Origin of the sequence: Nocardia nova (assembly GCF_002933465.1) — a bacterium.
Classification (GTDB): Bacteria; Actinomycetota; Actinomycetes; order Mycobacteriales; family Mycobacteriaceae; genus Nocardia; species Nocardia nova_B.
Genome location: NZ_PSZE01000021.1, coordinates 1 through 108,826, shown reverse-complemented (window position 1 = coordinate 108,826; position 108,826 = coordinate 1). Strand labels below are relative to the sequence as shown.

112 protein-coding genes, 1 tRNA gene, 1 other RNA gene and 4 pseudogenes are annotated in these 108,826 nt (G+C 67.7%); 64 read left to right on the top strand and 54 right to left on the bottom strand.

Going from position 1 to position 108,826, the window contains the following annotated elements; translation table 11 throughout:
* A partial coding sequence (locus tag C5E41_RS23155) for an NAD-glutamate dehydrogenase domain-containing protein (protein WP_146097651.1) occupies positions 1-1,829 on the top strand: 1,829 nt, incomplete at its 5' end.
* A 201-nt stretch (positions 1,830-2,030) separates the two neighbouring features.
* On the opposite strand, the gene C5E41_RS23150 is transcribed toward C5E41_RS23155, so the two are convergent.
* A complete protein-coding gene (locus C5E41_RS23150) occupies positions 2,031-3,119 on the bottom strand; it encodes an SPFH domain-containing protein (RefSeq protein WP_104377859.1) in 1,089 nt (362 codons plus the stop codon).
* Between the two features lie 184 nt (positions 3,120-3,303).
* Here C5E41_RS23150 and C5E41_RS23145 point away from each other — a divergent pair, with 184 nt between their 5' ends.
* Both C5E41_RS23145 and C5E41_RS23140 read left to right on the top strand, forming a co-directional pair.
* Positions 3,304-4,854, top strand: a complete 1,551-nt coding sequence (locus C5E41_RS23145) for an amino acid permease (protein ID WP_104377858.1) — start codon at positions 3,304-3,306, stop codon at positions 4,852-4,854.
* A 127-nt stretch (positions 4,855-4,981) separates the two neighbouring features.
* Positions 4,982-7,411 (top strand): serine/threonine-protein kinase, encoded by a 2,430-nt coding sequence (locus tag C5E41_RS23140; protein WP_104377857.1) that lies wholly within the window; start codon positions 4,982-4,984, stop codon positions 7,409-7,411.
* Positions 7,412-7,417: 6 nt separating this feature from the next.
* Here C5E41_RS23140 and C5E41_RS23135 read toward each other — a convergent pair whose 3' ends face one another.
* Complete coding sequence (locus tag C5E41_RS23135; RefSeq protein WP_104377885.1) at positions 7,418-7,783, bottom strand: DUF1707 SHOCT-like domain-containing protein; 366 nt, start codon at positions 7,781-7,783, stop codon at positions 7,418-7,420.
* A 118-nt stretch (positions 7,784-7,901) separates the two neighbouring features.
* On the opposite strand from C5E41_RS23135, the gene C5E41_RS23130 reads away from it, so the two are divergent.
* From C5E41_RS23130 to C5E41_RS23110, 5 genes are all read left to right on the top strand, one after another.
* Positions 7,902-8,636: a MerR family transcriptional regulator gene (locus tag C5E41_RS23130; RefSeq protein WP_104377856.1), complete on the top strand. Its 735-nt coding sequence runs from the start codon at positions 7,902-7,904 to the stop codon at positions 8,634-8,636.
* 142 nt (positions 8,637-8,778) lie between these two features.
* Positions 8,779-9,288: a hypothetical protein gene (locus tag C5E41_RS23125; protein ID WP_104377855.1), complete on the top strand. Its 510-nt coding sequence runs from the start codon at positions 8,779-8,781 to the stop codon at positions 9,286-9,288.
* 125 nt (positions 9,289-9,413) lie between these two features.
* Positions 9,414-9,998 carry a dihydrofolate reductase family protein gene (locus tag C5E41_RS23120; RefSeq protein ID WP_258081189.1) on the top strand — a complete coding sequence of 195 codons (585 nt, stop codon included), beginning with the start codon at positions 9,414-9,416 and terminating at the stop codon, positions 9,996-9,998.
* A gap of 64 nt (positions 9,999-10,062) precedes the next feature.
* Positions 10,063-11,436, top strand: a complete 1,374-nt coding sequence (locus C5E41_RS23115; RefSeq protein ID WP_104377854.1) for an AAA family ATPase — start codon at positions 10,063-10,065, stop codon at positions 11,434-11,436.
* Positions 11,433-13,928, top strand: a complete 2,496-nt coding sequence (locus C5E41_RS23110; protein WP_104377853.1) for an ATP-binding protein — start codon at positions 11,433-11,435, stop codon at positions 13,926-13,928. Before C5E41_RS23115 ends, C5E41_RS23110 begins: the two co-directional genes overlap by 4 nt.
* Here C5E41_RS23110 and C5E41_RS23105 read toward each other — a convergent pair.
* From C5E41_RS23105 to C5E41_RS34060, 5 genes are all read right to left on the bottom strand, one after another.
* Positions 13,922-15,013 carry an aminotransferase class V-fold PLP-dependent enzyme gene (locus C5E41_RS23105; RefSeq protein ID WP_104377852.1) on the bottom strand — a complete coding sequence of 364 codons (1,092 nt, stop codon included), beginning with the start codon at positions 15,011-15,013 and terminating at the stop codon, positions 13,922-13,924. The genes C5E41_RS23110 and C5E41_RS23105 overlap by 7 nt on opposite strands.
* 87 nt (positions 15,014-15,100) lie before the next feature.
* Entirely contained in the window at positions 15,101-16,006 is a 906-nt protein-coding gene (locus tag C5E41_RS23100; RefSeq protein WP_258081188.1) for an MBL fold metallo-hydrolase, read from the bottom strand.
* A gap of 61 nt (positions 16,007-16,067) precedes the next feature.
* The gene (locus tag C5E41_RS23095; protein WP_104377850.1) at positions 16,068-17,363 is read right to left on the bottom strand and encodes a sensor domain-containing diguanylate cyclase; all 1,296 of its coding nucleotides are present in this window, start codon (positions 17,361-17,363) and stop codon (positions 16,068-16,070) included.
* A 30-nt stretch (positions 17,364-17,393) separates the two neighbouring features.
* Complete coding sequence (locus tag C5E41_RS23090) at positions 17,394-18,197, bottom strand: SAM-dependent methyltransferase (protein WP_104377849.1); 804 nt, start codon at positions 18,195-18,197, stop codon at positions 17,394-17,396.
* Between the two features lie 117 nt (positions 18,198-18,314).
* The gene (locus C5E41_RS34060; protein WP_181063379.1) at positions 18,315-19,100 is read right to left on the bottom strand and encodes a maleylpyruvate isomerase N-terminal domain-containing protein; all 786 of its coding nucleotides are present in this window, start codon (positions 19,098-19,100) and stop codon (positions 18,315-18,317) included.
* 460 nt (positions 19,101-19,560) lie between these two features.
* Here C5E41_RS34060 and C5E41_RS35775 point away from each other — a divergent pair, with 460 nt between their 5' ends.
* The 3 genes from C5E41_RS35775 (at position 19,561) to C5E41_RS23070 (ending at position 21,683) form a co-directional block, all read left to right on the top strand.
* Positions 19,561-20,325, top strand: coding sequence for a DUF6319 family protein (locus C5E41_RS35775; RefSeq protein WP_104377883.1), 765 nt, complete (start codon positions 19,561-19,563; stop codon positions 20,323-20,325).
* 100 nt (positions 20,326-20,425) lie between these two features.
* Positions 20,426-20,803 carry a MerR family transcriptional regulator gene (locus C5E41_RS23075; protein WP_104377847.1) on the top strand — a complete coding sequence of 126 codons (378 nt, stop codon included), beginning with the start codon at positions 20,426-20,428 and terminating at the stop codon, positions 20,801-20,803.
* Between the two features lie 16 nt (positions 20,804-20,819).
* Positions 20,820-21,683, top strand: a complete 864-nt coding sequence (locus C5E41_RS23070) for a TIGR03619 family F420-dependent LLM class oxidoreductase (protein ID WP_104377846.1) — start codon at positions 20,820-20,822, stop codon at positions 21,681-21,683.
* A 7-nt stretch (positions 21,684-21,690) separates the two neighbouring features.
* Here C5E41_RS23070 and C5E41_RS23065 read toward each other — a convergent pair whose 3' ends face one another.
* From C5E41_RS23065 to C5E41_RS23055, 3 genes are read right to left on the bottom strand one after another with little or no spacing between them, the layout of a single operon-like run.
* Positions 21,691-23,229, bottom strand: a complete 1,539-nt coding sequence (locus C5E41_RS23065; RefSeq protein WP_104377845.1) for a GGDEF domain-containing protein — start codon at positions 23,227-23,229, stop codon at positions 21,691-21,693.
* Complete coding sequence (locus C5E41_RS23060; protein WP_104377844.1) at positions 23,229-23,828, bottom strand: hypothetical protein; 600 nt, start codon at positions 23,826-23,828, stop codon at positions 23,229-23,231. The genes C5E41_RS23065 and C5E41_RS23060 overlap by 1 nt, the downstream gene beginning before the upstream one ends.
* On the bottom strand, positions 23,825-24,373 hold the full coding sequence (locus C5E41_RS23055) for a pyruvoyl-dependent arginine decarboxylase (protein ID WP_258081187.1): 549 nt from the start codon (positions 24,371-24,373) through the stop codon (positions 23,825-23,827). The genes C5E41_RS23060 and C5E41_RS23055 overlap by 4 nt, the downstream gene beginning before the upstream one ends.
* Before the next feature lie 200 nt (positions 24,374-24,573).
* On the opposite strand from C5E41_RS23055, the gene C5E41_RS23050 reads away from it, so the two are divergent.
* Positions 24,574-26,295, top strand: coding sequence for a sodium:solute symporter family protein (locus C5E41_RS23050; RefSeq protein ID WP_258081186.1), 1,722 nt, complete (start codon positions 24,574-24,576; stop codon positions 26,293-26,295).
* A gap of 12 nt (positions 26,296-26,307) precedes the next feature.
* Positions 26,308-26,571 (top strand): hypothetical protein, encoded by a 264-nt coding sequence (locus tag C5E41_RS23045; RefSeq protein WP_219823230.1) that lies wholly within the window; start codon positions 26,308-26,310, stop codon positions 26,569-26,571.
* A gap of 10 nt (positions 26,572-26,581) precedes the next feature.
* Here the strand turns inward: C5E41_RS23045 and lhgO are convergent.
* The 7 genes and pseudogenes from lhgO to C5E41_RS23010 all read right to left on the bottom strand — a co-directional run bounded on the left by lhgO (position 26,582) and on the right by C5E41_RS23010 (position 35,874).
* Positions 26,582-27,783: pseudogene (gene lhgO / locus C5E41_RS23040) on the bottom strand (L-2-hydroxyglutarate oxidase).
* A gap of 105 nt (positions 27,784-27,888) precedes the next feature.
* Positions 27,889-28,548 (bottom strand): YcnI family copper-binding membrane protein, encoded by a 660-nt coding sequence (locus tag C5E41_RS23035; RefSeq protein ID WP_104377843.1) that lies wholly within the window; start codon positions 28,546-28,548, stop codon positions 27,889-27,891.
* Between the two features lie 202 nt (positions 28,549-28,750).
* Positions 28,751-29,449 carry a hypothetical protein gene (locus C5E41_RS23030; protein ID WP_104377842.1) on the bottom strand — a complete coding sequence of 233 codons (699 nt, stop codon included), beginning with the start codon at positions 29,447-29,449 and terminating at the stop codon, positions 28,751-28,753.
* 274 nt (positions 29,450-29,723) lie between these two features.
* A complete protein-coding gene (locus tag C5E41_RS23025) occupies positions 29,724-31,229 on the bottom strand; it encodes a PepSY-associated TM helix domain-containing protein (RefSeq protein ID WP_308706094.1) in 1,506 nt (501 codons plus the stop codon).
* Between the two features lie 464 nt (positions 31,230-31,693).
* On the bottom strand, positions 31,694-32,272 hold the full coding sequence (locus C5E41_RS23020; protein WP_104377840.1) for a hypothetical protein: 579 nt from the start codon (positions 32,270-32,272) through the stop codon (positions 31,694-31,696).
* A gap of 128 nt (positions 32,273-32,400) precedes the next feature.
* Positions 32,401-34,059, bottom strand: a complete 1,659-nt coding sequence (locus tag C5E41_RS23015) for an acyl-CoA synthetase (RefSeq protein WP_104377839.1) — start codon at positions 34,057-34,059, stop codon at positions 32,401-32,403.
* Positions 34,060-34,203: 144 nt separating this feature from the next.
* On the bottom strand, positions 34,204-35,874 hold the full coding sequence (locus tag C5E41_RS23010; protein WP_439956488.1) for an acyl-CoA synthetase: 1,671 nt from the start codon (positions 35,872-35,874) through the stop codon (positions 34,204-34,206).
* Between the two features lie 156 nt (positions 35,875-36,030).
* Here C5E41_RS23010 and C5E41_RS23005 point away from each other — a divergent pair, with 156 nt between their 5' ends.
* Complete coding sequence (locus C5E41_RS23005) at positions 36,031-36,918, top strand: proline iminopeptidase-family hydrolase (protein WP_104377879.1); 888 nt, start codon at positions 36,031-36,033, stop codon at positions 36,916-36,918.
* Between the two features lie 442 nt (positions 36,919-37,360).
* Here the strand turns inward: C5E41_RS23005 and C5E41_RS23000 are convergent, their stop codons facing one another.
* From C5E41_RS23000 to C5E41_RS22970, 7 genes are all read right to left on the bottom strand, one after another.
* Entirely contained in the window at positions 37,361-38,599 is a 1,239-nt protein-coding gene (locus C5E41_RS23000) for an acyl-CoA dehydrogenase family protein (RefSeq protein ID WP_104377838.1), read from the bottom strand.
* A gap of 45 nt (positions 38,600-38,644) precedes the next feature.
* Positions 38,645-40,030 carry an acyl-CoA dehydrogenase family protein gene (locus tag C5E41_RS22995; protein ID WP_104377837.1) on the bottom strand — a complete coding sequence of 462 codons (1,386 nt, stop codon included), beginning with the start codon at positions 40,028-40,030 and terminating at the stop codon, positions 38,645-38,647.
* Positions 40,031-40,150: 120 nt separating this feature from the next.
* Positions 40,151-40,945, bottom strand: a complete 795-nt coding sequence (locus tag C5E41_RS22990) for an ABC transporter permease (RefSeq protein ID WP_104377836.1) — start codon at positions 40,943-40,945, stop codon at positions 40,151-40,153.
* Complete coding sequence (locus C5E41_RS22985) at positions 40,945-41,829, bottom strand: ABC transporter ATP-binding protein (protein WP_181063380.1); 885 nt, start codon at positions 41,827-41,829, stop codon at positions 40,945-40,947. The genes C5E41_RS22990 and C5E41_RS22985 overlap by 1 nt, the downstream gene beginning before the upstream one ends.
* 125 nt (positions 41,830-41,954) lie before the next feature.
* A complete protein-coding gene (hisN, locus tag C5E41_RS22980; RefSeq protein WP_439956487.1) occupies positions 41,955-42,740 on the bottom strand; it encodes a histidinol-phosphatase in 786 nt (261 codons plus the stop codon).
* 60 nt (positions 42,741-42,800) lie between these two features.
* Positions 42,801-43,232 (bottom strand): SDR family oxidoreductase, encoded by a 432-nt coding sequence (locus C5E41_RS22975; protein WP_258081185.1) that lies wholly within the window; start codon positions 43,230-43,232, stop codon positions 42,801-42,803.
* A 38-nt stretch (positions 43,233-43,270) separates the two neighbouring features.
* Positions 43,271-43,858: an NADPH-dependent FMN reductase gene (locus C5E41_RS22970; protein WP_104377834.1), complete on the bottom strand. Its 588-nt coding sequence runs from the start codon at positions 43,856-43,858 to the stop codon at positions 43,271-43,273.
* Positions 43,859-43,990: 132 nt separating this feature from the next.
* Between C5E41_RS22970 and C5E41_RS22965 the strand changes: the two genes are divergently transcribed.
* From C5E41_RS22965 to ftsX, 6 genes are all read left to right on the top strand, one after another.
* Positions 43,991-44,848, top strand: a complete 858-nt coding sequence (locus C5E41_RS22965) for a helix-turn-helix domain-containing protein (protein WP_104377833.1) — start codon at positions 43,991-43,993, stop codon at positions 44,846-44,848.
* 83 nt (positions 44,849-44,931) lie between these two features.
* Positions 44,932-46,044 carry a peptide chain release factor 2 gene (gene prfB, locus C5E41_RS22960; protein ID WP_104377832.1) on the top strand — a complete coding sequence of 371 codons (1,113 nt, stop codon included), beginning with the start codon at positions 44,932-44,934 and terminating at the stop codon, positions 46,042-46,044.
* Between the two features lie 127 nt (positions 46,045-46,171).
* Positions 46,172-47,029 carry a mechanosensitive ion channel family protein gene (locus C5E41_RS22955; protein WP_104377831.1) on the top strand — a complete coding sequence of 286 codons (858 nt, stop codon included), beginning with the start codon at positions 46,172-46,174 and terminating at the stop codon, positions 47,027-47,029.
* Positions 47,016-47,171, top strand: coding sequence for a hypothetical protein (locus C5E41_RS34055; RefSeq protein WP_157104419.1), 156 nt, complete (start codon positions 47,016-47,018; stop codon positions 47,169-47,171). The genes C5E41_RS22955 and C5E41_RS34055 overlap by 14 nt, the downstream gene beginning before the upstream one ends.
* A gap of 74 nt (positions 47,172-47,245) precedes the next feature.
* Complete coding sequence (gene ftsE / locus C5E41_RS22950; protein ID WP_104377830.1) at positions 47,246-47,935, top strand: cell division ATP-binding protein FtsE; 690 nt, start codon at positions 47,246-47,248, stop codon at positions 47,933-47,935.
* Positions 47,935-48,840, top strand: coding sequence for a permease-like cell division protein FtsX (ftsX, locus tag C5E41_RS22945; protein WP_104377829.1), 906 nt, complete (start codon positions 47,935-47,937; stop codon positions 48,838-48,840). The genes ftsE and ftsX overlap by 1 nt, the downstream gene beginning before the upstream one ends.
* Here ftsX and C5E41_RS35290 read toward each other — a convergent pair.
* On the bottom strand, positions 48,825-48,959 hold the full coding sequence (locus C5E41_RS35290; RefSeq protein WP_258081184.1) for a hypothetical protein: 135 nt from the start codon (positions 48,957-48,959) through the stop codon (positions 48,825-48,827). The genes ftsX and C5E41_RS35290 overlap by 16 nt on opposite strands.
* A 336-nt stretch (positions 48,960-49,295) precedes the next feature.
* On the opposite strand from C5E41_RS35290, the gene recQ reads away from it, so the two are divergent.
* The 3 genes from recQ (at position 49,296) to C5E41_RS22925 (ending at position 52,043) form a co-directional block, all read left to right on the top strand.
* Positions 49,296-51,416 carry a DNA helicase RecQ gene (recQ, locus tag C5E41_RS22935; protein WP_104377827.1) on the top strand — a complete coding sequence of 707 codons (2,121 nt, stop codon included), beginning with the start codon at positions 49,296-49,298 and terminating at the stop codon, positions 51,414-51,416.
* 123 nt (positions 51,417-51,539) lie between these two features.
* Complete coding sequence (locus C5E41_RS22930) at positions 51,540-51,791, top strand: hypothetical protein (RefSeq protein ID WP_146097649.1); 252 nt, start codon at positions 51,540-51,542, stop codon at positions 51,789-51,791.
* A 15-nt stretch (positions 51,792-51,806) separates the two neighbouring features.
* On the top strand, positions 51,807-52,043 hold the full coding sequence (locus tag C5E41_RS22925; protein ID WP_104377825.1) for a hypothetical protein: 237 nt from the start codon (positions 51,807-51,809) through the stop codon (positions 52,041-52,043).
* 7 nt (positions 52,044-52,050) lie between these two features.
* On the opposite strand, the gene C5E41_RS22920 is transcribed toward C5E41_RS22925, so the two are convergent.
* Complete coding sequence (locus C5E41_RS22920) at positions 52,051-52,419, bottom strand: hypothetical protein (RefSeq protein WP_104377824.1); 369 nt, start codon at positions 52,417-52,419, stop codon at positions 52,051-52,053.
* A gap of 328 nt (positions 52,420-52,747) precedes the next feature.
* On the opposite strand from C5E41_RS22920, the gene smpB reads away from it, so the two are divergent.
* Both smpB and ssrA read left to right on the top strand, forming a co-directional pair.
* Positions 52,748-53,221 (top strand): SsrA-binding protein SmpB, encoded by a 474-nt coding sequence (smpB, locus tag C5E41_RS22915; RefSeq protein WP_040720876.1) that lies wholly within the window; start codon positions 52,748-52,750, stop codon positions 53,219-53,221.
* A gap of 81 nt (positions 53,222-53,302) precedes the next feature.
* Positions 53,303-53,673: a transfer-messenger RNA gene (gene ssrA, locus C5E41_RS22910) on the top strand.
* Positions 53,674-53,710: 37 nt separating this feature from the next.
* Here the strand turns inward: ssrA and C5E41_RS22905 are convergent.
* Positions 53,711-54,739: a tyrosine-type recombinase/integrase gene (locus C5E41_RS22905; RefSeq protein ID WP_258081183.1), complete on the bottom strand. Its 1,029-nt coding sequence runs from the start codon at positions 54,737-54,739 to the stop codon at positions 53,711-53,713.
* 133 nt (positions 54,740-54,872) lie between these two features.
* The gene (locus tag C5E41_RS22900; protein ID WP_104377822.1) at positions 54,873-55,460 is read right to left on the bottom strand and encodes a helix-turn-helix transcriptional regulator; all 588 of its coding nucleotides are present in this window, start codon (positions 55,458-55,460) and stop codon (positions 54,873-54,875) included.
* 100 nt (positions 55,461-55,560) lie between these two features.
* Here C5E41_RS22900 and C5E41_RS22895 point away from each other — a divergent pair, with 100 nt between their 5' ends.
* The 9 genes from C5E41_RS22895 (at position 55,561) to C5E41_RS22855 (ending at position 60,679) form a co-directional block, all read left to right on the top strand.
* Positions 55,561-55,779, top strand: a complete 219-nt coding sequence (locus tag C5E41_RS22895) for a helix-turn-helix transcriptional regulator (protein ID WP_104377821.1) — start codon at positions 55,561-55,563, stop codon at positions 55,777-55,779.
* A 98-nt stretch (positions 55,780-55,877) separates the two neighbouring features.
* Positions 55,878-56,396: a hypothetical protein gene (locus C5E41_RS22890; protein WP_104377820.1), complete on the top strand. Its 519-nt coding sequence runs from the start codon at positions 55,878-55,880 to the stop codon at positions 56,394-56,396.
* The gene (locus C5E41_RS22885) at positions 56,393-56,698 is read left to right on the top strand and encodes a hypothetical protein (protein ID WP_104377819.1); all 306 of its coding nucleotides are present in this window, start codon (positions 56,393-56,395) and stop codon (positions 56,696-56,698) included. The genes C5E41_RS22890 and C5E41_RS22885 overlap by 4 nt, the downstream gene beginning before the upstream one ends.
* A complete protein-coding gene (locus C5E41_RS22880) occupies positions 56,695-57,036 on the top strand; it encodes a hypothetical protein (protein ID WP_104377818.1) in 342 nt (113 codons plus the stop codon). Before C5E41_RS22885 ends, C5E41_RS22880 begins: the two co-directional genes overlap by 4 nt.
* A 590-nt stretch (positions 57,037-57,626) precedes the next feature.
* The gene (locus C5E41_RS36300; protein ID WP_439956485.1) at positions 57,627-58,373 is read left to right on the top strand and encodes a hypothetical protein; all 747 of its coding nucleotides are present in this window, start codon (positions 57,627-57,629) and stop codon (positions 58,371-58,373) included.
* A 96-nt stretch (positions 58,374-58,469) separates the two neighbouring features.
* Complete coding sequence (locus C5E41_RS22870) at positions 58,470-58,874, top strand: hypothetical protein (protein WP_104377817.1); 405 nt, start codon at positions 58,470-58,472, stop codon at positions 58,872-58,874.
* A complete protein-coding gene (locus C5E41_RS22865; protein ID WP_104377816.1) occupies positions 58,871-59,161 on the top strand; it encodes a hypothetical protein in 291 nt (96 codons plus the stop codon). Before C5E41_RS22870 ends, C5E41_RS22865 begins: the two co-directional genes overlap by 4 nt.
* A complete protein-coding gene (locus C5E41_RS22860) occupies positions 59,158-59,640 on the top strand; it encodes a hypothetical protein (protein WP_104377815.1) in 483 nt (160 codons plus the stop codon). The genes C5E41_RS22865 and C5E41_RS22860 overlap by 4 nt, the downstream gene beginning before the upstream one ends.
* 64 nt (positions 59,641-59,704) lie before the next feature.
* A complete protein-coding gene (locus C5E41_RS22855) occupies positions 59,705-60,679 on the top strand; it encodes a phage major capsid protein (protein WP_258081182.1) in 975 nt (324 codons plus the stop codon).
* A gap of 237 nt (positions 60,680-60,916) precedes the next feature.
* Here C5E41_RS22855 and C5E41_RS22850 read toward each other — a convergent pair whose 3' ends face one another.
* Entirely contained in the window at positions 60,917-61,219 is a 303-nt protein-coding gene (locus C5E41_RS22850) for a hypothetical protein (RefSeq protein WP_258081181.1), read from the bottom strand.
* 433 nt (positions 61,220-61,652) lie between these two features.
* On the opposite strand from C5E41_RS22850, the gene C5E41_RS22845 reads away from it, so the two are divergent.
* Entirely contained in the window at positions 61,653-62,708 is a 1,056-nt protein-coding gene (locus C5E41_RS22845; RefSeq protein ID WP_146097647.1) for an XRE family transcriptional regulator, read from the top strand.
* Here the strand turns inward: C5E41_RS22845 and cutA are convergent.
* The 3 genes from cutA to C5E41_RS22825 form a co-directional block, all read right to left on the bottom strand.
* Entirely contained in the window at positions 62,689-63,021 is a 333-nt protein-coding gene (gene cutA / locus C5E41_RS22840) for a divalent-cation tolerance protein CutA (protein WP_104377874.1), read from the bottom strand. The two genes, C5E41_RS22845 and cutA, sit on opposite strands and share 20 nt — an antisense overlap.
* A gap of 515 nt (positions 63,022-63,536) precedes the next feature.
* Positions 63,537-63,719, bottom strand: coding sequence for a hypothetical protein (locus C5E41_RS22835; protein WP_219823229.1), 183 nt, complete (start codon positions 63,717-63,719; stop codon positions 63,537-63,539).
* A gap of 199 nt (positions 63,720-63,918) precedes the next feature.
* Positions 63,919-64,236 carry a hypothetical protein gene (locus tag C5E41_RS22825; RefSeq protein WP_104377813.1) on the bottom strand — a complete coding sequence of 106 codons (318 nt, stop codon included), beginning with the start codon at positions 64,234-64,236 and terminating at the stop codon, positions 63,919-63,921.
* A 402-nt stretch (positions 64,237-64,638) separates the two neighbouring features.
* On the opposite strand from C5E41_RS22825, the gene C5E41_RS22815 reads away from it, so the two are divergent.
* A complete protein-coding gene (locus C5E41_RS22815; protein ID WP_219823228.1) occupies positions 64,639-65,718 on the top strand; it encodes a hypothetical protein in 1,080 nt (359 codons plus the stop codon).
* A gap of 79 nt (positions 65,719-65,797) precedes the next feature.
* Here C5E41_RS22815 and C5E41_RS22810 read toward each other — a convergent pair whose 3' ends face one another.
* Positions 65,798-66,244 carry an ester cyclase gene (locus C5E41_RS22810; RefSeq protein ID WP_104377811.1) on the bottom strand — a complete coding sequence of 149 codons (447 nt, stop codon included), beginning with the start codon at positions 66,242-66,244 and terminating at the stop codon, positions 65,798-65,800.
* An 86-nt stretch (positions 66,245-66,330) separates the two neighbouring features.
* On the opposite strand from C5E41_RS22810, the gene C5E41_RS22805 reads away from it, so the two are divergent.
* Entirely contained in the window at positions 66,331-67,482 is a 1,152-nt protein-coding gene (locus C5E41_RS22805; protein ID WP_104377810.1) for a helix-turn-helix transcriptional regulator, read from the top strand.
* Here C5E41_RS22805 and C5E41_RS22800 read toward each other — a convergent pair.
* Positions 67,461-68,150 (bottom strand): DUF899 domain-containing protein, encoded by a 690-nt coding sequence (locus C5E41_RS22800; protein ID WP_104377809.1) that lies wholly within the window; start codon positions 68,148-68,150, stop codon positions 67,461-67,463. The two genes, C5E41_RS22805 and C5E41_RS22800, sit on opposite strands and share 22 nt — an antisense overlap.
* 88 nt (positions 68,151-68,238) lie before the next feature.
* Positions 68,239-69,210: a GlxA family transcriptional regulator gene (locus C5E41_RS22795; protein ID WP_258081180.1), complete on the bottom strand. Its 972-nt coding sequence runs from the start codon at positions 69,208-69,210 to the stop codon at positions 68,239-68,241.
* Between the two features lie 90 nt (positions 69,211-69,300).
* Here C5E41_RS22795 and C5E41_RS22790 point away from each other — a divergent pair, with 90 nt between their 5' ends.
* From C5E41_RS22790 to C5E41_RS34050, 5 genes are all read left to right on the top strand, one after another.
* Positions 69,301-70,119, top strand: a complete 819-nt coding sequence (locus tag C5E41_RS22790) for a dienelactone hydrolase family protein (RefSeq protein WP_104377871.1) — start codon at positions 69,301-69,303, stop codon at positions 70,117-70,119.
* A gap of 124 nt (positions 70,120-70,243) precedes the next feature.
* Positions 70,244-73,036 (top strand): hypothetical protein, encoded by a 2,793-nt coding sequence (locus C5E41_RS22785; RefSeq protein ID WP_104377808.1) that lies wholly within the window; start codon positions 70,244-70,246, stop codon positions 73,034-73,036.
* A 59-nt stretch (positions 73,037-73,095) separates the two neighbouring features.
* On the top strand, positions 73,096-73,887 hold the full coding sequence (locus C5E41_RS22780; protein ID WP_104377807.1) for a thioesterase family protein: 792 nt from the start codon (positions 73,096-73,098) through the stop codon (positions 73,885-73,887).
* A gap of 72 nt (positions 73,888-73,959) precedes the next feature.
* Entirely contained in the window at positions 73,960-74,376 is a 417-nt protein-coding gene (locus C5E41_RS22775; protein WP_104377806.1) for a hypothetical protein, read from the top strand.
* Positions 74,377-74,617: 241 nt separating this feature from the next.
* On the top strand, positions 74,618-74,767 hold the full coding sequence (locus tag C5E41_RS34050) for a hypothetical protein (protein ID WP_181063378.1): 150 nt from the start codon (positions 74,618-74,620) through the stop codon (positions 74,765-74,767).
* A gap of 87 nt (positions 74,768-74,854) precedes the next feature.
* Here C5E41_RS34050 and C5E41_RS22770 read toward each other — a convergent pair whose 3' ends face one another.
* A complete protein-coding gene (locus tag C5E41_RS22770; protein WP_104377805.1) occupies positions 74,855-75,616 on the bottom strand; it encodes a 3-hydroxyacyl-CoA dehydrogenase in 762 nt (253 codons plus the stop codon).
* A gap of 361 nt (positions 75,617-75,977) precedes the next feature.
* Here C5E41_RS22770 and C5E41_RS22765 point away from each other — a divergent pair, with 361 nt between their 5' ends.
* Positions 75,978-76,550, top strand: a complete 573-nt coding sequence (locus C5E41_RS22765; RefSeq protein ID WP_219823227.1) for a TetR/AcrR family transcriptional regulator — start codon at positions 75,978-75,980, stop codon at positions 76,548-76,550.
* A 20-nt stretch (positions 76,551-76,570) separates the two neighbouring features.
* On the opposite strand, the gene mscL is transcribed toward C5E41_RS22765, so the two are convergent.
* A complete protein-coding gene (mscL, locus tag C5E41_RS22760) occupies positions 76,571-77,032 on the bottom strand; it encodes a large conductance mechanosensitive channel protein MscL (RefSeq protein WP_104377803.1) in 462 nt (153 codons plus the stop codon).
* A gap of 145 nt (positions 77,033-77,177) precedes the next feature.
* Between mscL and C5E41_RS22755 the strand changes: the two genes are divergently transcribed.
* A complete protein-coding gene (locus tag C5E41_RS22755) occupies positions 77,178-77,918 on the top strand; it encodes a helix-turn-helix domain-containing protein (RefSeq protein WP_104377870.1) in 741 nt (246 codons plus the stop codon).
* Here C5E41_RS22755 and C5E41_RS22750 read toward each other — a convergent pair.
* Positions 77,900-78,292 carry a VOC family protein gene (locus C5E41_RS22750; RefSeq protein ID WP_104377802.1) on the bottom strand — a complete coding sequence of 131 codons (393 nt, stop codon included), beginning with the start codon at positions 78,290-78,292 and terminating at the stop codon, positions 77,900-77,902. The two genes, C5E41_RS22755 and C5E41_RS22750, sit on opposite strands and share 19 nt — an antisense overlap.
* 220 nt (positions 78,293-78,512) lie before the next feature.
* Between C5E41_RS22750 and C5E41_RS22745 the strand changes: the two genes are divergently transcribed.
* On the top strand, positions 78,513-79,532 hold the full coding sequence (locus C5E41_RS22745) for an AraC family transcriptional regulator ligand-binding domain-containing protein (protein WP_104377801.1): 1,020 nt from the start codon (positions 78,513-78,515) through the stop codon (positions 79,530-79,532).
* Positions 79,533-79,659: 127 nt separating this feature from the next.
* Here the strand turns inward: C5E41_RS22745 and C5E41_RS22740 are convergent, their stop codons facing one another.
* The 3 genes from C5E41_RS22740 to C5E41_RS22730 form a co-directional block, all read right to left on the bottom strand.
* Positions 79,660-79,851 (bottom strand): hypothetical protein, encoded by a 192-nt coding sequence (locus C5E41_RS22740; RefSeq protein ID WP_030515537.1) that lies wholly within the window; start codon positions 79,849-79,851, stop codon positions 79,660-79,662.
* 261 nt (positions 79,852-80,112) lie between these two features.
* Entirely contained in the window at positions 80,113-81,834 is a 1,722-nt protein-coding gene (locus tag C5E41_RS22735; protein WP_308706093.1) for an AMP-binding protein, read from the bottom strand.
* Entirely contained in the window at positions 81,834-83,507 is a 1,674-nt protein-coding gene (locus C5E41_RS22730) for an AMP-binding protein (RefSeq protein WP_258081179.1), read from the bottom strand. The genes C5E41_RS22735 and C5E41_RS22730 overlap by 1 nt, the downstream gene beginning before the upstream one ends.
* 58 nt (positions 83,508-83,565) lie before the next feature.
* Between C5E41_RS22730 and C5E41_RS22725 the strand changes: the two genes are divergently transcribed.
* Positions 83,566-84,447 (top strand): LuxR C-terminal-related transcriptional regulator, encoded by an 882-nt coding sequence (locus C5E41_RS22725; RefSeq protein WP_104377799.1) that lies wholly within the window; start codon positions 83,566-83,568, stop codon positions 84,445-84,447.
* 135 nt (positions 84,448-84,582) lie between these two features.
* On the opposite strand, the gene C5E41_RS22720 is transcribed toward C5E41_RS22725, so the two are convergent.
* Positions 84,583-85,122, bottom strand: a complete 540-nt coding sequence (locus tag C5E41_RS22720; protein WP_104377798.1) for a YceI family protein — start codon at positions 85,120-85,122, stop codon at positions 84,583-84,585.
* Between the two features lie 102 nt (positions 85,123-85,224).
* Here C5E41_RS22720 and C5E41_RS22715 point away from each other — a divergent pair, with 102 nt between their 5' ends.
* The 10 genes from C5E41_RS22715 to C5E41_RS22670 all read left to right on the top strand — a co-directional run bounded on the left by C5E41_RS22715 (position 85,225) and on the right by C5E41_RS22670 (position 90,566).
* Complete coding sequence (locus tag C5E41_RS22715) at positions 85,225-86,046, top strand: helix-turn-helix domain-containing protein (protein WP_104377868.1); 822 nt, start codon at positions 85,225-85,227, stop codon at positions 86,044-86,046.
* A gap of 173 nt (positions 86,047-86,219) precedes the next feature.
* Positions 86,220-86,786, top strand: a complete 567-nt coding sequence (locus tag C5E41_RS22710) for an RNA polymerase sigma factor (RefSeq protein WP_181063377.1) — start codon at positions 86,220-86,222, stop codon at positions 86,784-86,786.
* Positions 86,777-87,361 (top strand): anti-sigma factor family protein, encoded by a 585-nt coding sequence (locus C5E41_RS22705; protein ID WP_104377797.1) that lies wholly within the window; start codon positions 86,777-86,779, stop codon positions 87,359-87,361. The genes C5E41_RS22710 and C5E41_RS22705 overlap by 10 nt, the downstream gene beginning before the upstream one ends.
* 138 nt (positions 87,362-87,499) lie before the next feature.
* Positions 87,500-87,880, top strand: a complete 381-nt coding sequence (locus C5E41_RS22700) for an Asp23/Gls24 family envelope stress response protein (RefSeq protein WP_104377796.1) — start codon at positions 87,500-87,502, stop codon at positions 87,878-87,880.
* Positions 87,877-88,197, top strand: coding sequence for a hypothetical protein (locus tag C5E41_RS22695; protein WP_258081178.1), 321 nt, complete (start codon positions 87,877-87,879; stop codon positions 88,195-88,197). The genes C5E41_RS22700 and C5E41_RS22695 overlap by 4 nt, the downstream gene beginning before the upstream one ends.
* Before the next feature lie 98 nt (positions 88,198-88,295).
* Positions 88,296-88,811 carry an Asp23/Gls24 family envelope stress response protein gene (locus C5E41_RS22690; protein ID WP_104377865.1) on the top strand — a complete coding sequence of 172 codons (516 nt, stop codon included), beginning with the start codon at positions 88,296-88,298 and terminating at the stop codon, positions 88,809-88,811.
* 1 nt (position 88,812) lies between these two features.
* Entirely contained in the window at positions 88,813-89,001 is a 189-nt protein-coding gene (locus tag C5E41_RS22685; RefSeq protein WP_030515548.1) for a hypothetical protein, read from the top strand.
* Complete coding sequence (locus C5E41_RS22680) at positions 88,998-89,348, top strand: hypothetical protein (protein WP_104377795.1); 351 nt, start codon at positions 88,998-89,000, stop codon at positions 89,346-89,348. Before C5E41_RS22685 ends, C5E41_RS22680 begins: the two co-directional genes overlap by 4 nt.
* Complete coding sequence (locus C5E41_RS22675) at positions 89,345-89,917, top strand: DUF6286 domain-containing protein (protein ID WP_104377794.1); 573 nt, start codon at positions 89,345-89,347, stop codon at positions 89,915-89,917. The genes C5E41_RS22680 and C5E41_RS22675 overlap by 4 nt, the downstream gene beginning before the upstream one ends.
* Positions 89,918-89,984: 67 nt before the next feature.
* Positions 89,985-90,566 (top strand): alkaline shock response membrane anchor protein AmaP, encoded by a 582-nt coding sequence (locus tag C5E41_RS22670; RefSeq protein ID WP_104377793.1) that lies wholly within the window; start codon positions 89,985-89,987, stop codon positions 90,564-90,566.
* 7 nt (positions 90,567-90,573) lie between these two features.
* On the opposite strand, the gene C5E41_RS22665 is transcribed toward C5E41_RS22670, so the two are convergent.
* Positions 90,574-91,872 (bottom strand): D-arabinono-1,4-lactone oxidase, encoded by a 1,299-nt coding sequence (locus C5E41_RS22665; protein ID WP_104377792.1) that lies wholly within the window; start codon positions 91,870-91,872, stop codon positions 90,574-90,576.
* A gap of 150 nt (positions 91,873-92,022) precedes the next feature.
* Positions 92,023-92,697, bottom strand: a complete 675-nt coding sequence (locus C5E41_RS22660) for a TetR/AcrR family transcriptional regulator (RefSeq protein WP_104377791.1) — start codon at positions 92,695-92,697, stop codon at positions 92,023-92,025.
* A 130-nt stretch (positions 92,698-92,827) separates the two neighbouring features.
* Here C5E41_RS22660 and C5E41_RS22655 point away from each other — a divergent pair, with 130 nt between their 5' ends.
* The 4 genes from C5E41_RS22655 (at position 92,828) to C5E41_RS22635 (ending at position 98,609) form a co-directional block, all read left to right on the top strand.
* Positions 92,828-94,345 carry an MFS transporter gene (locus C5E41_RS22655; protein ID WP_104377790.1) on the top strand — a complete coding sequence of 506 codons (1,518 nt, stop codon included), beginning with the start codon at positions 92,828-92,830 and terminating at the stop codon, positions 94,343-94,345.
* 929 nt (positions 94,346-95,274) lie between these two features.
* The gene (locus C5E41_RS22645; RefSeq protein WP_081879496.1) at positions 95,275-95,676 is read left to right on the top strand and encodes a DUF190 domain-containing protein; all 402 of its coding nucleotides are present in this window, start codon (positions 95,275-95,277) and stop codon (positions 95,674-95,676) included.
* Positions 95,677-95,723: 47 nt separating this feature from the next.
* A complete protein-coding gene (gene pgm, locus C5E41_RS22640; protein ID WP_104377864.1) occupies positions 95,724-97,379 on the top strand; it encodes a phosphoglucomutase (alpha-D-glucose-1,6-bisphosphate-dependent) in 1,656 nt (551 codons plus the stop codon).
* 15 nt (positions 97,380-97,394) lie between these two features.
* A complete protein-coding gene (locus C5E41_RS22635; protein WP_104377863.1) occupies positions 97,395-98,609 on the top strand; it encodes an MFS transporter in 1,215 nt (404 codons plus the stop codon).
* 63 nt (positions 98,610-98,672) lie between these two features.
* Here the strand turns inward: C5E41_RS22635 and C5E41_RS22630 are convergent, their stop codons facing one another.
* Positions 98,673-99,698: an NAD(P)H-dependent amine dehydrogenase family protein gene (locus C5E41_RS22630; protein WP_104377862.1), complete on the bottom strand. Its 1,026-nt coding sequence runs from the start codon at positions 99,696-99,698 to the stop codon at positions 98,673-98,675.
* A gap of 80 nt (positions 99,699-99,778) precedes the next feature.
* A complete protein-coding gene (locus tag C5E41_RS22625) occupies positions 99,779-100,606 on the bottom strand; it encodes an SDR family oxidoreductase (protein WP_258081177.1) in 828 nt (275 codons plus the stop codon).
* 94 nt (positions 100,607-100,700) lie between these two features.
* Between C5E41_RS22625 and C5E41_RS22620 the strand changes: the two genes are divergently transcribed.
* Positions 100,701-101,297 carry a TetR/AcrR family transcriptional regulator gene (locus C5E41_RS22620; protein WP_104377788.1) on the top strand — a complete coding sequence of 199 codons (597 nt, stop codon included), beginning with the start codon at positions 100,701-100,703 and terminating at the stop codon, positions 101,295-101,297.
* Between the two features lie 75 nt (positions 101,298-101,372).
* Complete coding sequence (locus C5E41_RS22615) at positions 101,373-102,110, top strand: DsbA family protein (protein WP_258081176.1); 738 nt, start codon at positions 101,373-101,375, stop codon at positions 102,108-102,110.
* Positions 102,111-102,198: 88 nt separating this feature from the next.
* Here the strand turns inward: C5E41_RS22615 and C5E41_RS22610 are convergent, their stop codons facing one another.
* Positions 102,199-102,432 carry a hypothetical protein gene (locus C5E41_RS22610; protein WP_104377787.1) on the bottom strand — a complete coding sequence of 78 codons (234 nt, stop codon included), beginning with the start codon at positions 102,430-102,432 and terminating at the stop codon, positions 102,199-102,201.
* A gap of 55 nt (positions 102,433-102,487) precedes the next feature.
* A complete protein-coding gene (locus C5E41_RS22605; protein ID WP_181063376.1) occupies positions 102,488-103,921 on the bottom strand; it encodes a DUF222 domain-containing protein in 1,434 nt (477 codons plus the stop codon).
* Between the two features lie 125 nt (positions 103,922-104,046).
* On the opposite strand from C5E41_RS22605, the gene C5E41_RS22600 reads away from it, so the two are divergent.
* Together C5E41_RS22600 and C5E41_RS22595 are read left to right on the top strand one after the other, a co-directional pair.
* Positions 104,047-104,122 (top strand) — tRNA-Ala (locus tag C5E41_RS22600).
* A gap of 109 nt (positions 104,123-104,231) precedes the next feature.
* Positions 104,232-104,591, top strand: a complete 360-nt coding sequence (locus C5E41_RS22595; protein ID WP_104377785.1) for a hypothetical protein — start codon at positions 104,232-104,234, stop codon at positions 104,589-104,591.
* 159 nt (positions 104,592-104,750) lie between these two features.
* Here C5E41_RS22595 and C5E41_RS36010 read toward each other — a convergent pair.
* From C5E41_RS36010 to tal, 6 genes and pseudogenes are all read right to left on the bottom strand, one after another.
* Positions 104,751-104,831: pseudogene (locus tag C5E41_RS36010) on the bottom strand (hypothetical protein); the annotation flags it as partial.
* 240 nt (positions 104,832-105,071) lie between these two features.
* Positions 105,072-106,442 (bottom strand): annotated as a pseudogene (locus C5E41_RS22580) (IS30 family transposase).
* Between the two features lie 72 nt (positions 106,443-106,514).
* Positions 106,515-106,907: pseudogene (locus C5E41_RS22575) on the bottom strand (transposase); the annotation flags it as partial.
* The gene (locus C5E41_RS22570) at positions 106,888-107,343 is read right to left on the bottom strand and encodes a hypothetical protein (protein WP_439956516.1); all 456 of its coding nucleotides are present in this window, start codon (positions 107,341-107,343) and stop codon (positions 106,888-106,890) included. The pseudogene C5E41_RS22575 and the gene C5E41_RS22570, both read right to left, overlap by 20 nt.
* Positions 107,344-107,595: 252 nt before the next feature.
* Positions 107,596-107,796, bottom strand: a complete 201-nt coding sequence (locus tag C5E41_RS22565) for a hypothetical protein (RefSeq protein WP_104377783.1) — start codon at positions 107,794-107,796, stop codon at positions 107,596-107,598.
* Positions 107,793-108,826 (bottom strand): transaldolase (gene tal, locus C5E41_RS22560; protein WP_104377782.1); only part of this gene is annotated, 1,034 nt, incomplete at its 5' end. The genes C5E41_RS22565 and tal, both read right to left, overlap by 4 nt.

Sequence of the window (108,826 nt, the reverse complement as noted above, 5' to 3'; positions counted from 1 at the left end):
GGCATATTTTCATTGATCCGGATCCGGTGGCGGGGGTGTCGTTCGGGGAGCGGAGGCGGTTGTTCGGGTTGGCGCGGTCGTCGTGGGCGGATTACGACACCTCGCTGATCAGCGAGGGCGGCGGCGTATTCGATCGCTCCGCCAAGGCCATCGCGATTACGCCGCAGATCCGCGCCGCGCTCGATCTGGATCCGGGCGTGAGCACGCTGTCTCCGCCGGAAATGATCCGGGCGATCCTGCTCGCGCCGGTCGATCTGCTGTGGAACGGCGGTATCGGCACCTACATCAAGGCCAGCACCGAAACGCACGCCGATGTGGGTGACAAGTCCAACGACGCCGTCCGTGTCGACGCGGATCTGTTGCGCGTCAGAGTGATCGGCGAGGGCGGCAATCTGGGCGCCACCGCGCTCGGGCGAATCGAGTTCTGCAAACGCGGTGGCCGGATGAATACCGACGCACTCGACAATTCCGCCGGTGTGGACTGCTCCGACCACGAGGTCAACATCAAAGTTCTGCTGGGAGCGGCGATTTCCTCCGGCGAGCTGGCGGCCTCGGACCGCAATGCCCTGCTGGCCGAGATGACCGACGAGGTCTCGGCACTGGTGTTGCGCGACAACATCTCCCAGAACTTCCGGATGGGTCTGTCGCGCTCGAATGCGGCCGCCATGGTGGAGGTGCACCGGCGGTTGATCGCGGAACTGGAGACCCGGCGCGGTGTGGACCGGCAGCTCGAGGCCCTGCCCTCGGATGCCGAACTGGACCGGCGCGCCGCCGCCGGCGCCGGGCTGACCTCACCGGAGCTCGCCAATCTGCTTGCACACGTGAAGCTTTCGCTCAAGTCGGATCTGCTCAGTGGTGATCTGCTGGACAGCAGTGCGTTCGAGGCACTGCTGCCGGGTTACTTCCCGACACCGCTGCGGGAACGCTTCGGCGCCGCGATCGGCTGGCATCCGCTGCGCCGGGAGATCCTGGCCACCATGGTAGTCAACGATATGGTCGACTACGGCGGTATCACCTACGCCTTCCGGCTCGCCGAGGAGGCCGGCGCCACCACCGACGATGCGGTGCGCGCCTTCACCGCGGCCGTGGAGATCTTCGATCTGCGGGCACTGTGGGAGCGCATCCGCACCACGCCGATGCCGGCGGCGGCGCGCAACGAGCTGGAGATGGAGACCAAACGCACCCTGGATCGGGCGGCGCGCTGGCTGCTGACCAATCGGCCGCAGCCGATCGCGGTCGGCGCCGGCATCGCGCGCTACCGCGACGGGGTACGGGCGCTGGCGGCGCGGGTGCCGGCCTGGCGGCCCGGAGCGCTCGCCGACGATCTGGTCTCGCGCTCCGGCGGGCCGATCGGTCACGGCGCGCCGCGGGAACTGACAGAGGAGGTATTCCTGCTGATCCATCGGTTCCCGCTGCTGGACGTGCTCGACATCGCCGACATCTGTGAACGCGATGCCGATGAGGTGGCCGCGCTCTACTACGCACTGGACGCCCACTTCGACATCCAGCGCCTGCTGTCCGCGGTGGCCGGACTGGATCGCGGCGATCGGTGGCAGACGTTGGCGCGCTTGGCGGTTCGCGAGGACCTCTACGATTCGCTGCGCTCGCTCACCGCCGACGTGCTGACCACCACGGAACCGGTCGACACCCCCGAGGAGAAGATCGCCTACTGGGAATCGACCAACCGCTCCCGTCTCAGCCGTGCCCGCGCGGCACTCGGGGAGATCTTCACCTCCGAATCCCACGACCTGGCGACCCTGTCGGTGGCCGCACGCCAGGTCCGCAGCATGGTCGGCAGCGCCGAAACGACGGCGACGGTGCCCAGCTGACCTGCCGGTGGGTTCGGGTGCGCCGCCTGGGACCGGCACACCCGAACCCACTCCGGAACCCCGCCGCCCACCCGGTTTCACGAGTGGGCGGCGTCGGCGTACGCGAAACTGGTTGAGCACCAACATAACTCGTGCCTGCATATGAACGTATGGGACGGCGCGGTGCGGGACTCCGGATGAGGTAGGAGCAGCCGCGGCGGCTCAGGCCCCGGCAGGGGTGCCGCAGGCGCCGCAGAACCGGGCCGCGGGAAGGAGATCCGTCCCGCATTCGGTGCAGTGGCGCGGGGGAGCGGTCAATCGAGTCCCGCAGTGCATGCAGAATCGCGCGGCGCGGGGATTGTCGGTAGCGCAGGATGTGCAGGTCACCTGCTCCGAGGCGGTGGCATCGTCACTCTCGGGCCGTGACGCCGCGGACGAAGGCGAGCCGGCCCACGGCACCGTCGACTGCTGACCCATGCCGGCGATCGCGTTGAGTCCCAGTGCGGCGCCGAGGAATCCACCTTCGCCGCCGCCGTGCCCATGCGCCATTCCCTGTCCGGCGCCCAGCGCCATTTCTCCGGCGGCGTAACGTTGGAAGTCGCCGGCGAGCCGGATGTAGGTGACATCCTTGGCGAGTCGTTTGAGCCGCTCGGCGTCCTCGGGTGCCAGGGTGATGTCGAAATTACCCATGCGCGAGATCCGCATTCCGTACTCGTACAGCGTGAGATTGGTCTGGCGCACCACCGCGGACTCGATCGACTGCAGTTGCGCCGAGAGGCCGAGCACCTGCCAATCCCCCTGCGAGATGCCGTGCGACACGGTCATCTTCATCGACTTGAGCAGCAAATCCGCGCACCAGGCCTGAACTCCGGCAGGATCGGTGAGATCGGTGGTGCCGACGAGGGAGGTGATCAGTTGCGCGGGATCGCGGACGGACAGGGCGAATTCGCCGAACACCCGCAGCGTCACGATCTGCTCGCTGGCCGGGTCGACGATGTCGTCGAGACGGCCGCCGAATTTGACGCCCGCGAATTCGCGCGTGGAAACGAAATACAGCTCCGCGCGGTAGAAGTTGTTGCCGGTGACGGTGTCGACCAGGGCGCCCAGCACTGGCAGTTCGTCGGCGTCGACGCGATGGCGCCCCGGCCCCATCGTCGCGACGACCCGGCCGGACTTGACGAACAGTGCGATCTGATCGGCGTTGACGATTGTCCGGCTGTAGCGCCGGATGTTCAGATCGGGCCACTTGTAGACCAGTTGATCCTTGCGACCGTCCGGGACGGCGATGAATTCCCGCTCGAACCAGGCCATATCCTCGCCCTTCCTCGGCCGTTGTCGTTATCCAGCGTACCGATACCTATTGGTATGATCTACCGCCGACCTCGGCGGATGGCATTTCCGTTGTGTTACAACCCATCCCACCTATTGAGCGTGCCGTTGAATGACGGTACATTGCCCATAGATATGATCGCCGTCACGTGAAAGGTCCTCCCTCATGACAACTGTTCGACCTCCCTCGGAGGCGACGGCGCCCGCGGACGCGCTGCATGCCGAGGATGCGGGCTATCACAAATCGCTGCGCCCCCGGCAGCTGCAGATGATCGCCATCGGCGGTGCCATCGGCACCGGCCTGTTCCTCGGCGCCGCCGGCCGCCTGCACGACGCGGGTCCGGGCCTGTTCCTTGTCTACGCCGTCTGTGGAATTTTCGTATTCTTCATCCTGCGGGCCCTCGGCGAGCTGGTGCTGCATCGCCCCTCCTCGGGATCGTTCGTCTCCTACGCTCGCGAGTTCTACGGGGAGAAACTGGCTTTCGGCGTCGGCTGGATGTACTTCTTCCACTGGTGTATGACCGGGATCGTAGACATCACCGCGATCGCGACCTATGTCCACTATTGGGGAGGGACCCGCAGCATTCCGCAGTGGCTCATCGCGTTGATCGCGCTCGCGATCGTGGTCAGCATCAACCTGATCTCGGTGCGCTGGTTCGGCGAGCTCGAGTTCTGGGCGGCGCTGATCAAGGTGGTCGCGCTGGTGGCCTTCCTGATCGTGGGTGTGGTCATCCTCGGCGGCCGCTTCGATCTGGACGGCCAGACCACCGGCCCGAGCCTGCTCTCCGCACACGGCGGTCTGTTCCCGACCGGATTCCTGCCGCTGGTCACCGTCACCACCGGTGTCGTCTTCGCCTATGCGGCAGTCGAGCTGATCGGCACCGCCGCGGGTGAGGCTGAGAACCCGGAGAAGATCATGCCGCGCGCGATCAATTCGGTGATCGCACGGATCGCGCTGTTCTACGTCGGTTCGCTGGTCCTGCTCGGACTGCTGTTGCCCTACAGCGACTTCCACGCCGGCGAGAGCCCGTTCGTCACCTTCTTCTCCAAACTCGGGGTGAACGGCGCCGGGTCCATCATGAATCTCGTCGTGCTGACCGCCGCGTTCTCCAGCCTCAACGCGGGGCTCTACTCCACGGGCCGGATTCTGCGCTCGATGGCGATGAACGGCAGCGCGCCCAAGGTGGCCTCGCGCATGTCGAGTTCGGGTGTGCCGTACGTCGGCATCCTCGCCACCGGCTGCATCGCGCTGATCGGTGTCGGACTCAACGCGATGGTGCCGGACAAGGCGTTCGAGATCGTGCTGAACATGTCGGCGCTGGGCACGATCTTCGCGTGGACGGCGATCATCCTGTGCCAGTTGCAGTTGTGGCGCTGGTCGCGCGTCGGCAAGGCCGAGCGGCCGTCGTTCCGGCTGATCGGCGCTCCGTACACCAGCATCGCGACTCTGGTGTTCCTGGCAGCCGTGGTGGTCCTGATGGCAGCCAGCGATGACGACGTGCAGCGCTTCGCCGTGCTGGCAATGGTCTGCGTCATGCTGCCGGCACTGGTCGCGGGCTGGTTCCTGGCCCGCCGCAAGGTCCTGGCCATGGCCACCGAGCGTCTCGGCTACACCGGTCAGTTCCCGGTGCTGGCCGAACGTCCGCTACAGAGTGAGGCGGCCGAGTCGGCAGCCGAATCCGGGGAGCCGGGATCAGCGCCCGACGCCAAGAAGTAGTCGCTGCCTCCGCCCCGGTACCGCCGGGGCGGAGTTGTTCCCGGCTGTGGGAAGCTCGCGAGCGCGGGACCGCGAACGGGGAACGAGAATGAGGCCCCGGTTCATCAGCGGCCTCGGGAGGTTTCTCATGCCGGAGCGACCCGATACGCCACTTCCGCATCCGTGGGCGAATCGCCGCATCCGCCGCAGTGAGGTGCGCGGACCCGATGCGCATCCGTGGGCGACACGGCGTAACGGCGGGGCGGAACTCTCGCAACGACTGCGCGTCGCGGTGGAATCCCCGGACGAACCGCCGGCGCCGCACGTCGGCGGAATCGCTGTCGAGAAAGACGGTGCCGCACCGCGTTTCGCGCCGGAGGCGTTCTCCGTGCCGGTGACCGCGGAGGTCGAGGTCGACACGCTCGGCACCGATACCGGCTCCGGTCGCAGCGCGCGCTCGCGGCCGAGTCCGCGCCGGCTGGGCGCCGGCCTGGTGGAGATGCCGCGGGTGGTCTCGGTGGATCCGCGGGCCGCGGTACTGGACGACCCGGAAGTGCCCGAGGAGAAGCGGTTCTGCTGGAAATGCAACTCCCCGGTCGGGCGCGCGGGCGCCGCGGGCCCCGGGCAGGTGGCGGGGGACTGCGGAAAATGCGGCTCGCCGTTCAACTTCCGGCCGATTCTGCAACCGGGCGAGGTCGTCGCCGGCCAGTACGAGGTGCAGGGTTGTCTGGCACACGGCGGTCTGGGCTGGATCTACCTGGCCGTCGACCGCAATGTCAGCGATCGCTGGGTGGTGCTCAAAGGCCTGCAGAATCCGCAGGATTTCGAGGCGCACGTGGTCGCGCTCGCGGAGCGGCAGTTCCTGTCGGAGGTCGCCTATCCCGGCATCGTGAAGATCTACAACTTCGTCAAGCACCGCGGCCCGGGCCGCGATGTCGCCGACGGCTATATCGTGATGGAGTACGTCGGCGGGCAGTCGCTCAAACGCGTGCTCGATCAGCGTGCGCCGCAGCGCATTCCGGTGGCCGAGGCCATCGCGTACGTGATGGAGGTACTGCCGGCGCTGGATTACCTGCATTCGTTCGGGTTGTCCTATAACGACCTCAAACCCGACAACATCATGGTCAGCGAGGACGAGGTCAAACTCATCGACCTCGGCGCGGTGGCGGCCATGGAATCGTTCGGAAGTATCTACGGCACACCGGGTTTCCAGGCACCCGAGATCACCGAGACGGGGCCCACGATCGCCTCCGACATCTACACCGTCGGCCGCACCCTGGCGGCACTGGTGATGCAGTTGCCGCGCGACGAGCGCGGCCATCAGCTCCCGGAAATGCCGGAGCCGCAGGCGCATCCGCTGCTGGTCCGCTATCCGTCGCTGTATCGGCTGCTGCGCCGGGCCACCGACCCCGAACCGGCCCGCCGATTCCCCTCCACCTATTCGATGTATTGCCAGCTCACCGGCGTGCTCCGGATGGTACTGGCCACCGACACCGACCGGGAACATCCGCAGGCCTCGGTCGAATTCGGTTCCATGCGCGGCGATTTCGGCATCGAGACGCTGATCGGTCAGACCGACGGTATCGTCGACGGCCGCCACCGGATGCCGACTCTCGACGCGCGCGGTGTGGTGGCCGCCCTGCCGGTTCCGCTGATCGACAGCACCGATCCCAGCGCCGAGCTGATGTCGACGCTGCTGCACGGGGATCCACGGCACGCGCTGGATACGTTGCGGCGCATACGCGATCGAATCGCCTCCGGGGTGCTGGCCGACACCGGTTCCTTCGAACTCGAGGGCGCCCTCACCGCGGTGCGCGCCCATCTCGATCTGGGCGAGGTGAACCCGGCGCGGGCCCTGTTGCGGGAGCTGATGATCGACTACGACACCGACTGGCGGCTGTCCTGGTACCGCGGCATCGCCGATCTGCTGGACGGCGCCTTCGAGCACGCCTACACGCAATTCGACACCGTGCACGCCATGCTGCCCGGGGAGATCGCCCCGGCCCTCGCGCTGGCGGCCACCGCCGAACTGGTCCTGCAGCATCTCGACCTGCCGGCCGATCCGGATCGCTGGCACCGGGCCGCGGTCGACTTCTATCGGACCGTCTGGCGCACCAACCACGGGGTGGTCAGCGCCGCGTTCGGACTGGCGCGGCGACTGGCCGCCGACGGCGAGCTGCTCGACGCCGTCGCGGTTCTCGACCGGGTACCGGTGTCCTCGCGGCACTACGCGCTGGCCCACATGACCGGCGGACTGTTGCTGGTGTCGCGACCGGTGGCGGAGGTGACCGAGGAGGACCTCGCCGCGGCCGCGCAGCGGCTGGAGGCGCTGCCGGAGGAACCGCGGGCACTGCAGTTGCAGGTCGTCGTGGTGGGCGCGGCGCTGGAATGGCTGCGCGCGGGCGGGCAGCCGCGCCGGCCCGAGGCGACCCTGCTGGGCTTCGCGCTCACCGAATCCGGTTTGCAGCGGGGGCTCGAGACCTCGCTGCGCGCCCTCGCCCGCACGGCACCGGGCCGGTTGCATCGCTACCGGCTCGTTGATCTGGCCAATCAGGTACGTCCGCGCACCCGGTGGTGAACCGGCTCAGGCGACTCCGCGCACGCGCCAGAGCACGACGGCCACCGGCGCCGCGGCGATCAGCAGCAGCCACAACCAGTTTCCGGCCGCCCATGCCGCCGCCACCGCGAAGACCGTGATGGCACCGGCCAGGACGGCCAGGGAAGGCAGTGGATTGGCCGGTGCGGGCGCGGCGGGGGGATCGGGGGTGACGGCGGGCAGATCGGTGAACAGCGCCGCCAGCTCGACGCGTGTATCGGCCCGGGTGGCCAGTGCGGTGCGCTCGTCGAATTCGGGCAGGGTCAATCTGCCGGCGCCCAGTTGCTGTGACAATTCCTGCAGTGCGCGCTCTCGCTCGGCGGCGCTGGGGCGCGCGTCCGCCATATCGTCCATGCACAGCAGGATAGGTCCGCTACCCCCGCGGATCGCAATCGAACCGCCAAGGATGGGAACCGGCATGCCGCCCGCACACTTTCGATCCGCGCATGTTTCAGTGTGGTTTCCTTGATATATGACGACCCGGACCGAGTACACCATCGACGAGCTCGCGCGTGAGGCGGGGACCACCGTGCGCAGCCTGCGGGTGTACCACGAGCGCGGTGTCCTGCCGCCGCCGCAGGTCAAGGGTCGCACCGGCTTCTACAGCGCCGAACACCTCAACCGGGTGCGGACCATCAGCCGATTGCTCGACCGCGGCATCAAACTCAACGGCATCAAGGAACTGCTCAACGCCTGGGATCGCGGGGACGACCTCGGCGACATTCTGGGCGTCGCGGAGCCCGATGCCTCGTCGGGCGCCGAATCGCCGGCCGGTGCGACGATCGCCGCGACCGACCTGGCACAGCGATTGCGCGAGGTGCCCAACGGACTGGCCCGGGTCGTCGCGCTCGGCCTCTACGAGCCGGTCGACGCCAGCACCTACCGCGCCGCCGATCCGGTGCTGCTGCAGGCCGCCGACCGGCTCGCCGCCGCGGGCGTGCCGGAGCCGGAGATCATCGCCGAATTCGAGCGGCTGGCGACCGAATGCGACCGGATCGCGCGCCGCTTCACGGACCTGTTCCAGCGCACGGTGTGGACCGGATTCCAGGATTCGACCGGCACGCCGGCCGACGTGGCCGGGCTGGCCGCGGGCTCCGAGGCGATCCGGACCGTCCCGGCGCAGGCCGGCGCCGAACTGATCGGCCGGTTCGTGGCCCGGTATCTCGATCAGGACAGTGCGCTGAACGAGGCGCTCGCCGACTCCTGAGCGTTCCCCGCGAAATTCTTCACCCCCCATTCCTGGGAATACTTCGCGGTATAACGTGCCGTTGTCTAACGGTACATTAACGGTGTGGCCGATACTTCCGTCCATCAGCGTCGGGAGTGCACGATTGAACGGAGACACACCGATGACCGCAGCCACCTTTGCCCGCACCACCCGAGCCCTGCTGCTGGCCGCGACCGTCGCGGGGGCCGCGGTCGTGGGCCTGTCCGCCGGTCCGGCCGCGGCGCAGGCGCCCGGACCGTACTGTCTGTGGGCCGGCGCCGCGTTCGCGCCGGGGACACAGGTGCATGCCGGCGGCTGGGCATTCAGTTGCCGCAGTGACCTTTTCGGCGCCGCCCGGTGGAATGCCGACGGCCCGTCCCGCCGCGCCGACACCGTGGCCAATCCGGGCGCGCTCGGAAACCCGGCCGGTCGCTTCAGTCCCGGCGCACGCCAGCCGGGCACCTCGTACAACGACTACTGCGTGGGCAATCAGCTGATCGCGGGGACCGAGGATGTGTACGAGGCGGTTCCGGCCTCGGGCGGTCTCTACTGGCGAGCGGCCGGGCCGATCTCCCAGTGGCGTTTCCAAGACGAGGGCCCGGCGCCGACCTGGCGCTCGTCGAGCCTGTGCCGCGACGGCGAACTGCTCTGATCCGGCACCTCTATAGGTATCGGGCGCAACCTACTTAAGTAGGTGCGCCCGAACATTACCGATGCGCGCCGCCCCCACCGGGGGGAATAATCACACGTCGGCAAGTTACGGCAGATGGGTGAGCGATGGCAGGCGTGACACTGTGGATGCAGATGTCGCTCGACGGATACGCGGAGGGGCCCGACCAGGAAATTCACTGGCCGGTGGTGGACGAAGAGCTGTGTGAGTCCTTCCTGGACGAACTGCGAGCGGCCGAGGTTTTCGTCTACGGCCGCAAGACATTCGAGATCATGGCCGCGTTCTGGCCCTATGCCGATGCCGATCCGGCCATCTCGCCGTTCTACGTCGAATTCGCTCGCTGCTGGAAACGCACCCCGAAACTGGTGTTCTCCCATACGCTGCGCGATCCGGGCTGGAACACCCGGGTGATCGGTGCGGATCCGATCGGCGAGATCAGCGCGCTGCGGACGGCCTCGACCGGACCTGTCGTGGTCTTCGGCGGTGCGCAAACCGCCTCGTATTTTCTCGAACACGATCTCGTCGACGAATACCGGCTGTTCGTGCATCCGCTGCTGCTCGGCGGTGGTGTGCGGCTGTTCCCCAAACCGCTGGACACGGCGGGACTGCAGCTGGTGGACATCATGACCTTCGACAGCGCGGTCGTGCAGATGCACTATCAGCAGGCGGCCCCGGTCGCGCGAATGGGGTAATCGCAGATCGCGGTATCGAATCCGGACACACGACGGGGGCGCGGTGGGCTAACTTGTTCCTACTATGTTCCAGCGATCGCGCATCGATGTACTGCCCGCCACCAGCAGTGAGTTCGTGGGCCGGCGCGCACAGCGAGAGCGGATAACGGCGCTGATCGCCCGGGGCGCGCGGCTGATCACCCTGACCGGTCCCGGCGGCATCGGCAAGACCAGGTTGGCCATCGAAACGCTGCGCCGCGATGTCGACCTGCCCACGCGCTGGCTGGCGCTGGCGGAACTGAACGCCGAGACCGCGATTGCCGAACTGCGCGATCTCGCGCCTCGGCCCGACGGCGCCCCGCACGTACTGGTCCTGGACAGCTGCGATCGACTGGTGACCGCCCTCGCGACCGAGCTCGCGGACCTGCTCGAAGCCGACCCGGCACTGACCGTGGTGGCCACCAGTCGCGAGCCGATCGGCTGGATCGACGAACAACTCGTTCCGGTGCCCTCACTGGATCCCGCACAGGCGTTGCGGCTGCTACGCATTCGCATGGAGCTCACCGGCCGCACGGCCGGCGACGAGGACGACGATATTCTCCGGCGGATCTGTGCTCATATGAGCCACAACCCGTTCGGCCTGCGGCTTGCCGCGATCAGGTTGCGGCACCATCCGCCCGCCATCGTGTTGCACGAGGTGAGCGGCGATGCCTACGATCGCCGCCTGCAGTGGTCCGACAGTGCCCGGGTCGGGGTGGAAGCGCGCCACCGCGATATCGGCGCCAACATCGCGTGGTCCACGAGTCGCTGCACGCCAGCCGAATCCCTACTGCTGCAACGGATGTCGGTCTTTCCGGGGGGTTCCGCTGGGGGCGGAGCCGATCGGGAGGCGATCGAGGCGATCTGTGCCGACGAGGCGTTGCCGGCGGCGTCGATCGAATCGGCGCTGGACCGGCTGGTGGAGCGTTCACTGGTGATCGTGCGGCTGACCGGTACCTCGGCACGGTGGTACCTCACCGAATGTGTCCGCCTCGTCGCGCGCGCCGAACTGCACCGGCGTGATCCGGTCGAGGCCAATCGGCTCGCTGCCCGGCATCTGCAGCTGCGCCGGCTCGAGGTGCGCCGCGCCGAGGGGGCGGCGCTACCGCCGCAGCCGTGTGTTGTCACGGCGCAACCGCCGGTCGGCGCGGTGGCGACGCCGCGGCCCGAGTCGGATCGCTGGGAGAGCCTCTCGCGGGCGGAACGTGAGGTGGCGGTGCTGGCGGCCGCGGGCTGGCCCAACAGTGCCATCGCCGTGCGCCGCCGCAGTTCGGTGCGCACGGTCGATGCGCAAGTGGCGATGGTCCGGCAGAAGTTGCAGATCACCTCGCGCGCGGAGATCGCCCGGCATCTGCCCGCCGAGGCCCGGGAACGGATGCGCTGCGAGGCCCGGGCCCGGCGCGAGACGGCCCGGTCGTGACCACACCGTGGATATCCCAATTCGTCGGCCGGACCGCGGAACTGCGCAGCATCGCCGAACTTCTCGACCCCGGCGGGCCCCGGCTGATCACGCTGCTCGGGCCGGGTGGGATCGGTAAGACCACGCTGGCTACCGAGGCGTTGCGCCGATCCCAGCGGCCCGGTCGCGATCAGGTCCTGTGGGTGCGGTTGGCGCGACTGGAGACCGGCGCCGACGTCGAGGCGGTCGCCGAGGAGATCGTGCGAACCGTCGCACCGACCGCCACCACCGGCCGCAGCGCGGAAGATTGCCTGCTCGACGCTTTCGCCTCGCTCGGCGCCGCTCGCACCATCCTGGTCCTCGACAACTGTGAACACGTCCTGCATCCGGTGGCACGGCTGATCGTCGAGCTACTGAGCGTGAATCCGGACGTCACCGTCGTGGCCACCAGCCGGGAACCGATCGGCTGGACCGACGAGCGGCTGGTGCCGGTGCCGCCACTCGCCAAAGATCATGCGCTGGAACTGTTTCGGCGGCGCGCGGAACTGACCGGCCGGCCCATTGCCGCCGATCCCGCGACTCTCGAACTGGCCGCCCGGATCTGCCGGCAGGTGGACAACAACCCGCTGTTCATCCGGCTGGCCGCGGCCCGGCTGCGCTATCGCCCGCTCGCCGAGGTGTTACGCGACCTCACCGGCACCGACTCCGAGGCGTGGATGCGCTGGTCGTCAGGTGTGCGGGCCGGCGCCGACGAGCGTCATCGCAACGTCGGTGACGTGATCGCCTGGTCCTACGGGCTGTGCACCGACGCCGAACGCCTGCTGCTGGACCGGATGTCGGTCTTCGCGGCCGGATTCGACCCCGGTGACGAGGAAACCCGCGGCGGCGGTATCGAATACAGCGCGGTGGCGCAGGTCTGCGCCGACGAGGCGTTGCCCGAGCCGGTCATCGCCGCCACGCTGGAGCGACTGGTCGAACGGTCGCTGGTGTCGACCCACATGACGGCCACCTCGGTGCGCTATTTCCTGCCCGAGAGCGTGCGCGCGTTCGCCCGCCTCCGGCTGCAGGAGCAGCCGGACGGTTCGGCCGCACCGTCCGGCATGCCTGCCCGCCATCGCCGTTACTTCCGCGACAAAGTCGTTGCCGGACAAGCGATGTGGTACGGCCCGGACGAGATGGAGTGGATCGACTGGGTCCGCGGGGCATGGAACGACGTGCTGCTCGCGGTGGAGACCAGCCTGGGCGATCCGGCCGAGGCCGTGATCGGACTCGAGATCGCCACCGTGGTCATGGCGTTGCGGGTGCCGTTCCTCACCGGCACCAACCGCGCGGTCACCGGGCTCACCGAACGCGCCCTCGCGGTGATCGGCGACGATCCGGCCTTGTCGTCATTACGGGTCACCGCCAAGGCCCTGATCGGCTGGATCGCGGTGTGGCAGGGCCGATTCGACTACACCTCCCGCCTCCTCGGCGAATGTGCCGCCGAATGCCTCACCGATCCGGTGCTGCGCCGGGAGTGGCAGGAGCACACCGCCGACGACATCGGTCTGCCGGCCCAGGTCGAATTCACCTGGGGACTGGAACTGTTCCTGATCGGCCTGGACCTGCGCTCGATCGAGGTGCTGTCGCGCGCCCGCCGGAAGTTCGCGGCCGTCGGCGATCGCGGCGGCACCCAGCGCAGTGATCTGTTCACCGTGCTCGCGGCCGCCAGCCTGGCGACTCCGGAGGTCGCCGGGCGGGTGGTGCGCCGCCATCTGCACGACGCGGCGAAAACCGACGCGCCATGGGCGGTTTCGTGGGCGGAGTTCGCGGAGCTGGTCGCCACCATCCGCCACGGCGACCCCGCCGACGCCGTGCGCCGGGGCCGGGCGGCGGTCGCCGCGCATCTCGATCGCGGCGACACCTGGACCGCGGGCTGGATCATCCATTTCTGCACGGTCGCGCTGGCCACGATTCTGTCGCGGCGTATCGAATCCGGCGCGCGCCCGGAGGCGCTCGCGGCGGCCGCGCGGGAGATCGCTTACCTGCAAGGCGGTACCGCCGCGCTGCATCGCTCGATGGGGATCGCCTCGGACCGGGTTCCGCTGGTGGTGGCGGGATCGTCGGCGGCGCGCGCGGCAGCGACCGCGGTGCTCGGTGCCGAGCGTTACGCCGCCGCGGTGCGTCGCGGTGGGCGGATGCGGCCGCAGGACAACGAGTTGCAGCGGTATTTCCTCGGGCGGCTGGAGATCGTCGAGGAAGCCGACGACAGCCCGGACGACGCACAGTGGCAGGAACTCTCACCCGCCGAACGCGATATCGCGATTCTGGTGGCCGCCGGTTGGACCAACAGTGCGGTTGCGGTGCGCCGCGGGACGTCGATCCGCACGGTCGATGCCCAGGTGGCGACCATTCGCCGCAAACTCGCGGCCGCGGACCGCTCGGCGATCATCCACCGCATTCCCGGCGAACTGCGCGATCGCGTGCGTGCCGAATCACGGCAGCCACTGGGGCGCGTGCGCCGCACCTATTGACCCGCGGTCGCTCGACTCCGGCTGTTGCCCAAGGCTTTCAAGGCGCGGTCGACATCGTCGGAATCGTTGTGGACGTGGAACGACACCCGCAGCGCGCCCGCTCGGGCCGTGGTCACCACCTCGGCCTCGGCCAGGGCGTCGGCGGCGGCCGCGGCGCCTGGAATCGACACGATCGGCGCTCGTCCGGGAACGGGCGTGCAGCCCAGGTCGTTCAGTCCGGCGCGGAAGCGGTCGGCCAACGCCAGATCGTGGGCTTGAATCGCCGGAATCGTCAACTCCTCCAGCAGTTCCGCTCCGGCCAGGGCGCCTACCACACCCAGCCAATCGGGCGTGGCGTCGAAGCGCCGCGCGGTATCGGCAAGTCGTTGCGGCGCATACATTTCCGCCCAGCGGTCGGCGGCCGCGTACCAGCCCGGCGCATGCGGGCGCACCCGGTCGGCGATCTCGGGCCGGATCGCCAGCAGGCCGACACTGCGAGCGCCGAGCAGCCATTTGAAGCTCGCGCACACCCAGATGTCGGCATCGGCGAATCGCAACGGCAACCAGCCCGCCGCCTGCGAGACGTCGAACAGCAGCAGCGCGTCGTGCGCCGTGGTGGCCTCGCGCAACCGCGCCGGATCGACCGTCCGGCCGTCGGCGGACTGGACGAGACTGCAGGCCACCAGCGCGGTATCCGGTCGAACCTCCTCGGCCAGTCGCTCCAGTTCCACCGTGCGCACCCGCAGATCTCCGCGGTAGCGGAACGGATTGGGTACGGAGGCGAAATCATTTGCGGCGACCAGCACTTCGGAGCCGGGGGCCAGTGCGGCCGCGGCCGGACCGATGAGAGCGGCGGCCGAATTGCCGATCGCCACATCGGCTGCCGTCGCGCCGTCGAGGATGCGGGCATAGGCCGCACGCAGCCGATCCACCCGATCGTCGTAGCGCGAGGGTGCGCGATGTCCGCTCGCCCACCCGTCGAGAACCTCACGCACCGCGGTGAACGCGCGGGCCGGCGGGATGCCGTACGAGGCGGTGTCGAGATAGGTGGTGTCGACCGCGAATTCGTGGCCGGCCAGAGCGGGAACATACGCCGAGGAGGTCATGAGGCCATGGTCGCGAGCGAGTGGCCCGCCGGTCCATAGCCACCCGGGGCTTGCTGGACCGGTCGAAGGTGCCGAACCGCCGCGACCTCAGCCGTCGTTCGCCACGGCGGCGGGCTCGTCCTCGGCCCGCAATCGCTGGGCGGCCGCGCGGTCGTGGGCCGGCACCACCGTCACCGTCGTGCGCGCCAGGTGCAGCCGGTGCAGTGTGCGGAAGGTCAGATCGCGATCGTCATCGGCGAAACCGCCAGGGTAGCTTGCCTTCTGGCGGATCTTGTCGATCTGCAGGTGGTGCCAGGCGGCATCTCCGGCGAGCAGGACCCAGCCCCGCCGGGTGTGGGCGAGCATGCCGATACTGCCGGGGGTGTGCCCGGACAGGTCCACCAGCACCACGGTCCCGTCGCCGAACAGATCGTGGCTCGCGGTGAACGTCAGCACCGGCGGTCCGTCGAGGTCGTATTCGACGACGGGCCGCTCCCGCAACGCATCGCGGACGCCGCCGACCGGCGCGACCCGACCCGACATGATCCACCGCCGCTCGACGCGATGCATGTGGACAGGCAGCCCCGGCAGGTCCAGCAGACCGCAGACATGATCCCAATGCGCGTGGGTGGGTAGCGCGAAATCCAGCGGTCGCGGATCGTGTTCGCGCAGCGAGTCGACGGTCGCCACGGTTGCGGCCGGTGGCCGCACCGCGACCCGCAGGACCGCCGGGAGTTGCGCGATCGCGCGCCGTTCGGCGTCCAGGCAGACGCCGGGATCGACCACGAACCGGGCCCGCGGATGCTCGACGACGAAGGCGGTCAGCGCGTTGTCGATGCGGCGCGGGGTGAACGTTCCCTCGACGACCGCCGCCGTCGGCACCGACCGCGGCGCCTGCGGTAGTGCGCGCACCGAGACGACGCCTCGGGGCTCGGGCAGCCCGGCGTCGGGGATCGAGGCCAGGCCGGCGATGGACGAGGGACTGAAGATCGGTGACGCCGCCGTGGCGGGCACAGTTGCGGCGCCGCATCGACCGGCACGACTTCGCGGATCGAGCGCACTCGCCACTGTCGGCTCACTGATGCAGGCGTGACCGGCTGCCCGGCCGTTGCCGCGCACTCTTGTTGCGGTACATCGCGGTGTCGACGGCATGCATGAGATCGCCGACCGCCTCGGGCTGCCGGGTGACCAGCGCGGTTCCGATCGAGGCGCCCACCGTGATCGGCCCGCCGGCCACCACGACGGCTTCGCCGAGTGCCGCCAGCAGCCGGGACGACATGTCGACCAGTTGCGCCTCCCCCGCGCACCGCTCGATCAGCACGATGAACTCGTCGCCCCCGATCCGTGCGGCCAGTCCATCGGGCTCGGCCGCCGCCCCCAGCCGTTCGGCGACCGTGCGCAACACTCGATCACCGATGGTGTGCCCGTAATCGTCGTTGATCTCCTTGAACCCGTCCAGGTCGAGATAGCACAGTCCGATCGGGGGCTCGGCCTGCGCCAACCGGTCGAAGAACAGCAGCCGATTCGCGAGCCCGGTCAGGTCGTCATGATGGGCTTCGTACCAGAGCCGGTCGGCCAGCGCCTTGCGTTCGGTGATGTCGACGGCCACCCCGATCAGGAATCGCGCATTGCCGCGCGTGTCCCGCACCACCGACATGGACAGGTCGATATCGGAATGGTGCCCGTCGGGCCGGGTGAGCGACGTCTCCATCCGGAACCGGTCCAGACCGCCGCTCAGCAACTGCTCGAACTGGATGTAGGCCGCACCGATGTTGTCCTCGCCCAGCACCTCCGCCACCGACCGGCCGATGATCAGGTCGATCGGCACACCGAGCATCTCCGCGAAAGCGGCGTTCACGTCGCGGACTCTGCCGGTCTCGGCGTCGATGGTGCCGATGCCCACCGAGGCGCCGGCGAAGATGGCGCCGAACCTGGCCTCCGACAGCTGCCGCCGCGCTTGTTCCTCACGGGCCGCGGCCAGTGCGGCGCTCAGCGTGGTCTCCTGTTCGGCCAGAGCGGCACCGCGCAGGGCCGCGGTGAATCCGGCGGCGAACTCCCCGGCCACGGTGACGGCGCGGTCGCGCACGGTTTCGTAACCGGGGTCACCGGGGTCGGGGCAGATCTCGGCGACCATATCGCGGCAGATCACCGCGACCGATCGGCTCACCGCGGCATCGTCGCGATAATTCGCGGCCACCAGCGACGAGGCGGCCAGCCGTGCCGCCTCGATGCCGACGGTGCCGCGCAGCGTGCCCAGCAGTTCCTCGCACAGGCCGGTGAGCAGGGCCTCGGTCTCGGTCCGCGTCAGCGTCGGCGCGACTACTCCGTCGAGTGCGTCGGCCCACCGCGCCGCCAACTCCCGCGAACCCACCCTGCAATCCTGCCTATCCCATGGACCCCGTCACACCTTGTGCCCCACGCCGGCCAATCCGAGGGAACGGCCCGGTGTTTCGTGCAGGTCACGCTCGGATTCCGGGCGCCACAGGGGTAGTTCGACGACCCCCGGTTCGACCGGTTCCCAGCCGGTGAACATGTCGAGGATGGATGCGCGGTCGCGAAAACGGATTCCGACGCCGCTGGTCGATTCCCTGTGAATCCGGGCGGCCGCCTCCGGCCGGTGTGCCGAGGACAGATGGGAGATCGCGAGATAGCTGCCCGGCGCCACGGCTGCCCGCAGTGCGGCGACCTGCTCGCGCGGACGTTCCTCGTCCTGCAGCAGATGCAGCACGGCGACCAGCAGCAGTCCGATGGGACGATCGAAGTCGATCAAGCCGGTCGCGCGGGCACGGCCGAGCAATTCCTCCGGCTTGCGCAGATCTGCCTCGATGGCGTCCGCGCGGTCGTTGCCATGCAGGATGGTGGCCGCATGGGTGACCGCGACGGGGTCGATGTCGGCGTAGAGCACCCGGATCGACGGATCGATATCCTGCGCGACCTCGTGCACATTCCCCGCAGTGGGAATACCCGATCCGACATCGAGGAACTGCCGGATCCCGGAATCGATCATGAATCGGACCGCGCGGCGCAGGAAAGCGCGGTTGCTCAAAGCCAGCCGCGGCAGATCCGGCACCAGCTTGCGCCCCGCCGCCGCAGCCTGCCGGTCCACTTCGAAGTTGTGGGAACCGCCCAGGAGCGCGTCGTACATCCGGGCCGGGCTGGGCCGCTGCATATCCACGCCCTCGGGCGCCCACGCTGGCCTGTCCACTCGAATCCCCTCTTGCCGATCGAGAATCGGCTCGCCGGACCGGAGGCCCGGAGCCGATCTTGTCGAAGCCCAACTGTACGCCCACGCCGCGCCGGTAGGCGGACGCACATCGGGGGCTCAGACCAGATTGATCGCGTCGAGTACGCGGGCGCCGAGCTCGGCGTCGCCGGTGATCGCGACGGCGCCCGCCCGCCACGGCAACCGCCTGGTGCCCCACTGCGGAAACTCCAGCGCCAGCGCGGCGATATGGGCGGCGGCGCCGGCGGCCTGACCGGGCCGCACCCGCAGCCGCCCGCCCCGCGGCTCGATCCGCCAGGTACCGCCGCCGGGCCCGGTGAAGGTCAGGGCCACCGGGGCGTCGAGCCAGCTCAGCGCCTCGCGATGGGAGCGTTCCAGCAGTACGGTGAGCCAGGTCAGGATGGCGTTCATGCGTAGGGCGTCGGTGGGTGGCGGGGGAAGGTCGAGCGCGGGCGCGATGTCGTGGCGCAGATGGGTGTGCCAGTCGAAGAGGAGCATCGCCGGAATCAGATCCAGCCGGTACCAGCCCAGCTCACCGATCGGGAGCTGTACGCGCCGTATCCCCGCCGCGGTGAACACCGACAGCGCCCGCACGCCGCGTCGCGACCAGGCGTCGAAGTCCGGGAGCACGTGACGCGTTGTGTGTGAACGTTTTTCGTCCACCAGCTGTTCGTTGAGGCGCTCGAGGTCGCGTGTGGCCACGATGGCGGCGGCGCTGGGGGTGAGCAGCGCGCGCGCTCCTGTCGTCATGTGAATGACGACCTCGGCCACCGACCATCCGGCGGCCGCGCTGGGCGCGGCCCACTGCTCCTCGTTCAACTCCCCGCAGAATTCGAGCACCGCGCGGCGCTCGTCCCTGAGGCCGGGCAGATATCGCGAACTCATCGGCAGACCTCGACGACCACCGAACTCCTCATGAACAGCGCACGCTACCGGTTCGTGGTCGCCGGGAGCCAGAGCGCGCGCCGATCTCGGCCCGCACCGGCGCATTCGCGCAGCATGCCGATGGCATCGGAGGCGACGGAACGCCGCTGGTTTCCCAGCCGCCGGCGAAGAGGGAGGCCGGCGGTTCGCCGAAACATTGCAGTAGTTCCTTCGGTGGTGACCTGCTGGTCGCCGGTGATTCGCTACCTGAGAGACCGGACGGAGTTCTACCGCGGGTGCGGCTGATCGAAATGCTCCGAGCGGGCGGGCGGCCCGGTTCGCCCCGCGCGGATCGGCCGGTTCGCTGATCTGTTGCCGAAAGGATGTCCGGAACCCGGGTACCGCGCACGATGTGGACTTGTCGGTGGCATGGGGCATGCTCTTGGCACGCAGATGTCTACGAGCCCGCCCGGAGTACACCATGTCGTCCCCACGAACCAAACCGCAACCGTTGTCCGACACCGAGATTCGACAGATAGCGGCCGAGCTCGCCGACGGCCGGCCACCCATGGTGTGGTTCACTCCTGCGGCAGTGGGAGTATCCGAGGGGCGTTCGGGCAAGGTGATCGCACTCGGTGATCCGGCCGACGGCGATTTCCTGCAGGTCCGGCCGACCGGATCGAAGGATGTCATGTCGTTCTCGCCGATCGAGGTGACATTGGCCAAGCCCGCTCGCAAGGACAAGCGCACCACCACATCCGAGACCACCGGCGCCACGCCGTCGGCAACGAGGAAGGACACCGCAGTGAGCACGTCGTCGTCCGTGACCGCGCCATCCGCGCCGCCCGCTCCGGCAGCGGTGCCCGCTGCGGCGTCGAAAACGCCTGCGCCGCAACCTGATGCGGATCAGAAGCCAGCGGCCAAGCCCGCCGCCACGCCCGCCCGTCCCCAGAAGTCGGCCGCGGCCGCCCGCAAATCCAAGGCCCCCGAGGTGACGGTCACCCTGTCCGGCACCACCGATGGTGAATGGACCGTGGACGTGGTGCACGGCAAGAAGCGCACGATCAAGGGACTGTCGGTGGCGGGTTCATCGGTGGCGCAGGCCGCCAAGCTGCTGCATCCGGAGGTCGCCGAGGTCGTCGACTCTGTCCTGGACGCCGTTCGCGACTCTCAGCGCGCCAAGGTCGAACAACTCCAGGCCGAACTCGAACAGGCCCGGCGCCTGCTCGACGAACTGTCCGGCTAGCGGACCCTACGCCACAGCTCCTCCGAATACGCGGCCACGGCCTTGCGTTGACACCGATGACAACGTTTAGCGTGGCGGCTGCAGTGGCGAGAGGGAATTCATGCTGATCGGAGAACTGGCCGAGCGAGTGGGGACGAGCACCCGGATGCTGCGGTACTACGAGCAGCAGGGTCTGGTCCGGTCTCGACGGTCGGCGAACGGCTACCGCGTCTACGACGAGCACGAGGTGGATGTCGTGCGCAAGATCCGGGATCTGCTGGAGCTGGGATTCGATCTGGCCGACACGCAACCATTCGTCACCTGTCTGCGTGGTGGCAACGGGTCGGGTGACGAATGCCCGGAATCGGTCGAGTCACTGCGTCGCAAAGTGGCCGAGATCGACGACGCGATCGCTCGACTCGGCGCCGCACGCAGGCATCTGACGGACCGGATCGACGCTGTCACCGGACCGCCGCCGAAGTGTGCGTTCACCTGCTAACTCGGAGGGTTTCCGGATGCGTTTCGCGGTCAGCTACAGCACGGCGTTCAACGGCACCGATCCCGATCGGCTCGTCGCCTTCGCCCGGCACGCCGAGGACTGTGGATTCGAAGGGCTCTACGTACAGGATCACATCGCGCTGTATCCGGGGGCGGACTACGGCGCGGGCGAATTGCCGCCCACCCTGCCGTATTTCGATCCGCTCGATTGCCTGAGCTTCGTCGCGGCGGCCACCCAGCGGCTTCTGCTCGGTACGGGTGTGTTGTTACTGCCCTACCGCCATCCGGTCGTGCTGGCCAAGCGCTTGGCGACGATCGACGTGTTGTCCCGCGGTCGGATGCGGCTGCTCACCGTCGGCCTCGGCAGTTTGCCTGGGGAGGCTCGGGCGATCGGGGTCGACTACCGCACCCGCGGCCGCCGCACCGACGAGGCGATCGACGTGCTGCGGCTGCTGTGGTCGGGCGGTGCGGAGGGGGTCAGCCACCGTGGTGAGTTCTTCACCTTCGACGATCTGTGCAGCTACCCCAAACCGCACGGCGGGAGCGAACTTCCCATCCATGTCGGAGGTTCCAGCGCGGCGGCCGCGCGTCGTGCCGGGCGGCGCGGCAACGGCTATTTCGCCGGCGGCATGCTGACCGAAGCCGAGCGCGACCGGCAGTTCGCGCTGGCGCGCGAGGCCGCTGTCGAGGCGGGCCGTGACCCCGCGGCTCTCGAGTACACGCGGTGGGGATCGGCCGATATCTCCGTCGACCGTGCCGGACAACTCGCCGAGCACGGTGTGCACCGCCTCGTCGTCGGATTCGCCGGAGCCGAACCCGCACAGCAACACAATCAGATGTCGGAATTCGCCGACCGTTTCGCGCTCGCCCCCGCGGTGTGACGCCTCTTCACACCGCCGGTTCGTGCCGGCGCACTCGCCGTCGGCACTCGGCCTGGGGAAGGTGGCGCAGGTCGTCGTAGAAGGCGCAGCCGAGCGAATAGTCCTTGGCGTGATACATGGCCGAATCCGCTTCGCGCAGTAGGTCGTAGAGGGTGGCATCGGTGCTGCGCGGGCCGCTGCAGGCGATGCCGATGCTCGCGCCGATGGTCACCTCGGTGACCGACAGTTCGAAGGGTTTGCCGAAGGCGGCCAGCAGTTTCTCGGCCAGAACCGCCGCCTCGGCGCGGTTGGCGCCGGCCAGCACCACGAATTCGTCACCGCCGTAGCGGGCCGCGACGTCGTCGCGGTGGATGACGCGGCGGATGCGGGCGGCGGCATTCGCGATGAGTTCGTCGCCGACCGTGTGGCCGTAGCTGTCGTTGATGGTCTTGAAGCCGTCCAGATCGAGGAACAGCAGGCAGGTCGGGCGCCCGGTCCACAGTTCGCGATTGCGCGCCGGGGCGCGCAGCAACGCCGACCGGTTGAGCAGGCCGGTGAGCATGTCGTGGTCGGCCTGGTACTGGGCCCGGCGTTCGCTGCGCGCGCTGCGCACGATCGCGCGCTCACTGCGCACCAGCACACCCACCAGCAGGGTGGCGAGCAGGGCGGACACCACCACCCGGTCCACCGTGCCGACCCGCGCGCCGACGGTCGGCACCAGTGACGCGACCACCAGCGTCACCGCGATCACGCTGGCGCGCTGGCGAGACCGGTGCGGATGCACCCGCCGGGCGCCGCCCAGCGTGACCATGGTCGGATGCAGCGCCGCCAGCCCGACCATCGCATAGGCGAGGAGCAGGGGCGTCAACAGCATGCGCGCGTCGAGATGCACGGAGCCGGCGGACCGCAGGTTGTAGCCGAGATCGGCCACCAGGATCACCAGCAGACCGACGTGTACCAGCCGCAACGAGGTCTCCGAGCGCGAGGACGTGACTACGGAGTGGGTGACCAGCGTCAGCAGCAAGGCGTCGATCACGGGATAGATCGGCATGATCAGCGCTGCGGCGTCCCACTGCCGGGTGTTGTGCAAAACGGGGGAGATGAGAAAGGTCCACGAGGCGAGCAGGGCGCCGAGCGCGATCAAACCCGAATCCAGGACCAGATCGCGCTGACAACTGGAGCGCCGCGGCCACAACCAGAGGAACGCCGCGACTCCGACGCCACAGTAACCGGCCAGCGACGCCAGATCGTCGTACGGCGGAAAGCCGCTGCCGGTGAAATCGCGCAGCAGTGTTCCGGCGGCGAACAAGACGCCGGAGAGGGCGAGCAGATACCAGGCCGCCGGTGCGGGCGGCCGATGCCGGCGCACTCCCGTCCCGATCATGGCCAGCGTCGCGGCGACGACGCACAGCATCGCCGTCAGCGACAGCACCGGTGACTCGGCGATCGCCAGAACCGCCACGATCGAGACGACGGCCGTCGATAGCGCTGTGCGCCAGAGCTTTTCCGGCCGCCAGGTGCGTAGGAGCCGGATGCGGGTGGTGTGGTGCTGTGTGCCGGATGTCATCAGCCCCCCTGGTCCGCGTCGTCGTTCAGGAACCGAGCCGCGTAGTAGGTTTGTGAATCCTCGACCGCGACTTCCACGTTCGCCTGCTCACCGATCGCACTGCGCAGTGCGTCGGCAAACGAGAATTGAGAATTGTTGTACGAGCAGATGTCCCAGCCGACGACCCCACCATCTGCCGCCAGGATCTGGACAACTGTACTGATCATGGCATGAAAAGCCACCCCGTGTCGCGCAGTTGGGGTAACAAGGGTGAAACCTGCATAGTAAATCGCATCGCGCTCGGCGTGTTGCGGAAACCGTGTCGCAAAATACTCCGGACTGATCCACGGCACGGTGTCCAGATGCCGCGTCAGGGTGGTGAGTCCGATCGGTTCGCCGGCCGGTGTGCGGGCCACGATCTTGTCGACCCGGGTGTCGGTCATCTCCGCGCGGAACTCGTTGCGATGCAGCACCTGCCGGGCGATCGCGCGCGCTCGCAGCGGTCCGAATGCCTGCTCGTAGAGGTCGTGGAAGAGGTCGATCTCGGCGTTCGCGATCGCCGTCTCGATGGTGATCTCGACGCCCGGCCACGCCGCCCCGGTGCCGAGGGCATCGCTCACGGACGATCCCAGCCGCTGGCCCGGTACGCGGCCAGCACCAGCGCACACGTGTCCCGGCCGTCGGCACGCGCCGCGACGGTGGCGGTGTGGATCGGGCCGAAGCGCACCGGCCGTGCGGCGGTCATATCGGCGAGGCTGGCGTTGATGAGATCCTCGACCTGCTCGGTCGTTTCGGCGGCGTGTTCGACGAACAGGCCCGCACCGGACCCGTCCGCACACAGCGTCCAGCCGATCCCGGCTGCCGTGGTGGAGCCGTGGGATCGCGCGTGCCCGAGGGCGTAGACGCAGTAGAGACGATCGCCCCAGCCGATCCGCTGGCGCACCCGCGCCGTCCGCCGCAGCTGCGCCCGGGGCGGAATCACCGAGGATAATCGGATCAGATTCGCCTCTCCCACACCGAGTTCGCACAGTGCCGCGTCGAAGGCGGCCACCTCGGTCGCGCCCGTTCCCGTCGCGGTGCCGATCTCGATGGTCAGCGTCGCGGATCCCTCGGGATCACGATCACGGCGGCCGAGTGGGTCGAGCGAAGTATGAGTTGTGTGCATCGTGTTCGATCCTTCCCGGGCTCACCAGTGTGGCATTTTGCAGGGCGACGTTTCTCTAAATTCTTCCTTCGAAGCGTGGCAGATCGGCCCGCCGCGCGCCGCGCGAGCGGCGGACTGGCCCCGGAGATGCACGGGGGCGCGCTACGATCCGGACACATCGCGACCCGGTCGACCGCTGGTCTTTCCGACAGGAGATCCGTATGCAGCCTCTAGCTCAGCCATCGCACCGGTTCGATTCAGCGGCGGCGGTGCTGGGTGCGGACCAACTCCGGCTCGATGCCGCTCCCGTCGATTACGCCTTGGTCGCCGTGTATTTCGTCTTTGTACTCGGTATCGGACTGATGGCCCGCGCACGGATCTCCTCGAGTATCGATTTCTTCCTGTCGGGTCGCTCACTGCCGGCCTGGGTCACCGGTCTGGCCTTCATCTCCGCGAATCTCGGTGCGGTCGAGATCATGGGCATGTCGGCCAACGGCGCCGAATACGGCATGCCGACCATGCACTACTTCTGGATCGGCGCGGTGCCGGCCATGCTGTTTCTCGGCGTGGTGATGATGCCGTTCTACTACGGTTCCAAGGTGCGCAGCGTGCCGGAGTTCATGCGGCGCCGCTTCGGCACCGGTGCGCATCTGGTGAACGCGCTCAGTTTCGCGCTCGCCCAGGTGCTGATCGCCGGGGTGAATCTCTATCTGCTGGGTTCGATCGTCAACGTGCTGCTGGGCTGGCCGCTCTGGGTGTCGGTGATCGTGGCGGCGTTGATCGTGTTGTCCTACATCACCCTCGGCGGCCTGTCGGCCGCGATCTACAACGAGGTGCTGCAGTTCTTCGTCATCGTCGCGGCGCTGCTGCCGCTCACCCTGGTCGGCCTGCACCGCATCGGCGGTGTGAGCGGTTTGAAGGACAAGGTGACCGCCCGGCCCGACGGCGCCGAGCAGTGGCATTCCTGGCCGGGCCACGAGCTCAGCGGTTTCTCGAACAACTTCCTGTCGGTGACGGGCATCGTGCTCGGACTCGGCTTCGTGCTGTCCTTCGGTTACTGGACAACGAATTTCGTCGAGGTGCAGCGGGCGCTGGCGACCCATTCGATCTCGGCCGCGCGGCGCACCCCGATCATCGGCGCCTATCCGAAGATGTTCATCCCGTTCATCGTCGTCATCCCCGGTATGGTCGCCGCGCTGCTGATCCCGCAGATCGCCGAGTTGAAGAACACTGGCCACGGCGACGCGACGTACAACCAGTCGCTGCTCTATCTGATGAAAGAGGTACTGCCGAACGGACTTCTGGGCGTCGGCCTGGCGGGACTGCTGGCGGCGTTCATGGCGGGGATGGCGGCCAACATCTCCGCGTTCAACACCGTCTTCAGCTACGACCTGTGGCAGCAGTACGTGATCAAAGACAAGCCCGACGGTTACTACCTCACCGTCGGCCGCCTCGCCACCATCGGCGCCACGGCCATCGCGATCGGCACCGCGTTCATCGCGGGCAGCTTCTCGAACATGATGGACTACCTGCAGACACTGTTCTCGTTCTTCAACGCGCCGCTGTTCGCGACCTTCATCCTCGGCATGTTCTGGAAGCGGATGACCCCGACCGCCGGCTGGGTGGGCCTGGTGTTCGGAACGCTCAGCGCGGTGGTCGTTTTCATCCTGAACAAAACCGAGGTGTTCCATCTGTCGGGGCAGGGCTCGAGTTTCGTCGCCGCCGGTGTGGCCTTCGTGGTCGATATGGTGCTCAGTATCGCGGTGAGTATGTGGACCGCGCCCAAACCCGACGCCGAACTGGTCGGGCTGGTGTATTCGGAGACGCCGAAGGCTCAGCTCAGCGATCCCGATGCCGCGACGCTGCCGTGGTATCAGCGACCGGTGCTGCTCGCCGGGATCGCCCTGGTCATCGTGATCGCGCTGAACATCTTCGTCGGATGAGGAAGTGACGCCATGCTTTTCGATATCCGCACCATCGTCGGCTCCCTGCTCGGGAGCTACGGCCTGATCCTCGTCGTCACCGCACTCGTTCACGACACCGCGGCCGATCGGGTGCGCACCGGCGGTTGGAATATCAATCTCTGGGCCGGGATCGGGATGCTCGTCGCGGCGGCGGCGTTCCTGCTGTGGGTGGTACTGCGCCCGGTCCGTGAGTTCGCCGAAGCCGAACCGGAGCCGTCCGACACCGAGACGACCGGCGGCGCGTCGGAACCCTAGCCGGCCAACCCTATTCGCCGCCGTGCTCTAGTACGTCGGCCACATGCTCGGCGATGGCCATACTCGAGGTGGCCGCGGGGGAGGGCGCGTTGCGGATCGCGGTGATCGTGCCGAGCCGGTGGATGCGGAAATCGTCGACGAGGTCACCGCCGGCATCGACGGCCTGCGCCCGCACACCCGCCCCGGCCCGGAACACATCGTGCACGCCGATATCCGGGACATACCGTTGCGCCGCTCGCATATACGCTCGCGCCGACAGTGAGCCGTGCACTTCCCGCACCCCGGTGCGCCAGTGCCGGCGCGCCATTCGCCAGGCCCGGGCCAGGTCGTGAGGTCGCGCAGGTCCCGCGCGGAGACCGCGGATCGGCGATATCCCTCGCGGGCGAATGCGAGCACGGCGTTCGGCCCCACCTCGACTTCGCCGTTCACCCGGCGGGTGAAGTGCACGCCGAGAAAGGGGTACCGCGGATCGGGCACCGGATAGATCAGTCCGCGCACCAGCTCCGTCCTCTCCGGCCGGACCAGCATGTATTCGCCCCGGAACGGAACGATTCTGGGCCCCGGTCGGTCTCCGGCCAGTCCGGCCACGGTATCGCTGTGCAGACCCGCGCACACGATGAGCCGGTCGACCACGACCGCCGCGGCGTCCGAGCCGATGTGGATGCCGTTCGGGGCGCGCGTGACGGCGGTGACCGGGAACGACAACCGGACTTCTCCGCCGGCGGCGGTGATCTCGTCGGCGAAGGCGGCGGCGATCCGAGGGTAGTCAGTGATGGCGGTGTGCGGCGAATGCAGCGCGGCCAGACCCGTCGCATGCGGTTCGATCTCCCGGATCTCGCCGGCATCGATGCGCCGCAGTCCCGGCACACCGTTGCTGCCCGCGCGTTCGGCCAGCGCGTCCATCCGCACCACGTCGTCCGGGGTGACGGCGACGACCAGTTTGCCGACCTCGGCGTAGGGAAGCTGCTTCTCGGCGCAATAGTCGCGCAGCAGCTGCCGCCCGCGGGCACACAGGGTGGCCTTCAGCGAGCCCGGCTCGTAATAGATGCCGGCATGGACGACTCCGGAGTTGTGCCCGGTCTGATGGGCCGCGACCCGGTCCTCCTTGTCCACGACGACGACTCGGGTGCCGGGCCGGCGGCGGACGAGTTCCCGGCCGATCGCCAGTCCGATGATGCCGGCGCCGATGATGCCGACAGTCTGCTCCGGCACGCTCACTCCCACTCTCGCCCGAGGTCAGCCATTGCGCTCGTGGTCAATGTACGGGTGGTCTCAGGCGATCGCTTTCCCGGGGGCCGTGCGCCGCGGCGGTGCCGGCTACCGTCGAGACCGGTTTCGCGTGAACATCGCGGTCGCCGCGAGTACCCCCAGCGCGCCGAGGACGATGCCGATACTGCCCAGCCATCGTGCCGTGGTGTCGGCCTCATGTTCCTCGGCCGCGGCGGCGTGGACGTCGCCGTGGTTCTGCGCCCCGCCGGCGGGTGCGGGCGCCAATGGCAATGTCGGCGCGGGGAATTCGGGTTCGGTGTCCCCGGTGGAGGGCTGGTCCCATTTCACGACCTTGCCGTCGGCGTAGGTCTGGGTGGCGGGCAGGGTGACGGTGTCGGCATCCGGCAGCCCGTCGGCCAGTATGGAGAACTGTTCGAACTGCCCCGCCTCGATGCCGCTGCCGGGATCCGCCATCCAGGTGACGGCGACGACCTTGTGGTTGTCGTCGCGGGTGACCTTGGTCTTCCAGCCCGGCACGGGTTCGGTTTCGGCTTCGGTCAGGGCCGGAAGCTGCACGCTCAGTTGTGTGGTGGCGCTACCGGTGGCCGATTCGTTGGGTACCCGGAAGGTCAGCACCGCCGAACCGCCGCGCGCCGCGTCCGGACCGGAGACGGTGACGTGGGCGAAAGCCGGGGCGGCGGCGAGGATTGTGGCCCCCGCGGCGGCGATACCTGCGCGTGCGGTGCGGTGGAACCAGGATTCGTTCATAACGCGGTCACTCCTTCGCGAAGGGAAAACGGAGACAACCTGTGCTGACCGTGTGCACGATATCCCGGAAGGGCTGCGCCGGCGCCGATCCCGGCGGATTGCGCTGGGCGCCTTTGCCGTTCGGCTGCCGGTGCGCGGCCCGCCCCCCGATACCCGGCGGATCACCGGATATCGGGTGCGGATGCCGCGCGGTCTCGCTACCTCACTTCGCGGGGAACGGGGAGTTCACCGTGGTGAAGTACTGGGCCGCGGCCAAGATCGCGACCGGGGCGGTGACCAGCAGCTGACCCGCGAGAGTGCCCAGCGCGCCGATGGCCACGATGCCGCCGAGGCAGCCCACCACCGCGGCCGGAACGAACGGGCCGAACATGCCGACGATGGTGGCCGCCGCGATGGTCGCGCCCGCGATTCCGCCCAGAACGCAGCCGATTCCGGCGCCACCGATGCCGCCCACCAGGGTGCCGATCGAGGCGCCCGCGCCGAGGGTGCTGGTCATCCGGCTCCACGCGGCCTGCTCCCGGTCGTAGGGGGTCTTCCACGGCGCGCTGTCCTCGAACGGCATCGCGACCGGCTGATATGCCGCGTGCGCGAGGTCGAACTTCGGCGTGAGGGTCGCGGTGCGGTCGTGGATCTGCGCCTCGATCGGGAAGACGAAATCGTCGACGCGGAACGAGAGCTGCGTGCCGGCCAGGACGGTACCGTCGGCCGCCTTGACGGTGAATACGCCGTGGTCGGCCGACAGCGACCCGGCATCGGTGGAGATGACCGTGCCGGTCGGTGTGGTGGTCGCCTGGAAGCCGACCGCACCGGCGTCTGTGGGGGCGGCGCCGGCGGTGGCCGTGCCCAGGCCCAGGGCGGCGGTGACGAGGGCGGCGATGGCGGCGATGTTCTTGATTCCCATGGTGATGAATCCCTTTGCGGTATCAGGTAAACGAAAGTTGCTGTAGGTGTGCCGAGTGCGGGCATGAAGCAGCCCGGACGACCGCAGGCGGCATGTCCTGCCGATGACGACGCAATCGGTGATGCCGGCCGATCGTTGTCGGCGACTGTTACGACCCGGCCGAGCGCGCGGTCCATCGCACGGGCGACTCGGTGTCGCTCGTATGCGCGGGAAAGATGTTCCGGCGCAGTCGAATTACCTCGGCTGGTGTCGTAACCGAGTGCGGTTCAGGACTTCAGGCGACTGCTCCCCGGCGCCGACCCGCGATCAGGCCGAGGACGACATCGACGATCAGGAACGCGAGCAGACTCACGCCCAGCACCGGGGCGAACCATCCGATCCCCGCGGTGACCGCGATCAGCGGCACGCTGATCCACAGCGGCGCCCGTCGCAGGACTCCGCGTGCCGGTGCCCGCCCGAAGGTGAACGGGTCGTTCTCGCGGGTCGGCCGTCGTCGCCACCACATCAGATAGCCGCGTCCGATCACGGTGATCAGCGCGATCATCGTGGCCAGCAGCAACAGTTGATTGGCGAGGCCGAACAGCATGCCCATATGCAGCGCGATGCCCCAGTTGGCGAGCTTGGCCATCAGCGGCCAGTCCGCGTAGCGCAGGATGTCGGTGACATCGCCGGTCCTACCGTCCACGGCGATCGCGTCCTGGGTGTAGACCCCGGGCAGGCGGCGCTCCTTGACGGTGAAGGCGGTGGTGTCCTTCGCCGGGATGGAGATCTCGACCGGACCGTCGATACCGTGTCCGCGAGCCACCGCGAGGACCTTGTCCGCCTGGGCGGCGCGGTCGGCGGGAACGGGCATCGACATGCCGTGGCCGCCAGTGTGCTCGGCGTGCTCGCCACCGGCCGGGATCGACGGCATCGGTGCACCGGGCAGCGCCGTGTCGACGACCGGCGTGGTCCAGCTCGAGTGCTGCCGTAGCGACGTGATGTGCTGCCCCGCATGTAGCGACCAGGTCAGACCGGTCGCCGAGAGGAACAGCAGTGGCAGCAGAATCCACATGCCGACCGTGGCATGCACACTGACGCTGCCCGGACGACCGGCTTTCGACCGATCCGGCCACAGCAGACGCCGCAGCGAGCCGCGGGAGCGGTGCAGCCACATCACCACACCGGCGAGCGCGATGATCCACATCCACGACGCGGCCATCTCGCTGTAGAGCCGGCCCACATCGCCGAGATGCAGATTGCGATGCAGCACATCGATCCAGGTGCGCATGGGTAGCGCGCCCGTGCTGCCGTACACGACGCTGTCGCCCACGGACGTCGCGGTCGCCGGGTCGACGAAGACCGCGCGCCGCTCGGATTCACCGAGGCTCGGATCGGTGAAGATCACGCGGGTTGTGTCACCGGCGTGCTGCGCCGGGTCCACCGCGCTCAGCGCGAGTCCCGGTTCGGCGGCCACACCCGCCGCGATCTGCTCCGACAGCGGCCGCGCCGGGCCGGTCGAATCCACATGCAGCAGATCGCGATTCACGATCGACTCGATGCTGGGGGCGACCGCGTACAGCGCCCCGGTGACCGCCGCGATCAGGATGAACGGCGCGACGAAGACGCCGGCATAGAAGTGCAGCCGCATGGCCAGCGCCTGCACCGCCCGTGCGGTGCCGGACCGAGACGGTCGCGACTGCTCCACCGCACCGGGCGGTGATTGCTGCGCCGCGTCGGGCGGCGACTTCTCCGGTTGCGGCGGCTCGGTGCCGGCAGCCGGAAGATCGGTGATGCTCACTGGTAGTGCTCCTGTTTCGAGGGCACCCACATCGTTGTGCGCGAAACCGCGTCGCCGTGGCTCGATGCCGCGCAGGGGACAGTCGTCGCACAGGGCGCCGGTCGCATGCGCGGCGGTCGCCGGGTACCAGGCGGAACCCACTGGCACGCCGATGAAACGAGCCATCTGCCGCCGCATTCGGCGCTGCGTGGTCCCGGAGTTCCGCCGCGCTGGGACTGTGGCGGTACCGCGGTCCGCGGACCACGACGACCTGCGTTGCCGGACCGCTGACGCGGTGCACTCACCGCGGCCTTCGGGGCCTGCGAAATTCGCTCGGGTCGACCACGGCTCGAATTCCGCATCGGAACTCGATGCGAACGATCTGCCGTCCGGACCCTCGCATCACGAGCACCCGAAATGCCGCACCGAGCGTTCGAAACGCGGTGTCGGCGATGAGGATTCGCGAATGTGGGTGTTGAGATATATCAGCAGTACGCAGCGAGCGGGGGTCCGCGAGTGCGGAAGGTTTCGGTGGGGAAGATCCGCAGGATCACCCGGTCGCGGTGAACGCTGCGGGGAATACTCGGTTCGGCGATCGCCGGGAGGCTGACCGGCATCGGCAGCACGCGCGCTACTGCGGTGCCGATCCGGTAGGCGGCCTCGGCGCCGAGAATGACGACGGCCGCGCACACCGCGCCGACCAGGTGGGCGCCCAGCATGGCGGGCGTCCACAGCGGCATATCGTGCATCTGCGTCATATCGGCTGACATCACCAGGTGGCCGATCAGCTGCCCGCCCCACAGGGCCGCGGCGAGTCCGACGGCGGTGGTGCGCAGCGGCGCCAGCCCGGCGACGAGCGCGCCGACCACCGTGGAGGCGGCCACCAGCAGCATCAGGGTGCTGGACTGCACCGCCATCCCGCCCACCGCCCAACCGTGCGCGGCGATCGACAGAGCGCCCGATACGGATCCGGCCGACGCGGCCCGCAACCGCGCCACCGCGGCCCGACGCGCACGCGTCGACACCTGGGCGCGGGCCGAGACGTGGCCGGACGGGGGAAACACGAGCTGAATGATAGCCGACCGCTTCGAAGCCAATTCACAGATACGTCAAAGTCTTCCTGCGGGGGAAGCTCCGCAAAAACACGATCGGCCCGGTAGCCCAGCTCCCGGGCCGATGCGTGCCGGTGAACTCAGTCGCCCGTGACGTCCATTTCCGCCAGCGGCTTGCGCAGCAGCTTGCCGGTGGCGTTGCGAGGCAGCTCATCGAGGAAGATCACCTCGCGCGGCACCTTGTAACGCGCGAGGTTCGCCTTGACGTAGTCCTTGATCTCCTGGGCGTCGCGCTTGGAATCGGGACCCGGAACGACGAAGGCGCGCAGGCGCTTTCCGAATTCCTTGTCGTCGACACCGACGACCGCCGCCTCCTGCACGTCGGCGCGATCGGCGATGAGGTGCTCGACCTCCTGCGGGAAGACGTTCTCGCCGCCGGAGACGATCATGTCGTCGTCGCGGCCGTCGATGAACAGCAACCCGTCCTCGTCGAAGTGCCCGACGTCGCCGCTGGACATCATCCCGTCGATGGTCTCCTTGGTGCGGCCGTCGGTGTAGGCCTTGAACGAGTGCGCGTTCTCGATGAAGATCGTGCCGGTGACGTTCGGTTCGGTGATGCGCTTGCGGTTCTCGTCGAACAGCGCCAGCCGGATCCCGAGCGGCGGGCGGCCGGCGGTGCTCGGTGACTTGCGCAGATCCTCCGGGCTCGCGACGGTGATCAGCGCGCATTCGGTGGAGCCGTACACGTTGTAGAGGACGTCACCGAAGTAGTCCAGGCTGCGCGTCACGACGTCCGGCGGGATCGCCGAGCCCGCGGCGAAAATCATCCGCAGCGAGGACATGTCGTACTTGGCAAGCGTCTCGGGCGGCAGGTCCACCATGCGCTGCAGCATGGTCGGCACCACCACCAGCGACTCCGCCTTGTACTTGTCGATATTGGCGAGCGTCTTCTCGGGATCGAACCGCCGCTGCTGGAAGATCATCCGGTTGCCCAGCGAGAGCCCGAGGGTGAACTGTGAGAGGCCGGTGGCGTGGAAAACCGGCGCCGCGACGACCATGGAACCGTTGCGCGGCAACGGAATTCGATCCAGGAACTGTGCGGAGATGAACGGGCTGACCTTGTCGCGCGGCGCGCCCTTCGGGGTGCCGGTGGTGCCGGAGGTCAGAATCACCATGCCGCCCGGCTTCGTCGGCGCGCTCACCGCATCAGGGGACTGGCCCTCGCGCAGCGAATCGACGGTCGGGATGGAAGGATCGACGTTGTCGGACTGGTCCACCCAGGTCAGGATGCGGGGGATCTCATCGGGAATGGCGCTCATCAGGTCGACGAATTCGCTGTCGTGCAGCACCAGTTTCACCTGCTCGCGCGTGGCGACATCGGCGAACTGCGGTTTGGCGAAGCCGGTGTTCATCAACACCGCCCGCACACCCAGCTTGCCGGTGGCGGCCAGGCTCAGCACCATGCCGCGGTGGTCGCGCGCCAGCAGCGCCACCACATCACCCTCGCGCAGACCGTGTGCCGCCAGGCCGCGAGCCAGTTGGTTGGACTGCTCGTTGACCTCCGCGAAGGTCAGCTCGCCCCGCTCGTCCAGCAGCGCCGCGGACTTCGGATTGGTCTTCGCGGCGTGCATGATCACGCCCGCGAAGGGTCCGAACTTGGTGACGTTGAGCGCCGAGCTGACCGCATGGTCCGGTCGCAGCGGGCTGAACAGCCCGCGTTTGCGCATGACGTTGACCCCCAGAGCCAGATCTCCGGCCTTTCGGAGGGCAGTGCGTGCTGACGGAAGGACAGCTGACATAGGTACAACCTTCCGCGGATTCCACCAGGTAGGCGGGACCGCAACATCGAGATCCAGTGCGTGCTAACTCTAGCAAGCAGGGGCACGCGGATGTGGTTTGCGTCTCTGTAACCGACGGTACCGCACAGCCGGTCGGGTGACCGGTTATGTGATCTGGTATTCCATCAGTGCCCGGCGCAGCAGCTTGCCGGTGGCGTTGCGCGGCAGATCGTCGAGGAACACCACGTCACGAGGCACTTTGTAACGGGCGAGTGTGCCCTTGACGTAGGCTTTGATCTCGTCCGGATCCAGGGTCGCGCCGGGCTCCGGCACGACGAAGGCGCGCAGGCGTTTACCGAATTCCACGTCGTCCACGCCGACCACCGCAGCGTCGAAGATGTCCGCCCGCTCCAGCAGCAGGTTCTCGACCTCCTGCGGGAAGACGTTCTCGCCGCCGGAGACGATCATGTCGTCGTCGCGGCCGTCGACGAACAGCAGCCCGTGCTCGTCGAAGTGGCCGACGTCGCCGGAGGACATGTAGCCGTCGATGATCTGCTTGTGCCGACCGTCGGTGTAACCCTCGAACGGCGCGCCGGATCGAATGAATATGCGCCCCTTGACATTCGCGCCGTGCAGGCGCTTGCCGTTCTCGTCGAACAACACCACTTCGCATGTGACGGGCGCGCGCCCGGCGGTGCCCGGGGCGATGGCGAGATCGGCCGGCTGGGCCACCGTCGCCACCGCGCATTCGGTGGAGCCGTAGAGGTTGTAGAGCACCGGCCCGAACGCCTCGGTGGCGCGCACGGTCAGCTCCGGGGACAGTGCCGATCCCGCCAGCACGATGGATTTCAGCGAGGACAGGTCGTACCGTTCCCGCACGGCCGGATCGAGTTCGACCATGCGATGCAGCATCGTCGGCACCGCTACCAGCAGGTCGACATGGTGTTCGGCGATCAGGGCCAGGGTGCGCTCGGCATCGAAGCGGCGCATCATCACCGTCGTCGCGCCCAGGGCGGTGGCGATCAGCCAGGTTGCCTGGCCCGTGCTGTGGAAGATCGGCGAGACGATGAGCACCGTGCCCTGCCGCGGGAACGGGATCCGATCGGCGATCTGCGCCGAGGAGATCGGCGAAACCGCTTCCCGGGGAGCGCCTTTCGGCAGACCGGTGGTGCCGCTGGTGAGGATCACGAAGCCGCCCGGCTCGACCGGCAGCGGCAGCTCGTTCGGTGGGTGGGCCGCGATCAGCTCCTCGATCGTTATTGCGCCCGTGGGCAATTCGGTGCCGTCGTCGACCCAGGTGATCACTCGCGGCAGCTCCGGAGACAGCGCGTCGAGCAGGCCGACGAATTCGCTGTCGTGCAGGACCACCTTCACGTTCTCGCGCTCGCAGACTTGGGCGAACTGCGGTTTCGCGAAGCCGGTATTCATCAGGGCCAGCCGCGCACCGGCCTTACCGGCGGCCGTCATCGCCAGCAGCAGTCCGCGGTGATCGCGCGCGAGAATGCCGATGACGGTTCCCGGTTCGACGCCGAGCGACCGCAGGCCGCGCGCCAACCGCGTGGAATCGTCGTCGAGTTCGCGGAAGGTCATACTGCCGTGCTCGTCGATCAGTGCCGGCCGCTGCGGCCACATCCGCGCCGCGTGCCGGACCATCGTCGCCTGCGGCCCGAGCCGCCGCCCCTCCTTGGCCGACAACAGCGTCTCACCGAGATTGCGCGGATCGATGAACCCGCGCTCCCGCAGTACATTCAACGCCCGCACCGCCTCGGAGACCTCGACCGCCTTGCGCTGAACCCCGTGCACCACCGAGCCGATACCGACGCCCACGTCAACCACCTCCACGCGACCCCTGTTGCTGGGGACGGTAGCAGTCACAAGTGTGACTTGGTACACAGTTCCGGTCAACAGCTTGGCCTCGATTGTGGGCCGCGTAGCCGCCGAAACTGGTTATGTCGAATATGCCCTGGCGCGACCCGTTCGAGAGGAGTGGATATGCGTTCGGAAGAAGGTCGTATCGACGTTCCCGGCGGGCGCGTCTGGTATCGGTCGCTCGGCGAGAAGGGAACCCCGCTCCTGTGCCTGCATGGCGGGCCGGGCTTTCCGCACGACTATCTGGAGGCGCTGGCGCAGCTGGCCGGCGAGCGCCGGATCATTTTCTACGACCAGCTCGGCTGCGGCAATTCCGATCGGCCGAGCGATACCTCGCTGTGGACCGTGGACCGGTTCGTCGCGGAACTGGTGGCCGTGCGCGCGGCGCTGAACTTGGACCGGGTCCATCTGCTCGGCAATTCGTGGGGCGGGATGCTGGCCCTGCAGTACACGCTCGACCGGCAGCCGGCGCTGGACAGTCTGGTGCTGGTCGGCGCTCCGGCCAGCATGCCGCGGTGGTCGAGGGACTGCGCGGAACTGCTCGAGGAGGAGCCCACCGAGGTGCGAGAGACGATTCGGCAGCACGAGGCGAACGGGTTCACCGACTGCCCCGAATACGTGGCCGCGACGCTGGGCTTCTATCGCAAACACGTGTGCCGGCTGCGGCCGTGGCCGGTAGGGCTCGAACGTGCGTACGCGGCGGCGGGATACGAGGTCTACCACACCATGATCGGGCCGAGCGAATTCACCGTGACCGGCTCTTTGCGAGATTGGGACGTCACCGAGCGCCTGGGTGAGATCGGCGTGCCGACGCTGTTGCTCGGCGGCCGGCACGACGAATGCCGTCCGGCGCACCTCGAGGATATGCGGCGCCGCATCCCCGACTCGCGCGTGGTGACCATCGAGGACGCGTCGCACCTGTGCTTCGCCGAACAGTGGGACACCTTTCACACCGAGCTGACCCGCTTCCTCGCGGAGGTGGAAGTTGGGCCGGTTCCGCCGACGGGTTGATCGACTTCGGTCCTCCGCTCCGGTGACCTCCAGCATCGGGAACGGGACCTACGGCACCGGATCGCGAACGGTCGGCGCTTTACCGTCGAAGGTGTACATCGAGCCGCGGCAGGTGCCGCAAGGAGGATGACACCATGAACTGGCCGACCGCCGCAGTCCTGATCGCTCTCCTCTTCACGATCATGGTCATCGTGACAACCTACCTCACCAGCCGCTTCTCCAAGCGGTAAGCTGCGGTCTGCCTTACGACTGTCATCGACGAATCTTGTCGGCGAACGGCAGCCCGACGCAGCGGGCACTCGGCCCTGGTTGTGGTCGGTATGTGTGCCGGAGAACGCGCTGACCGCCGCTATCGGATCTCACTGGCCGGTCTTGCCTGCGAACGAGAAAACCGGTGCGAGTCCTGAAACGGTCTCGCACCGGGTTCCTGTTGTCCCGCAACCTACTTCAGCTGCGCACTGGTCAGCTCCAGCACGCGCCGCGCCACGATCAGCTGCTGAATCTGCTGCGTGCCCTCGAAGATGTCGAGGATCTTCGAGTCACGGCTCCACTTCTCCAGCAGGGTGCGCTGGGAGTAGCCCACCGCGCCGGCCAGTTCGACGGCCTTCAGGGTTACGTCGGTGCCCATGCGGCCGGCCTTGGCCTTGGACATGGAGGCTTCGAGGGAGTTGGGCTTCTTGTTGTCGGCCATCCATGCCGCGCGCAGGGCGAGCAGGTAGGCGGCTTCCCAGTCCGATTCCATGCGAAGGAATTCCGCGGCGGCGGCGGACTGGTTGTTGGCGGGGATGTCGTAGGAGATCTCCACGCCGGACTCCTCGAGGATGGTGCGCAGTTCCTCGAGCGCGGCGCGGCCGACGCCGATGGCCATCGCGGCCACCAGCGGGCGGGTGTTGTCGAAGGTCTGCATGACCCCGGCAAAACCCTTCTCCACGTTGACTTCCGGGCTGCCGAGGATGTTGTCGGCCGGAATGCGGCAGTCCTCGAGGCGCAGTTCGGCGGTATCGGAGGCCTTGATGCCGAGCTTGTGCTCGAGGCGAGCGACGGTGAGGCCCTTGGCATCTCGAGGGACGACGAACGACTTGATCGCCGCGCGCCCCTTCGACTTGTCCACCGAGGCCCACACCACGATGTGAGTGGCGCGCGAACCGGCGGTGACAAAGATCTTGGTGCCGTTGAGAACCCACTCGTCGCCGTCGAGCACCGCGGTGGTCGACACGGCCGCGGAGTCCGAACCGAAGGACGGTTCGGTGATGGCCATCGCCGCCCACACCTTGCCGAAGCGCTCCAGCTGCTCGTCGGTGGCGACCGCGGCGATCGCGGCGTTGCCCAGGCCCTGGTAGGGGATCGACAGCATCAAACCGACATCGCCCCAGCAGGTTTCGAGCGCATTCAGCAGTGCGGACATGTTGCCGCCGTTGCTGTTGCCGAGCAGTTCGGTGGAGTGGCTGTCGGCGGCCTCCGCACCGGACTTGGCCTTGCGGCCGCCGGTGGCGCCGGAGATGTCCTGGGTGCCGGAGTCGGCCAGGCCCTCCACCATGGCGGCCATGGTGTCGAGCTCCACCGGGTATTCGTGCTCGGCCAGGTCGTATTTGCGCGAGACGGGGCGGAAGATCTCCGCGGCGACCTGGTGGGCCTGGTTGGCGCTGGCCCGCAGCTTCTTAGGGAGTTCGAGATTGATCATCGGAATGTCTCCATCAATACGGTTCAGGGGTCGAGGAGACCCGGATCAGATCAGGACCACACCTTCGGCGACGCCGATCGCCCGCAGATCGCGGTACCAGCGCTCGACCGGGTGTTCCTTGGTGTAGCCGTGGCCGCCGAGCAGCTGCACGCCGTCCAGTCCGATCTGCATGCCCTTGTCGGTGGCGAACTTGCGGGCCAGCGCCGCCTCCCGCGAGAAGGACAGCCCCTGTTCCGCGCGTGACGCACCCCGCAGAGTCACGAGCCGCAGGCCGTCGAGTTCGATGGCGATATTGGCGACCATGAACGCCACCGCCTGCCGGTGCGCGATCGGCTCGCCGAACGCCTCGCGCTCCTTCACATACGGCTTGACGTAGTCCAGCACGGCCTGACCGGTGCCGACCGCGAGCGACGCCCAGCCCAGGCGGGCCAGCCGCACGGCGTCGGCGTATTCCTCGGCACGCTGGGCCGCGTCGCCGTCACCCAGGATGGCCTCGGCCGGAACCGCGACGTTGTCCAGGATCAGCCGGCCCAGGCCGGCCGCGCGCAGGCCCATACTCGGATCGGCCTCGATCACCACACCCGGTGTATCCGATTCGACGATGAAAAGCGTGGGGCGGCCGTCGATTTCGGCGCCCACGAGGAACAGCTCGGCGTCGGCGGCGGCCGGAACCAGGCTCTTGACGCCGTTGATCCGGTAGCCGCTGGGGGAGCGGGTGGCCTTGGTCTGCAACGCGAACGGATCGAACAGTGCCCGCGGCTCGCTGATCACGACCGAGGCCTGCGGCACGTTCTCACCCGTGAAGGCGCCCAGGTAGGTCTGCTGCTGTGCGTCCGAACCCCACTGCGACAGCGCGACAGCCACACCCGACGGGGCCAGAATCGGCAGCGCCAGGCCCATATCTCCGTGTGCCAGCGCCTCGGCGACCAGCGAGTTGGTGACCGCGCCGCGCTCGGTGGCCGCACCCTCGAGCTCCTCGGGCACGTTGATCAGCGTGATGCCCAGTTCGGCGGCGCGCTCGAGCAGATCCTTGGGAGCCTGGGCCGCGCCGTCGGCCTCGTAGGCCGCCGGGCGCAGGATCTCCGCGGCGAATTCGCGCACCGTCTCGACGATCATCTGCTGCTCGTCGGTGGGGGTGAGGTCGAAGTAGTCCTTGCTGCGGGACTCGTTGGCGGGCAAGCGCTTCGGCTTACCGCCACCGGATACCTTGCCGAATGCGCGAGTCGCGGCGCCGAGCGTGCGAAAGCCGGTCTTGGTGCCCTCGTAGGCCAGCCGTTCGATGGGCTTGCGCAAGTTGTACTTCTCGGCCAGCTCGGAACCGGTAATGGTCGTCATGACCCGCATGGCCGCGCCCATCCAGTCGCGCTTGACCGGGTTGAGGCCGACAGCGGAATCCGGACGTCGCTTCGTTGCGGTGTCTCGAGTGCTCATAGTCACCAGTCTTCTCGGGTGTGGGTTTCGGGTGATCGGTCCCAGGATCTTACTTGCGAGTAAGGCTATCTTACTCCAGAGTAAGAACGCCGTCGAGCGCGGGTCGGTCTGTATCGATCCTCATACCCCGGCGATGTCGCGACGATCGAAAATCGGCAGCGCCGCGACCACGAAGACAGCCGCGGCCACCACGAGCCACAGATAGCCCGGCCGCAGGCCCGCGCCCATCGGACCGTCGGACAGCGCCTGCTCGAACGGCGACCACCAGCCCCACGGGCGCACCGCGTCGACGATCTTCGACGCCGCGTACAGCACATAGGCGGCGACCGCGGCCACGCTCGCGACCGCGACCGCGACCAGGCGGCGACCGGAAGCGGCACCGACCGCCAAGGCCAGCCCGCCGAACGGCGCTGCCAGCGCGACCATGGCGATCGATCCCGTCGCCGCGGCCCCGACGCCGATATGCATCCCGAATATCGCCGCGAACACGACAACGGCGGCGAACAGCACGGTGCCGAGCACCACCAGGCCGGTGAGCAGCACCGCGACTTGTTCCAGCACGAGCCGCACCGGCGTCACCCGCGTCACCAACAGCACCTCGAGGGTCCCGGACTCCTCCTCGCCGGCGATCGCGCGGGCGCCGCGCGATACCGAGAAGACCAGGAACAGGATGGGCAGGATGATGCTGTAGAGCTCGGTGTTGAGAAAGCCTGTGCCGCTGAGGAAGTCCTCGATTCCGAGCAGCTGCCGCAATGCCGGCGGGTAGTTGTCGACCATCTGCCGGAGCCCGGGAATGTTCGATATCGACGGCCACAATGCGGATTCCAGCAGTACCAGCACGACAATGCCGAGGCTCCAGCCGATCAATCCGCGCCGTTGGTCCCGCAGGCATTTGACGAACACCGTGCTGAACATCAGCTGTCCTGTCCGTAGTAGGTGAGGAAGACCTCTTCGAGATCGGGTTCGTGGCTGATCACGTCGACCACCCCGTAGGGTGCGACGAACTTCAGGAGTTCGGCCGTCGAGCCGTCCACCTCGATGTGCAGCACCGGACCGGCGCCGCTGACCGATCGCACCCCGCCGACAGCGGCCAGGAGCTGCGGTTCCGGAGGTGTGGAGGCGAAGGCGAGGTCGAGCCGGCGCAGCGACTGCGCCGCCAGCGCCGCGACCGACCGGACTTCGACCAACCGGCCCCGCCGCAGAATCGCCACCGTGTCGGCGACCGCCTGCACCTCCGACAACACGTGCGAGGACAGGAAGACGGTGCGCCCGGCGTCGCGGGCCTCACGTAACAGGGCCAGGAATTCTCGCTGGACCAGCGGATCCAGCCCCTGGGTCGGTTCGTCGAGCACGAGTACGTCCGGTTCGGCCATGAATGCCTGCACCAATCCGACCTTCTGCCGATTGCCGTGCGACATCGCCGAGATTCGAGTCGAGGTATCCAGGTTCAGGCGTTCGGCCAATTCGCGCGGAACCACCGGATCGACGTCGCCGCGAAGCCGGGCCAGGTAGGTCAGATACCGCTCCGCGGTGAGATCCGGATAGGCGACGAACTGGCCGGGGAGATAGCCGATATGGCGCTGCGCGGCCGATCGGTCACGCCCGACGTCCGCGCCCGCGACCGCGACCGAACCGCGGGTCGGCCGCATGAGGCCGACGAGTATCCGGACGGTCGTCGTCTTACCGGCCCCGTTGGGACCCAGGTATCCGAAAATCACTCCCGGCGGAACCTCGAGGTCCAGGTCCAGCAGTGCCGGCGTATGACCGTAGAACTTGGTCAGGCCGCGCATCGCGATCATCGGTGGCATGGTCTCAGATTGCGCGGCCGGGGCCGGGCAGAGCAGAGCCTTGCGAACCCGTCGGCACTGACTTATGTCACCGCGGCCTTATGTCACCGCGGCCTGCCGGCACGGCGGCCGGTGTCTCAGCCGCGCAGCGCCTCGAGTACGGAGTCGTGCAGCAATCCGTTGGTGGCGACCGCGCTGCCGTGATGCGGTCCGGGGGTTCCATCCAGGGCGGTGAAGCGGCCGCCGGCCTCGCGCACGAGCACATCGAGCGGTGCGAGGTCCCACAGCGAGACCTCCGGTTCGGTGGCGATGTCGACCGCGCCCTCGGCGAGCAGGCAATAGCCGAAGAAGTCGCCGTAGCCGCGGGTGCGCCACACCTGATCGGTCAGGTCGACCAACTGCTCACGCAGCCCCAGGTCTCGCCAGCCGGACAGGCTGGAGATCGCGAGACTGGCCGAATTCAGTCCGCCGACCTCGGAGACGGTGATCGGCTTCGGCTCTCCGGTCTCGAAACGGGTCCACGCGCCGGAACCCGTTGCGGCCCACCAGCGGCGGCTCAGCGCGGGCGCGCTGACGACGCCGACGACCGGAACGCCGTCCTGCAGCAGCGCGATCAGACTGGCCCACACCGGAACTCCGCGCACGAAGTTCTTGGTGCCGTCGATCGGATCGATCACCCACTGCCGTCCGATGAACTCGGCCTCACCACCGAACTCCTCACCGAGCACGGCGTCGTGCGGCCGCCGCTCGATGAGAATCTCGCGCAGCGACCGCTCCACCGCCAGATCCGCGTCCGAGACCGGGGTCAGATCCGGTTTGCTGTTCACCTTCAGGTCGAGTGCGCCGAAACGATCACGGGTGATCGCATCGGCCGCATCGGCCAACAGCAGGGCAAGGTCGAGATCGCCGGCATGATCGCTCACACGGCAACCGTAATGGGCGCACCCGATCGGAGCCATTCGCGGCCTCGCCGGCGATACGCGCTACCGCTGCGGATTCCAGACCGCGGGCCAATCCTTACCGCGGAAGGCCGCGTCGATTCCGCCGTCGCAGAAGATCACCGATCCGACGAAGAAGCCGGCCTTGTCCGACAGCAGGAACGCCGCGAGGTCGGCGATCTCCTCCGGGTGGCCGGGCCGCCCGATCGGGGTCATGGCGAGGAACTGCTTCATGCCCTCACCGGTGAGCGCGTCCTTGCTGCCCTCCTGGGTCATCGGGGTGTCGATGATGCCGGGCGCGATGGCGTTGAGGCGGATGCCGTCGGCGATGTACTCCGCCGATCTGGTCCGGGCGTACCAGGCCAGGGCCGCTTTCGTCGCCGGATAGGCCTGGATCGCGCCCAGGTCGCCGAACGATTCGGCGATGCCGCGGGCACGTTCCTCCTCACCGGCCAGGCAGGCGTCGGCCAGCTCCACCGGCCGGGTGCAGACCTCGTTGCTGCGTCAGCCGCTGTTCACGCCGCGACCCGCGCTGCCGCCAAAGCACGTGCCCACCAGTGCAATTGGTCGAGCATGTCCGCTGCCGCCGCTTCGGATTCGGTCGGCGCGGTCCATCGTCGCGCGGCGTCGAAATGCTGGTAGTACCGAGGGAAGGACACATAGTCCCGGATCGTGTGCGCGTTCAGCTCGGCGAACACCTGCCGCAGGTGGGCGATGGCGTTCAGCCCGCCGCTCGCCCCGCTGTAACCCACGAAGCCGATCGCCTTGCGGTCCCACTGCGTGTAGTGCCAGTCGATCGCGGTCTTGATCGAGGCCGGGTAACTGCTGTTGATGTCCGGAGTGACGATGACGATCGCATCCGCGGCGTCCAGACGCCGGGTCAGATCGACCATTCCGGCGGGACGCGGGGGATTCGGTTCCATCCGCGGCGGAACCGCCGGCAGTGCGACGGGCAGATCGGCCTCGGCGAGATCGATCAGGTCGACCTCGAAGCCGCCGTGCCGCCGGGCCCGCTCGGCGAACCACTCACCGACGACCGGCCCGAAGCGGCCCTCCCGGACGCTGGCGATGACGATTGCGAGCCGCATTGTGGCGCTGGACATTTCGGATCTCCTTCGGAAGGCGTTGTTCGCTGTCGTCGACTCTGCCGTCCGGGCGCGAGACCAGGGAGCCCGCTGTGAGGGTGGTAGTCACAGGGATACCCTCGGCGCGCCCCGCGCTGTTAGCGTCGATCTGTGAGCGATAACGAGCTGGGGCTTTTCCTGCGGACTCGGCGTGCGGCGGTCACCCCCGCCGAGGTCGGACTCCCGGCCGGACCTCGACGCCGCACCCCGGGCCTGCGCCGCGCCGAACTCGCGACACTCGCCGGAGTCAGCGTCGAATACCTGATCCGGTTGGAGCAGGGCCGCGACCGGCATCCGTCGGCGGGCGTGCTGTCCGCATTGGCCGATGCTCTCCGATTGAGCCCGAGCGAGCGCGTCCAGCTGCATCGGCTGGTCAAATCCGCCGATCCCGGATTCAGCTGTACGGGCGGCGCGCTGCCCAATCGTCTGGTCCGGCCTGCGGTGCAAGCGATTCTGGACCGTCTCGCACCGGCGCCCGCGGCCGTCTTCAACCGTGTCGGTGAGATCCTGAGCTGCACCGATGGCTATCTCGCGCTGGTCGGCGGCACCGGCCTGCTCGACCACGGCCTACCCGCGGACTACCCGCGCTGGCTGTTCACCGATCCGCGTGCCCGCATCGTCTACCCGGAGTGGGACCGTCGTGCCGATCTCGCGGTGGCGAATCTGAAGGCCGGTCCCTTCCGTTCGGATCCGGCCATCGCCGCGCTCGCCGACGAGCTGACGCTGCTGGCGGGTGCGGAATTCACGCACCGTGTCGCCGACATCGCCGGACTGCCGGATACCAGCGGCATCAGCCGGATGGACCATCCCGAGGCGGGTCCGCTGCGGCTGGCCTACGAACGGCTGGACCTGTCCGCCGACGACGACCAGTACATCCAGGTCCAGCTGCCCGCCGACGACGCGACCACCGCGGCCCTCGATGCGCTGCTGGGCCGCCGCCCGGGTGGATTGCGCGCGGTATCGGGCTGAGCCGGCCGCCCGCCGCATCGCCCGTGCTGCCGACGACTCGCCGCATTTCACCGCCACCTGCGCGAGCGGTAGATTGGACAACCGTGCATCCTGACGTTTCCGCTGATCTCGCCGAACTCGACACCACGTTGAAGACTGTCGAGTCGGTACTCGACGTCGACGAGCTGCGCCGTCGCATCGACGAGCTCGAACATCAGGCCGCCGACCCGGAGCTGTGGAACAACCAGGAACACGCCCAGCAGGTGACCAGCGAGCTGTCGCACGCGCAGGGTGAGCTGCGCCGCGTCACCGAACTGCGGCAGCGGCTCGACGATCTGCCAGTGCTCTACGAACTCGCCGAAGAGGAGGAGGGCGAGGCGCGCACCTCAGCCCTTGCCGATGCCGATGCCGAACGGGCCGCGCTGCACGCCGATGTCGAGGCGATGGAGGTCCGTACGCTGCTCTCGGGCGAGTACGACAAGCGCGAGGCGCTGGTCAACATCCGGTCGGGTGCCGGTGGTGTGGACGCCGCCGATTGGGCGCAGATGCTGATGCGCATGTACGTGCGCTGGGCCGAGCGCCACAAGTACCCGGTCGAGATCTACGACACCTCCTACGCCGAGGAGGCGGGCATCAAGAGCGCCACCTTCGCGGTCAAGGTGCCCTACGCCTACGGCACCCTCTCGGTGGAGATGGGGACCCACCGCCTGGTGCGGATCAGCCCCTTCGACAACCAGGGCCGGCGCCAGACCTCCTTCGCCGAGGTAGAGGTGCTGCCGGTGGTCGAGGGCACCGACCATATCGAGGTCCCGGAATCGGAGATCCGCGTCGACGTGTACCGCTCCTCGGGTCCGGGTGGCCAGAGCGTCAACACCACCGACTCGGCGGTGCGGATCACCCACATTCCCACCGGCATCGTGGTGACCTGCCAGAACGAGAAATCACAGCTGCAGAACAAGATTTCGGCCATGCGCGTGCTACAGGCCAAGCTGCTGGAACGCAAACGGCAGGAGGAGCGCGCCGAGATGGATGCGCTCAAGACCACCGAGGGCGCCTCCTGGGGTAATCAGATGCGCTCGTACGTGCTGCACCCCTACCAGATGGTTAAGGACCTGCGCACCAACTTCGAGGTGAACAATCCGTCCTCGGTTCTCGACGGTGATATCGACAGCTTCATCGAAGAGGGAATCCGCTGGCGGATGCGCCAGGACGCGTGAAACCCGCCTATCACGGCGCAATCACGGCATATCGGTCGGTGGTCGGTCGTAGTAACCTGTCTGGCGTGTGTTCGGGCGGCAGAACGGCTGGTGTCGGTGCACGGTTGATACCGGAAAGGATGCGCCGATGACGACGACTCTCGCGGCCGGAACCGGGGCGGCATTCACCTCGTGGCTGCGCGGCAGCGGCCTCGAGATCGTGCTGCTGATCGTGGGCGCGATGCTGTTCAGCCGCTTCGCCACCTTCGTGCGCGACCGGATCACCCGCCGCATCGACTCCGGCTTCCAGAGCAGCGATTCGCTGGTGCGCACCGAGGCCGCCAAACATCGGCACGCGCTGGCCCAGGTCATCACCTGGGTGGTGCTGGTGATCGTGTATTTCCTGGTATCGCTGGAAGTGTTGCGGCGCTTGGGCTTCCAGCTCAGCGGCCTGGTCGCGCCGGCGGCGGTACTCGGTGCCGCGCTCGGCTTCGGCGCCCAGCGCGTCGTGCAGGACCTGCTCGCCGGATTCTTCCTGATCACCGAGCGGCAATACGGATTCGGTGATGTGGTGCGCATCGCGGTCACCGGGCAATCCGAGCCGGCCGAAGGTACCGTGGAGGACGTCACACTGCGGATCACCACGCTGCGCAATCCCGACGGGGAGGTCATCACGGTGCCCAACGGGCAGATCGTGAAAGTGACCAATCTGTCGAAGGATTGGGCCCGTGCGGCAATCGATGTGCCGGTGCCCGCCACCGCCGATATCACCAAGGTCAACGAGATTCTGCACGAGGTGGGCGCCAAGGCATTTCAGGATCGCCGCCTGAAATCGCTACTGCTGGACGAACCTACGGTGATGGGTCTGGAAGATCTCACCGTCGACCAGATGAACATCCGGATGGTGGCCCGCACACTGCCGGGTAAACAATTCGACGTCGGACGTGAGCTGCGCGTGCGTGTCGCCGCGGCGCTGCGTCGGGAGGGTTTGAGTGAAACCGCGTAAATCGACCGCGATCCTGCTCAGTGTCTGGGTCGCGACGCTCGTGTTGTATCTGTTCGTGAAACCGGCCACGCCGGACCATTCCGGTTTCAACATCGCGAATACCGTTTCCGGTTCCGCGCTGACGACCGCGCCCGCCCGCTGACGTCTCTGTGACAAGTCGCATGCCGCGGAGTGGGCCGGAGTGTGCCATGACTTCGCTGGCTACACTGGCACCTCGTGATCACCCTGCGGAACGTCACCAAGTCTTATAAAACCTCGACGAGACCCGCGCTGGACAATGTTTCGGTCGAGGTCGACAAGGGCGAGTTCGTCTTCATTATCGGACCGTCCGGGTCGGGTAAATCGACGTTCATGCAACTGTTGCTGAAAGAGGTCAAGCCGACCACCGGCGAAGTGCATGTCGCCGATTTCCGGGTCGACCGGTTGCCGGGACGGCGGGTGCCCAAGCTGCGCCAGCGCATCGGCTGCGTCTTCCAGGATTTCCGGTTGTTGCAGCAGAAGACGGTCGAACAAAACGTGGCGTTCGCGCTCGAGGTGATCGGCAAGAATCGCAAATTCATCGATCGGGCGGTGCCGGAGGCACTGGACCTGGTGGGTTTGTCCGGTAAGGCGGATCGCCTGCCGACCGAGCTGTCCGGCGGTGAACAGCAGCGGGTCGCGATCGCACGGGCGTTCGTGAACCGGCCGCTGGTGCTGCTCGCCGACGAACCCACCGGCAACCTCGACCCCGACACCAGTCAGGACATCATGATGTTGCTGGAACGCATCAACCGCACGGGCACCACGGTGCTGATGGCCACCCACGACAATCACATCGTCGACGCCATGCGTCGGCGCGTGGTCGAACTCGATCGCGGCCGCCTGGTCCGCGACGAGGCCACCGGCGTATACGGGGTGGGCCGGTAATGCGCGCGAGCTTCCTGTTCGGTGAGGTCTTCAACGGCCTACGCCGCAACGTCACCATGACCATCGCGATGATCCTCACCACCGCGGTCTCGCTCACCATGCTCGGCGGCGGCATGCTGGCCGTCCGGATGGCCGATAAGACCGAGCAGTACTTCCTGGACCGGCTGGAGGTGCGGCTGTACCTGACCGAGGACGTCTCGGTCAACGATCCGGACTGCTCGCAGGACCCGTGCAAGGCGCTGATGTCGGCTCTGAAGGCCGAGCCCGGCGTGGAATCGGTGCAGTTCCTCAATCGCGAGGAGGCGGTCCGGGAGGCGAAGGAGAAGACCTTCAAGGATCAGCCGGAGCTGGCCAAATACGTCAGCGAGTCGCCGCTGCCGGCCTCGCTGCGCGTCAAGATGACCGACGCCGCACAGTACCCACGCATCTTCAAGGACTTCCAAGGCAAGCCCGGCGTCGGATTCGTGCGCAACGACAAGGACATCGTCGACCGGCTGGTGAGCCTGTTCGACGGCCTGCGCAACGCGGCCTTCGGCCTGGCCGTGCTGCAGGCCCTGGCCGCCCTGCTGCTGATCGCGAACATGGTGCAGATCGCGGCGTTCACGCGCCGTGAGGAAGTCGGCATCATGCGTCTGGTCGGTGCCACGCGCTGGTACACCCAGCTGCCGTTCCTGCTCGAGGCGGTGGTCGCCGCGCTGGCCGGGTCGGTGCTGGCGGTGATCGGGCTGATGATCGCGCGGCCGCTGGTCATCGACCGCGCCCTGGGCGACCTGTTCGCGTCGAAGGTCTTCCCGCGCATCACCGGCGACGACATCGCGGTGGTGGCGCTGACCGTGGTGCCGGTCGGCATCGTGTTCGCCGCGCTGACGGCCTACGGCACACTGCGCTACTACGTGCGCGAATAGGGTCGTTCCGGGTTCCAGCCGGAGCAGAGCAGATCGATGGCTTCGATGCGGTCGCCTGCGCCGGCGAAGATGTGCTGTTCGGCGATCCGCGCGGGCGCATCGGTGTCGATCGGTCGCATCCGGGCCCGATAACCGCAGATACAGTGTGTCGCCGACCCGGCCGGCCGCGCAGCCGAGCATCTCGAACGCGTCCGGTCCGGCGAACCAATGCCGGTACGGCCCACCGCGGCATCGGCGGTGCGGGCCTCGAAGGGCCCCGGCGGAATCAGGCCGCGCATGCGGCGAGAATACCGCCGTTCGGTCGACAATCGCTGTGAAGTCAGCGCGCCGGACGCGGCCCGCCGTCGCGCGATCGGTCACGCACGCGGAGATGGTCGACCGGCGATGCGCGGAATCGACAGCAGCGGGGTGCGGCTGTGGATTGGGGGTTCGGATCGTCGGTGGAGGTCCGTAGGATGGCTGGCGTGAATCCCCCGGACACGCTCGAGACGGCCGGCGCTTCGTCGCGCACTGCGGAAACCGATGCGGCGCAACAGGTTCTGCAGCGCGTATTCGGCTACGACAGTTTCCGGGGCTTACAGCGCGAGATCGTCGATCAGGTCGTGTCCGGGGGCGATGCGCTCGTTCTGATGCCAACCGGCGGCGGCAAGTCGCTGTGCTATCAGATTCCGGCGCTCGTGCGGCCGGGGGTGGGCGTGGTCATCTCGCCGCTGATCGCGCTGATGCAGGATCAGGTCGACGCGCTGACCGCGCTCGGGGTGCGGGCCGGATTCCTCAACTCCACCCAGTACCCGGACGAGCGGCGCACGGTCGAGGCGCAGTTCGTCGCGGGGGAACTGGATGTCTTGTATCTGGCGCCGGAGCGGTTGAAGCTCGAATCTACCGCGGAATTGCTCGATCGCGGCAAGGTGTCGGTCTTCGCCATCGACGAGGCGCACTGTGTTTCGCAGTGGGGCCACGACTTCCGGCCCGACTATCTGGCGCTGTCGGTACTGCACGAACGCTGGCCCGAGGTGCCGCGGATCGCATTGACCGCCACCGCCACCGAGGCCACTCGCCGCGAAATCGCCGAACGTCTCGACCTCGCCGGTGCGAAGCATTTCGTCGCCGGTTTCGACCGGCCCAATATCCAGTACCGGATCGAACCGAAGAATCGCGCCGATCAGCAACTGCTGTCCTTCATCCGCACCGAACATCCGGGGGAGGCAGGCATCGTCTACTGCCTGTCCCGCAATTCGGTCGAGCGGACCGCGGAATTCCTGTGCCGCAACGGAATCGAGGCGGTGCCCTATCATGCCGGTTTGGACGCGCGCACCCGTGCCACCAATCAGGCCAGGTTCCTGCGCGAGGACGGGCTGATCGTCGTCGCGACCATCGCCTTCGGCATGGGCATCGACAAGCCGGATGTGCGGTTCGTGGCACATCTGGATCTGCCCAAGTCGGTGGAGGGCTACTACCAGGAGACCGGCCGTGCCGGCCGCGACGGTCTGCCGTCCACCGCATGGATGGTCTACGGCCTCAATGACGTTGTGCAGCAACGCAAGATGATCGACTCGTCCGAAGGTGACGCGGCGCACCGGCGGCAGTTGCAGCTACATCTGGATGCGATGCTCGCGTTGTGTGAGACCGTGCAGTGCCGCCGCACCCAGCTGCTCAACTACTTCGGCCAATCCGGTGACACCTGCGGCAACTGCGACACCTGCCTGAATCCGCCGGAATCCTGGGACGGCACGGTCGCCGCGCAGAAGGTGCTCTCGGCGGTGCTGCGGCTCAAACGCGAACGCGGGCAGAGCTTCGGCGCCGGACATATCGTCGACATCCTGCTCGGGAAGTCGAATCCGAAAGTATTGCAGCACAAGCACAACGAGTTGAAGGTGTTCGGCGTCGGCGCCGATCTGCGCGATACCGAATGGCGCGGAGTGGTCCGCCAGCTGCTCGCCCAGGGCCTGCTCGCGGTGCACGGCGAATACGGCGTGCTGACCCTCACCGAAGCCAGCGACGAGGTTCTGTTCAAGAACCGCACCGTCCTCATGCGCCGCGAGCCGGAACGCGTGAAGCCACCGCGCGCTGCGAAGGCGAAGGCGTCCCGCCTCGCCGCGACCGAGCTGGCGCCCGCGGCGGCCGACCTGTTCGAACAGCTTCGGGCCTGGCGCGCCTCGGTCGCGAAGGAGCAGGGCGTTCCCGCCTACGTCGTCTTCCACGACGCCACCCTGCGCGATATCGCCGGCCGCGCCCCCTCGAGTCTGGCCGAACTCGGCGGCATCAGCGGAATCGGTGAGAACAAGCTCGCGAAGTACGGCGAGGGTGTCCTCGAGGTGGTCGCGGGATTCGACGCGGGTCGCTCGGGCGGTGCGGCGGAGGCGTCGGCCGCACGCCCGAACCGGGCCGAGCGACCGGCCGACCAGCGCGGATCCTCCCGCGCAGCCGCATCGGGTGCCCGCTCGCGCCCTGAACGGTCTCGCGGCCCGATCACGCGCTCGAGGTTCGAGGCCGCAGAACCGGCAGCCCCGCCCGATTCGGTGAACTGGGACATCCCCGACGCCGATTTCGAGCCCCCGCCGGACGACTTCTACTGAACCGCTCGGTGAGCCGGCCTGCCCGCTCCCCAGCGCGGTCGGTGGTTTCCATGTCCGCGCGGAATCGCGACGACCGCCCGTTCCACGTTTATCCCTCCGCCCGGCGCGGGTAACCGTCTCGCCGTGACACATGGGCAGGACGGAGTGATCGAGACCAACGGGTTGCCGACAAACCACGACACGACTTCAGGCGCCGATTCGGCCGGGTCCGCCACGCCGGATCCTTCCCGGCTCGGGGTGCGGCCCCTGGGCCGGATCGGCATACCCCGGCAGTTGCGACGGGCGCGGACCGGCATGCGGCCCTCGACGCTGGCACTGATCACCGTCTGGATTGCCGTATTGGCGCTCTATCTGGCGGTGCGACCGGGCGGATAGCGGTAGCGTGCCGCTATGTCCCACGACCATCACGACGACCGCTCCGATCAGTCGTCGGATTCCGGCCCCGGCGGCGATCCGCCGGATGCCGCGACACCCGGACCTCGCCGCACCCGAGCGGATTCGGTCGAGGCCGGGTGGCTGCGTCCGCACGCGAACCCGCTCGGTCGCCCACGGGTGACGACCGTGGTACTGCTACTCGCGTGGATCGCCTTGCTGATTCTGTATCTGCAGGTCCGCCCCGGCGGCTGACCGCGCGTCAGCGGTCGGCACTCACCCGCTCCCACATCATCGCTTCGTGCCAGCCGTAACGCTGAAAGGCCCAGTCCTGCACGGTCTTTGCGACGAGTTCGAAGGCGGGGGAGTGCGGGGTTCCCCAGCGCGCGGTGTCGCGCACGCTGGCGCGGAACTGCATGCCCGGCCCGCCCCCGCCATATTCGACGATATAGCCGCGACCGTCGTCGGGATCGATGCGCCGATCCATCTCGACGCGCAGATAGTGTTGGGCCGCAGGCGAACCCGGGCGTTCGACGACGAGTTGGGGTTCTCGGTAATCCAACTCGGCCAGGAGGTCGTGTAGTTGCGCATCGGTCGGGTCGTCGAGTACACGATCCGAGGCGGTGCTCACTCTGAATCTGGGTACCGTTGTCACGCAACCATTTTGCGCTCCCGCTCGCCGATGGGCACACGGAATCGGTTCCCGGCGGTGGGGATGTCCGCATTCGTCCGCAGCCGCTGTCCTCGGGTGCGGTGGTTTCTCCCGCGACACCGGGCGAGGTAGGTGGCCGAAGATCGACCGACGTGAGCCGGATCACGGCATGTTCCGGGCCGGAATTTCGTTTTCCTTCTGTTCGGCGGCCGTGTAAACCGGACAGGTCCGTACGCTCAGCGGGCATCGAGGCACAATGACAGCGTGGAGCGCCGCCGAGCTGCGCGGAGTCGAGGGAAAGGTGTTCATGAAGGAGAAGGGGCGCAAGGTCATCGCCACCAACCGCAAGGCGCGGCACAACTACACGATCCTCGACACCTACGAGGCGGGGATCGCGCTGGTGGGTACCGAGGTGAAGAGCCTGCGGGAGGGTAAGGCGTCGCTGGTGGACGCCTACGCCACCATCGACGACGGTGAGGTGTGGCTGCGTGGCCTGCACATTCCCGAATACGGGCACGGCACCTGGACCAACCACGCCCCCCGCCGCACCCGGAAACTGCTGCTGCACCGTCGCGAGATCGACAAGCTCACCGGGAAGACCAAGGAGAGCTCGCAGACCCTCGTCCCGCTGTCGATGTACTTCACCGACGGCAAGGTGAAGGTCGAACTGGCGCTGGCCAAGGGTAAGCAGGACTACGACAAGCGCCACGACCTGGCCCGCCGCACCGCGGAGCGAGAGGTGACGCGTGAACTCGGCCGGCGCGTGAAAGGCATGCGCTGACCGGCGGGAATGCATGAAGGCGAAGTGATGTTAATATGAACGTCCCGGCCCACCAGCCGGGTGTTCAACTGAGTTGACTACGGGGCTGATCGGTTTCGACTGCGTACGTCGATTCAGGGGAAGCGTGTCGGTGCAGGCAGGAGACCACCGTAAGCGTCGCTGTAACCCAATAAGCGCCGATTCTCATCAGCGCGACTACGCTCTCGCTGCCTAAGCAGTAGAGCGTGTCTGTCAGTCCGGGTTTGCTCTCGGCCCGGGTACTGGCATCAGCTAGAGAGCTCTACCGTGCGGCTCGGTCGCGGAGTCGTACGGGACACCAAACAGCGACTGGGATCGTCATCTCGGCTTGTTCGCGTGACCGAGAGATCCGAGTAGAGGCCTAGCGAACTGCACACGGAGAAGCCCTGAAGAAGCGGCGGAGGACCCGGGTTCAATTCCCGGCAGCTCCACGACAGGCCCCTCACCTGAGCCCCAGGTGAGGGGCCTTTTTCATGCCCCGACTAGTCGTAGATCGGGTCGTATGCCCACATTTTGCCCACACTCCGCGGCGGCGGCGCGCAGTCCGGCGCCCATACGTACGGCCACGCCGTCGAGGTCGTCTTCGAACAGGTGCCCGTAGTTGTCGAGCGTCATCGTGGCCGTCTTGTGCCCGAGTTGGCGTTGAATCGTCTTCACGTGGGCGCCGCTGGCGATCATCAGAGACGCTGCGGTGTGGCGCAGCTTGTGAGCGGTCACCCGGGGGAAGGTGGCCGGTCCGGTGGGGTTGCCGTCGTCATCGCGCGGAATGCTCGCCGCTATGCACCGGTCCACAGCCTTCGTGAACCAGTGGGTTGTGGTCGGGGGTCGGATCGGCCCGCCGTCTTTGGGGCGCGTCCACAGCAGCCCGGCCGGATCCGGTTGTGCCTCGACCACGGGCCGAAGCAATTCGGCGACCTCGAGCGGCACCGCGACGGTTCGGCGTTCCCATGTCTTCGGCGCCCCGATCACGGTCCGGGAATTGACCTTGGACGCCGAACGCACGATCTGAATACGTCGCCGGTCGAGGTCGACATCACGCGGCCGTAGCGCGGCCATCTCGCCCCATCGGAGCCCGGAGTAGGCCAGCAGCATCACTATTTCGCCGCCCCGGCTGCATTCCCGGGCCAGCCTGGCTACCTGCTCGTGAGTCAGGTAATCGTGGTCGACCGGCTCACGGCGGGGCAGCTGTAGGCCCTTCGCTGGGTTCGCTGTTATTCGGCGCTCCTCCACTGCCTCATCCAGGATCGAGGAGAACACGCCGTGAATATCCGCCACGGTCGACGGCGCCCGGTCTATCTCCGCTATCCAGTCCTTGATTTCCGGCCGTGTGATAGACGCCAACTGTCTCGTGCCCCACTGGGGCTCTACGTGAACGCGCCAAATCGATTCGACCCGCTCGGACCACGACGGCTTGGTGTGAACCTGCCGGGCAAGCCACTTGCCTCCCATCTCGCGAACGGTCAGCCTTCCGAGAGCTGGCGCGACGTAGTCGCCGGCCATCTTCTGGACCTCGACCGTATTCGCGAACTGCTCGGCGTCCCGTTTGCGGCGAAACCCGCGCTTGTCGGTCTGCTTGCCGCCCGGCTTGCGGTACCGCACTCGGTAGCGGGTGCCTGCCTTCGTCTCGTAAGGCTCAATTGTCGCCATGTGAAAGGGCCTGTCTCAGTTCAGCTTTCATTTCGCGCGTGACCTGTCCTCGGCGCTGAGCATTGGCATCAGGTCCGGCCCGACGGTCCCGTTCGGCGACGAAAGCGTGTCCCCATAATTCGAGACACAGCGACGCGAACCGGCCGCCGGTAATGCCCAGCGATTGGGCCGCCCGCTGCTCTGCAAGACCGCCAGCCTGGCGGATCGCCGCTGCAAGTACCGACGACTCCAGTTCACTGCCTCGTTGGTCGGCTGGCTCGCCGCTCACCGCTGCCGCGACATACTCGGCGGGCAAAACTACCTTCGGTGTAATCCTGATGTCGCCCTCATGCGCCACAAGATCAGTCAGCCCGATCGGTGCCTGTGTCACGTAGCTGAGTGCCATAGATAGCGCGAGAAGGGTTGTCAGATTTGGGCTCACTTCCCCGCGTTCTAGAGCGGAAACCCGTGAGGTATCCCACTTCAACCCGTACTCCCGCGCGGCCTCGCTGATGTCCTCCAAGCGGAGCCCGCCGCGAATTCTTTTCGCGTTCTCGCCGACGACTGCGGCGAGCGTCTGCGTCTTTTGGTCCATGACCGGACAGCGTAGGTGAAAAACCACGACTTGACGAGAACTCATGAGACCTGCATCATCACTCAAGTAGTGAAAAATAACGACTTGAAGGAGAGGTCTGATGGCCGAAGCTCTTGCCGCTCCCAGTGAGCCCGATCGCTGGCTGACTCGTTCGCAGGTCGCCGACCGACTGCAGGTTCCGGTGAAAACCCTTGCGCAGTGGGCGTATCAGGGACGCGGTCCGCGCTTCCGGCGCATGGGCAAGCACGTCCGTTATCTGCTCGCTGACCTCATCGCATGGGAGCAGACGCAATTCGCCGGCGGATCGGACGCCGCCTGATGTCACACCCCCCGAACGCAAGCGACCCGGCGAGCTCTCACCCTCGCCGGGTCAACGAAACCCGCACTTACCAGCAATTTCAGAACGGAGCTTCTGCTGTGAGCGTATCAAACCCCGCGCGGTTCGATGGCCTGTCCTGCACCGAATGCGGCGGCAACCTGGCAACACCCGGCGCCCGATCGGTCCCGGTCGGCTTCGGCCCGGATGGCCAGACATTCCGCTGCGCCCCCGGCACCGGATGCTCCGCACTGGCAACGACGCCCGCCGGACGTTACCTCGCCACCCTGCGGCCGGGCGCCCCGATCGCCTACGTCGAAGACGGCACCGATCGCGTGCTGACCGCGCTGTTCTCGTGCCTCCGCGACGACCACAACGCGCTCGTCGCCAACGACGGCAAGGTGTTCGAGATCCTGACCGACGACATCGTGCTGCCCGAGGAATTCCGCCCGGCGACCTTGCTCGACATCGTCCTGTTGCGGCGCACCGAATTCCCGGATGTCGAGTGGGGATCGGTGATCGGCGACCTCGAGTCTTTCGCGGCCGAACCGCGGGAACGTCTGCTGGATCTGGCGCGGGCCATGTTCGAGGAGCAGCGGGCAGCAGGTGAGACCCGATGACCACGGCACACACCGCCAATTCGGACGCGTTCGTCTTGCACTGCAAGGCATGGGCGAAACGACTCAAGGAGCGCCCGATCGTATGCCCGACCGGTAGCGCGTTCTACCGCGAACAGTTGTTGCGAGAGGCCCACGAGAACGCGCTGCGCGTCCTCGGCGAGATGGGTGCAGTCGACGCCCTCGACCTGCTGCCGAAGTGGCGCGAGATGGGGCGGTTGCTGGCCCGACTCGACGCCGACCTTCGCCACGCCCGCGAGTGCGAAAACCGTTGGCCCGCAGAACTTGAAGGAAGTGAAGCATGACCGAATCGGATCAGATGTTCGTCGTCGGCAAGGACGGCGCACCCCGCGGAATGGTCGACGTCGACCGATTGCAGAGTGACGCAACCCTGCTGATGTACGAGATGGCCGCCGCCGCTGGCAATGACGCGGCCGTCGACCGGATCGGCATCGAATGGGCCGCCCGGTTGGACCCGGACGCCATGGGATACACCGCCGCTGGCGCGCTGTCGCTCATGACTCGGAACATTCTGGCGCCTCTGCTGGAAGTGCTGGATCGGGCACTGCCGGAGCTCAAGTTCCGGGAGAAGCTGGCCGAGTGCCGAGATGATGCCGCACGGACTCTCGGCGGTGGCCGTTGACCATCTCTCGCGATTACACCCGGGGCGCGGCCGCAGTGGCCGCGCCTTCGGGCGCGCTACCACCACCCACCGCCCACTGCTACGACCACGCCACGCACGACCCTGTGTGTTTCTCCTGCAAGGCTGCCGCGCGCGAGCAACTGGAGGAGCTTCGTCGGGACGCACTTGGGACGCACCCCGGGACGCACCCGGATCCGGTTGGGACGCGATTCGGGACGCGTCCCGCCCCTAGTCCCGGGACGCGTCCCGATTCCGAAAATGCCTGGTCAGGCGACAATGACAGGAGCGGTGAGAGACAAGTGCGTCCCGACTCTCACGCCGAAAATCCGGGACGCACTTGGGACGCACCTAGGGACGCACCAGAGGAGCAGCGTCGCGGGCCTCGATACCCGGACATCGCCGCCCTGCTGGCGGGCACGCTCCCGGAACCACCGACCCCGACCGTGTGCCCCCGCACGGATGGAATCGGGCTGTTCTACAGCAACCAATACAACTCCGTGATCGGCGACCCGGAGAGCGGTAAGACTCTGCTCACCGACTGCGCGAGCGTCGACGAACTGGCCGCCGGCGGCCGGGTACTGCGAATCGACATGGACCACAACGGCGTCCAATCGACCATCAGCCGCCTGATCGGCATGGGCGCAGATACCGCAGCGCTCGCCGACACGTCCCGGTTTCTCTACATCGAGCCCGAGGACCGAATCGAACTTGCCGCGGTGGTCGACCACATGAAGACGTGGAAGCCGACACTGGTCGTTCTCGACAGCATCGGCGAACTGCTGCCGATGTTCGGCCACAACTCCAACAGCGCCGACGATTTCACCGCCTGCCACTCGGCCGTAATCAAGCCGTTGGTACGCACGGGCGCATGTGTGATCGGCATCGACCACCTGAGCAAGGGCAGCGACTCCCGGGCCTACGGCGCGGGCGGCACGATGGCGAAGAAACGCGCTCTCGGGGGAACCTCGATCCGCGTCACGCTCGACGTGGCATTCACTCCCGGCAAGGGCGGATCCGCGTACCTGTCGATCAACAAGGACCGCCACGGCGGCCTGCGGGCGCATTCGCCGGTCGGCGACAAAGAACCGTCCGCCGGGAAGTTCGTTCTCTGGCCGAACGACGACGGCACTGTCCGCGCCACCATCAAGGCCCCATCGAAGGATGAGCGGAACCCAGCCGAAGCCGCACCGGCGGAAGACATTGCCGCGGTTGCTGCACTGGATCCGCCTCCGACGTCTGCCAACGAGGCGCAGAAGCGGCTCAAGTGGCGCGCCGACCGGGCCCGCGCAGCGTTCAAGGCGTGGAAGCTCACGCCGAGGGACGAGGACGCCATGTAGCCGCGATTCACCACGCGGCACCAACGTTCAGCGCCGACGACTTTCTCAACGACCGCCGCGATTGGCTCTCAACACCGAAACACATTGGAGGAACACATGACCGAGGAATTACGCGGCATACTAACCGCGGCCGAGCACTACATCGACGATGACCAGATGCGGACGGCGATCGCGATTCATACCGCCGGCCTCGACCACGCTGGACTGGTCGGCGTCATCGAAGGGTTGAGTGGGTTCGTGGCCGCGGCCTACCAGGACCTCAACGGCGACCCGGACCCCGAGGACCTGCGGGCGGGCCGCCGGGAGGCGATCGACATTGCACGCGCCGCCCTGGCGGGTAAGGACGCGTTCCGGGAGCGGTTCGCACGCTGCGGCGCGCCCGTGGAAGCGCTGGCCGTGGCCGCTTGTCATGTACTGGCCACCGTCGCAGGTGCGGTGTCGACCATGACCGCCGATCAGGTGCTGACCGCAGTATCGGACGTGTACGAGGAACACCCGTGATCGCCGGTGTTGGCGCCCAGTTTCCGCAGCCGGACCCACGCGGCTGGCTGGTGTTCGAGTCGCTGCCCACCGACCTGCAGCGACTCGAGGACTCTCGGCTACAGGCCGACTTCGAAGACGCCGAGGAACACCGCGGCTGGCCGTGGATGCGCCCGGCCACCGACACCGAGAGGGCGTTGCTCGAGCATCTCGGCTACACACTGCCCGCCACCCTGACAACCCGTGTCGACTACGACACCGGAATTCGCTGCCGTAGGTGGCCCGATCTGGAAGGACAAACACCGTGAACACAGACGCATCCAGTCCCACCACCGAACCTGCGACGGCCATCGAGCCGCAGCTACCCGCCGAACCGGCCGACCCGGACACCGCAGGTGGCGCGACGGAGGGTGAGGGGGAGCAGGCCGACCGCGGCAATCGCGAAGCCGCCCGGTACCGGCGACAGCTGCGCGACACCGAAGCCGAACGCGACGCGCTGCGCGAACGGATAACCGGCTACGAGCGTGCCGAGGCCGAACGGCTCGCCGCCGACGTACTCACCGATCCCGCCGACCTGTGGGCCGCCGGGGTGAAGCTCGACGATCTGCGAAGCGAGGACGGAGCTCTCGATGCGGAGAAGGTCACGGCCGCGGTCGCGGGCATCGCCGAGGCCCGGCCACATTGGCGCCGACCACCGACACCACGACCGGACCGACGCCAGGGCGGCGGGCAACACGATGCGACCGGCGGTCGGAGATCCTGGTCCGACGCGCTGCGCAACCGGTAGCAGCCAGACCGGTACGGGTACGTCCGCGCTCGGGCGCCTGTGCCGGTCCAACGGATAGAATCGGTTGCCAGCGAAGGCGATAGCGCAGCCAGGAGCGCGCACCCTTCGCACGTACGCCCCAGGCGGGCACCGCGCAGCCAGGCGCCAGCGCGAACACACTTCATCCGTTCACGCCCGCCCAAGGAGCCCCAACATGGCTGCCACTGCGTATACCTCCACCGCTGTCGCTACCTCGTTCCACCCCGACGAAATCGAGTCGCTGATCATCCAGCCCGCCACCCGGGTATCAGTCGCGCTGACCGCCGCAACGATCGTCCCGACCCACGCGACCACCGTGCGGTTCCCGATCATCACCGACGACCCCAGCGCGTCGTGGGTCGGTGAAGGCGAAGAGATCCCCGTATCGGATGCCGAGTCCGACGAGATCGAGGTGACCCCGAAGAAGCTGGCTACCCTCACCGTGATCAGCTCTGAGCTCGCCGACGACAGCTCGCCCGAGTCGCAAGAGCTGATCGGCGCCGCGATTGCCCGCGACATCGCCAAGAAGATCGACGCCGCATTCTTCGCCGATACCACGACCAAGGGCCCCAGCGGGTTGCTCAGCGTGGCCGCGGCGCAGGTCGTCGACACCGGCGCAACCATCGCCAACACCGACCCGTTCGCCGAAGCACTCGCCAAGGCCGAGAACGTCGGCGCGACCATCAACACGTGGGCAGCGCATCCCGATACCGTGCTCGCCCTGGCGAAGGTGAAGAAGGCCACCGGATCCAATGAGCCGCTGCTCGGCAACGACCCGACCAAGCCGACACAACGCACCGTGCTCGGTGTGCCGCTCATGCCTACCCCGGCCGTACCCGCTGGGACGATCTGGGGCATTCCGAAGGACCGCACGTTTGTGGTGCTGCGCAAGGAAACCGACCTCCAGATCAGCGCACACTCGCACTTCACGTCCGACCGGATCAGCATCCGCGCCATCACCCGGCTCGGGTTCGGGTTCCCGCACCCCGCCGCCCTGGTCCGCATGTACGACGCGCCCTGATCACACGACCACTGCGTCTGCCTCCAGATCGGTGCCGGGCTGCTTACCAGCGCAGCCCGGCACCGCCGCGTCTGGCCCCCGATAGGCCGGCTACCCCGGGGGAGTAACCCTCGACCCCCTCCGGCAGCCGCCCCGACTGAGGGCTCTAGGGGGTGCGGAGAGTTCAAAAGTTCAGGGCCTGCCGTTTCGCCTGCCTGCCTGCGCGTTCCGGCCTTTTCGAACCTGTCCAAACCTGGCTTAGGGGTCCGGTTTCGCGGGCCATCGGGCGAAACTCAGCCGCGGTGTCACCGTCTCGACATCGGCGACGCCCATCACCGCGTGCAAGGTGAGGATGCCCAGGTGTTCGGTCGACGGTGTGATCACAGCGTCGGCACCGGCCGTCCGAGCCTGGTCGGCGAGCGGTATCCGGCTCGTCTCCGGCGGCCACACCAGGCGGTAGCCGAGATGGCGCGCCAACCGGCGAACTTGGGCGATATCCCAATCCAGCGCAGCCGATTCCGGGTGTACCCACCCCAGCGCGATCGGACGCGCGTCTCTCACTGCTGGCCATCCTCGCGCCGCTCCCCGCGAAGCGGGAGACGGAACAAGGCCACAGTGAGCACGAAAAGTCCTGCGGTGAGCAAGAATAGAACCCACATCGCATACCCTTCCGCCATCGATTGGGAAGAACCGACGCCGGGGTTATCGCGGCGCCCGGCGTCGGAACCTCTTCCAGAATCGTGTTGGCCGGCGGTGCGGGACAGCGCAAAATACTCGGCAAATTACGGCGGGCACCTGTGGGGAACCGATGACGAACGATCTGTTGAGATCGCTGCGGCTGGCTCGAGGGTTGACGCAAGGCGAGCTGGCGGAGCTGGTGTGCCGACACATCGAACGCGCGACCGGCCGAGCGTCCGCATTCGACGCGCAAGCGGTGTCGCGGATCGAGTGCGGCGAAATCTCTTGGCCCAGGGGTGCCACGCGCGCCGCACTCATGGCAGTGTTGGAGGCCGAGACACCTTATGCGCTGGGTCTGCATCCGAAGCGGACCAGACGCGATGGCGAAAAGGACGAAGCCACGAAGCGTAGAGATTTCCTGGCGCTGGCCGGTATCAGCGCCGCCGCAGTGACATTCACCGATGTACCCGGGCGGGTCGGTTCGACCGACATCGCGGATATGCGGGACAGATTCGCGCGCCTGGTCGACGTCGACAGCTATCTCGGCGGAGCCGACACCTTCCGTGTCTACTTCGCCGAACTCGCCCGCACCGAACAGACACTCAGCCGCGCAAGCTACTCATTCGGCACACAGCGCGAGCTCACCGAACTGGCCGCCGAGCAAGGCCAGCAAGCCGGATGGGCCGCCTTCGACGCCGGATTCACCGCGACCGCGGTCGATCTGTTCAAATACAGCCGCCGGGCCGCCGACGAAGCAGCGAGTCGGGAACTGGCCGCCAACGCGTTCGTACACATCGCGTACGCCAGCAGCAGCGACGATGCGGTCCGGGCCGCCGACTCCGCATGTGAGGCCATCGGCACTGACGCACCACCGAAGGCCCGTGCGTTGCTGCAATCGCGGCGTGCCTGGTCGCTGGCCACCGCCGGGAACCGCGACGGCGCGGCCCGCGCGCTCGAAACAGCCCGCGACGCGTTGCAGGACAACGACACCGACGCGCCGCATTGGTGCGCGTGGGTCGACCATTCCGAGCTCGACATCATGACCGGGCGCGTGTGGTCGGTACTGCGCCAACCGGACCAGGCGATAGCTCCGCTTGAGCGCGCTCTGGCCACTTACCCCGACCACTGGCCCCGGGACAAAGCGCTCTATCTGAGCTGGCTGGCCGATGCGTACATCGATGCCGGCGCCGACACTGCCGCGGTATCGACGACAGAGAAAGCGCTCACGCTCGCTGGACGTGTCGCGTCCGCGCGGCCCGTGGCGCGCCTCCGGGATGTGACACAGCGGTGCGTAGTCGCAGGGATCGACGGCGGCGCCGAACTAGCGCGCCGCACCGCGTCGGTACGGCCGCCTATTCCGGTGCGCCTGTAGTCCGTTCCACCCACTCGGCGTAGGTGTTCAGGCACCATTCCACCGGCGTCGCGGTCACTTCCGGACTGTCCCACGGGTGCAGCTCCGCGATACGCGCGGCGAGACGGTCCCGCGTGGCGGCCGCCGTCCGGAACGTCACGCGCCATTCCTGGCCCTCGCCGAGCTCGCCCAGATGCCAGAACACCGACACCGCTGGGCCCGTAATTTCGGCGCCCGCCGCCAGCCGTTCACCCACCACCGCTTTCGCGATAGCCCGTGCATCGTCCTCTGTCGGTGTCGTCGACGTCACTGCCCATATCCGTGCTGTCGCCATGCGGGCCACCATATCGAGCAGCCTTCGGCTCTGGTTCGGATCTCCACCGCAACGTCCCGCCGCTGTGCCCACATTTTGCCCACAATTGGGCGGGAATCAGTGCGATTCAACCGGATTCATCAAGCTGCATTTTTGCTGGTAGAGAGACTTTCGTCTCTCTGATCAGTAGTGCGATCCGGGTTCAATTCCCGGCAGCTCCACATCGGAGGAACCCGCAGGCCAAAGGCCTACGGGTTCTTCTGTTTCCATGCCGAGGTCCATCAAATCGGCGTTTGACCTGCGGATTTTGGATGGAGCGCGGTTCAATTCCCATCAAGTCTCTTGCGCTGAGCCGTCTTGGCCACATGATGTTCAACCTTCAATTGAGACCTGGACGCTGATAGATTGGCCAGGTCTGCCGATCAGAAGCGGCAGTGGTCGGACCCCAACAAGGACCACACAGAGAGGCCACCGGCGTGGGCTTCGATGATGAGCGGGCCTCCTCCGCAGCGAGTTGATGCAGGTAGTCGGGTGGGTTACAAACCATACGTGCAGGAACCCCTGGTGGTGAGGCCGAGTTCGGTCCGGCGGTCGTAGACGGCTTTGGCCAGTGCCATGGAGAGCCGGATTTCTCGGCGGGCCTCGGTGACGTCGTCGGGTTCGGTGTAGCTCTCGGCAAGTTTGCGTTCCTGGAGGGTCTTCCAGCGTGCGTGGCTCATCGGTCCAGTTCTCCCTTCTCGATTGTGCGGATGAATTCTTGATGGGCGGGTTCGTGTTCGGCTTGGCAGGTCTGTTGTGCGAGTTTCGCGCGTTTGATCTCGGCGTCTTCTCGCATTCGAGTCTTGCGGAACACGGTCAGCAGGAGGGGCTGCGGGAATCCGTACCCTCAGCGGTACTGCCCGCCCCTCGGCCGAATCGTCACTCCGGCTCGTACTCGGTGATCTGGCCTGGCTGGTTATGGCGGGGCCAAGCGGACCACCAGATGAACGGTCCGATCAGAGGGGCCAGCCACACCACAGCCGTCCACGCCAGTCCGCGCCGGAGGCCTGTAGGGCGGTCGATGATGTCCAGCGTGGCGGCTCCGGCCAGCAGAACGGCCGGCGGCCCGAGCACGAAGAGGACGAGGCAGGCCACGACGAACAGGCCGAGGCCGTCGTCCGGGCACGCGTCGTAACGCACGCAGTCGCTCAGTCCGGCCTCGGCCAGCCGGTTCCACGTCGTAGATCCCGCGACCATGACTGTGATGGTATGCGTACGCCGTGCCCGGATCGGCCGCTGCGGCGGACGTCGCATCGTCGGCTTGTGGAAACTTTCTGCCACCTCGACACGATGAAGTCCGCAACAACCAACCCGTCCCGAAGGAGTGAACGCACCATGTCCGACGACCCCGACCTCTACATCATGTGGACGGACTCCGTGTGCGGGCCGCTCTACTTCCAGCTGTGGAACGCGCTGCGAAGCATCGGTATCACTCTCCGCTAGCTGTTGTGGGTCGTGAGGTTGGTGACGCCGGTGGTGACCTGCGGCTTCCTGTCTTCGCGCCATGTCCACGGCAGGCCCCTCACCTGAGCCCCAGGTGAGGGGCTTTTTCTCATAGCGCCCACTGCTTCGTCCGCCGACACGGGTAGAACTGACAGCGTGACGCGGTACGCATACGAGCCGGAATCCGGCGCACTTGTCGCGAGCTGGGGGACCGGCAGGGGAGATATCGCCCGTACCATCGCGACTCTGCCGAAAACGGTCGAGCCGGAGGTCGCGCTCGCGCTGGCGGCGGCGCTGACGAAACTGTCGGAATATCAATGGCGGACGTATACGCATCCGGCGTCGGCGGCGGGCGATCCGGAGGTGCCGAACAGTGTGGCGTGGCATCGAGCGGAGGAGCGCAAACGGTTCGACGAGGTGCAGGGGGCCGTGCGGGAGCCGAACCTGCCGGATGCGGAGGGGATGATTGCCGTGTCCTACAGCGTGGTCGAGGAGGCGGCGCATCGGATCGGCCGGGTGGCGCATCTGATCGGCGCCGCGACGCTGGTGGATGCGCTGGTCGCGGAGGTGCGGACCGAGCAGGCGGCGATCGAGGCGGCCGAGCTCGGTGACCTGTCCGGGCGGGCCCGGCAGGCGGTCGAGTTGTCCCGGGCGGATATTTCGCCGGTGCAGGTGCACGCGGCCGATGCGTTGCTGTACGCCGAGCCGCTCGCCTCCATCGACCGGTTCACCGATATCGACCCGGCCGCCGCCGCGGTGGCCGCGGCGCGCTGGCTCTACCTCGCCGCCCAGGTCGCGGCCGAGGTGGCGGAGGTGCATCCGGTGCACGTGGTCGCGGAGGCGGACAATCTCGAGGCGCTCCGAGTGGAGACGCCGACTCTGGTGCTGGAACGGCTGTGTGCGGGCGAGACCCCCACCGCGGTGGTGGTCGACCTCATCGCCGACGCCCTCGCCGCCGCCGAGGGCCGGGTACGCAACCCGGCCCGGATCGTGGAGGCGGCCGAAGCGATCGAAAGGCGTTTGCGCGGAGAGGAACTCGACGAGGAGGGGCTCACCGCGCTCACCGACGAATTCCGGATCTCCTGCCTCGATCCGGCCCGCCCGGCCGTCGATCTGCTGGAGGACCTGTTGGACGCCATCCGCGGCTGCCGGCTGCTGTACTGCGAGGAGTACGAGTCGGGGTTCGAGGATGCGGTGCGGGCCGAGGCCGACGACCAGCGACCGCCGCTGCTGTAGCCCGGGACGGGCATCGCCACGGCGGACCCTCACCGTGCACAGCAGGTGAGGGGCCTTTCGGTGCCGAACAAGGATGGTGTCAGCCGAGAATCCCCAGCTGCTGCAGGTGGGTGACGTCGTCGCGCAGGCCCCAGTGCTCGACGACGCGTCCGTGCGAGTCGAACCTCATCCAGTGCATCTGACGGAACCGGAAGGTGCGGCCGGTAGGTGCATTGCCCATGAACTCACCGACATGAGTTCCGCTGTACCAATTGCGTCCGACGACCACGTCGCCCACTGCGGCGAAATCCTCGAATTCGGTTCGCCCATCGGGAAATGCCGACCGCAGCATCGACACCAATGCCTTGATGGGGGCGGTGCCGCGGCGGTGAGCCTCGGGGGCGGTGTGGTTGACCATGTACGGATCGAAGAGTTCGTCGATCAGTTCGAGTCGTCCGTCGTCGAAGATTTCGCCGTAGATGCGCCGCATCGTGGCGATGTTGCGCTGCTCGACGGTGTCGATCGGTGCCGTGTTTTCTGTTGCCATGTCTTGATCGTCCGATCCGAACGAGCAGCACGGCCATCCCTACTATCTGGGATTCTGCTGGGTCGAGAAGACGCTACGGTTTCTTCGTGAGTGAAACACGGCTGGCGCGGGAAGTGGTGCGCCTGAGCCACCAGGGTCTCGGGCTCGACGATCTTCGCTACGCGCTCGATGCGGCAGTGGGCCGCGTCGTCTCCTGGGATATGGCGGCCTGGTCGACGACCGACCCCGCCACGCTGTTGTTCACCAGTTGCGTGCTCAGCGGACGGGAGGATAACCCGGAGACCGAGGCGGCCCTGTTCGACAGCGAGTTCCGGGTTCCGGACGTCAACACGTTCGGGTCGCTGGCGGCCGCGTCACCGCCGGTCGCGACCCTATACACGGCGACGGGCGGCGAATTGCATCGCTCGCCGCGGTGGCGCAGGGTGCTGGCGCCGCTGGGCGTGATCGACGAGATCCGCGCGGCGTTTCTCGACGGCGGGAACTGCTGGGGAACGCTGGTCGGATATCGGACCCATGGAGATCCGTTCGGACCCCAGGACGTTCAGGCGATCGCGCAGGTCGCGCCGCTGATCGCCGACGGGTTGCGCCGGGCGATGCTGCACACCGCGGTGGACCGTGCGATCGGCGCGGTGGCGGGACCCGGCATCGCGATCATCGATGCCGAGGGTGCGCTCGGCGACGTCACACCGGCTGCCCAGCGCTGGCTGGCGGAAATCGCCGACCCCGGGGCGGTTCCCAGTGTCTTCCGCTCGATCGCCGCGGCCGCTCGATCAGCGGCCGCCGGGTTGTGCGAGCGCCCCGCACACGCGCGGCTACCGCGGCGCGGCGGTGGGTGGATCCTGGTGCACGGATCGGTGCTCTCCGGTTCGGGGCAGATCGCGGTGATCGTGGAGACCGCCACGGAAAACCACCTCTCGGACGTCCTGGTGCGCGCCTACGGTCTGACGCCGCGGGAGCGCGAAATCACGGAATTGGTGCTCAGGGGCGCGTCGACGGACACGATAGCCCGGCAACTGTTCATCTCGGCGTACACCGTCCAGGACCACGTCAAGTCGATCCTCGCGAAGTCGAATATCCGCAGTCGGCGAGATCTCGTGGCGACGTTCTACGGACGCCACTATGCGCCGCTGACCACGGCCGGCGCGATTCCGAGCCCGTACGGCTGGTACCTGCCGGCAGAGCCGGGGGAGGAATCGGAGGTCCTTCGTCGCGCCGCTCAGGCGCCGGGCTCGCCGTAGGCGGCGGCGATATCTCGGGAGCCGGCCCACCTGCTGTAGGTGGGTGATTGCGGCCATCCCTCGGGAGAGTCCTGCCACTCTTCCTGGCGGCCGTAGGGCAGCAGGTCGAGCAGGGCGAAGGTGTGGCCGAGTTGTTCGGTGCCGCGGCCGTCGGTGTGCCAGGTGCGGTAGACGGTGTCGCCGTCGCGTAGGAAGACGTTGACGGCGAAGCCGCCGCCGGCAGGTGCGCCGACGTCCGCGCCGAAGGAGCTGTTCGCGGTCGAGTACCAGGTCATCGTGTTGCCGACGCGCCGCTTGTAGGCCAGTGCCTCGTCGATGGGGCCCTGGGTGACGATGACGAAGCGGGCGTCCCAGTTGTCCAGGAACTCCAAACGCGTGAATTGCGAGGTGAATCCGGTACAACCCGGGCACTGCCATGTCTCGCCCGGAAACCACATGTGGTTGTAGACGATCAGCTGCGATGTGCCGTCGAAGATGTCCACCAGTCGGACCGGCCCGTCCTCGCCTTCGAGGGTGTAGTCGGGCATCTCGACCATCGGCAGGCGGCGGCGCTGCGCCGCGATCGCATCGAGTTCTCGAGTCGCGGCCTTTTCCCGCACCCGTAGCGCATCGAGTTCACGCCGCCAGGTCTCGGCATCGACGACGGGCGGCAGTGCTGTGGGGCTCATAGGTCCTCCCTGACCGTTCTCCCGGATTGCGAGTCGTAGATACAGACGCGATCCGGCTCCGGAACTCATCGGTCGCGTCGCCGTCGATTCACGAGTGGGTGCGGCGGAAGGTGGTGCGGTAGGCCCCGGGGCGTTGCCCGGTGTGTGCGGTGAACAGGGCGGCGAAGGTGCCGGCATCGCGGTATCCGACAGCGGCACAGATGTCGGTGACCGTGCGGTCGGTGGTTTCGAGGAGGTGGCGGGCACGGCGCACGCGCGCGGACTGCAGGTAATCCAGTGGGCTGCGGCCGGTTTCGGCGGCGAAGCGCCGCAGCAGGGTGCGGGTGCTCACATGGAAGGTGTGCGCCAGCGCGGTGAGGTCGTAGCGGGCGGCGAGATTGCGGTCGAGATGGCGCATCACCCTGCGGGAGAAGGCATCCCCGGGTTGCGGAAGCAGGCGCGCGTCGACATACGGCGTCTGGGACGAGCGGGCGTCGTCGACGAGGGCGACCCGCGCGGTGGCGCGCGCGACCTTCGTGCCGCTGTGTCGCGCGATCAAATCCAGTGCGAAGTCGTACATCGCGCTGAAGGCGGCCGTCGTCGTCACGCCGCGGTCGGTGACGACCAGCCGATCGGGCCGGATATCGGCGTCCGGGCAGTGCTGTGCGAGTTCTTCGGCGAACAACCAGGCCGTGGTCGCCTGCCGGCCCGCGAGCAACCCGGCTCGCGCGAGCAGGAAGGCGCCCACACAGATCGATACGACGGCTCCGCCCGCGGCGGCGTGGTCGCGGATCGCGGCGATTTCCGCGGCGAGGGCCGGCAGCCGAGCTTCCGGATCGAGCCCCGGAACGAGTTCGAACCCCGGCACCACGAGGATGTCGACCTCTCGCAACGGCGAAACCGACAGTGCCACACCGCCGGCCGCCATCACCCGGCGCCGCGGCGAGATCACCGTCACCTCGTAACCCGAGCGGTCCGGGCCCGCGATATGCGCGGCCATCGTCAGCAGATCGGGAATCCCGAACACCTCGGATGCGAAGCAGCCCGGATAGGCCAGCACACCCACTCGATACGCGCTCACGACCAGCCTCCTCGTCCGATGGCGAGATTACCCTAGAATATGGCGATACCGCCGATCGCTTTCGCATCGCTTCCGGCCGATGCTGACGGTATGAGCACCGATGACAACCCGATCGCCGCCTTCGCCCCCCGTCCGGTCGAGGTGGACGGGGTGAGCAAGACCGTCTACACGGCCGGTTCCGGCCCGGCCGTTGTGGTGATGCCGGAAATGCCGGGCATCAGCCCCGATGTCCTGCGGCTGGCGCGATGGATCCGCGACGCGGGGTTCACCGTCTACATCCCGTCCCTGTTCGGCGTCGACGGGGCCTACCCCACGGTCGAGGAGGGCGCCGAGGTGCTCCGGCGTGCCTGCGTGAGCGCCGAATTCCGCGCCTTCGCCGGCGGCGGCACCAGCCCCGTCACCCGATGGCTGCGCGGGCTCGCGCGCCTGGCCCACGAGGAATGCGGAGGTCCCGGAGTCGGTGCGCTCGGACTGTGTTTCACCGGCAATTTCGCCCTGGCCATGACGCTCGAACCGGCCGTCGTCGCGCCGGTGGTGAATCATCCCTCGCTGCCGCTGGACGACCCCGCCGGAATCGAGTTGAGCGACAGTGACGCGGCCGCGATCCGCGACCGTGTCCAGCGCGACGGCCTGACGGTCCTGGCCTACCGTTTCGACAACGACCGCTGGTGCACCGGCCGCCGCTTCGCCGCCTACCGGGCACTGCTCGGCGACGCCTTCGACGGCCGCGTGCTGGCGGGCGAGTCCGCCAACCCCGCCCCGCCGCCGTTCTTTCGCGACGTCGTACAGACTCCGCACAGCATCGTGACCGCGCATTTCGTCGACGAGGAGGGCCATCCCACCCGCGAGGCCCGCGACCGGATTCTCGAATTCCTCGGCGAGCGCTTGCTCACACCGAAACCGCGGTAATACCATCGACAGCCCGTCGAATACCGTTCCGCCGCAACTCCTCTGCCGATGCAGGCGTAGTTGGGTACAGTGCCGGGTACTTGTCGAGCGACGGGGAGCGCAGACACCGCGGAGGGGGCGACACATGCCGGACGAGGTGGCCGATGTTCGCCGATTTCAGAATCTGCTGCGCCGGGTGGCCGTACCCGACGAGCGGCCGCGAGTTCTGCCGGTGCTGTTCCGGCGCCGCAAAAGTCGGCGAACGCCGCCGCCGATCATATGCCTGATCAGCGATATCGCACCGGTTCCCGAAGCCGGACTGCTGCGCCGCGGCGGTGAGTGGCTGGCCTCTCCGGGCGGTCGGCGCGCGGTTCCGCGGGCGGTGGTGAACGTCCCGGATCTTCGGCCGGATATGTTCGATTCCGCTTTCGCCCCGCGCGGCGGTGATGAGCTGGATGCGCATTTCCTCCCCCTGCTGCAGGAGCTCTACACCTGCTTTTCCAGCGACGATACGGCTATGGGCCCCATCCCTTTTCCCCGCTATCGCACCGCCGATTGGCTGACGCGGCAGCGGATCACGGGCGCCGCGACCGAGGCGTCGGCACAGTTGCGCGAGCGGTTGCCGAAACTCCTGCGCAGTGTGCCCGCCGCCGACCGTTCGGCCACCGCCCTCGGTGCGATCGGCGGCACGGTGTCCCGGGTGCTGACCGTCCTGTTGTCGATGTGGCCGATCGTGCGGTTGTGGCTGTTCGTCAGTTCGCACGTACCGGGGTTGTCGCCGGTGAGCTATTGGTTCATGCATCAGCGGTATCTGACTCCTCGGCTGTCGCACAGTTTCGTCGGGTTCGGGGTACGGCTCACCGAGCCGATGCGGCGCCGGGAGAACGAGGAACAGATCGCGAAACTGCTGGTCAACGCCTTTCTAGAGGATCTGCGCGCCGCATATCGCCGGCGGCTGTGGCGCCCGTCGACCTGGCGCCGCACCGCATATCCAGTCGCGCTGCTCGACGGCGTGACACCCGGTGACGGCGCCACCCGCCTGATGCGTTTCGTCAACGAGATCCGTAACGAGACCGGGCTCTTCGATCCGCTGGCGCTGGTCGCTCGGATCGAGGATCCCGCCGAACGGCCCGCCCCGCATTACGAAGCTCTGGACTCCGCCCAGGATCCGCTGGACTCCTGGCGCGCCCAGATCGACGTGCGGCGCCGCAACCGCGGCCGGGACAGTTGGTATCTCACCCTGCCCCTGCCGGATTCACTGTCCCGCAGGGTCGCGCAGTTCGACCGCGCCGAACTCGCGCAGCCCCCCGGCCCGCCGTGGGCGGCGCGTCGCTCGGTGGTCACCGTCGTCGCGCTGCTTCCCGTCGCCGCCCTGGTGGCCGCGACCGTCACGGCCGTCCAGCCACGTATCGCCGCCGGATGTACGGCGTGGCCGTGGCGCGCGGACGTCGATGTCGCGGTGCGGGGCACCGAATGTATCGGGGTGAGCGGCAGTGCCGCACAGGTGTTCGCCGACGACGAGGAACTGGCCGAAATGCAGCGCGAGGTGTTCCGGCAGAACACCATGGCCGCACGGCTGCGTCGTGACAATCCGCGCCGTCCCCTGGTCACCCTGATCTACTTCGCCGGGATGACCTATACCGATCGCAATGTGCGCTACCCCCATGCCCAGGCGGAGGAACTGGCGGGGCTCGCGGTGCAGCAACGGCGGGCGAACAAGCAGAACGGTGAATCCGAACCGCTGCTGCGCATCGTGATCGCGAACGGCGGATCGACCATGCGGTACGCGACCTGGGTGGTCGAACACCAGATCAGCCGGCTGGTGCGGTCTGATCCGAGCGTGGTGGGCGTGATCGGACTCGATCGCAGCACGGCCGAAACGCGCAGGGCCATCGCGCGCTTGGGCGAGCTGGGAGTCCCGACCATGGTGACCACGCTGTCGGCCGACGGACTCGACACGGTGTCGCCCACCTACTTCCAGCCCGTCCCTGACAATCACGCTCAGGCGGAGCTGGTCGCGGAATACGCTGCGGGCGCGCGGAATTCGGACTCGACCCGGCGTTACGGCAAGGTGGCGGTCTACGCGCCCGCCGATGGCGACGACATCTACGTCCGCACGCTGGCCGACGATCTGCAGACCGTCCTGGCGCAGCGGAACATGCTCGGCGACGTCTACACGTGGACGGAGCAGCAGCAGATCTACGGGTTGCCGCTGCCGTGCGCGCCGGCCGAATCCGATGCACCACGGACGCTGTTGTTCTTCGCCGGGCGCAACCCGGATTTCGGGCCGTTCGTCAACGCGGTCGCCCAGCATTGCGGTGACGCTCCACCGCCGATTCTCGCCAACGACACCGCGACCCGCGCCGTGTCGGACAAGCTGGTCCAGAATGCCGCGCCGATCGGGTTTCCGGTCCGGTACGTCGCCAAGGGGGTGCCGGCGCTGCTGGCGGGCAGCAACTGCGTGCGTGACGGTGCACCGGACCGCATGGACCATGCCAGTCTGAGCCTGCGCAGCCTCTGCGCCGAGCTGACGCAGCTGCGGCACGATCTGCCGCATTTCCGCGAGAGCTGGCCCGGCGATCGCACCGGAATCACCTTCGACGTCGCTGAGCTGTTTCTGCGGGCGGTCCAGCGGAATCGCGCCCGGCCCGAGCGGTCGGCCGCGGACGGCACGATCAACCGCGCGGCCATCGGCCTCGAACTGCGGCGCCCCGATCTCGACGCCGACACGATCACCGGAAGGCTACGTTTCGACGGCCCCGGTGGAATCGCCACCGGCGCCTCGATCGGCATCCTCGTCACCTCCGATCTGAACGATCCCGACCTACCGCCGAAGTGCCTGGTGATGTATCCGATCGCACCCGAGCGGGGCGCACCGACCGGCTGCCCGGCCGGAACCGAGAGCGACAGTGAGAAGTGGGAGCGACCCACGGGGTGAGTCGCCGCACCGGTCAGGGCGAGCGGGTCGGCGCTGCCTCGGTACGGTAATAAGGATTCATGGAGGCCTTCTATCATCCCGATCCCACGGATACCGCGCTGTTCCACTCCACCGAGCTGACCCGCGGTCCGTGGTCGCCGGACGCGCAGCATGCGGGACCGCCGTCGGCGCTGCTGGGGCACGTGATCGAGCGGTGTGAACCGCGGCCCGGATTCCGCGTCGGGAGGGTGGCGGTCGAGATTCTCGGTCCCGTCCCGATCGCGCCGCTGCGGGCCGAGGCGCGGGTGGTGCGGCCGGGACGCAGCGTGGAGTTGATCGAAGCGACCGTCGCCACCGACCGCGGACCCGTGTTGAAGGCGAACGCGTGGCGGCTGCGGGTGGCCGATCCGGAGATCGAGGTGCCGGCGGATGCGTCGGCGGCCGGCACGTATCCCGGCCCGGACACCGTGCCGCACAGCGGCGAGTTCCCGAGCGATCAGCCCGTCGGATTCCACACCGGGATCGATTACCGGTTCGTCGCCGGCTCCTTCCAGCAGCCCGGGCCGGCGGTGTGCTGGATTAAGCTGCGCTATCCGATCGTCGCCGGAACCACTCCCAGTCCACTGGAACGGACCCTCGCGGCGGCGGATTCCGGCAACGGCGTGAGCGCGGTATTAGATTGGGAGCGTTACCTTTTCATCAATACCGACCTCACCGTCACACTGCATCGTGAACCGGTGGGGGAGTGGGTCTGCCTCGATGCGGTGACCTATCCGGAGCGCAGCGGCATCGGGATGGCCGAATCCCGGCTCTACGACGAGAAGGGTCCGGTCGGCCGCAGCACGCAGACCTTGCTGATCGGGAATCGGTAGTGGGCACGTCCCCGCCGCCATCGGATTCTTCCCGCCACGGGTGACTCCGAATCCCTCGGCTACCGTGGCGGTGTGGACGAGTGTGGCGCCGTACTCGCCACCTCCAGTGCCGCGGTACCGTCGCCCGTCACCGGCATGGACCGCTTCTACCGTCAGCATGTGACCTGGAAGCGTTGCGCGGTCGACACTCTGGACGCGGCGGGCGGTTCCTGCGCGTCCGTACGCGTGCCGCTGGACTACGGCGACCCCGACGGCCGAACCCTGAGCGTCGCGATATCACGAGTGCCGGCGACCGATCCGGATCGCCGGCACGGCGTCTTGCTGGCCAATCCCGGCGGTCCCGGCGCCTCTGGCTTGGACACCCTGGACCTGCTGGGTGATGTTCTCGCGCCCGATGTCCGGGTGCAGTACGACCTGATCGGGATCGACCCCGCAGAATCGGCCGGTCCGCCGGCGGCCGGAACTGCGGCTGGCCGATCGGTGAGATGATCCGGTCCGCCGGCGCCGGCCTCGACGGATTTCTCGCCGACACCGCCCGTGCCGCGCGTCTGGCAGGCGTGCCCGGCAGGCGATCCCACCGCGCTGCGGCAGCTGACGACCCGCAACACCGCCCGCGATATGGATGTGATCCGGTCGGCAATCGATTACGGTTGACGGATTCACCATCGACGATCATTGGCTGCCGTTCCTGCTGCACAACCTGCTGGGCAACTTCCGGCTGAACGAGAAGATGGCCGACACCGTCGGCGAACATCCAACCTTGGCCTTTCGTCCCGGTCTCAGTCGCTGCGTCGGCGCGGCGATCAACGGATACTTCGCCGACGGGCTATTACCCGCGGCCGATGTGGCGTGCGCGCCCGACACCGGGGTGGATCCGTAGCGCTGTTCCTGTCCCGGGGGCGGCCGAGATGTCGCACAGACGTGGAAAGGCCCGGCTTCCGCAGAAACCGGGCCTCCCTACGCGAAATCAGCGCGGCGCCATGCGGATCGCGCCGTCGAGGCGGATGGTCTCGCCGTTGAGCATCGGGTTCTCCACGATGTGGCGGGCCAGCGCCGCGTATTCGGTGGGGTCGCCGAGACGGGCGGGGTGGGGGACCTGCGCGCCGAGGGCCTTGATGGCCTCGTCGGGCAGGGTGGCGAACAGCGGGGTGTGGAACAGGCCCGGCGCGATGGTGACCACGCGGATGTTCACACTCGCCAGGTCGCGGGCGATCGGCAGGGTCATGCCGACGATGCCGCCCTTGGAGGCGGAATAGGCGGCCTGCCCGATCTGGCCGTCGAAGGCCGCGACCGAGGCGGTGTTGATGATGACACCGCGCTCCTCGCCCTCGAGTTCGGTCGCGGCGATGCGCTCGGCGGCCAGCCGGATCACGTTGAACGTGCCGATCAGGTTGACGTTGATGATCTTGGTGAAGTCGGCCAGCGGGAACGCGCCCTTCTTGCTCACCGTCTTGATCGCGTTGCCGATGCCGGCGCAGTTCACCGCGATCCGCAGGGTGCCCAGCTGCGCGGCGGCGTCGAGCGCGGCGCTGACCTGCTCCTCGTTGGTGACATCGGTTGCGGCGAAGACCACACCCGCACCCAGCTCCTTGGCGATCGCCTCGCCGGTGGACGACGGCAGGTCGATGATCACCACCTTGGCGCCCTGGCCGTGCAGTTCCTTCACCGTGGCCAGGCCCAGACCCGACGCGCCGCCGGTGACCACGGCGACCGCATTCTCGAGCTTCATACGAGGTCCTTTCTGATCGGCATCGGCGTCAGACTAGTCGCCGCACTACTAACAAGTAAATATAGGTTCGCCTCAGTACTCGCTGTGGAGCGGGAGGCAATCCGGGGTTCGTTCTCTGGTTATACCAGCTCACGGCGATATCGCAAGGTTGTGTCGGTCGGGCGCGCAACCGGGATGTTCTGCCGAGTTCGCTACCTATCGCTGGCCGGGCAAATACTGGAACATGTTCCAGCTTCGGTGGAAGCGTCGGCAACCGCCTGGTCGGGGCCAGGGTCTCCCGCAGTGCGGCGACCGCTGCGGTGACGGCCGCACCGCCGGTGGTTGGTGGACTCGGGCCCGGTCCCTGCGCCACGATCATCGGGTGACCAAGAGCTCCTACCACCACGGAGATCTGCGGGCCACGCTGCTGACGGCGGCGGCCGAGCAGATCGCTGCCGACGGCGTCGACGCGGTGTCGCTGCGAGCGCTGGCCCAGCGCGCCGGCGTCTCACATGCCGCGCCCGCTCACCATTTCGGCAATCGGCAGGGCCTGCTCACCGCACTCGCGATCCGCGGATACGAGCTGCTGGCCCAAGAATTGCGAGGCTCCCGCGACGATTTCCGGGAGATGGCGGTCGCCTACATCCGCTTCGCGCGGCGCCACCCCGGACATTTCGATGTCATGTTCCGCCACGACCTGCTGCGCGTCGACGATCCGGAGCTGATCGCGGCCCGCACCCTATCCGGCGAGGAATTGCGTTTCGGTGTAGCCCAATTGGGCGTCGCGGAATCCGCGCGACCGGCGACCGAACTGGCCGCCTGGTCGCTTGTGCACGGCTTCGCGTCGCTGTGGCGTGAGGGTGCGCTCACCGACTCCGATCTCGGCGGCGCCGATCCCGAACAGCTGGCCCGGCAGATGGTCGCCACCGTCGACTTCGTCGGTGCGAAAAAGTAACGACTACAGGGTATTTCGGCTCAGCGCTCGTGGACCATCTCGGCGACCCGCCGCTGAGCCTCGGTCGCGTCGGTGTCCACGACGGCGTCGGTGGTGGCGGATTCGCTCCGGCCGGCGAGCAGATCGCGGATTTCGATCAGCAATTCGGTTTGGGTCGGGACGGCCTTCTTTTTGCGGCTGAACCGCTTCTGCAAGGTGTTCATCGGAAGAATGAGCACGAAATACAACACCGTCGCCACCATGAGGAAATTGATTCCCGCACTGATGATCGGGCCGATGGCGATGAATGTGGCCGGTTTTCCGGCGACCAGTTGCACGCCCAATCCGAGCTGCCCGTTGGTCCCCACGACCGCCAGCAGCGGCTCGACGATTCCCTTCGTCACCGAGGTGACGATCGCGGTGAAGGCCGTGCCCATCACCACCGCGGTCGCCAATTCGATGACGTTGCCGCGCATCAGGAAGTCTTTGAACCCTTTGAGCATGTCAGCCTCACGATCGATCCGAACACATCAACGCTGTCTCGGACCGGCAGTCTAACGGCGAGTAGCGAACCAGCAGCAACTCGATGTGGGCTCGATCACCTGTTCGGATCCGAATCCGTCGGTGCCGGGCGATACCCTTTCCGGCGTGGCCGAGAATTCGCCGGAGCTTTATCGAGAACGCCGCTCGCGGGTGTCCTCGGGCGCGATCGTGTGGCAGCGGGAGGTGGCGGGGAAGTCGGCCACGGTGTTGCCGGATGGCTGTATGGATCTGCTCTGGCTCGGTGGCCGGTTGCTGGTGGCCGGGCCCGATACCCGCGCTTACCACAGCGGTGCTGCCGCACAGACCGTGTACGGGATTCGCTTCGCACCGGGTACCGCCCCGGCGCTGCTCGGCGTTCGTGCGCCGGAGCTGCTGGATCGCCGGGCCGAACTGGACGAGGTGTGGTCGTCGCGGCGGGCCCGCGCCATGGCCGACGTGGTCGCGGCGGCGCCGGATCCGCTGTGCGGGCTGGAGGAGGTGGCCCGCCGCTGCGCGGCGGTGACCGCCCCGCCCGACCCGGTGGTGGCGCAGATCGTGCGCCGGCTGGATGCGGGGGAGACGGTCGCGGCCACGGCCGACGCGCTGGGCCTGGGCGCGCGGCGACTGCATCGCCTCTCGGTCGCGGCCTTCGGATACGGGCCGAAGATGCTGGCCCGCGTGCTGCGGATGCGCCGTGCTGTGGATCTGACCCGCACCGGCATCGGTTTCGCCGAGACCGCGGCGCTGGCCGGATATGCGGATCAGGCCCATATGAGCCGGGAGATCCGGGCTCTGACCGGGCGACCTCCCGGCCATATCCGAGGCGCCGCCGCGCGCGCCGAGGAGTATCAGCTCAGCGGCGCGTAGAGGTCGACGCCGTTGCCGTCGGGATCGTGCACGGTGGCGTAGCGCTGGCCCCACACGGCATCGAAGGGCTTTGCTTCCCCGTGGTATCCGGCCGCGACCAGCTCGTCGAACAGCGCGTCGACCTCGGCCGCCGAATCGCATTCGACGGCCAGCCCGATCCGGCCCGCCGCGGCGTTCCACCGCCGCTCGACGCCGGCGTCCTGTGCGAGGTTCTCCTCGGAGTCGAGCATCAGCCGAAATCCGCCCGGTAGCGGAGCCTCCACGTGCCCACCACCGACGACCTCCCCGAATTCGAGACCGAGCCGTCGGTAGAAGCCGAGTGTGGCCGTCAGATCGGAGACGACCACGCCGATTGCGTTGAGTTGAGGTGCCATGGCGTCACCCTAGAGCGCCGCCGCCGGTGTCGTCTTGAACGAATCGGACGGTGTGGCCGTGTTTGTCACAATTCGGGATCGAAGGCTCGGTGACCAGGATCAATCTATTGCCGCAACGTGCTGACCACCACAATCGGAGTGAATTTCGGTCGAAACGCTGGTCGGAGTGATTAGCGTTTCCCACTACGTGTTCGGGGACGCGAATCAGGGCAGGAGGGATATGGGTACCGACCAGACAGTGCTGCATCGTTTCGTGATCTCGCAGATGACCGACGCGGGAATCGATCGTGACCGACTGCTGCGTGAATGCGAACTACCGGAATGGACACTGGCCGGCGAAGGCGTTCATGTGCCCGCGCGGATCTTTTCCCGGTTATGGGAGATCGGTGAGAATTGGCTCGACGATCCCGACGTGGCGTTGCACGTCGCCAGCAGATATCAGCTGGCCGCCAGTCGGCTCTACGACTATCTGTTCGCCAGTGCGCCGACCGTGGGCGCCGGGCTGGCGACCTGTGGTCCGTACGTCACCGCGGTCACCACCAATCACCGCTTCGATCTGGTGGTGGAGAACGAGGCAGAGACCACGCTGTACCTGGACATCATCGAGGGTGAGGGGCGCGGACGCGAACTGGTGCAGCAGTGGGGACTGGTCGCCGTGCTGACCCGTGCCCGCCGCCTGGTGGCCGCGCCGTTCGACCCGGTCCGGGTATCCCTGCGACAGTCGGCTCCGCGTCGCCAGGAGGCGTTCGCCGAGGTATTCGGTTCGGCGGTGGTGGAATTCGGTGCCTCGGTGGATTCGATGACCTTTCGGTCGGCCGATATGGATCTGCCGCTGACCACCGCCGACCCGGTGCTCGCGGAGGTGTTGCAACCGCTGGCCGCCGCGTTGCCGCCGCCACCGCCGTTGGCCTCGGCCTGGCCGGAGCGGGTATCGCGGGCGTTGGCCGAGGCTTTCAGCGAAGGCGAGGTATCGCTCGAGCAGGTGGCGCGGCGGCTCGCCATCAGTCCGCGCACCCTGCAGCGGCGGCTGTCCGAGGCGGGGACCACGTGGCGGCGCGAATTGGATCGGGCCCGCCTGGCCCGGGCCCAGGCCGCGGGCCCGCTGAGCCGAGAGCGGCAGGCGGCATTGCTCGGCTATGCCGACGCCGGTTCGATGCGGCGCGCGGCGCGGCGCTGGTCGACGGTGGCGCACACGCACACGCACACGCGCACTGCGGGATCGGCCGACTGTCAGGCCTGATTCACCGGAGGCGGCCCCTGATCGCGGGGCCGGCGGGCCGCGGAGCGTTTCGCTCGATCACCGGCCTCGGCGTGCGTGGGTAGCGACGGATGCCGGGGTGGGTGATCGAGCGGCGCCGCGGGCCGCGCTATGCCCGCAGATTGCTCGCCGCGATACTCCAGAACGTATGGCGGTCCAGCGCCTGGAAATCCCAGCTCTCGGCGATGGCGTGGGAGGTGGCGACGATGGCCGGTACGTCGAAGTCCTCGCGGGTCGCCGTGCCCTTGGCCTCCAGTTCGGCGATCACGTACTGGGTGGCGGTTTCGAAGGTGTACAACACGGTGCTCTCCCATCGGTCGTAACTACACATCCGGAACGCGCTGCGCGTACTTCGTCAGTCTTGTCACGCTGTCGCATTCGGGCCAGCGCCGAACGCGCCACATCCGGGCAAACGTGCCATTTTCACATTCTGACGGCCGCGAGGGATCTGCGTGAGAATTCTGTACCCGCAGGCGGTTTCGACCAAACTTTTCATCGAAAGTGTAGCGCCGCCGGCAAGAGTCCGGCGGCGAGCAACTCATCGGCAAAGCTGCGGCGAACGCTAACCGGTCGGTTGCGCAAGGACGTCCTCGTAGCGGAATTCCTGTGCGATCCCGGTACCGGCGGCATGGGCGGCCTCCTCGCGCTGCCGCAACTCGACGCGGCGGATCTTGCCCGAGATCGTCTTGGGCAGGTCGGTGAACTCGATCCGCCGCACCCGCAGATACGGTGCGAGGTGATCGCGCGCGTATTCCAGGATGGCCCTTGCGGTTTCGCGGTCGGGCTCCCAGCCGGCGGCCAGCATGACATACGCCTTGGGTACGGCCAGGCGTGTGTCGTCGGGCTGCGGTACCACCGCCGCCTCCACGACCGCCGGATGCTCGATCAGCACACTTTCGAGTTCGAACGGGGAAACCTTGTAATCGGAGGATTTGAACACGTCGTCGGTGCGGCCGATATAGGTGATGTAGCCGTCTTCGTCGCGCGCCGCCACATCACCGGTGTGGTAATAGCCGCCTTCCATCACCGCCGCATTGCGTTCCGGGTCCTGGAGGTAGCCGCTCATCAGGTTGACCGGGTGGGCGCTCAGATCCAGGCAGATCTCGCCCTCCTCGGCGGGCGCGCCGGTGATGGGGTCGACCAGCACCACCGGTACCCCCGGCATGGGGCGGCCCATCGAGCCGGCCTTGACCGGTTGTCCGGGGGTGTTGGCGATCTGCAGCGTCGTCTCGGTCTGCCCGAACCCGTCCCGGATGGTCAGTCCCCAGGCGTTTTCCACCTGTGCGATCACGTCGGGGTTGAGTGGTTCGCCGGCGCCGAGGATTTCGCGCAGGCCGGCCGGACGCTCGCCGAGATCGGCCTGAATCAGCATGCGCCACACCGTCGGCGGCGCACAGAAGGTGTTGACCTCCGCGCGGCGGAGCTGGCCGAGCAACGCCTCGGCGTCGAACCGGCCGTAGTTGTAGACGAAGATCGTCGCCTCGGCGATCCAGGGCGCGAAGAAGCAGCTCCAGGCGTGTTTGGCCCAGCCCGGCGCGCTGATGGCGAGATGGACGTCGCCGGGCCGGACGCCGATCCAGTACATGGTGCTCAGATGCCCGACCGGATAGCTGGTCTGGTTGTGCTGCACCATCTTCGGCTTACTCGTGGTGCCGGAGGTGAAATAGACCAGTAGTTCGTCGCCCACCTGCGTCACGGCGGGGAAGGGGCCCGCCGCTTCCACCTCGGCAGCTTCCGCGTAGTCGTGCCAGCCCTCGACCGGGCCGCCGACCGCGATGCGCCGATAGTCGCCGGGGACCTCGTCGAATTTCGCGGTGTCGCGGGCATTGGTGATGACGAAACGTACCGCGCCCCTGGTGATCCGGTCGATGAGATCGGCCGGCCCGAGCGCGCCCGTGGTGGGCATGACCACCGCGCCGAGTTTGGCGACGGCGAGCATCGACTCCCAGAGCTCGACCTGGTTGCCCAGCATCAGGATGACCCGATCGCCCTGGCGCACACCGAGTTCGGCGAGCCAGGTCGCCAACCGATCCGAGCGCTGCGCCATCTCGTCGAAACTCACCCGCAGTTCGCTGCCGTCCTCCTCGACGATCCACAGCGCGGTGCGGTCGTTGCCGCGGGCGATGACGTCGAACCAGTCGACGGCCCAATTGAATTCGCCGGTCAGCCGGGGCCACTGAAACGTCCGCACCGCGGTGTCGTAGTCGGTCGCCAGTTCGACCAGCCGGTCGCGCGCCTGGCGATACAACTCGGTATTGGACGACAACTCGGTATTGGACGTCATCACTGCTCTCCTGTCTGTTGCTGATCCAGCTCCGGTACGCCGAACAGGCGGACCGAGGTCGCGCGGATATCGACCTTGCGCACCTTGCCGGTGACGGTCATCGGGAATTCGTCGACGACGTGGACGTAGCGGGGAATCTTGTAGTGGGCCAGGCGACCGTCGCAGAACTGGGCCAGCGTCGGCGCGTCCACCGTGGCTGCGCCCTCGCGCACCCGAATCCAGGCCACCAATTCCTCGCCGTATTTCGGGTCCGGGATACCGACCACCTGGGCGTCCAGGATGTCGGGGTGGGTGTAGAGGAATTCCTCGATCTCGCGCGGATAGATGTTCTCACCGCCGCGAATCACCATGTCCTTGATCCGGCCGGTGATCGCGACGTAGCCGTCGTCGTCCATGGTGGCCAGATCGCCGGTGTGCATCCAGCGGGCGGCGTCGATCGCCTCGCCGGTCTTGTCCGGATCGTTCCAGTAGCCGAGCATCACCGAATATCCGCGCGTGCACAGCTCGCCCGGTTCGCCACGCGGAACGGTCGATCCGGTGTCCGGATCGACGATCTTGATCTCGAGATGCGGTCCCACCCGGCCGACCGTGGCGGTGCGCTGGGTGATGGTGTCGTCGCGGCGGGTCTGAGTGCTCACCGGCGACGTTTCGGTCATGCCGTAGCAAATGGACACCTCCGCCATGCCCATCCGCTCGATCACCTGCTTCATCACCTCCACCGGACACGGTGAGCCGGCCATGATGCCGGTGCGCAGCGAACTCAGATCGAAGGATTCGAAGTTCGGATGGGCCAATTCGGCGATGAACATCGTCGGCACCCCGTACAGCGAGGTGCAGCGTTCCTCGGCGACAGCGGCGAGTGTGGCCCGCGGCTCGAAGGAAGCCGCCGGAATCACCATGGCCGCACCGTGACTCGTCGCCGCCAGATTGCCCATCACCATGCCGAAGCAGTGGTAGAACGGCACCGGAATGCAGATTCGGTCGGCCTCGGTGTAGCCGCACAATTCGCCGACGAAATAGCCGTTGTTGAGGATGTTGTGGTGCGACAGCGTCGCGCCCTTCGGGAAACCGGTTGTGCCCGAGGTGTATTGGATGTTGATCGGATCGTCGGCGGTCAGTCGCGTTCCGGCCTCGGCCAGGCGCGACGGATCGGCGGCGCGGCCGGCGGCGACCAGTGCCTCCCATGCGGCGCTGTCGAACAGGACCACCTGCTCGAGATCCGGGCATTCGGGCCGTACCCGGCCGATGATCTCGGCGTAGTTCGAGCTCTTGTGCTCTCGCGCCGAGATCAGCATCCGGATCCCGGCCTGGGTGATCACGTAGCGCACTTCCTCGCTACGGTAGGCCGGATTGATGTTGACCAGGATCGCGCCGATCTTCGCGGTGGCGAACTGCACCAGCGTCCACTCGGCACGGTTGGGCGACCAGATGCCGACCCGATCGCCCTTGCCGATCCCCGCTTCCAGCAGACCGAGTGCCACGGCATCGACCTCGGCGGCGAATTCGCGGTAACTCCAGCGCACTCCGGTCACCCGGTCGACGAGTGCGTCTCGATCACCGTGGATGGCCACCGTGCGATCGAGATTCGCCCCGATCGTCTCGCCCAGTAGCGGCGCATCCCATACTCCGTGCGTATAACTGACCGGCCGGACCCGGCCCCTACTCGCGCTCACGGATATAGGATTCAGGTCACAGTTTGCTCTCCACCACCCCCGGAAAGGGGTAGCGCTCATGGCCTCCGCCGATCTGCTCCGCCCGCGCGACGCCGATGCGTTGCGGGCCGAGTTGCGGCAGGTCTCGGCCCTGTCCGGGATGCCGGTGGTGTTCGGCGGGGAGGTCTGCGACGGAGCGCTGATCCTGAGCGAGTTCTTCGGGACGCGCACCGGCGCGATGCGCGGACTGGTGGTATCCCCCACCTCGGGGGTGGGCGGTGCGGCCGTGGCGAGCCGGCGTCCGACATCGGTCGCGGACTACCGGGCGGCGGCGACCATCACCCATCACTACGACGGTCCGGTGTCGATGGAGGGCCTGCGCGCGGTGGTCGGGGTACCGGTCGTGGTGGACGGGAGTTCCCGGGCCGTGCTCTATGTCGCCAGTCGCGAACCGGGGCCGATCGGTGATCGGATCGCCGAGCTGGTACTGCGGTCGAGCCGGCGCCTGGCCTTGGAACTGGCGGTGCGCGACGAGGTGGACCGGCGGCTGCGCCTACAGGCGGCGACGCGCGGGACCTCGGAGGTCACCACCGGTCCCGCACCGGATGCCGTTGTCACGGAACAGCTTCGGGACCTGCACGCGGAGGTGCGCGGGATCGCGCAGACGCTCACCGATGCCGAGGCGCGCACACGATTGCGTGCGGTATCGGACACCCTGGCGCGGTTGATGGGCGGGCCCGCGGAGGCCGTGGCCACGGCCTCCGCGCCCGCACTGTCCCCGCGCGAACTGGACGTGCTGTCGTATGTGGCCCTCGGCTGTACCAACGGCGAAGCGGCGCAGCGGCTTTCGTTACGTCCGGAAACGGTGAAAAGCTATCTGCGCAGTGCCATGACCAAACTCGGCGCCCACACCAGGCACGAGGCGGTGGTCCGGGCCCGGCGCTGTGGGCTGCTCCCGTGATGCTGCTCCCGTGATGCTGTGCTCTGCTGCTGTGATTCGGCAGCGCCTACGCGACTGCCGGCCCGGAAAACCGGACCGGCAGGTGCTGTGTTCCGCCCGCCGCCGCCGCGGCGGTGTGACCCTGGTCGGTATGGACTAGGCCTGCGGCTCGATCAGCTGGATGTCGAGCTCGATGGCGACCTTGTCGCTGAGCATGGCGGTGGGCAGGGCCGGCGCGACGTCGAATTCGCTGCGCTTGATGGTGCCGGTGGCGGTGAATCCGGCGTGGCGGCTGCCGTCCTGGAACTGCTGCAGGCCGCCCCACTCCACGTCGAGGGTGACGGGCTTGGTCACGCCACCGAGGGTTACCTCGCCGGCGACCTCGAACTCCTCGGCGACCCGCACCGGCTCGACGGCCTTGAAGTGCAGGGTGGGGCGCTCGCTGACATTGAGCAGTTCGGCGCTGCGGACGTGCTCATCACGCTGGGCGTTGCCGGTGTCGAACGAATCGAGGTAGATGGTGGCCTCGATGGTGGCCGCACCGGAGGCGTCCACGACGAAGCTGGTCTCGAAGTTGTTGAAACGGCCGCGGACCTTGGAGATGCCCAGGTGGCGGACGGTGAAGTTCACCGAGGAGTGGGCGGGGTCCAGGGCCCAGGAACCGGTAGCGAGAGTGGTCTGCTCGGAAGTGGTCATGTCCACCAGATTTGCGGACCGTGGTCCGGTTAGCCACGCCGCAGTTATCCTGGGACTGGCAGGGCGTGGATAACAAAGCCCGGACAGATACAGGATGGTGTGGTGGCACGATCGGAATTCGGCGAGTTTCTCATCGCGCGGCGGGCCCAGTTGCAGCCCGAAGATGTCGGTTTACCGGCCGGGCGCCGGCGGCGGACCCCCGGACTGCGGCGCGAGGAGGTCGCCGCGCTGGCCGGGGTGAGCGTCGATTATCTCGCCCGCCTCGAACAAGGGCGCGACACCAACCCCTCGATGGCGGTGCTGGGGGCGCTGGCGGAGGCGCTGCGGCTCAACGAGGTCGAACGCCACCATTTCGGCAATCTCGCCGTCGGCATGGAACACGCCCGCGAGTGCCCATCCTCGGGCCAGGCGCGGGAACAGGTCACCGACACCGTGCAGGCCGTGCTGGATGCCATGCATCCCACGCCCGCCTTCGTAGCGGGCCGGTGGCTCGACATCCTCGCCTGGAATCCGGCGTGGCGAGATTTCGCCGAACCGCTGGGACTGCTCGACGACATCGCCGAACACAATCTGGCCACCTACTTCTTCGCGCACCCGGAGGCGCCGCAGCGGTGGCGGGACTGGCCGGTCGCCGCGGAGATGATGGTGTCGACGCTGCGCTCGGCGCGCACGCACTGGCCCGACGATCCCGGACTCGACGCGCTGATCCAGGGATTGCACCGATTTCCGGAATTCTCCTGCCGCTGGCGGGAACATCGGGTCACCGAATTCCGGTCCGGTGCGCTGCATATCGATCATCCGCAGCGCGGCGAGGTCGAGGTCGAGATCCAAACCCTCAGTCCGGCAATCGATCAGAGTGTGCAGGTGTGGCTGGTCGACCGGCGTGCCGTGCGCAGTCCGGCACTGCGGCTGGTCAACGAATAATCCGCGCTCGGAAGATCGCTCGGAAGATTCTGCGCGCGCCCGAGTCGGCTGAGCTGTCGATCCGGACACGGAATCCGCGGTCCGCGACCCGTGAGACGCCGATCACGCATAATCCAACGTGAGGATTCCTGCCGGCCGGTGTCTATCGATTCGAGCAGCGGAGGAGGTGCTGTGTGACCGAGGCGGCGGCGGCACCCGAGGCAGCGCTGGACGACGCCACCCTGACCGGGCGGGCCCGTGACGGCGATGTCCGGGCCTACGAGCAACTGGTGCTCCGTTATCAGGGAGCGATGTTCCGGTTGGCGGCGCGGATGCTGGCCGATCGGTCCGAGGCGGAGGACGTCATCCAGGAGGTTTTCCTCACCGCCTGGCGCCGCCTGGCCCAATTGCAGGACGACAGCGCTTTCTCGGGCTGGTTGTACCGGATGACCACCAATCGCTGCCTCAACGTCATCCGGTCCCGGCCGGACCGCGCCGACGTGGATCTCGATTCCACCGAATCGCCGCTGCGTGCGACCCAGCCCGAACACGCGGCACAGGTGCACAGCCAGATGGCCGCGCTCGGCGCGGCGCTGCAGCGGCTGACACCCGAACAGCGCGCCTGCTGGCTGCTGCGGGAGGTGCACGGCCGCTCCTACGACGAGATTGCCGAGATCGTCGGCACCAACACCACCGCGGTTCGGGGGCGGATAGCCCGAGCCCGGGCGCAATTGGCGGAGGTGATGAAGCCATGGCGCTGACGGAGTTGACCGACAGCGACTACACGCTGCCCTGCGGGCGTAGCGTCGAACAGGTGTGGGACCGCCTCGATGCCGTGGAGGCGGGGCTGGCCGACGAACACGAATCGGAGTGCCCGCACTGCGCGGCCGCGCGCGAGAGCCTGCTCACGCTCCGCGCCGCGACCCGTGAACTCGTCGACGAGCCGGACCCACCGCCGCCCGCGATGTTCGACCGGATCATGTCGGCGGTGCGGGCGGAGGTCCGGCGCGGCCGGATGGTGAGCCTGGCAACGCCCAATCCGGGCTCGGTCGAGGTCAGCGAGCAGGCGATCGCGGCGGTGCTGCGCTATGCCGCCGACACCGTGGCGGGCGTGCGCGCGCGCAGCTGCCGCATCGACGACCACGGACCCGACGCCGACGGCGGCCATGCGATCACAGTGGCGCTGTCGATCTCGGTCCGGCACGGCGACACCGCCGTGGAACGCGTCGTTCCGCAGGTTCGCGAACGAGTACGCGCGGCGGCCACGGCCCGCGCCGGTCTGGCGCTCGAGCGGCTCGACATCACCGTGGTGGATGTCTACCAGGAGGACCGGTGAGACACACTTGCGCAGCCTCTTGCCGGTCCGACCGGGTGCGGGTGTCCCGCAAGACACAGGAGGACCGGTGAGACACACTTGCGCAGCCTCTTGCCGGTCCGACCGGGTGCGGGTGTCCCGCAAAATACAGGAGGACCGGTGAGCGCGGGATTCGCGGAGAAAGCGGAATATATCGCCTCCGATGCGGTAATCGCCGCAGTAGCGGCTCGGGCCGCGGCCTCGGTTCCCGGGGTGGCGCGGCTCGAGCCCGGTGTGCTCGGTCTGCTCGGCCAGCTCGCCCGGACGGGGCGGCAGTGGTGGAGCAGCCAGGACATCGCACCCGGTGCGGGCGTGCGCGTCCGTCACAGCGGTGGCTGGCTGAAGGTGCAGGTCGACCTGTCGGTGACGGGCGGATGCCACGTCGGCGAGGTCGGGCAGGCGGTACAGCAGGAGGTGGTCCGGGTGGTCGCGCAACAAACCGGGATGGTCGTGGACGCGGTGTCGGTGGCGATTCTGGACATTCAACCGGAAGCGTCGTGACGGCCGTGAGCGAGGACGAACTGGCCGGCGAGATCGTCACCGCCATCGGATCGGTGGCGGGATTGCATCCGGCCGTGCCGCCGGGTGTCGCTCTCGCCGATTGGGTGCCGCGGCTGGGGCCGCGCTCGGCGGTGGACGTGAGCCCGGAGATCGTCGAGGTCCGGGTGACCGCCTCGGCGCTGCCGCTGCCACCACTGCTGGACAAACTCGCGGCGGCCGTGGGGGAGCTGCTGGCCGCTACCCGGTGGGCGGGTGCGCGGCTGCGCATCGTGGTCACCGATTTGGACGCGGACGTCTTCGACACCGCGGTTACCTAGATCATCGGTCTCGCCCGTGACATTTCGCCGTCGGCGGGGTCGTATCAGTGAAGGTTCGTTATCCGCTGTACCGCAAGGGAACTGAAGTGGAGGTAATCATGACCAGCACGACAGCCGGTAAGGGCACCGAGAACGCCAGGGCCGAGACCGGTAAGGACACCGGGGCCGGCCCGAGCCAGGGCGGAGCCGCTGCCAAAGCCCCCGCCCGGACCAGCAGCGCGCTGGTCAGCGATCAAGGCACCACCAGCATCGCCGATGCCGTCGTCCAGAAGATCGCCGGATTGGCGACCCGCGAGGTGCGCGGAGTGCACAATCTCGGTGGTGGCGCGGCACGCGCGTTCGGCGCCTTCCGTGATCGCATCCCCGGCGCGTCGGCCAGTGTGGGACAAGGGGTTTCGGTCGAGGTCGGCGAGACGCAGGCGGCGGTGGATCTGGAGATCGTCGTGGAATACGGCGTCTCCATCGCCGAACTGGCCCGCGCCGTGCGCCGCAATGTCATCACCGCGATCGAGCAGATGACCGGTCTCGAGGTGGTCGAGGTGAACATCAACGTCAACGACGTCTTCATCGAAGAGGACGAGGATCAGCCGCCGACCCGCGATCGGGTGCAGTGATATGAACGCCACCACGATCTGCCTGATCTTCGGTCTCTCCCTCGGATTCGCCGCGGCGTTCGGCGGTTTCGGGGCCTTCGCGGTGGTGCTGATCTTCGGTGCGCTGGGACTGGTGATCGGCCGCTGGCTCGACGGCCATGTCGACCTGTCCGGTCTGATCCGCTCGGCGCAGGATCGGGGCCGGAAATGAGCGCCGCCGCGGAGACGGCGGCGACACCGCTTCTCTCCGCGGCCGAGTTCCGGGGGCGCACCACCGTCTCCGAGCGTGCGGTGCGGCGCTTGGCGGCCCGGGCGGCGCGTGAGGTCGACGGTGTCGCCGCCGACCCCGAAGTTTCCGCGCGGGTGACGGCCGATACCGCCGTGCTGCGGGTACGACTGCCGATCAGTTATCCGATGCCGGTCGCCGTGGTCACCGAGGCGTGCCGCGAGCACCTGATGCGGCGCACCCACGAACTGTCCGGGCTGGTGGTTCCGCGGGTGGACATCGAAGTCTCCGAACTGGTCAATACGATCGAACCCACCGGGGGCCTGCGATGAACCGCAGGCCCCGGCGCATCACCCCGGCCGTGCTGGTCGCGGTGGCGCTGCTGGTGATCGCGGTGCTCGTGGCGGTGTCGCTGATCCAAAACCTCGGCAACACGGAGGAATTGGTGTCCTATCACAGCGTCGCGGTGCGCCTGCACGACACGACCTGGCACAGCTATTGGGTCCTCGGTGCCGGCATCGGGGTCGCGGTGCTCGGTGTGGTGCTGGTGCTCGCGGCGTTGCTGCCCGGGCGCCGCGTGGTGGAGGCGCTGGACGCCGAGGAAGGGATGGACGCGGGAATCACCCGGCGCAGTCTCGACGGCGCCCTCAACGATGCGGCGAGTTCGGTCGCGGGACTCGAAGCGGCGCGAGTTCGACGGAGCCGCAAGAACATTCGAGTCAGCGGCCGCGCCGCCAACCCGGACCACGCCGATCTGGAGCAGACCGTCAACGCGACGGTCGGCGACCGGCTCGCCCGCATCGGCCCGAAATCCGCCCCGCCGGTCAGCACACGCCTGCGCGCGGCGCAGCGGCCGGAGCGGGTGGACAAGCGAGTGCATGTCCGCAAGGAGGTGTTGTGAGCGACAATCGCGCAGCGGCTCGCGACACCGACCGGGTGCGGGTGTCCCGCAGAGCGCAGGAGGTGTTGTGAGTTCGAGTTCGGCCAATCGTCCGGCGCGGCTCAATCGGGCGTTGCTCGCGCTTATCGGGCTGGCGCTGATCCTCGTCGGCGCCTATGCCATCCTCGCGCACGCGGGCATGCTGCACTGGGTCGACCGGGATGCGCCGCTGGTGCCCGGTACCGCCGAGCCGTCGCAATGGGTGTTCGTGGCGGTGGTGGCGGGCGCGGTCGTCGTGGGCCTGGCGGCGTTGCGGTGGCTGGCGGCGCAGTTCGCGCGGTTGCCGGCGCGGATGCGCTGGCATATCGGCACGGCCGGCAATGCCGGTGAGACGCTGATGGATTCGAATGTCGCGGCCGCCCCGGTGGCGACCGACATCGAGTCGTACCCGGAGGTGCGGTCGGCGCGGGCCAGGCTGTCGGGACCGGGCGGCGCACCGCACCTGCATCTGGTGGTCACGGCGGAGCCCGATGCGGATCTGACCGCGCTGCGCCGGCGCATTCTCTCCGACGCGGTGAACCGGCTGCGGCAGGCGCTGGAGGTGGATGCCGTACCGGTGTCGCTGGAATTGCGGCTCGCCGATCGCGGCCGCACCGCGCGGGCGAAATAGCGGCCGCTCAGTCGAGGGGCCCGAGAACCCGCTCGACATAGGCGTTGGTGAAGCGCCCCTTGGGGTCCAGCCGCCGTCGCACGTCCTGGAACCGATCCCAGTCCGGATAGCGCCCGCGCAGTGTTTCCGCGGTCTGGAAGTGTCGCTTACCCCAGTGCGGGCGGCCGTGGTAGCGATCGAAAATCGCTTCGCAGGCACGGAAATACGGTTCGTAGTCCATACACCGGTACTGGTGTACGGCGATGTAGCAGGTGTCGCGACCTCCGGCGGGTGACAGGAACGCGTCGTCGGGCGCCACGAACCGCACCTCCGTGGGCATCGGCGAATCGAACTGCTGCCCAACGGCTTTGATCTCGCGAATGGCGTCGACGGCATATTCGCGGGGGATGGCATATTCCATCTCGGTGAAGCGAAACAGCCTGGGGGAGGCGAAGACTCGGTAGGAGCGGTCGATCTGGCGCCGGTAGCTGCCGGCGTAGGCGGCGCCCCGGTGGATCCACGGGATCAGATTCGGCTGCCGGCGCGCGAGGCGGCACAGCGCGTCGAAGGTGTGATTGGACATCAGGATGTCGGCGAACCAGTCCACGGCCTTGGCGCGCGGCTGTTCGGCCAGTGTCACGCGGTTGTTGCGCTTGGTCATCGCCAGCGGGCTGTGCGCGAACATGTAGAACTCGAAATGCTCGTTGCCGTCGACGAATTCGTCGAGTTCGGTCAGCACCTCCTCGACCGGGACGGGCCGCTCGATGCCCTCGAGGACGAACGACGGCACCAGCTGCAACGTCACCGCGGTCACCACACCGAGCGCGCCGAGATTCACCCGCGCCGCGCGCCAGCCGTCGGGGTCGCTGTGCTCGTCGAGTTCGACCACACTGCCGTCGGCGAGCATCAGTTCCACCGAATGGAGTGCGGCGGAGATGTTCTGCAGCGTCGCGCCGGTGCCGTGCGTCGCGGTCGCGGTCGCCCCGGCGATCGACTGCACATCGATGTCGCCGAGGTTGGGGAAGGCGAGACCGAGCGGGTGCAGGGCGGTGCTCAGCGCGTTCAAGGTCGCGCCCGCCTCCACCCGAACCAGGCCGGTGGCGCGGTCGACCTGCAGAATCCGGTTCAGCCCCGAGAGCTGCAGCAGAGTGCCGTGGGTGAGCACTGTGTCGGTGAACGAATGCCCGGCTCCGGCGACGCGCACGGTATGGCCCGCGGCCTCGGCCCGGGCCAGCAGTTCGGCGACGTCGTCGCGTGTGCGCGGAGCGGCGTAGGTGGCCGGCGCGCACCGTTGATCGCCGGCCCAGTTCACCCACGAATTGGTCATGCGTCCAACTTTAGAACATGGCCGAACTGTGCGCCAGCCCTCGTTCGAGCGCGAACGTGTCTGATCACACGTCCACGATTGCGACGTAGTACTTACGTTGCGGGCGGGTCGCTCGGTAACGTTGGTGGATGCGCGGTGCCGATCAGGGAATTACCTTCTGCGGCAGGCGAATACGGCTTCCTTCGCCTGGTCGACGTCCTCGTCGTTCAGGGGTGGAACCGTCAGTTGCTGCCGCGGGATGCACTCGCCGCGCACACCGTCCAGGACGATGCCCATATAGCGACGCCAGAGCTCGGGATTCACCGGCTTGGCGAAGCTTGCGATCGCCTCCACCATGTTGATCATCGCGAAGAAGTCCGACGCGGCGATTCCGGGACGCAGCACGCCCTCGGCGACCGCCTTGTCGAACAAACGGGTGACCATCGGCTTGATCCGTTCGCGGACCGAGACGAAGCGCTCCATGGCGTCGGGCAGTTCGAGCATCACCTCACCGAAGCCGCGGTTACTGGCCATATGTTCGCAGCACCACTCGAACAGCTGGGTCAGGCCGTGCCAGGTGTCGGGATCGGCGTAGGCGGCCTCGGTCGCCTCGGCCATATCGGTGACCGTCTGGTCGAAGACCTCGCCGATGAGCTCCTGCTTGTTCGCGAAGCGCCGATAGACCGTACCCACGCCGACGCCGGCCGCCTCGGCTACATCGTCGAGGGTCACCTCCAGGCCGCGATCGGCGAACAGCTCTCTGGCCGCTCTGAGGATGCGCGCGTGGTTGCGGGCGGCATCGGCGCGCAGGCGCCGGGGAGCGGGAGCGGCCGTGGCGTGATTCACACCGCGATATTACCAAGCTCGGGGATTAACCGGAGGCGCTATCTCCGTTATCGTGATAGCTTTCCATGCAAACGGAGGTATCTCCTCCACTTCTACTTCCATCACAACCCGTCGTCGGACAAGGGGACCCATGACTTCCGCGATCGATCTCGAAAAGAGCCGGTCGGACCTGCCGTCGAGGCATTCGTCCGGCTCCGCGGGCCGCCGTGGCTCGCACGCAATGCGCTGGTGGGTGCTCGCCGTGCTCGGCGTCGCCCAGCTGATGGTCGTGCTGGATGCGACCGTGGTGAATATCGCACTTCCCGAGGCGCAGTTGGACCTCGGCTTCTCCAACGCCGACCGCCAGTGGGTTGTCACCGGTTATGCCCTGGCCTTCGGCAGCCTGCTGCTGCTGGGTGGTCGGCTGAGCGACCTCTTCGGCAGGCGTACGACCTTCATCATCGGATTGGTCGGCTTCGCGGTCGCCTCCGCGGTCGGTGGCGCCGCCAACGGATTCGAAATGCTCGTCGCGGCTCGCGTCGCCCAGGGCGTCTTCGGCGCGCTGCTCGCGCCGGCCGCGCTGTCGCTGCTGACGGTGACCTTCACCGAACCGTCGGAGCGAGCCAAGGCCTTCGGCATCTTCGGTGCCGTTGCCGGTACCGGCGGCGCGCTCGGCCTGCTGCTCGGTGGCGCGCTCACCGAATGGGGCTCATGGCGCTGGGTGATGTACGTCAACCTGATCTTCGCGGCCGTCGCGCTGGTCGGCGCCGTGCTGCTGCTGGCCAAGCACACCGCCGAGCACCGGCCCAAGCTCGACATCCCGGGCACGGTCACGGTCAGTGCCGCCCTGTTCGGCATCGTCTACGGCTTCTCGCACGCGGAATCGCACGGCTGGTCCAACGGACTTACCCTGGCCTTCCTCATCGGCGGCGCGGTGCTGCTGGGCGTGTTCGCGTGGCTCGAGACCCGGGTCGAGCACCCGTTGCTGCCGCTGCGGATCCTGCTCGACCGCACCCGGGCCGGTTCCTACGTGGCGGTGTTCGTCATGGGTATCGGGATGTTCGCGATCTTCCTGTTCCTGACCTACTACATGGAGCTGACGCTCGGGTACTCGCCGATCATGACCGGCGTCGCGTTCCTGCCGATGATCGCGGCGATGATCGTCTCCTCGACCACCGTGCCCTCGCTGCTGCTGCCCAAGATCGGACCGAAGATCACCGTCGCCGCGGGCTTCCTGATCGCGGCCGCCGGGATGGCGTGGCTGACCCGCATCGGACTGGACACCGGCTACGCCTCGCACATTCTCCCGGCGCTGATTCTGCTGGGCCTGGGTCTCGGTGGCGCCATGTCGACCGCCTTCCAGGGGTCGACCGCCGGCGTGCAGCACGAGGATGCCGGTGTGGCATCGGCGATGGTGAACACCAGCCAGCAGGTCGGTGGTTCGATCGGCACCGCGTTGCTGAGCACCATCGCGTCCTCGGCGGCGGCGAACTATCTGTCGGGCCGCCAGCCCAGCCAGCTCGCGGTCGCCGAATCGCTGATCAAGAGCTACACCACCAGCTTCTGGTGGGCGACAGCGATTTTCGTGGTCGGCGCGATCGTCGCGGCGGTGCTGATGCCGAGCACCGCACCGGCCCCGGCCGAGGGCGAGCCGGTGCTGGCGCACTGAGTTCGGCACCTGAGGCCGCGTAGAACGCTGCGGGACAATCGAATAGGGGACAGTGCCCCGGACTCGTGGAGTCCGGGGCACTGTCATGTATCGGCCGATGCCGATGCCGATGCCGATGCCGATGCCGATGCCGATGCCGATGCCGATGGCGGTGCGGGTGCGGGCGAGGGGGCAGGTGCGAAGCCCGCGAACGGCCGTGGAACGCGAAGCCGATGGCCGCACGGGGCGCCACGATGCCGTCGTCTTCGCGTGGTTCGGCGGCTGCCGCCGCGCGCCGCTAGCACGCTCGCCCCGGCCGCCGGTGGTGCTGCAGCTCGGCGGCTGCCGCCGTGGACGGGGCCGCGATCCGCCGGCGCCCATCCGGGCGGGGACCGGTGCACATTCGGTTGTTACTCTCCGTGGCGCCGTGAGCAAACCGATGGCTAGCGACAGGGCGGTGCTGGTGAAGCGGTTCGGCGCGGGTGGCGCCGAGCCGAGTGCGGCTCGCCGGTCGGTGGGTGGGAGCCGAAATAGGGCAGGGTGAATCCGTCGCCCGGACATCCGCCGGTCGGGGCCGCACAGCCGGTGCGGCGAGCCCGCGCGACCCGGATGCCGGCCGCGGCTCGGTCGCTGACAGTTAGCATGGCTCCACGCATTCGGTCGGGCAGGGAGGTGCACCAGGTGGGTTCGCGAACCGGCGCCGCGGTGATGGACACGCCGGAGGAGGCGAGCGTCCTCCGCACGAGTTTTTGCTCGTCGCAAGCGAATCCGTTAGTCTGGACAGCTCTCTGTGGCATATGCGACCGCTGCTCCGCCCGTTCGGACGACGTTCTAGACTGCACGGATCGGGTGTGGCGGGTCCGCCGCTCGGATGGACGGGCGGACGGTGGTGACAGCGCGCGGCGCGGCAGAACGGACAACTGGTACGGCACGACGACAGGGGGTTGGCGATGAGTGAAGCACCGGACGAGTCCGCGATGCAGATCGTCACCGAAGCCGATGCGTGGCAGCCGGATCCACGCTGGAGGTCCGCGGCGCGCTTGACGGTGCTGCTGGGTGAGGACGATCATTACAAGCATCGGCCCCGCTATCACGAGATCGTGCGACGGGCTCGCGACAGCGGGCTGGCCGGAGCCAGCGTCTGGCGCGGTATGGAGGGCTACGGCGTCTCCTCGCGCATCCACACCACCCGCATGCTGGATCTCGCCGAGAACCTGCCCGTGATGGTGATGATCATCGACGATTCGCAGCTGCTGCGCGATTTCGTGGTGGCCAATGCCGAACTCTTCGAATCCGGGACCGTGACCCTGTCCGCGGTCCAGGTGTGGCAGTCGGGCGGGGTGTCGCCGTGATTGTGATGACGAGCCGGGCGCAGGCGCCGAGGAAGGGAGGCCCGAGCATGGCCCACGATCGAGCCGGCCGACCGGCGCGGGCCAGCGATCTCGAGGATCTGCCGCATCTGGTGACGGCGTACTACAGCCGCATCCCCGATCCTGCCGAACTCGCGCAGCAGGTGGCATTCGGTACCTCCGGACATCGCGGTTCGAGCCTCGATTGTGCGTTCAACGAGGCCCATATCCTTGCCATCACGCAGGCGATCGTCGAGTACCGCGCCACCCGCGGCATCACTGGCCCGGTGTATCTGGCTCGCGACACCCACGCGCTCTCGGAACCGGCGTGGACCACCGCGCTGGAGGTGCTGGCCGCCAACGATGTGACCGCCGTGATCGACAGCCGCGGGCGCTACACGCCCACTCCGGCGCTCAGTCACGCTGTGCTGCGCCATAATCGGGGCGGCACCCGTCATCAGGCCGACGGCATCGTGGTCACGCCCTCGCACAATCCGCCCCGCGATGGCGGTTTCAAATACAACCCGCCGCACGGCGGACCGGCCGACACCGTCGCGACCGACGCCATCGCCGACCGCGCCAACGAACTGCTGCGCGGCGGGCTGGCCGGAATCAAACGCACCACGTTGCAGCACGCGCTGGCCACCGGTGTGCAGCGCTACGACTACCTCGACCAGTACATCGCCGATCTGCCGAACGTGTTGAATCTGGACGCCGTGCGCGGCGCCGGAATCCGGCTGGGCGCGGATCCGATGGGCGGCGCGAGCGTCGACTACTGGGAGGAGATCGGCCAGCGCTACGACCTCGAACTCGAGGTCGTCAATCCGTTCGTCGACCCGACCTGGCGGTTCATGACCCTCGACAGCGACGGCAAGATCCGGATGGATCCGTCCTCGCGGTATGCGATGGCCTCGCTGGTGGCGATCCGCGACGACTACGACATCTCCACCGGCAACGATGCCGACGCCGACCGGCACGGCATCGTGACACCCGATGCGGGATTGATGAATCCGAACCACTTCCTGGCGGTGGCGATCGAATATCTGGTCGCGAACCGGATGGGGTGGGACGCGCTGACCAAGATCGGCAAGACCGCGGTGACCTCCTCGATGATCGATCGAGTGGTCGGCGTGCTGGGCCGGCAGACCCACGAGGTGCCGGTCGGCTTCAAATGGTTCGTCCCCGGATTGTTCAGTGGTTCCCTGGCTTTCGGTGGCGAAGAGAGCGCCGGAGCCTCGTTCCTGCGCCACGACGGCACGGTGTGGACCACGGACAAGGACGGCATCCTGCTGGCGCTGCTGGCCGCCGAGATCACCGCGGTCACCGGCCAGAGTCCGTCGGCGCGCTATGCCGAACTCGAAAAGCGGTACGGCACACCGGCTTACGCCCGCATCGACGCCGCCGCGAATGCCGAGCAGAAGCGGCGGCTGGCCGCGCTGACGCCGGACGACATCACCACCACCGAAATCGCCGGGGAATCGGTGCTGTCGGTGCAGACCCGCGCCCGCGGCAACGGCGCGGCGCTGGGCGGGGTGAAGGTGACCACCGAGAACGCGTGGTTCGCCGCGCGCCCGTCGGGCACCGAGGACAAGTACAAGATCTACGCCGAATCCTTCGAAGGGCCCGAACACCTCGCCCGGGTGCAGGCGGCGGCCGAGGAAGTGGTCGGCCGCGCGCTCGGCATCGAGGAGCCAGCGGTCGACTGATTCGCGGACGATGTGGTGAACGATAGTTACGGTGCCGGATCCCGGCTGCCCGCCGAGACCTGGGTGCTGATCGGCGCGGCATTCATCATCGCGCTCGGTTTCGGGCTCGTCGCACCGGCGCTGCCGCAGTTCGCGCGCAGCTTCGGGGTCGGCGTCGCGGCCGCCTCGGCGATCGTCAGCAGTTTCGCCCTGATGCGCCTGCTGTTCGCGCCGGTGAGCGGGCGACTGGTGCAGCGCTTCGGTGAGCGCGCACTGTACCTGGCCGGACTGCTGATCGTGGCGTTGTCCACCGGGGCATGTGCGCTGGCGCAGAGCTATTGGCAGTTGATCGTGCTGCGTTCGCTCGGTGGCGTCGGATCGACCATGTTCACGGTATCTTCGCTGGGCCTGGTCATCCGGTTGTCGCCGCCCGGTGAGCGCGGACGGGTCTCGGGCCTGTGGTCGACCAGTTTCCTGATCGGATCACTGGCCGGGCCACTGCTCGGCGGTGCGCTGAGTGGGCTGGGGTTGCGCGCACCGTTCGCGATCTACGCGGTGGCCCTGCTGGCGGCGAGTGCGGTGGTGTTCTGGAAGTTGCGCGGTTCACACCTGGCCGAACCGGTGGGCGCGGAGCCGACGCCGGTGGTGACCTTCGGCCGGGCGCTGGCGGATCCGGTCTATCGGGCGGTGCTGTGGTCCAACTTCGCCAACGGTGCGGCGGTGTTCGGGGTGCGGATGGCACTGGTTCCGCTACTGGTGGTGGAGGTACTCGACGAGTCGCCGGGGGTCGCCGGGGTGGCGTTGACGGTCTTCGCCGCGGGAAATGCCGCGGTGCTGTTCGCCTCCGGCCGGATGTCGGATCGGTGGGGCCGCAGACCCTTCCTGATCGCCGGCACCCTGGTATGCGCGAGCGGCACGGTCGCGCTGGGTCTCGCGCCGAATCTGGTGTGGCTGCTGGCGGCCTCGTTCGTGGCCGGTCTGGGCTCGGGCATGTACACACCCGCGCAACAGGCGGCCGTCGCCGACGTGATCGGCCCGCGTGCGCGGGGCGGTCCGGTGCTGGCCGGATATCAGATGGCCGCCGATCTGGGCACCGTTCTGGGTCCGATCGGCATCGGGTGGCTGGCACAGCGGGTGTCGTTCGGATTCGCGCTCGCGGTCACCGGTGCGCTGCTGGTGGTGGCCGCGGCCGGGTGGACCGTGGTGCGCGAGCCGCTGCGGCAGCATCTGGTCAGCGCGGCCGCGGACTGATTCCGCTTCACGAAAGTCACTGTGTACCACGAAAGTCACTGTGCACAAGGAACTTCCGGGATGTCAGCGGATGGTGCCGACACCCGGGACGAGGGGCAGGTCCAGTGGTGTCACCCAACCGGGTGGCAGGGCGTTGACCGCGGGAACGGCGTTCAGCGCCCGCATACCGGTGGCGAGGCAGCCGGCCACCGCGGGTGTGCGCCCGGATCCGTCGGTGAACCGGAAGGAGGTTTCCTGAGAAATGGACGGCGAGCCGACGATATCGACGCGATACACATCGTCGTTCGTGCCGGCGGGCCAGTCCGGGGCCGCGTCGGTGCCGATGCGGTTGACGTGTTCCAGCGTGATGACCTCGCGGCCGTGGTAGACGCCGTTGATGGTGAACCGGATGGCGGCGACGTTGCCGGCCGCGACGACGCCCTTCGCGGACGGACGATCCACAGGCGTCACCCACTTCTCCCACGTGGTGGTGACGGCGTCGAGTTCGATGCCCACGGCGGTCGCGATCATCGGCACGGTGGCGCCCCACGCCATGATCAGCAGATCGGGAATCTCCAGCATGGCCTGGAATTCCGGCGGCCGCCCTATACCCATCTCGATCTCGTAGTCGCCTTCGTAGGCGGTGTAGTCGAGCAGCTCCGAGGCGCGCACCGACTCCACCTCCCCGCACAGGCCCAGCAGGGTCATCGGGAACAGGTCGTTGGCGAAGCCGGGATCGATACCGGTGGTGAAGCAGGACGCGCCACCCGCGGCGCAGGCCGCGGTGATCGGATCGCGCCAGGCGGCGGGGGTCTGCGCCATATCCGGCCACACCCACGGTGTCATCGCGGTGGAGCACACGTCGATTCCCGCCCGCAGGAACGACCCGATGACCCGGATGTTCTCGTCGGCGAACTGTGCGGTCGGCCCGTAGTGCACCACCGCATCGGGGCGCAGCGCGATCAGTTCCTCCACCGAATCCGTGGCGCGGATACCGGTTTCCCCGCCGCCGCACAGCAGGCCGGCGTCGCGCCCGACCTTGTCCGGGTTGCTGACGCCGACGCCCACGAGTTCGAAGAGTGGATGGCGGATGATCTCGGCGAGCACCATGGAGCCCACCACACCGGTACCCCAGAGGACGATTCGCTTCTTCGCGTTGGTCACCGGAACTCCTTGCAGCCGTGAGTGTTTCAGTTGTGGTATTCGCCGCAGTCGACGGTGAGGATCTGGCCTGTCACGGCGGAGGCGAGGTCGCTGGCGAGGAACAGGGTGGCGCGGGCCACCTCCTCGGGGGCGGCGAGGCGTTTGAGGTCGGTCGGCTCGGCCTTGCGCCGGTAGATTTCCTCGTGGGTGACCCCGTCCTGGGCGGCGAGCCAGTCGAAGTAGGCCTTGTTCACGTCCTCGTAAATGTAGGAGGGCGCGACGCTGTTGACCCGGATGCCACGCGGGCCCAATTCGGTCGCCAGCGACGAGGCCAAATGAGCGAGTGTGCCTTTCGAGAGCTTGTAGCCGGCGTAGATCGGCTCGGAATCGAAACTCACACAGGAATTGAGCATGATGATCGAGCCGCGTGTCGCGGCCAGCGCATCCGCGAACAGCGTCGAAAGTCGCAGTGGCGCGAAGACATTGGTCTCGTTCGCGGTACGCAGGGCGTCCAGTTCGATGCCGGTGATCGGTTCCATCGACGGGATGGCGAAGGCGTTGTTGATCAGGCAGTCGACCCGGCCGAATTCGGCGAGGGCTCGGTCCACCAGCGCCCGCCGCTGCTCTTCGTCGGTGATGTCGGTGGGCACCACCAGTGCCTTGCGGCCGTGGGACCGCACCACCTCGGCCATCTTCTCCAGCCGGCGTTCGGTGCGGCTGACCAGCACCAGGTCCGCGCCCATCCGGGCGGCCTCGGCGCCCAGCGCGCGGCCCAGCCCCGGGCCCACACCCGACAGCACGACGACCTTGCCCTCGAGCAGGGGGAGTGGCCGGTAGGTATCCGCGGTGGCGATCGGCTGGTCGGTAGTGGACACGACTTCTCCTCGGATTCAGCAGTTACAGAATGTAACGACTCAGATGTGACAGACTGTAACGACTGACGCTCGCGCTGACAAGGACGGTTGTGTCGTGAACGCTCGCCATCGACTCGGGCCGCATCGCGATCCGGAGGTGGATCGAGCTGTCCTCGAGGCCGCCCGCGACCTGCTGGTGGAACGCGGCTATGCCGGCGTCTCGATCGATGCGATCGCCACCCGCGCCGGGGTGAGCCGCCCCGCCATCTACCGGCGCTGGCCGTCGAAGGCGCATCTGATCGCACGAGCGGTCTTTCCGGATGTGGGCGGCGAGGACGAGGCGAGCGATCTGATCGAGGAGATCCGCACGGTTATCCGGGGCACGATCCAACTCTTCGGGGCCCGGCCCGCGCGCGAGGCGATGCCCGGGTTGATGACCGAGATGCGGGCGGATTCCGGTCTGTATCAAAAACTCTCGGCACGGCTGGACACGCCGACCCGGCGCGAACTCGCGCGATACCTGGATTCCGGGGCCGTCCGCGGCGGGATCGACTCCGACACGGTGCTGGACATGATCGCCGGCGCCGCGCTGTTCGCCATGTGCATCCGGGATATCGACGATACGGAGGGTTTCGCCCGGTCGCTCGAGGAATTGGTCCTCTATGGATTGGTCGGCGTGCCCGCGAACGAGGCCGAGGAACCGCGAGCGTAGGCGGGCGAAATCCGGTCGCCGGGAAATCGGACGGCCGGATTCCGGTGACAAACCGGTTTTGGCAGAGTGGACGCCGTGAATTCCTCGGATTCGAAATACACCCCGCGACCGATGTCGAACCGCACCACATACGCACTGGGTGCGGTGGCTCTGGTCGTGGTCGCGGTGATCGTGGTGCTCGTCGTGCGCTGGAACAGCGACCATGGTCTGACGGTGCAGGAGGACGGTTACGGCGCCGCGCACGATCCGGCGGTACAGGCACTACTGGATTCCGACGGCGCGATCGTGCTCGGTAAGACCTCGACCGCGAAGACCATCGATATGTTCGAGGATCCGATGTGCCCGTCCTGCGGGGCGCTCGAGCATTACTACGGACAGCAGATCGCCAAAGCGATCGACCAGGGAAAGCTCGCGGTGCGCTATCGATTCGTGAACTTCCTGGATCCCAAGTCCAGCAGTAAGGACTATTCGACCCGCGCGGTGGCCGCGAGCGAATGTGTCGCCGATGCCGGTGACGGCCCGGTGTTTTCGAAGTTCCATATGGCGCTGTTCACCACGAAGCAGCCCAGTGAGGACAACGGCAATCTGACCAACGATCAATTGGCCGCGATCGCCAAGGATTCCGGTGCGTCGGCGGAGGTGCAGTCCTGTATCGCCAAGGGTGACAGGGTGGATTCCGCGCGCAACCACGCCCAGTCGTCGTTGGCGGCGTTGAAGGATGCGGTCGGCCAGGTGCAGACCCCCACCGTGCTCGACGGCGGCAAGAACGTCGATGTGGAAAATTCGGATTGGGTTACCAAGCTCGTGAGCTGATCGCAGTCGCGCGGCGATGTCGCGCTTGTCGAGGTCCCGGCCCGGGCGGTATCCCCAACCGCCCGGCCCGGAGTCGTAGAGCCGGCGCTCAACAGAACTCGTCGTCGCCGAGTAGCACCTCGTAGATGCGATTGCGCGCGTCCGCGATCGCGTTCACGGTGTCACGCAATTGCCCCGCCATGGCGGCATACCCGGTGCCCGCGGCCGTCCGGTCGAGTTCGGATTCCAACCGGAGCCGCAACTTCTCGAGCGCGGCGATCCGTTCCCGCTCCACACCGGCGTCGATAACGGTCGGCGCGGGTGGACGATCCTGGCAAGTCATGGTGTTCGCGGTGTCCTCCGATCACTTGTGTATGCAGTGGTGGAACGAAAGCTGTTCAGCGGCGGTAATTTTCACCGGTCAGGAGGCAATCCTCCGGAGTGCCCTCCGCGAGTCGTCGATGTACCAGAGCGTGTTCTCCGATCGGGTAGGCCGGGTCGAGCGTCGAAACTGGCGCCGCCACAACGGATGTTGTCACCGGGCCGGGGCCGACGACCGGCGTTTCGGTATCCCGGTGTGGAAACAGATAGCGGCTTATCTCGTCGACGGTCGTGTGCACATCCCCGGTCGGACTCGTCCACCGCACCCGATCCGCATCGAGCCGCCGCACCTCCCATCGAGTCTTGTGCTGGACGGTGAGGAGCGCCAAGCGGGAATGATGGGGACACAACGCGAACCGTCCGAGGAGGCCGTGTCGATTTCTCGAGCTGCGGACGGCATCGCCGGGCCGATCCACATCGGTATTGCCCGTGCTCCCCTCCGGCACGGGCACATCGGTTGTCACAGCGGGCATTACGCAGCCCGGGAATGCGCACAGTCCGCCGATTCGGACGGCGGACTCGGCGACGGTGACTGATTCGCCCCGTTCGACGATCCGCCGCGCAAGCTCCGCGTCGATCGGCCCGTAGCCGGCCAGATAGGCAGGCTCCTCGCTCTCCCCGCTCAGGGCTTCAGCGGTGACACCGACCTGGATCAGCGGGCGGCGAGTCCTGGCTCGCCCGGATGCGCGCGGGACCTCCGATGCGGATTGCTCGGAACCTGTTGCGGTGCAGCGCTTTCCCCGACCACAGGCGCAGTCGAGTCGCTCCGCTCCCTCGGCGAGGGCGACGAGTGCGTCGGCGCGGCGTTGCGGCATGGTGCGCGGGTCCTCGGGGCAGACCTCGTATGCCATCTCCCGCAGCCGCATCGCGACCGTTTGGGCCCCGTCCGCGGGCAAGAGCCCGGCCACGACCGCTGCCCCATCCTGGACCGCGGTCAGGCGGATATCGCGGCAGTCCTCGCGCTGTTCGCGCCGGCGCTGCTCACCGGGGCCGTCCAGTCGGCTCAACCAGCGCCGGGCGGTCTGCCGCAGCCGGGCCGGTGTGGTTCGTGCCGCGGCCTCGACCAGCGGAACTTCCACATCGGCGAGCAGATCGCTGGACAGTCCGCGGACATTGTCCACAATGACCTGCACCCGCGACAGATCGATGCGGCCCGACCCGAACGCCTCCCGGGTATGCGGCAAGGTGTCCAGCGCCAGCCCGATATCGATCAGCGCGGCCGCGACCTGCTCGGATACCTGTACCGCCGTCGAGACCTCCGCGGCGGCGAACTCTCCCGCCCGGACCCCGCCCGGCCCGGGAGCGGCGTTGTCGGCGCGATGCCGCCGATACAACTCCCGCACCGCCCGCACCTCCGCCGCCTGGGCGAATGCCGCCGCCCCATGTGCCCGTCGCAGTGCATCGACCAGCCCCTCGTCGCTCATCGCCTGAAGCTCTCTGCCATCGAACATGTGTTCGAGTCTATCGTTCGAACGTGCGTTCCACCACCCCCGCATGCAGGCGATTTGGTGCGCCGAGTCCGGGTGGTGTAACTTCTTTCAAGCACGCGGGGAACACCCCCGAGGTGCGAAAACTTGGGGCTATGGCGCAGCTGGTAGCGCACCACACTGGCAGTGTGGGGGTCAGGGGTTCGAGTCCCCTTAGCTCCACCAAGTTTGCCATTGCGCGAACACTTTTTTCTGCGGCCCTGATCGGCGGTTTTTCGCTGGTCAGGGCCGCAGTTTTGTTTCGGGTGGCCGTTCCCGTGCGGGCGGATGTGCCGTGGGGATCGGTAGGTGTCTGGGGGATGCGGAAGACGGGGATGACGGCGTCGGGGCCGGTGATTTTGATTTCGGCGATCAGCGTTTCAACCAGCGCTTTGCGGGTGTGGTCGGTGCCGGTGGTGATCAGCTCGGTGATGTGGTCGGCGATGCTGGTGAGTGTAGCGGGGTCGGGTCCGGTGGGAGCGGTGGCGAGGGTCGCTGTCAGCTCGTCGCGGCGGTGGGCCAGCTGGCGGCCAGTGGCACGAAGCTGGGTGAGGCGGTCGCCGATGAGTTGTTCGTCCATCGTGCCGTTCTCGAACGCGGTCAGGTAGCGGTCGATCTTGTTGTTGGTGTCGGTGATCTTGACGGTCACGGCTGACAGTTCGGCATGCTGGGCGTCGCGTCCGGCGTGGTGTTCGCGTTGGGCGGCGCTGACCGCTTTCGCGATCAGGGAGTGCTGGGTCCGGAAGAAGGTGGCCAGAGCGTGCAGAATGGCGGGTTCGAGTTCGTCTGCGTTGAGGCGGTAGCCGTTGCAGCGGGTGCTGTCGTAGCGGCTGCGGGTGTGGCAGGTGTAGTAGCGGTAAACCTTGGTCTTGCCGTGGGCGCGAGTGCCGATCATCGCGGTGCCGCGGGACGGGCACCGCATCCGCCCGGTCAGGGTGTAATCGGAGCCATTCGCGCGGCGGTGAGCATGATCCTCGCCCCGCTCGGCCAAAAGGCGGGCAGCTTCGGTGTAGGTGTCGATGTCGATGAGTGGGGGGTGGCAGTCGGCGACGGTGATGTCGCGGAATGAGAGTTCGCCGATGTAGACGGGGTTGGACAGGGTGCGCAGGACTTGATGCCCGGACCAGAGCCGTATTCAATCGGTCGTCGCAACACTGGATTGCCGGAGCGATCGTAGCTGTTCGGTGAAGGGCTCGTCGGGCGTCTTCCAGCCGAGAGTTTTGCGGGGGCGGGTGTTGAGGGCGTGCGCGACGGCTGCGATGTCGCGTGCCGACCATCGGGACAGGTCGGTGCCCTTCGGGAAGTATTGCGCAGAAGACCATTCGTATTTTCGTTGGTGTCGCGTTGCCACGGGCTCTTCGGGTCTGCAAAGTGGACTTTGACGCCGGTGCGAGCGGTGAGGCGGGCGTGGTCGGACAGTTCCTTGCCTCGATCCCAGGTCAGTGACCGGCGCAGCTGTGGCGGCAGCGGGGTGAGAGTCCTGGTGAGAGCATTGGTCATGGTGACAGCGCCGTAGCCGGCCAGGGCGGGCCCGTTCTTGGTGCGCGCGATGGTGCCGTAGCCGGCCTCGCGGGGCAGATGGATCAACATCGTGAACCGGGTGGTCCGCTCGACGAGGGTTCCGATTGCCGAACGCTGTAGCCCAATCACCAGATCCCCCTCCCAGTGCCCGGGAACGACCCGCTCATCGATCTCCTCGGGTCTGTTGGCGATCAGCGTCTCCGTGGTGACGTGCGCCCACGCCTTCTGCCTGGCCCGTGCTCGTGGGACCCGTAGCGCCCGGCCGCGCAGGCATCCGACGAGTGAGCGTTCGAGTCCGCCACGGGATTCGACATAGAGCGCCTGGTAGATCGCCTCATGACTCAGCCGCATCGAATCGTCTTCGGGGAATTCATATTTAAGTCGGTTGGCGATCTGCTCAGGACTCCATGCGGTCACCCATGCTCGATCGCCGCGATGCGGCTTGTTGCGTCCTTTCCACTCTGCCGTCGGCCCGGCCGCGACGCGGCCGTCGGCGCCGCGGACGACACCGGCGAGTCGATCTTGGACGTATCGGCGCAGCCGGTCGTTGACGACCAGTTTCGCGGTCTTGGGGCGCCTGGCACGGCGTTCGGCATGCCACTGCGCGGTCGAGGCCTTGTAATCCAGCCGGTAGGTGCGGGTGGAGGCGTTGCGGCGCAGCTCCCGCGAGATCGTCGACGGTGACCGCCCGAGCCGACGCGCGATCTCGCGCACGCCCGCGTCCTGCGCACGCCACGACGCGATGTCCTCACGCTCGGCCGAGGACAGATACCGACCCGAAACCATCTGAGCCAAACCAGGATTCACGCCGCCAGCATGCCGGAACCATCGGAACCCGACCGGCGAGGACACCCCCCGCTTCCGTCGCAGCGTCCTCGGTCATCGCCCCGCGAGCGATCGCCGCCCAGAACCGGACACGATCCTCCCGCCACGCCACCGTCGGCCGCCCGGGCGAGGCCATCTGCCCCCGATACTCACGAACCATCTTCTGCCGCAGGCCAATTCCCACGTCAACACCTCCAAGATCAAGGTGTTGCGACGATCAGTTGAATACGGCTTGCGACCCGCGATCGGTGTGGACGATGCAGCCGGCGACCTCACCACGGCGGGCGACCGCGTTGTTCAATGCGGTGACCGCCAGCCGGGCCTTCATGCGTGAGTCGATCGAGTAACCGACGATCCGCCCGGAATACATGTCTTTGACCGCGCAAATGTAGAGCTTGCCCTCGCTCGTCCGATGTTCGCTGATATCGCTGAGCCACAAGGTGTTCGGGCGATCCGCGGTGAAGTTGCGGTTGACCAGATCATCGTGAACCGGCGGCCCCGCTTTCGCGCTCTTGCCGCGCCGAGGGCGTTTACCGAACACGCTCCACCACCGGTTGGCCGAGCAGATCCGCCATGCGGTACGCCCGGTCATCGACTCACCCGCCTCAGCGGCTTCGTCGGCCACGCATATACGGGCTCGGCGAGGCCCCGCCGGGATGGATCGTGTCCGTGCTCAGGTGCAGCAGGTGATAGACGATGAACGCCGCGATCGTTACCCCGCCCCAGCGCATCGTGAATGATGCGTAGGTGCGTTGCACGCCGCCGCGTGCCCGGGTGCTCTGGTAGCGCCGGCTGCCGCGGCCGGCGGTCGCCCCACGCGCCCGCCTCCACAGGGTGAAGGCCGCGCAGATGTGGATCACCACGCTCACCACCAGCACGACCAGGACGATCCAGAGCGCGCCTGCGTAGGGCACAAACGGCTCACCGACGGTACGGAGATGATGCGCGTAGTCGTCGAACGCCGCCCGGCCGGATAACGCCTTGAGGTTGCCGTACATGTGGACCAGAAGAAACAGCACCATGATCAGGCCGGACACCGCCATCGATGCCTTCAGCGCCACCGTCGACCGCAGGGCCGCCGCGCGTCGACTCGCCGGGGTCGCCCACCGGACCGTCACCACTGCATTCTAACCTGTTTCGGGAAGCTGGTGCTCGGGTCGAGTGTGGCCGGCGGATTAGGGCCCCATGGACCCAGTCACCATGTGACGAATGGGGGATCCTGTCCCCCGGGACGACCACGGACGTTGGCGAGGCGGTTGCCGGACGGCCGCAGCCCTCAGCCGATCTGCTCCTCGGAAACGTTGGCCTCCCGGTCACAGATCCCTGCCCTGCACCGCCGCGAAAGCCAGCGCGCGCAGGATGTCGGTGGTCAGGGTGATGCCGTGGCTCTCCAGCTTGGTCTGCAGCCGCCGCTCGGCATCCGGGACCGTCTGCGGGCCGTGGATGTGGACCTCGTGGTAGGCGGTCTGCAGGATGTGCGCGAACTCGTCGTGGCTGGGCGTCTGCTCAGTCACGTGTCGGTGCTCCGTGTGCCGGTTGCGGTGAGCTTGTCGTGCTTGGCGGCGATGCTGGCCAGCAGGTTCTTCCAGGACGCGTCGAAGGATTCGGTGCCCGCGCGCTGGAGTCGGGCGGCCAGCGCGTGGTGGTCGATTCCTACGCCGGAGTAGGCGCCCAGGGTCTGTGTCGCGTCGCCGCCGTCGGTGGGCATCAGGGCGTCGACGCGTCCGTGATCGGCGAACGCATGCAGTGTCGCCTCGGGCATGGTGTTGATCGTGAACGGGGCGGCCAGCGCGTTGACGTACAGCGTGTCGGGCGCGTCGGGGTTCTTGGTCGAGGTGCTGGCCCAGAGCAGTCGCTGCGGGCGGGCGCCCTCGTTGGCCAACCGGCCCCAGCGCGGCGAATCGAGCAGGTCTCGGTAGGACCGGTAGGCCCGCGTGGCGACGGCTAGGCCGAGTCGGTCGCGAAGCTCGCCGGGGACCTTGTCGGCCACGGCGGTATCCCAGCGGCTGACGAAGACCGAGCCCACCGAGGGCACGGCGGGGTTCAAGCCGGACCGAACGCGCCGTTCGCTGCCCCGCAGGTAGGCATCGGCCGCGGCCTGGTATTGCTCAGCGGAGAACAGCAGCGTCACGTTGATGGGAAGGCCGGCGAAGGTGCATTCCTCGATGGCGGGCAGTCCCTCGGCGGTGCCGGGGATCTTGATGAACACGTTCGGCCGGCCCGCTCTGGTGTGCAGCGCGGCGGCTTGGGCGATGGTGGCTTTCGTGTCGTGGGCCAGCAGCGGGGAGACCTCGAGGGAGACCCACCCGTCCACACCGTCGGTGCGCTGGTGGACGGGTGCGAACAGGTCTGCGGCGCGGCGCAGGTCATCGAGCGCGAGTTCGAAGAACACCTCCTCGTCGGTCGCGCCGGCCGCTTTGCGGGCGGCGATGTCGTCGTCGTAGTCGGCGCCGGCCTCTATGGCCTTGTCGAAAATCGTCGGGTTGGAGGTGAGCCCGGTGATCGAGTACTCGCCGATGTAGTTCGCGAGCGTTCCGTCATCGA

What these genes read in the sequence shown, in the direction of transcription:
- C5E41_RS23120 (WP_258081189.1), top strand. Translation starts at nt 9,414, where the DNA reads ATGGCAGGCGTGACACTGTGGATGCAGATGTCGCTCGACGGATACGCG.
- C5E41_RS23045 (WP_219823230.1), top strand. Translation starts at nt 26,308, where the DNA reads ATGCTTTTCGATATCCGCACCATCGTCGGCTCCCTGCTCGGGAGCTAC.
- C5E41_RS22800 (WP_104377809.1), bottom strand. Translation starts at nt 68,150, where the DNA reads ATGAGCCCCACAGCACTGCCGCCCGTCGTCGATGCCGAGACCTGGCGG.
- C5E41_RS22645 (WP_081879496.1), top strand. Translation starts at nt 95,275, where the DNA reads ATGAGTGAAGCACCGGACGAGTCCGCGATGCAGATCGTCACCGAAGCC.
- C5E41_RS22630 (WP_104377862.1), bottom strand. Translation starts at nt 99,698, where the DNA reads ATGGTGCTCGCCGAGATCATCCGCCATCCACTCTTCGAACTCGTGGGC.
- C5E41_RS22810 (WP_104377811.1), bottom strand. Translation starts at nt 66,244, where the DNA reads ATGGCAACAGAAAACACGGCACCGATCGACACCGTCGAGCAGCGCAAC.
- C5E41_RS22610 (WP_104377787.1), bottom strand. Translation starts at nt 102,432, where the DNA reads ATGACTTGCCAGGATCGTCCACCCGCGCCGACCGTTATCGACGCCGGT.
- C5E41_RS22685 (WP_030515548.1), top strand. Translation starts at nt 88,813, where the DNA reads ATGAACGCCACCACGATCTGCCTGATCTTCGGTCTCTCCCTCGGATTC.
- C5E41_RS23015 (WP_104377839.1), bottom strand. Translation starts at nt 34,059, where the DNA reads ATGTCAGCTGTCCTTCCGTCAGCACGCACTGCCCTCCGAAAGGCCGGA.
- C5E41_RS22905 (WP_258081183.1), bottom strand. Translation starts at nt 54,739, where the DNA reads ATGGCCGGCGACTACGTCGCGCCAGCTCTCGGAAGGCTGACCGTTCGC.
- C5E41_RS22825 (WP_104377813.1), bottom strand. Translation starts at nt 64,236, where the DNA reads ATGGTCGCGGGATCTACGACGTGGAACCGGCTGGCCGAGGCCGGACTG.
- C5E41_RS23150 (WP_104377859.1), bottom strand. Translation starts at nt 3,119, where the DNA reads ATGGCCTGGTTCGAGCGGGAATTCATCGCCGTCCCGGACGGTCGCAAG.
- C5E41_RS23075 (WP_104377847.1), top strand. Translation starts at nt 20,426, where the DNA reads ATGCTGATCGGAGAACTGGCCGAGCGAGTGGGGACGAGCACCCGGATG.
- C5E41_RS22955 (WP_104377831.1), top strand. Translation starts at nt 46,172, where the DNA reads ATGACGACGACTCTCGCGGCCGGAACCGGGGCGGCATTCACCTCGTGG.
- C5E41_RS23125 (WP_104377855.1), top strand. Translation starts at nt 8,779, where the DNA reads ATGACCGCAGCCACCTTTGCCCGCACCACCCGAGCCCTGCTGCTGGCC.
- C5E41_RS36300 (WP_439956485.1), top strand. Translation starts at nt 57,627, where the DNA reads ATGGACCACAACGGCGTCCAATCGACCATCAGCCGCCTGATCGGCATG.
- C5E41_RS23005 (WP_104377879.1), top strand. Translation starts at nt 36,031, where the DNA reads ATGCGTTCGGAAGAAGGTCGTATCGACGTTCCCGGCGGGCGCGTCTGG.
- C5E41_RS22655 (WP_104377790.1), top strand. Translation starts at nt 92,828, where the DNA reads ATGACTTCCGCGATCGATCTCGAAAAGAGCCGGTCGGACCTGCCGTCG.
- C5E41_RS22895 (WP_104377821.1), top strand. Translation starts at nt 55,561, where the DNA reads ATGGCCGAAGCTCTTGCCGCTCCCAGTGAGCCCGATCGCTGGCTGACT.
- smpB (WP_040720876.1), top strand. Translation starts at nt 52,748, where the DNA reads ATGAAGGAGAAGGGGCGCAAGGTCATCGCCACCAACCGCAAGGCGCGG.
- C5E41_RS22995 (WP_104377837.1), bottom strand. Translation starts at nt 40,030, where the DNA reads ATGAGCACTCGAGACACCGCAACGAAGCGACGTCCGGATTCCGCTGTC.
- C5E41_RS23135 (WP_104377885.1), bottom strand. Translation starts at nt 7,783, where the DNA reads ATGGACGATATGGCGGACGCGCGCCCCAGCGCCGCCGAGCGAGAGCGC.
- C5E41_RS35290 (WP_258081184.1), bottom strand. Translation starts at nt 48,959, where the DNA reads ATGCGACCGATCGACACCGATGCGCCCGCGCGGATCGCCGAACAGCAC.
- C5E41_RS22690 (WP_104377865.1), top strand. Translation starts at nt 88,296, where the DNA reads ATGACCAGCACGACAGCCGGTAAGGGCACCGAGAACGCCAGGGCCGAG.
- C5E41_RS22985 (WP_181063380.1), bottom strand. Translation starts at nt 41,829, where the DNA reads ATGATCGCGATGCGCGGCCTGACCAAGTTCTACGGTCATACGCCGGCA.
- C5E41_RS22900 (WP_104377822.1), bottom strand. Translation starts at nt 55,460, where the DNA reads ATGGACCAAAAGACGCAGACGCTCGCCGCAGTCGTCGGCGAGAACGCG.
- C5E41_RS22745 (WP_104377801.1), top strand. Translation starts at nt 78,513, where the DNA reads ATGGGTACCGACCAGACAGTGCTGCATCGTTTCGTGATCTCGCAGATG.
- C5E41_RS35775 (WP_104377883.1), top strand. Translation starts at nt 19,561, where the DNA reads ATGTCGTCCCCACGAACCAAACCGCAACCGTTGTCCGACACCGAGATT.
- C5E41_RS22735 (WP_308706093.1), bottom strand. Translation starts at nt 81,834, where the DNA reads ATGACGTCCAATACCGAGTTGTCGTCCAATACCGAGTTGTATCGCCAG.
- C5E41_RS23130 (WP_104377856.1), top strand. Translation starts at nt 7,902, where the DNA reads ATGACGACCCGGACCGAGTACACCATCGACGAGCTCGCGCGTGAGGCG.
- C5E41_RS23055 (WP_258081187.1), bottom strand. Translation starts at nt 24,373, where the DNA reads ATGCACACAACTCATACTTCGCTCGACCCACTCGGCCGCCGTGATCGT.
- C5E41_RS22750 (WP_104377802.1), bottom strand. Translation starts at nt 78,292, where the DNA reads ATGGCACCTCAACTCAACGCAATCGGCGTGGTCGTCTCCGATCTGACG.
- C5E41_RS22835 (WP_219823229.1), bottom strand. Translation starts at nt 63,719, where the DNA reads ATGAGCCACGCACGCTGGAAGACCCTCCAGGAACGCAAACTTGCCGAG.
- C5E41_RS22880 (WP_104377818.1), top strand. Translation starts at nt 56,695, where the DNA reads ATGACCGAATCGGATCAGATGTTCGTCGTCGGCAAGGACGGCGCACCC.
- C5E41_RS22780 (WP_104377807.1), top strand. Translation starts at nt 73,096, where the DNA reads ATGGAGGCCTTCTATCATCCCGATCCCACGGATACCGCGCTGTTCCAC.
- C5E41_RS34060 (WP_181063379.1), bottom strand. Translation starts at nt 19,100, where the DNA reads ATGAGTTCGCGATATCTGCCCGGCCTCAGGGACGAGCGCCGCGCGGTG.
- C5E41_RS22970 (WP_104377834.1), bottom strand. Translation starts at nt 43,858, where the DNA reads ATGTCCAGCGCCACAATGCGGCTCGCAATCGTCATCGCCAGCGTCCGG.
- C5E41_RS22680 (WP_104377795.1), top strand. Translation starts at nt 88,998, where the DNA reads ATGAGCGCCGCCGCGGAGACGGCGGCGACACCGCTTCTCTCCGCGGCC.
- C5E41_RS23140 (WP_104377857.1), top strand. Translation starts at nt 4,982, where the DNA reads ATGCCGGAGCGACCCGATACGCCACTTCCGCATCCGTGGGCGAATCGC.
- C5E41_RS22675 (WP_104377794.1), top strand. Translation starts at nt 89,345, where the DNA reads ATGAACCGCAGGCCCCGGCGCATCACCCCGGCCGTGCTGGTCGCGGTG.
- C5E41_RS22870 (WP_104377817.1), top strand. Translation starts at nt 58,470, where the DNA reads ATGACCGAGGAATTACGCGGCATACTAACCGCGGCCGAGCACTACATC.
- C5E41_RS23115 (WP_104377854.1), top strand. Translation starts at nt 10,063, where the DNA reads ATGTTCCAGCGATCGCGCATCGATGTACTGCCCGCCACCAGCAGTGAG.
- mscL (WP_104377803.1), bottom strand. Translation starts at nt 77,032, where the DNA reads ATGCTCAAAGGGTTCAAAGACTTCCTGATGCGCGGCAACGTCATCGAA.
- C5E41_RS23065 (WP_104377845.1), bottom strand. Translation starts at nt 23,229, where the DNA reads ATGACATCCGGCACACAGCACCACACCACCCGCATCCGGCTCCTACGC.
- C5E41_RS23050 (WP_258081186.1), top strand. Translation starts at nt 24,574, where the DNA reads ATGCAGCCTCTAGCTCAGCCATCGCACCGGTTCGATTCAGCGGCGGCG.
- C5E41_RS23000 (WP_104377838.1), bottom strand. Translation starts at nt 38,599, where the DNA reads ATGATCAATCTCGAACTCCCTAAGAAGCTGCGGGCCAGCGCCAACCAG.
- C5E41_RS22665 (WP_104377792.1), bottom strand. Translation starts at nt 91,872, where the DNA reads ATGACCAATTCGTGGGTGAACTGGGCCGGCGATCAACGGTGCGCGCCG.
- cutA (WP_104377874.1), bottom strand. Translation starts at nt 63,021, where the DNA reads ATGGCGACAGCACGGATATGGGCAGTGACGTCGACGACACCGACAGAG.
- recQ (WP_104377827.1), top strand. Translation starts at nt 49,296, where the DNA reads ATGGCTGGCGTGAATCCCCCGGACACGCTCGAGACGGCCGGCGCTTCG.
- C5E41_RS23035 (WP_104377843.1), bottom strand. Translation starts at nt 28,548, where the DNA reads ATGAACGAATCCTGGTTCCACCGCACCGCACGCGCAGGTATCGCCGCC.
- C5E41_RS22845 (WP_146097647.1), top strand. Translation starts at nt 61,653, where the DNA reads ATGGCAGTGTTGGAGGCCGAGACACCTTATGCGCTGGGTCTGCATCCG.
- C5E41_RS22790 (WP_104377871.1), top strand. Translation starts at nt 69,301, where the DNA reads ATGAGCACCGATGACAACCCGATCGCCGCCTTCGCCCCCCGTCCGGTC.
- C5E41_RS22770 (WP_104377805.1), bottom strand. Translation starts at nt 75,616, where the DNA reads ATGAAGCTCGAGAATGCGGTCGCCGTGGTCACCGGCGGCGCGTCGGGT.
- C5E41_RS23070 (WP_104377846.1), top strand. Translation starts at nt 20,820, where the DNA reads ATGCGTTTCGCGGTCAGCTACAGCACGGCGTTCAACGGCACCGATCCC.
- C5E41_RS23145 (WP_104377858.1), top strand. Translation starts at nt 3,304, where the DNA reads ATGACAACTGTTCGACCTCCCTCGGAGGCGACGGCGCCCGCGGACGCG.
- C5E41_RS22705 (WP_104377797.1), top strand. Translation starts at nt 86,777, where the DNA reads ATGGCGCTGACGGAGTTGACCGACAGCGACTACACGCTGCCCTGCGGG.
- C5E41_RS22990 (WP_104377836.1), bottom strand. Translation starts at nt 40,945, where the DNA reads ATGTTCAGCACGGTGTTCGTCAAATGCCTGCGGGACCAACGGCGCGGA.
- C5E41_RS22720 (WP_104377798.1), bottom strand. Translation starts at nt 85,122, where the DNA reads ATGACCACTTCCGAGCAGACCACTCTCGCTACCGGTTCCTGGGCCCTG.
- pgm (WP_104377864.1), top strand. Translation starts at nt 95,724, where the DNA reads ATGGCCCACGATCGAGCCGGCCGACCGGCGCGGGCCAGCGATCTCGAG.
- C5E41_RS23105 (WP_104377852.1), bottom strand. Translation starts at nt 15,013, where the DNA reads ATGACCTCCTCGGCGTATGTTCCCGCTCTGGCCGGCCACGAATTCGCG.
- C5E41_RS23030 (WP_104377842.1), bottom strand. Translation starts at nt 29,449, where the DNA reads ATGGGAATCAAGAACATCGCCGCCATCGCCGCCCTCGTCACCGCCGCC.
- C5E41_RS22885 (WP_104377819.1), top strand. Translation starts at nt 56,393, where the DNA reads ATGACCACGGCACACACCGCCAATTCGGACGCGTTCGTCTTGCACTGC.
- C5E41_RS22605 (WP_181063376.1), bottom strand. Translation starts at nt 103,921, where the DNA reads ATGTTCGATGGCAGAGAGCTTCAGGCGATGAGCGACGAGGGGCTGGTC.
- C5E41_RS22725 (WP_104377799.1), top strand. Translation starts at nt 83,566, where the DNA reads ATGGCCTCCGCCGATCTGCTCCGCCCGCGCGACGCCGATGCGTTGCGG.
- C5E41_RS34050 (WP_181063378.1), top strand. Translation starts at nt 74,618, where the DNA reads ATGGCCGACACCGTCGGCGAACATCCAACCTTGGCCTTTCGTCCCGGT.
- C5E41_RS22785 (WP_104377808.1), top strand. Translation starts at nt 70,244, where the DNA reads ATGCCGGACGAGGTGGCCGATGTTCGCCGATTTCAGAATCTGCTGCGC.
- ftsX (WP_104377829.1), top strand. Translation starts at nt 47,935, where the DNA reads ATGCGCGCGAGCTTCCTGTTCGGTGAGGTCTTCAACGGCCTACGCCGC.
- C5E41_RS22925 (WP_104377825.1), top strand. Translation starts at nt 51,807, where the DNA reads ATGTCCCACGACCATCACGACGACCGCTCCGATCAGTCGTCGGATTCC.